The 115,343-nt window shown below is 53.1% G+C and carries 99 protein-coding genes, 1 riboswitch and 1 other annotated feature (2 of these 101 only partly in view); of the genes, 56 read left to right on the forward strand and 43 right to left on the reverse strand.

The window, feature by feature from the left end:
• From NXS97_RS20670 to NXS97_RS20680, 3 genes are all read left to right on the forward strand, one after another.
• Positions 1-92: the 3' end of an amino acid permease gene (locus NXS97_RS20670; RefSeq protein WP_029570288.1), read on the forward strand. The gene continues 1,375 nt to the left of window position 1, outside the view; only the last 92 of its 1,467 coding nucleotides appear in the window; its start codon lies off the left edge, out of view; the stop codon is at positions 90-92.
• A 141-nt stretch (positions 93-233) separates the two neighbouring features.
• Positions 234-1,310 (forward strand): iron ABC transporter permease, encoded by a 1,077-nt coding sequence (locus NXS97_RS20675; protein WP_013026429.1) that lies wholly within the window; start codon positions 234-236, stop codon positions 1,308-1,310.
• The gene (locus tag NXS97_RS20680; RefSeq protein WP_013026428.1) at positions 1,307-2,098 is read left to right on the forward strand and encodes an ABC transporter ATP-binding protein; all 792 of its coding nucleotides are present in this window, start codon (positions 1,307-1,309) and stop codon (positions 2,096-2,098) included. The genes NXS97_RS20675 and NXS97_RS20680 overlap by 4 nt, the downstream gene beginning before the upstream one ends.
• A gap of 36 nt (positions 2,099-2,134) precedes the next feature.
• Here NXS97_RS20680 and fghA read toward each other — a convergent pair whose 3' ends face one another.
• The 3 genes from fghA to NXS97_RS20695 form a co-directional block, all read right to left on the reverse strand.
• A complete protein-coding gene (gene fghA / locus NXS97_RS20685) occupies positions 2,135-2,980 on the reverse strand; it encodes an S-formylglutathione hydrolase (RefSeq protein WP_013026427.1) in 846 nt (281 codons plus the stop codon).
• 15 nt (positions 2,981-2,995) lie between these two features.
• The gene (locus tag NXS97_RS20690) at positions 2,996-4,120 is read right to left on the reverse strand and encodes an S-(hydroxymethyl)glutathione dehydrogenase/class III alcohol dehydrogenase (RefSeq protein ID WP_013026426.1); all 1,125 of its coding nucleotides are present in this window, start codon (positions 4,118-4,120) and stop codon (positions 2,996-2,998) included.
• Positions 4,121-4,198: 78 nt separating this feature from the next.
• Entirely contained in the window at positions 4,199-5,110 is a 912-nt protein-coding gene (locus NXS97_RS20695) for a putrescine utilization regulator PtrR (RefSeq protein ID WP_013026425.1), read from the reverse strand.
• A gap of 106 nt (positions 5,111-5,216) precedes the next feature.
• Between NXS97_RS20695 and NXS97_RS20700 the strand changes: the two genes are divergently transcribed.
• The 7 genes from NXS97_RS20700 (at position 5,217) to mglC (ending at position 13,467) form a co-directional block, all read left to right on the forward strand.
• Positions 5,217-6,344 carry a YbfB/YjiJ family MFS transporter gene (locus tag NXS97_RS20700; protein ID WP_029569002.1) on the forward strand — a complete coding sequence of 376 codons (1,128 nt, stop codon included), beginning with the start codon at positions 5,217-5,219 and terminating at the stop codon, positions 6,342-6,344.
• A 125-nt stretch (positions 6,345-6,469) separates the two neighbouring features.
• Positions 6,470-7,135 (forward strand): GTP cyclohydrolase I FolE, encoded by a 666-nt coding sequence (gene folE / locus NXS97_RS20705; protein ID WP_014594111.1) that lies wholly within the window; start codon positions 6,470-6,472, stop codon positions 7,133-7,135.
• 50 nt (positions 7,136-7,185) lie between these two features.
• Positions 7,186-8,346 (forward strand): DUF418 domain-containing protein YeiB, encoded by a 1,161-nt coding sequence (gene yeiB, locus NXS97_RS20710; RefSeq protein ID WP_112900147.1) that lies wholly within the window; start codon positions 7,186-7,188, stop codon positions 8,344-8,346.
• Positions 8,347-8,488: 142 nt separating this feature from the next.
• Positions 8,489-9,529, forward strand: a complete 1,041-nt coding sequence (gene galS, locus NXS97_RS20715) for an HTH-type transcriptional regulator GalS (RefSeq protein WP_013026421.1) — start codon at positions 8,489-8,491, stop codon at positions 9,527-9,529.
• Between the two features lie 321 nt (positions 9,530-9,850).
• Positions 9,851-10,846: a galactose/glucose ABC transporter substrate-binding protein MglB gene (mglB, locus tag NXS97_RS20720; protein WP_013026420.1), complete on the forward strand. Its 996-nt coding sequence runs from the start codon at positions 9,851-9,853 to the stop codon at positions 10,844-10,846.
• Between the two features lie 70 nt (positions 10,847-10,916).
• Entirely contained in the window at positions 10,917-12,437 is a 1,521-nt protein-coding gene (gene mglA, locus NXS97_RS20725; protein ID WP_013026419.1) for a galactose/methyl galactoside ABC transporter ATP-binding protein MglA, read from the forward strand.
• Between the two features lie 19 nt (positions 12,438-12,456).
• Positions 12,457-13,467: a galactose/methyl galactoside ABC transporter permease MglC gene (mglC, locus tag NXS97_RS20730; RefSeq protein WP_013026418.1), complete on the forward strand. Its 1,011-nt coding sequence runs from the start codon at positions 12,457-12,459 to the stop codon at positions 13,465-13,467.
• 262 nt (positions 13,468-13,729) lie between these two features.
• Here mglC and sanA read toward each other — a convergent pair whose 3' ends face one another.
• The 6 genes from sanA to metG all read right to left on the reverse strand — a co-directional run bounded on the left by sanA (position 13,730) and on the right by metG (position 20,688).
• Entirely contained in the window at positions 13,730-14,449 is a 720-nt protein-coding gene (gene sanA, locus NXS97_RS20735) for an outer membrane permeability protein SanA (RefSeq protein ID WP_014594108.1), read from the reverse strand.
• A 133-nt stretch (positions 14,450-14,582) separates the two neighbouring features.
• A complete protein-coding gene (locus NXS97_RS20740) occupies positions 14,583-16,280 on the reverse strand; it encodes an NAD-dependent malic enzyme (protein ID WP_014594107.1) in 1,698 nt (565 codons plus the stop codon).
• A gap of 168 nt (positions 16,281-16,448) precedes the next feature.
• Positions 16,449-17,339 (reverse strand): cytidine deaminase, encoded by an 891-nt coding sequence (gene cdd, locus NXS97_RS20745; RefSeq protein ID WP_014594106.1) that lies wholly within the window; start codon positions 17,337-17,339, stop codon positions 16,449-16,451.
• Positions 17,340-17,458: 119 nt separating this feature from the next.
• Positions 17,459-18,151 (reverse strand): CidB/LrgB family autolysis modulator, encoded by a 693-nt coding sequence (locus NXS97_RS20750; RefSeq protein WP_014594105.1) that lies wholly within the window; start codon positions 18,149-18,151, stop codon positions 17,459-17,461.
• Positions 18,144-18,536: a CidA/LrgA family protein gene (locus NXS97_RS20755; protein WP_014605429.1), complete on the reverse strand. Its 393-nt coding sequence runs from the start codon at positions 18,534-18,536 to the stop codon at positions 18,144-18,146. The genes NXS97_RS20750 and NXS97_RS20755 overlap by 8 nt, the downstream gene beginning before the upstream one ends.
• Positions 18,537-18,654: 118 nt before the next feature.
• Positions 18,655-20,688, reverse strand: a complete 2,034-nt coding sequence (gene metG / locus NXS97_RS20760; RefSeq protein WP_116219899.1) for a methionine--tRNA ligase — start codon at positions 20,686-20,688, stop codon at positions 18,655-18,657.
• 176 nt (positions 20,689-20,864) lie between these two features.
• Between metG and apbC the strand changes: the two genes are divergently transcribed.
• Positions 20,865-21,977, forward strand: coding sequence for an iron-sulfur cluster carrier protein ApbC (gene apbC / locus NXS97_RS20765; protein WP_116219900.1), 1,113 nt, complete (start codon positions 20,865-20,867; stop codon positions 21,975-21,977).
• Here the strand turns inward: apbC and NXS97_RS20770 are convergent.
• Positions 21,974-22,441 (reverse strand): GNAT family N-acetyltransferase, encoded by a 468-nt coding sequence (locus NXS97_RS20770; protein ID WP_013026410.1) that lies wholly within the window; start codon positions 22,439-22,441, stop codon positions 21,974-21,976. The genes apbC and NXS97_RS20770 overlap by 4 nt on opposite strands.
• A 322-nt stretch (positions 22,442-22,763) precedes the next feature.
• Here NXS97_RS20770 and ahpC point away from each other — a divergent pair, with 322 nt between their 5' ends.
• The gene (gene ahpC, locus NXS97_RS20775) at positions 22,764-23,327 is read left to right on the forward strand and encodes an alkyl hydroperoxide reductase subunit C (protein WP_013026408.1); all 564 of its coding nucleotides are present in this window, start codon (positions 22,764-22,766) and stop codon (positions 23,325-23,327) included.
• 71 nt (positions 23,328-23,398) lie between these two features.
• A complete protein-coding gene (gene ahpF, locus NXS97_RS20780) occupies positions 23,399-24,967 on the forward strand; it encodes an alkyl hydroperoxide reductase subunit F (RefSeq protein ID WP_013026407.1) in 1,569 nt (522 codons plus the stop codon).
• Between the two features lie 47 nt (positions 24,968-25,014).
• On the opposite strand, the gene NXS97_RS20785 is transcribed toward ahpF, so the two are convergent.
• Together NXS97_RS20785 and NXS97_RS20790 are read right to left on the reverse strand one after the other, a co-directional pair.
• Complete coding sequence (locus tag NXS97_RS20785; RefSeq protein WP_014605433.1) at positions 25,015-25,974, reverse strand: AEC family transporter; 960 nt, start codon at positions 25,972-25,974, stop codon at positions 25,015-25,017.
• A gap of 92 nt (positions 25,975-26,066) precedes the next feature.
• Positions 26,067-26,264 (reverse strand): hypothetical protein, encoded by a 198-nt coding sequence (locus NXS97_RS20790; RefSeq protein WP_014605434.1) that lies wholly within the window; start codon positions 26,262-26,264, stop codon positions 26,067-26,069.
• A 303-nt stretch (positions 26,265-26,567) separates the two neighbouring features.
• Positions 26,568-26,664: riboswitch (TPP riboswitch) on the forward strand.
• 31 nt (positions 26,665-26,695) lie between these two features.
• Between NXS97_RS20790 and thiM the strand changes: the two genes are divergently transcribed.
• Positions 26,696-27,496, forward strand: coding sequence for a hydroxyethylthiazole kinase (thiM, locus tag NXS97_RS20795; protein ID WP_041457722.1), 801 nt, complete (start codon positions 26,696-26,698; stop codon positions 27,494-27,496).
• Positions 27,483-28,283: a bifunctional hydroxymethylpyrimidine kinase/phosphomethylpyrimidine kinase gene (gene thiD, locus NXS97_RS20800; RefSeq protein WP_116219901.1), complete on the forward strand. Its 801-nt coding sequence runs from the start codon at positions 27,483-27,485 to the stop codon at positions 28,281-28,283. The genes thiM and thiD overlap by 14 nt, the downstream gene beginning before the upstream one ends.
• A gap of 34 nt (positions 28,284-28,317) precedes the next feature.
• On the opposite strand, the gene NXS97_RS20805 is transcribed toward thiD, so the two are convergent.
• The 3 genes from NXS97_RS20805 to yegS all read right to left on the reverse strand — a co-directional run bounded on the left by NXS97_RS20805 (position 28,318) and on the right by yegS (position 31,574).
• Positions 28,318-29,004 carry a GntR family transcriptional regulator gene (locus NXS97_RS20805; RefSeq protein WP_013026403.1) on the reverse strand — a complete coding sequence of 229 codons (687 nt, stop codon included), beginning with the start codon at positions 29,002-29,004 and terminating at the stop codon, positions 28,318-28,320.
• Positions 29,005-29,048: 44 nt separating this feature from the next.
• Positions 29,049-30,515 (reverse strand): mannitol dehydrogenase family protein, encoded by a 1,467-nt coding sequence (locus NXS97_RS20810; protein ID WP_064352347.1) that lies wholly within the window; start codon positions 30,513-30,515, stop codon positions 29,049-29,051.
• A 156-nt stretch (positions 30,516-30,671) separates the two neighbouring features.
• A complete protein-coding gene (gene yegS, locus NXS97_RS20815) occupies positions 30,672-31,574 on the reverse strand; it encodes a lipid kinase YegS (protein WP_014594093.1) in 903 nt (300 codons plus the stop codon).
• A gap of 60 nt (positions 31,575-31,634) precedes the next feature.
• Here yegS and NXS97_RS20820 point away from each other — a divergent pair, with 60 nt between their 5' ends.
• Positions 31,635-31,766, forward strand: a complete 132-nt coding sequence (locus NXS97_RS20820; protein WP_019106532.1) for a hypothetical protein — start codon at positions 31,635-31,637, stop codon at positions 31,764-31,766.
• A 38-nt stretch (positions 31,767-31,804) separates the two neighbouring features.
• Here the strand turns inward: NXS97_RS20820 and yegQ are convergent, their stop codons facing one another.
• From yegQ to NXS97_RS20870, 10 genes are all read right to left on the reverse strand, one after another.
• A complete protein-coding gene (yegQ, locus tag NXS97_RS20825; protein ID WP_116219902.1) occupies positions 31,805-33,181 on the reverse strand; it encodes a tRNA 5-hydroxyuridine modification protein YegQ in 1,377 nt (458 codons plus the stop codon).
• A 116-nt stretch (positions 33,182-33,297) separates the two neighbouring features.
• Positions 33,298-34,005 carry a two-component system response regulator BaeR gene (gene baeR / locus NXS97_RS20830; protein WP_013026399.1) on the reverse strand — a complete coding sequence of 236 codons (708 nt, stop codon included), beginning with the start codon at positions 34,003-34,005 and terminating at the stop codon, positions 33,298-33,300.
• A 6-nt stretch (positions 34,006-34,011) separates the two neighbouring features.
• Complete coding sequence (baeS, locus tag NXS97_RS20835) at positions 34,012-35,400, reverse strand: two-component system sensor histidine kinase BaeS (protein WP_116219903.1); 1,389 nt, start codon at positions 35,398-35,400, stop codon at positions 34,012-34,014.
• Complete coding sequence (locus NXS97_RS20840; RefSeq protein WP_116219904.1) at positions 35,397-36,797, reverse strand: MFS transporter; 1,401 nt, start codon at positions 36,795-36,797, stop codon at positions 35,397-35,399. Before NXS97_RS20840 ends, baeS begins: the two co-directional genes overlap by 4 nt.
• A 12-nt stretch (positions 36,798-36,809) precedes the next feature.
• On the reverse strand, positions 36,810-39,887 hold the full coding sequence (mdtC, locus tag NXS97_RS20845; RefSeq protein WP_259232791.1) for a multidrug efflux RND transporter permease subunit MdtC: 3,078 nt from the start codon (positions 39,885-39,887) through the stop codon (positions 36,810-36,812).
• Positions 39,884-43,006 carry an MdtB/MuxB family multidrug efflux RND transporter permease subunit gene (locus NXS97_RS20850; protein WP_116219905.1) on the reverse strand — a complete coding sequence of 1,041 codons (3,123 nt, stop codon included), beginning with the start codon at positions 43,004-43,006 and terminating at the stop codon, positions 39,884-39,886. Before NXS97_RS20850 ends, mdtC begins: the two co-directional genes overlap by 4 nt.
• A complete protein-coding gene (locus tag NXS97_RS20855) occupies positions 43,006-44,238 on the reverse strand; it encodes an MdtA/MuxA family multidrug efflux RND transporter periplasmic adaptor subunit (protein WP_013026394.1) in 1,233 nt (410 codons plus the stop codon). The genes NXS97_RS20850 and NXS97_RS20855 overlap by 1 nt, the downstream gene beginning before the upstream one ends.
• Positions 44,239-44,639: 401 nt before the next feature.
• A complete protein-coding gene (gene yegD, locus NXS97_RS20860) occupies positions 44,640-45,992 on the reverse strand; it encodes a molecular chaperone (RefSeq protein ID WP_022623401.1) in 1,353 nt (450 codons plus the stop codon).
• A 76-nt stretch (positions 45,993-46,068) separates the two neighbouring features.
• A complete protein-coding gene (locus NXS97_RS20865) occupies positions 46,069-49,407 on the reverse strand; it encodes a diguanylate cyclase (protein ID WP_064374063.1) in 3,339 nt (1,112 codons plus the stop codon).
• Positions 49,408-49,570: 163 nt separating this feature from the next.
• Positions 49,571-50,185, reverse strand: coding sequence for a phosphatase PAP2 family protein (locus tag NXS97_RS20870; RefSeq protein WP_013026390.1), 615 nt, complete (start codon positions 50,183-50,185; stop codon positions 49,571-49,573).
• A 280-nt stretch (positions 50,186-50,465) separates the two neighbouring features.
• On the opposite strand from NXS97_RS20870, the gene udk reads away from it, so the two are divergent.
• From udk to asmA, 3 genes are all read left to right on the forward strand, one after another.
• On the forward strand, positions 50,466-51,107 hold the full coding sequence (gene udk, locus NXS97_RS20875) for a uridine kinase (RefSeq protein ID WP_013026389.1): 642 nt from the start codon (positions 50,466-50,468) through the stop codon (positions 51,105-51,107).
• A gap of 84 nt (positions 51,108-51,191) precedes the next feature.
• Positions 51,192-51,773, forward strand: coding sequence for a dCTP deaminase (gene dcd / locus NXS97_RS20880; RefSeq protein WP_013026388.1), 582 nt, complete (start codon positions 51,192-51,194; stop codon positions 51,771-51,773).
• 14 nt (positions 51,774-51,787) lie between these two features.
• A complete protein-coding gene (gene asmA / locus NXS97_RS20885) occupies positions 51,788-53,611 on the forward strand; it encodes an outer membrane assembly protein AsmA (RefSeq protein WP_022623399.1) in 1,824 nt (607 codons plus the stop codon).
• Here asmA and NXS97_RS20890 read toward each other — a convergent pair.
• Positions 53,608-55,185: a TerC family protein gene (locus tag NXS97_RS20890; RefSeq protein WP_259232792.1), complete on the reverse strand. Its 1,578-nt coding sequence runs from the start codon at positions 55,183-55,185 to the stop codon at positions 53,608-53,610. The two genes, asmA and NXS97_RS20890, sit on opposite strands and share 4 nt — an antisense overlap.
• 777 nt (positions 55,186-55,962) lie before the next feature.
• Here NXS97_RS20890 and wbaP point away from each other — a divergent pair.
• From wbaP to gndA, 26 genes are all read left to right on the forward strand, one after another.
• A complete protein-coding gene (gene wbaP / locus NXS97_RS20895; RefSeq protein WP_013026385.1) occupies positions 55,963-57,396 on the forward strand; it encodes an undecaprenyl-phosphate galactose phosphotransferase WbaP in 1,434 nt (477 codons plus the stop codon).
• A 273-nt stretch (positions 57,397-57,669) separates the two neighbouring features.
• Positions 57,670-58,809 carry a polysaccharide export protein gene (locus tag NXS97_RS20900; protein WP_013026384.1) on the forward strand — a complete coding sequence of 380 codons (1,140 nt, stop codon included), beginning with the start codon at positions 57,670-57,672 and terminating at the stop codon, positions 58,807-58,809.
• Positions 58,810-58,818: 9 nt separating this feature from the next.
• The gene (locus tag NXS97_RS20905) at positions 58,819-59,253 is read left to right on the forward strand and encodes a protein-tyrosine-phosphatase (RefSeq protein WP_013026383.1); all 435 of its coding nucleotides are present in this window, start codon (positions 58,819-58,821) and stop codon (positions 59,251-59,253) included.
• Positions 59,254-59,265: 12 nt separating this feature from the next.
• A complete protein-coding gene (gene wzc / locus NXS97_RS20910; protein WP_014594083.1) occupies positions 59,266-61,443 on the forward strand; it encodes a tyrosine-protein kinase Wzc in 2,178 nt (725 codons plus the stop codon).
• A gap of 255 nt (positions 61,444-61,698) precedes the next feature.
• Entirely contained in the window at positions 61,699-62,835 is a 1,137-nt protein-coding gene (locus tag NXS97_RS20915; RefSeq protein ID WP_014594082.1) for an EpsG family protein, read from the forward strand.
• Positions 62,836-62,964: 129 nt separating this feature from the next.
• Positions 62,965-63,882, forward strand: a complete 918-nt coding sequence (locus NXS97_RS20920) for a glycosyltransferase (RefSeq protein WP_210456155.1) — start codon at positions 62,965-62,967, stop codon at positions 63,880-63,882.
• Positions 63,883-63,963: 81 nt separating this feature from the next.
• A complete protein-coding gene (locus tag NXS97_RS20925) occupies positions 63,964-64,716 on the forward strand; it encodes a glycosyltransferase family 2 protein (protein ID WP_014605450.1) in 753 nt (250 codons plus the stop codon).
• 45 nt (positions 64,717-64,761) lie between these two features.
• Positions 64,762-65,796: a glycosyltransferase family 4 protein gene (locus NXS97_RS20930; protein ID WP_013026378.1), complete on the forward strand. Its 1,035-nt coding sequence runs from the start codon at positions 64,762-64,764 to the stop codon at positions 65,794-65,796.
• 86 nt (positions 65,797-65,882) lie between these two features.
• Complete coding sequence (locus NXS97_RS20935) at positions 65,883-68,093, forward strand: phage tailspike protein (RefSeq protein WP_259232793.1); 2,211 nt, start codon at positions 65,883-65,885, stop codon at positions 68,091-68,093.
• Between the two features lie 150 nt (positions 68,094-68,243).
• Positions 68,244-69,506: a colanic acid biosynthesis pyruvyl transferase WcaK gene (gene wcaK / locus NXS97_RS20940; RefSeq protein WP_259232794.1), complete on the forward strand. Its 1,263-nt coding sequence runs from the start codon at positions 68,244-68,246 to the stop codon at positions 69,504-69,506.
• A 4-nt stretch (positions 69,507-69,510) separates the two neighbouring features.
• Positions 69,511-70,734: a glycosyltransferase gene (locus NXS97_RS20945; protein ID WP_014594078.1), complete on the forward strand. Its 1,224-nt coding sequence runs from the start codon at positions 69,511-69,513 to the stop codon at positions 70,732-70,734.
• Positions 70,731-72,071 carry a lipopolysaccharide biosynthesis protein gene (locus NXS97_RS20950; RefSeq protein WP_013026374.1) on the forward strand — a complete coding sequence of 447 codons (1,341 nt, stop codon included), beginning with the start codon at positions 70,731-70,733 and terminating at the stop codon, positions 72,069-72,071. Before NXS97_RS20945 ends, NXS97_RS20950 begins: the two co-directional genes overlap by 4 nt.
• Positions 72,072-72,338: 267 nt before the next feature.
• On the forward strand, positions 72,339-73,235 hold the full coding sequence (gene galF, locus NXS97_RS20955) for a UTP--glucose-1-phosphate uridylyltransferase GalF (RefSeq protein ID WP_014594076.1): 897 nt from the start codon (positions 72,339-72,341) through the stop codon (positions 73,233-73,235).
• A gap of 45 nt (positions 73,236-73,280) precedes the next feature.
• Positions 73,281-74,294, forward strand: a complete 1,014-nt coding sequence (galE, locus tag NXS97_RS20960; protein WP_019106525.1) for a UDP-glucose 4-epimerase GalE — start codon at positions 73,281-73,283, stop codon at positions 74,292-74,294.
• 426 nt (positions 74,295-74,720) lie between these two features.
• Positions 74,721-75,800: a dTDP-glucose 4,6-dehydratase gene (rfbB, locus tag NXS97_RS20965; protein ID WP_019106524.1), complete on the forward strand. Its 1,080-nt coding sequence runs from the start codon at positions 74,721-74,723 to the stop codon at positions 75,798-75,800.
• Complete coding sequence (rfbD, locus tag NXS97_RS20970) at positions 75,800-76,687, forward strand: dTDP-4-dehydrorhamnose reductase (protein ID WP_194761318.1); 888 nt, start codon at positions 75,800-75,802, stop codon at positions 76,685-76,687. The genes rfbB and rfbD overlap by 1 nt, the downstream gene beginning before the upstream one ends.
• A 36-nt stretch (positions 76,688-76,723) precedes the next feature.
• Positions 76,724-77,605, forward strand: a complete 882-nt coding sequence (gene rfbA, locus NXS97_RS20975) for a glucose-1-phosphate thymidylyltransferase RfbA (RefSeq protein ID WP_029570268.1) — start codon at positions 76,724-76,726, stop codon at positions 77,603-77,605.
• A complete protein-coding gene (rfbC, locus tag NXS97_RS20980; RefSeq protein WP_019106521.1) occupies positions 77,605-78,147 on the forward strand; it encodes a dTDP-4-dehydrorhamnose 3,5-epimerase in 543 nt (180 codons plus the stop codon). Before rfbA ends, rfbC begins: the two co-directional genes overlap by 1 nt.
• 5 nt (positions 78,148-78,152) lie before the next feature.
• Positions 78,153-78,950: an ABC transporter permease gene (locus NXS97_RS20985; RefSeq protein WP_228525790.1), complete on the forward strand. Its 798-nt coding sequence runs from the start codon at positions 78,153-78,155 to the stop codon at positions 78,948-78,950.
• Complete coding sequence (locus NXS97_RS20990; RefSeq protein WP_029570267.1) at positions 78,940-80,265, forward strand: ABC transporter ATP-binding protein; 1,326 nt, start codon at positions 78,940-78,942, stop codon at positions 80,263-80,265. Before NXS97_RS20985 ends, NXS97_RS20990 begins: the two co-directional genes overlap by 11 nt.
• Positions 80,262-81,299: a class I SAM-dependent methyltransferase gene (locus tag NXS97_RS20995; RefSeq protein WP_019106518.1), complete on the forward strand. Its 1,038-nt coding sequence runs from the start codon at positions 80,262-80,264 to the stop codon at positions 81,297-81,299. The genes NXS97_RS20990 and NXS97_RS20995 overlap by 4 nt, the downstream gene beginning before the upstream one ends.
• Positions 81,296-82,615, forward strand: coding sequence for a glycoside hydrolase family 99-like domain-containing protein (locus tag NXS97_RS21000; RefSeq protein WP_019106517.1), 1,320 nt, complete (start codon positions 81,296-81,298; stop codon positions 82,613-82,615). Before NXS97_RS20995 ends, NXS97_RS21000 begins: the two co-directional genes overlap by 4 nt.
• Positions 82,612-84,159 (forward strand): rhamnan synthesis F family protein, encoded by a 1,548-nt coding sequence (locus tag NXS97_RS21005; protein WP_019106516.1) that lies wholly within the window; start codon positions 82,612-82,614, stop codon positions 84,157-84,159. The genes NXS97_RS21000 and NXS97_RS21005 overlap by 4 nt, the downstream gene beginning before the upstream one ends.
• A gap of 8 nt (positions 84,160-84,167) precedes the next feature.
• On the forward strand, positions 84,168-85,283 hold the full coding sequence (locus tag NXS97_RS21010) for a glycoside hydrolase family 99-like domain-containing protein (RefSeq protein ID WP_029570265.1): 1,116 nt from the start codon (positions 84,168-84,170) through the stop codon (positions 85,281-85,283).
• A gap of 40 nt (positions 85,284-85,323) precedes the next feature.
• Positions 85,324-86,127 carry a glycosyltransferase gene (locus tag NXS97_RS21015; protein ID WP_071988934.1) on the forward strand — a complete coding sequence of 268 codons (804 nt, stop codon included), beginning with the start codon at positions 85,324-85,326 and terminating at the stop codon, positions 86,125-86,127.
• Positions 86,128-86,265: 138 nt separating this feature from the next.
• Positions 86,266-87,675 carry an NADP-dependent phosphogluconate dehydrogenase gene (gndA, locus tag NXS97_RS21020; protein ID WP_019106514.1) on the forward strand — a complete coding sequence of 470 codons (1,410 nt, stop codon included), beginning with the start codon at positions 86,266-86,268 and terminating at the stop codon, positions 87,673-87,675.
• Positions 87,676-87,722: 47 nt separating this feature from the next.
• On the opposite strand, the gene NXS97_RS21025 is transcribed toward gndA, so the two are convergent.
• The 12 genes from NXS97_RS21025 to hisL form a co-directional block, all read right to left on the reverse strand.
• Positions 87,723-89,021: a succinylglutamate desuccinylase/aspartoacylase family protein gene (locus tag NXS97_RS21025; RefSeq protein ID WP_110286619.1), complete on the reverse strand. Its 1,299-nt coding sequence runs from the start codon at positions 89,019-89,021 to the stop codon at positions 87,723-87,725.
• 104 nt (positions 89,022-89,125) lie between these two features.
• Entirely contained in the window at positions 89,126-89,923 is a 798-nt protein-coding gene (locus NXS97_RS21030; protein WP_014605468.1) for an ABC transporter substrate-binding protein, read from the reverse strand.
• Between the two features lie 66 nt (positions 89,924-89,989).
• Complete coding sequence (locus NXS97_RS21035; RefSeq protein ID WP_104933481.1) at positions 89,990-90,466, reverse strand: YbaK/prolyl-tRNA synthetase associated domain-containing protein; 477 nt, start codon at positions 90,464-90,466, stop codon at positions 89,990-89,992.
• Positions 90,467-90,539: 73 nt separating this feature from the next.
• The gene (gene hisIE / locus NXS97_RS21040) at positions 90,540-91,151 is read right to left on the reverse strand and encodes a bifunctional phosphoribosyl-AMP cyclohydrolase/phosphoribosyl-ATP diphosphatase HisIE (RefSeq protein WP_013026354.1); all 612 of its coding nucleotides are present in this window, start codon (positions 91,149-91,151) and stop codon (positions 90,540-90,542) included.
• The gene (hisF, locus tag NXS97_RS21045; RefSeq protein ID WP_013026353.1) at positions 91,145-91,921 is read right to left on the reverse strand and encodes an imidazole glycerol phosphate synthase subunit HisF; all 777 of its coding nucleotides are present in this window, start codon (positions 91,919-91,921) and stop codon (positions 91,145-91,147) included. The genes hisIE and hisF overlap by 7 nt, the downstream gene beginning before the upstream one ends.
• Positions 91,903-92,640 (reverse strand): 1-(5-phosphoribosyl)-5-[(5-phosphoribosylamino)methylideneamino]imidazole-4-carboxamide isomerase, encoded by a 738-nt coding sequence (hisA, locus tag NXS97_RS21050; RefSeq protein WP_014594060.1) that lies wholly within the window; start codon positions 92,638-92,640, stop codon positions 91,903-91,905. Before hisA ends, hisF begins: the two co-directional genes overlap by 19 nt.
• Entirely contained in the window at positions 92,640-93,230 is a 591-nt protein-coding gene (gene hisH, locus NXS97_RS21055; protein WP_013026351.1) for an imidazole glycerol phosphate synthase subunit HisH, read from the reverse strand. Before hisH ends, hisA begins: the two co-directional genes overlap by 1 nt.
• A complete protein-coding gene (gene hisB / locus NXS97_RS21060; RefSeq protein ID WP_116219914.1) occupies positions 93,230-94,297 on the reverse strand; it encodes a bifunctional histidinol-phosphatase/imidazoleglycerol-phosphate dehydratase HisB in 1,068 nt (355 codons plus the stop codon). Before hisB ends, hisH begins: the two co-directional genes overlap by 1 nt.
• A 2-nt stretch (positions 94,298-94,299) precedes the next feature.
• Positions 94,300-95,370: a histidinol-phosphate transaminase gene (gene hisC, locus NXS97_RS21065; protein WP_013026348.1), complete on the reverse strand. Its 1,071-nt coding sequence runs from the start codon at positions 95,368-95,370 to the stop codon at positions 94,300-94,302.
• Positions 95,367-96,674, reverse strand: coding sequence for a histidinol dehydrogenase (gene hisD / locus NXS97_RS21070; RefSeq protein WP_116219915.1), 1,308 nt, complete (start codon positions 96,672-96,674; stop codon positions 95,367-95,369). Before hisD ends, hisC begins: the two co-directional genes overlap by 4 nt.
• Before the next feature lie 3 nt (positions 96,675-96,677).
• Positions 96,678-97,577: an ATP phosphoribosyltransferase gene (gene hisG / locus NXS97_RS21075; RefSeq protein WP_013026346.1), complete on the reverse strand. Its 900-nt coding sequence runs from the start codon at positions 97,575-97,577 to the stop codon at positions 96,678-96,680.
• Between the two features lie 52 nt (positions 97,578-97,629).
• Positions 97,630-97,750 (reverse strand) — a sequence feature (His leader region).
• Positions 97,726-97,773, reverse strand: a complete 48-nt coding sequence (hisL, locus tag NXS97_RS21080) for a his operon leader peptide (protein ID WP_100396937.1) — start codon at positions 97,771-97,773, stop codon at positions 97,726-97,728. Its footprint overlaps the feature before it by 25 nt.
• A gap of 179 nt (positions 97,774-97,952) precedes the next feature.
• Between hisL and NXS97_RS21085 the strand changes: the two genes are divergently transcribed.
• Positions 97,953-98,780, forward strand: a complete 828-nt coding sequence (locus NXS97_RS21085) for an SDR family oxidoreductase (protein ID WP_013026345.1) — start codon at positions 97,953-97,955, stop codon at positions 98,778-98,780.
• 33 nt (positions 98,781-98,813) lie between these two features.
• On the opposite strand, the gene NXS97_RS21090 is transcribed toward NXS97_RS21085, so the two are convergent.
• Genes NXS97_RS21090 through puuD form a run of 3 tightly spaced genes read right to left on the reverse strand, consistent with a single transcriptional unit; the run spans position 98,814 to position 101,434 of the window.
• Complete coding sequence (locus NXS97_RS21090) at positions 98,814-100,091, reverse strand: FAD-binding oxidoreductase (RefSeq protein ID WP_013026344.1); 1,278 nt, start codon at positions 100,089-100,091, stop codon at positions 98,814-98,816.
• A gap of 27 nt (positions 100,092-100,118) precedes the next feature.
• On the reverse strand, positions 100,119-100,676 hold the full coding sequence (gene puuR, locus NXS97_RS21095) for an HTH-type transcriptional regulator PuuR (protein ID WP_013026343.1): 558 nt from the start codon (positions 100,674-100,676) through the stop codon (positions 100,119-100,121).
• The gene (gene puuD / locus NXS97_RS21100) at positions 100,673-101,434 is read right to left on the reverse strand and encodes a gamma-glutamyl-gamma-aminobutyrate hydrolase (RefSeq protein WP_013026342.1); all 762 of its coding nucleotides are present in this window, start codon (positions 101,432-101,434) and stop codon (positions 100,673-100,675) included. Before puuD ends, puuR begins: the two co-directional genes overlap by 4 nt.
• 212 nt (positions 101,435-101,646) lie before the next feature.
• On the opposite strand from puuD, the gene NXS97_RS21105 reads away from it, so the two are divergent.
• Both NXS97_RS21105 and NXS97_RS21110 read left to right on the forward strand, forming a co-directional pair.
• Positions 101,647-103,062 carry a glutamine synthetase family protein gene (locus NXS97_RS21105; RefSeq protein WP_015699960.1) on the forward strand — a complete coding sequence of 472 codons (1,416 nt, stop codon included), beginning with the start codon at positions 101,647-101,649 and terminating at the stop codon, positions 103,060-103,062.
• Between the two features lie 372 nt (positions 103,063-103,434).
• The gene (locus tag NXS97_RS21110; RefSeq protein WP_013026340.1) at positions 103,435-104,793 is read left to right on the forward strand and encodes an APC family permease; all 1,359 of its coding nucleotides are present in this window, start codon (positions 103,435-103,437) and stop codon (positions 104,791-104,793) included.
• 50 nt (positions 104,794-104,843) lie between these two features.
• Here the strand turns inward: NXS97_RS21110 and ygbI are convergent, their stop codons facing one another.
• Positions 104,844-105,614 (reverse strand): DNA-binding transcriptional repressor YgbI, encoded by a 771-nt coding sequence (gene ygbI / locus NXS97_RS21115; RefSeq protein ID WP_022623379.1) that lies wholly within the window; start codon positions 105,612-105,614, stop codon positions 104,844-104,846.
• A gap of 264 nt (positions 105,615-105,878) precedes the next feature.
• Here ygbI and ltnD point away from each other — a divergent pair, with 264 nt between their 5' ends.
• From ltnD to NXS97_RS21140, 5 genes are all read left to right on the forward strand, one after another.
• Positions 105,879-106,784 carry an L-threonate dehydrogenase gene (gene ltnD / locus NXS97_RS21120; protein WP_013026338.1) on the forward strand — a complete coding sequence of 302 codons (906 nt, stop codon included), beginning with the start codon at positions 105,879-105,881 and terminating at the stop codon, positions 106,782-106,784.
• A complete protein-coding gene (gene otnK / locus NXS97_RS21125; protein WP_116219916.1) occupies positions 106,784-108,046 on the forward strand; it encodes a 3-oxo-tetronate kinase in 1,263 nt (420 codons plus the stop codon). The genes ltnD and otnK overlap by 1 nt, the downstream gene beginning before the upstream one ends.
• Positions 108,039-108,665, forward strand: a complete 627-nt coding sequence (locus NXS97_RS21130) for an aldolase (RefSeq protein WP_259232795.1) — start codon at positions 108,039-108,041, stop codon at positions 108,663-108,665. The genes otnK and NXS97_RS21130 overlap by 8 nt, the downstream gene beginning before the upstream one ends.
• A complete protein-coding gene (locus NXS97_RS21135) occupies positions 108,665-109,450 on the forward strand; it encodes an HPr family phosphocarrier protein (RefSeq protein WP_019106506.1) in 786 nt (261 codons plus the stop codon). Before NXS97_RS21130 ends, NXS97_RS21135 begins: the two co-directional genes overlap by 1 nt.
• Before the next feature lie 128 nt (positions 109,451-109,578).
• Positions 109,579-110,934, forward strand: coding sequence for a GntP family transporter (locus NXS97_RS21140; RefSeq protein WP_014594048.1), 1,356 nt, complete (start codon positions 109,579-109,581; stop codon positions 110,932-110,934).
• Positions 110,935-110,981: 47 nt separating this feature from the next.
• Here NXS97_RS21140 and sbcB read toward each other — a convergent pair whose 3' ends face one another.
• Complete coding sequence (gene sbcB, locus NXS97_RS21145; RefSeq protein ID WP_029568970.1) at positions 110,982-112,403, reverse strand: exodeoxyribonuclease I; 1,422 nt, start codon at positions 112,401-112,403, stop codon at positions 110,982-110,984.
• 198 nt (positions 112,404-112,601) lie between these two features.
• On the opposite strand from sbcB, the gene dacD reads away from it, so the two are divergent.
• The 3 genes from dacD to tmaR all read left to right on the forward strand — a co-directional run.
• The gene (gene dacD, locus NXS97_RS21150; RefSeq protein ID WP_014605477.1) at positions 112,602-113,759 is read left to right on the forward strand and encodes a serine-type D-Ala-D-Ala carboxypeptidase DacD; all 1,158 of its coding nucleotides are present in this window, start codon (positions 112,602-112,604) and stop codon (positions 113,757-113,759) included.
• Positions 113,760-113,972: 213 nt separating this feature from the next.
• Positions 113,973-115,028 (forward strand): FUSC family protein, encoded by a 1,056-nt coding sequence (locus NXS97_RS21155; RefSeq protein WP_181901425.1) that lies wholly within the window; start codon positions 113,973-113,975, stop codon positions 115,026-115,028.
• A gap of 160 nt (positions 115,029-115,188) precedes the next feature.
• Positions 115,189-115,343, forward strand: the 5' end (the start) of a protein-coding gene (gene tmaR, locus NXS97_RS21160; protein WP_013026330.1) for a PTS system regulator TmaR. It continues 172 nt past the right edge of the window; the window shows 155 of its 327 coding nt (coding positions 1-155); the start codon lies at positions 115,189-115,191; its stop codon lies beyond the right edge, outside the window.

Below are 115,343 nucleotides of genomic sequence, written 5' to 3' on the forward strand. Positions count from 1 at the left end.
TGTTCCTGCTGATCTGGCTGGGTTACAGGCTGGTGCGGGGTGGTCGGATCGTCAAATATACTGAAATGGAATTTCCCGTCTATAAAGACTAACTATGCCTGAAAGCGCCCGGTGAACGCCGGGCGTTTTTTAAGCTTACGTCATCACTGTTAACATTCCATGAATTGATAATTATTATCACCTGCACTATTGTGGCTGCGTTTTTAATTCTGGAGCCATTACTGGGTTGAATCATGACAACGGAATCCTCGTTGATCGGTGCTGAAGCGGACCATCAGCACACCTTAAAAAACTATCATCAGGTTGTGCGCCGCCGAATCTTCTGGCTGGGTGCGCTGCTGATAGCGATACTCGCCTCACTCGTTCTTGATTTTACGCTCGGTCCGGCAGGGCTCTCTTTGTCCGTGTTGTGGCACACGCTGCTCTCTCCTGAGAGCGTCGATGCAGGTACCCGCGTAATCGTCTGGGATATTCGCCTGCCTTATGCCTTGATGGCGATTGTTGTTGGCCTGGCGCTGGGCCTCGCCGGCGCCGAAATGCAAACGATCCTGAATAATCCGCTCGCCAGTCCGTTCACGCTGGGCGTGTCTTCTGCGGCGGCGTTTGGTGCAGCACTGGCGATTATTCTGGGCGTAGGGATTCCGGGCATCTCCGGGCAGTGGTTTATCTCGGCCAACGCCTTTCTGTTTGCCCTGTTTGCCGCGTTGATGCTGGATGGCATTACGCGATGGACTCAGGTGTCATCGTCCGGTGTGGTGCTGTTTGGTATCGCCCTGGTGTTTACTTTTAACGCCCTGGTTTCAATGATGCAGTTTATCGCCAGCGAAGATACGTTACAGGGGCTGGTGTTCTGGACCATGGGCAGCCTGGCGCGCGCCTCCTGGGAAAAGCTGGGCGTACTGAGTGCGGCCTTTGCGCTGCTGGTTCCCTTCTCTATGCTCAGCAGCTGGAAACTCACCGCGTTGCGCCTGGGTGAAGACAGGGCGATCAGTTTTGGCATTGATGTTCGTCGTTTACGCCTGGCCACGCTGCTCCGTATCAGCGTACTGTCCGCGCTGGCCGTGGCCTTCGTCGGGCCGATTGGCTTTATTGGGCTGGTGGCGCCGCATATTTCCCGCATGATGTTTGGTGAAGATCATCGCTTCTATTTGCCGGCCAGCGCGCTGACCGGTGCCCTGGTGTTGTCGCTGGCTTCTGTGGCGTCGAAAAACCTTATTCCTGGCGCCATCGTGCCGGTAGGCATTGTGACTTCGCTGATTGGCGTACCGTTCTTCCTGAGTATTATTCTGCGTCACCGGGGGACAGTATGAGGGAGCAAGGATTAAGCCTGCGCGGCTTCACGACCGGCTATCCCAAACGCCAGGTCATTGAAAACCTGAATGTGGCGCGCCTGCCGCGTGGGGAAATTACGGTTCTGCTAGGACCGAACGGCTGTGGCAAATCTACGCTGCTGCGTGCGCTGGCCGGACTGAATAAAGGGCAGGGCGAGCTGTGGCTCAACGGGGAAGACCTGATGACCCAGCCTTTCGCCCAGCGTGCCAGACAGGTCGTGTATCTGCCCCAGTCGCTGCCGGCTGGCGTTCATCTGCACGTGCTGGAGTCCATTATCGTGGCACAGCGCGCCTCCGGTGGTTTACATAGCGCCGCCAGCGAGGCGGACGTGATGGCGCTGCTGGAGCAACTGGGCATTGCGCATCTGGCCATGCGTTACCTAGACCAGCTCTCCGGTGGACAGAAACAGTTAGTGGGCCTGGCGCAGTCGCTGATTCGTCGGCCTGCGCTGCTGCTGCTGGACGAACCGCTCAGCGCGCTGGATTTAAACTACCAGTTCCACGTGATGGATTTGGTACGGCGTGAAACCGCGCTGCGCAATATGGTTACGGTGGTGGTGGTGCACGATATCAATATTGCCTTACGCCACGCTCAGCATGCGGTGATGCTTAAAGCGGGCAGGTTAATTGCCGAAGGCACGCCGGATAGCGTTATCACCCCAGCAACCCTGGCGCAGGTTTACGGCGTACAGGGCCGCATTGAGCACTGTTCACACGGCACACCGCAGGTCATGATTGACGGGCTGGTACAGGAAGGACTGTCTTGAAATCAGGGGATTGCACTGGCAATCCCCTGTGTGAGATCACCCTACCAGCAGGTGTTGCGCATGGAAGCGCAGGTGATCTTCGACAAAGCTGGCAATGAAGAAGTAGCTGTGATCGTAGCCAGGCTGGATGCGCAGGGTCAACGGGAAGCCCATTTCCTGCGCGATCGCTTCTAAGCGCTCCGGCTGCAGTTGATCCGCCAGGAACTGATCGCTGTCGCCCTGATCGATCAACAACGGCAGACGATGCTGAACCTCCCGCATCAGCTGGCAGCTGTCGTAGGCGAGCCAGGCCTGGCGATCGTCCCCCAGATAGGCCGTGAATGCTTTCTGGCCCCAGGGAACCTCACAAGGGTTAACGATGGGCGCAAAGGCGGAAGCCGACGCAAAGCGGTTTCCCAGACGTAATGCCAGCATCAGCGCACCGTGTCCGCCCATGGAGTGGCCCATTATCGACTGACGTTCACTGACCTTAAAGTTATCGGCAACCAGCTCAGGCAGCTCGTCACTCAGGTAGTCGAACATACGGTAATGATCCGCCCAGGGCTGTTGCGTGGCGTTGAGGTAAAAACCTGCGCCCTGGCCCAGGTCATAGCCTTCGTCATTCGCAACCTGCTCACCGCGTGGGCTGGTGTCCGGCATGATTAACACCAGGCCCAGCTCGGCAGCGACACGCTGTGCGCCAGCCTTGGTGGTGAAGTTCTCGTCGTTGCAGGTCAGGCCCGCCAAAAACCACACCACCGGCGGCGGGGAATCACCGCGCGGACTCGGCAAATAGATACTGAACGTCATCGGGCAATGAAGCACCTGAGACTGATGACGCCAGCGCTGCTGCCAGCCGCCAAAAATACGATGCTCTTCCAGCAGCTCCAGAGTAGATGTCATAGATAGCGCCCCCGGTTACTTGTTAAAATGCACGACGGAGCGGATCGATTTCCCTTCATGCATTAAATCAAAGGCGTCATTAATCTCTTCAAGCGGCATGGTATGGGTAATGAAATCGTTCAGCGCGAACTTCCCATCAAGATAATCCTGCACGATACCGGGAAGTTGTGAACGGCCTTTCACGCCACCGAAAGCAGAGCCACGCCAGACGCGGCCGGTTACCAGCTGGAATGGACGCGTTGAAATCTCCTGACCTGCGCCTGCAACGCCGATGATCACCGACTCGCCCCAGCCCTTGTGACAGCACTCCAGAGCAGAGCGCATCACATTGACGTTACCGATACATTCAAAGGAATAATCCACGCCGCCGTCGGTGAGTTCAACAATCACGTCCTGAATAGGCTTGTCATAGTCTTTCGGGTTAATCAGATCGGTGGCACCCAGCTTACGCGCCAGATCAAACTTACTGGTGTTGATATCAATACCAATAATGCGGCCCGCTTTGGCCATTTTCGCGCCGATAATCGCCGACAGACCAATGCCGCCCAACCCAAAGATGGCAACGGTATCGCCTTCTTTAACCTTGGCGGTGTTCATCACTGCGCCCATACCGGTGGTTACGCCACAACCCAGCAGGCACACTTCTTCCAGTGGCGCTTCTTTACTGATTTTCGCCAGGGAGATTTCAGGCACGACGGTATATTCAGAGAAGGTTGAAGTGCCCATGTAGTGGAAAATCGGCTTGCCGTCTTTAAAGAAACGCGTGGTACCGTCAGGCATCAGACCTTTGCCCTGCGTGGTGCGGATGGCCTGACACAGATTCGTTTTACCGGACAGGCAGAACTTACATTGACCACATTCTGGCGTGTAAAGCGGGATCACGTGATCGCCCACTTCAACGCTGGTCACGCCTTCGCCGACCGCTTCAACAACGCCACCGCCTTCGTGACCCAGAATCGCCGGGAACACGCCTTCAGGATCGCTGCCGGACAGCGTATACGCATCCGTATGGCAGACGCCGGTGGCGACGATACGTACCAGCACTTCCCCTTTCTGCGGCGGCATAAGATCCACTTCTTCGATTTTTAGCGGTTCGCCTGCGGCCCAGGCTACGGCGGCACGGGTTTTGATCATGTTCATGCAATCCCTCTTCCAGTCAGATTGTGACGCGATGTGGCGTCTGGATGGTCGTGATAAGTTAAAAATAGCGCGGAAACTCTATTCCGCTGCCTGCAATGGATGCATCAGCTCGTCATTGAGCGGACGATCGTGAAATTGTTCAATAATAAGATACTTCAGCGCCTCAACGTTGGGCGTGAAAGCATCGCGTCGCCACATCAGCCAGGTGGCGGTGTTGCGATATTCCGCCGGCAGGCTGTGTACCTGAACACGGGCGCGGTCTGGCATCTGTTTCAGCACCGACGCGGGAATCATAGCCACGCCCGCGCCGCCTGCGACACAGGCCAGCATGGCATGGTAAGACTGAATCTCCATCACGCTGTGAGGCGCGGCCTGGCTGTCGCGGTACCAGGCTTCAAGTTTAACCCGGTAAGAACAGCTGTTGCGAAAGGCAAACAGGGTATCGTCTTGCGTGTCGCGCGCGCAGGTTACCGGGATATGATCAAGATCGGTGATCAAAACCATCTCCTCGCGAAAGGCAATACAGCCATTCAGATCGTCGTGCTGAACCGGGCCATCGACCAGGGCCGCGGCCAGCGTGCCTTCACGTACTCGATCAATAATTTCCCCTGAGGTGCCTGTGATCAGCGATAAGGCGACAGCAGGAAAACGCTGATGGAAGGCAGCCAGAAGGCCAGGCAGGCGCGTCGCGGCGGTACTCTCCATCGAGCCAAGTGCAAAATTCCCGCCGGGTTTACCCGCTCGGGTCATATTTAATGCTTCATCACTCAGGGCCAGAATACGCTGGGCGTAGTTAAGGAAATTATGGCCCATGGGTGACAGGCGAATGCGCTGTTTTTCGCGAATAAACAGATCGACACCCAGTTCCTCTTCCAGCTGACGCAGACGCGTCGTGAGGTTGGAGGGAACCCGATGCAGCTGTTCCGCAGCACGGGCCAGGGAACCGCTTTCTGCCACGGAACAGAACATACGTAACTGAACTAAATCCATAGTGTTCTCTTCCTGTAAACAAGTTGCTTAAGATTATTCACTTTTTGTGAGTGTAAGCATCGTTCATGCTATAAGCAAGTTTCTGTGTAAAAAACTGAGGTGGCAGATGGCGTTTCGCGTGGCAATAAGTGCATTTTTGACGTTGTTTGTTGTAATGGGAATCGGGCGCTTTGCCTTCACCCCGCAGGTTCCCCTGATGATTCAGGCGCACCAGTTAACGCTGACCAGCGCCAGCCTTGTGGCGGCGTTAAACTATCTGGGCTACCTGTGCGGGTCTTTCGATGCCATGCGCGCACGCCATAAGGTCGCGTTGCGTCTGCAACTCGGAACGTGGGGCGCCGTGGTGCTGACGGCACTGTCGGCCTTTGCCGACGGGCCGTGGTGGCATGGCGTTATTCGCTTTGCCATCGGCTGGGCCAGTGGATGCGCCCTGGTGCTGGCGGCGGCGTGGAGCAACGAGCAGTTGCATCAGTATGGTCGTCCGGGGCTGTCGGCAGCCGTCTTTGCCGGACCGGGTGCAGGCATTTTTATCAGCGGTCTGCTCGCGGTGAGCTTGCACAGATATCAGGTCTCAGCGGCGCTGGCCTGGTGGGTTTATGCCGCGCTGGCGGCGGTATTGGTGGCGCTCATTAGCCGAAATCTGCCGCGCAAGGGTGAGCTACATCGTCCGGAGCAGGCACCGCCGTCGCTGGTGCTGACCCGTAACCTCCGGCGGCTGGTCCTGAGTTACAGCCTGGCGGGCTTTGGCTATATTCTCCCCGCGACATTTCTTTCACAAATGGCTGCAGTGCGTTTTCCAGGCAGTGCCATGGCACAGTTTGTCTGGCCGATATTCGGCGGTGCGGCGGTCATCGGTATTGTTCTGGGCATTGTCACGCGCAAGACGGGGAGCAGTCATGCCCGCCTGGCGGTGGCCCTGTGGGCACAGGCGCTGGGAGTGCTGGCGGCCGCATTGCTGCCGGGATTCAGCGGGCTGCTTATCGGCGCGCTACTGGTCGGGGGCGGCTTTCTGTGTGTGGTACAGCTGTCTTTGCTCTGTGCCCGTGAACTGGCACCGCAGCATATGCGTTATATGGCCGGCCTGCTGACAACCGGCTATGCAGTTGGGCAACTGGCAGGGCCTATGCTCTCCTCGCTGTCAACGCTGTTTCTTCATCGTCTCGAACCCGCACTGTGGGTGGCGGGGGCCAGTCTGATCGTCGCAGGGCTTCTGGTCTGGCGGCGGGACGCGTGAAAAGCTTTCATCTCCAATCGGATTGATTGCTGGATTCCCTGCACAGAAAGTTTCACAATACGCACTCAGAAATATGACCCGCTGGCAACAGACGGCGGGCGCAACACCTGCCGGAGAAGAGTAAGATGAGCACCTTGAGTCAGGAAGCTGCACTGGTCCACGAAGCGCTGCTAGCGCGTGGGCTGGAAACGCCGCTGCGCGCACCCACGCGTGAAATAGACGATGAAACGCGTAAGAGCCTGATTGCAGGCCATATGACGGAAATCATGCAGCTGCTGAATCTGGATCTTGAAGATGACAGCCTGATGGAAACCCCGCATCGCATCGCCAAAATGTATGTCGATGAGGTCTTTTCCGGTCTCGATTATGCCAACTTCCCCAAAATCACGCTCATCGAAAACAAGATGAAAGTGGATGAGATGGTGACGGTTCGCGACATTACGCTGACCAGCACCTGCGAACATCATTTTGTGATTATCGACGGGAAAGCCACCGTCGCGTATATCCCTAAAGATAAGGTGATCGGCTTATCTAAGATCAACCGCATTGTGCAGTTCTTCGCGCAGCGGCCTCAGGTGCAGGAGCGTTTAACACAGCAGGTCCTGCTGGCGCTGCAAACGCTGTTGGGAACGAATAACGTTGCCGTTTCGATCGATGCCGTGCACTACTGTGTGAAAGCGCGCGGCGTGAAGGATGCCACCAGCGCCACGACCACGACCTCGCTGGGTGGGCTGTTTAAATCCAGTCAAAATACCCGTCAGGAATTCCTGCGCGCGGTGCGTCATAACTAAAGCTGACGGGCGGGCGCGACGGTCGCCCGCCTGAGACATCAGGATCCCACATGCAACGCTACCTCGTGCTGGATTTTATTCGGGGCTGTGCCATTCTCGGCATTCTGTTGTTAAATATTATTGGCTTTGGTTTACCTTCTGCTGCCTACCTTAATCCTGCCTGGCAGGGCAGCATCACCCTTTCTGATGCCTGGACGTGGGCTATTTCCGATGTCTTTGCCCAGCTTAAATTCCTGACGCTTTTCGCTCTGCTGTTCGGGGCAGGCCTGCAGATGCAGCTGTCACGCGGTAGCCGCTGGCTGACTGCCCGTTTATCCCTGTTAGTGATGCTGGGATTGATTCACAGCGTATTTATCTGGGAAGGCGATATCTTGCTGGATTACGGCATTATCGGGCTGGTTATCTGGCGTATGCTGCGCGATGTTCCCTCTACCCGGGGGTTAATTAACACCGGAATTCTGCTCTATCTGTTGGGATGCGCCGTGTTGCTGGTATTTGGCTTGATCTCCAGCCCTGAACCGTCACCCTCATGGCTCCCGGGCGCTGCAGAGATCCAGTACGAGCAGTTCTGGAAGCTCACGGGCGGTCTGGCCGCCGTGCAGATTCGTTTAGATCACCTTTCTTCGGGATTGATGGCGCTGGTGGCCCAGTACGGCTGGCAACTGGCGGGACTGATGATGCTGGGGGCGGCGCTGGTGCGCAGCGGCTGGCTGAAAGGAACCTTTCCGCTACAGCACTACCGACGCGTTGCCGCGCTGTTGCTGCCGCTGGGTTTGCTGATGGCGGCGGCGGGCGTTGCCGCACAGTGGTGGGTTAACTGGGACTACCGCTGGAGCGCGTTTTATCTGCAACTGCCGCGCGATCTGGCCAGTCCGCTCATCAGCCTCGGCTATACGGCATTGTGTTTTGGCTTTTGGTCTTCGGTCCAGCGCTGGCGGCTGAGCTATGCCATTCGTTGCGTAGGTCGAATGGCGCTCAGCAACTACCTGTTGCAATCCCTGATCTGTACCACGCTCTTTTATCGCTTCGGCGAGTTTATGCATTTCTCACGCCTGCAGCTGGTGATGCTGGTGCCAGTCATCTGGTGCGTTAACCTGCTGTTTTCCGTGCTGTGGCTGCATTACTTCCCGCAGGGCCCCCTCGAATGGATCTGGCGTCGTCTGACGCTGATTGCCGCAGGCGCACCGTCCACTTCCCCCTCTGAAAGATAATGACCGCCATCACAAAGGTTACAGAATTGTATGTAACCGTTTTCATTGATGTGACGTAATTCACGCTGTGTGGCGATCTTCCCTGACAAAATAGCGCCGGTGTTGTAACTGGCGTAATGCCTTATCTCTCTGGAAGTGCTGCATGATAACGATTCGTGATGTTGCGCGTCAGGCCGGTGTGTCAGTGGCCACCGTTTCGCGCGTACTAAATAACAGCAGCGCGGTCACCGCTGAAACACGTGACGTCGTGTTACAGGCGGTTGACGCTCTGGGCTATCGCCCAAACGCCAACGCTCAGGCGCTGGCTACCCAGGTGAGTGATACCATCGGGGTGGTGGTTATGGATGTTTCCGACCCCTTTTTCGGCGCGCTGGTGAAGGCGGTAGATACCGTGGCACAGCGCGTGCACAAGCATGTTCTGATCAGTAACTCCTGGCACCATGAAGAAAAAGAACGCCACGCCATTGAAGTGTTGATACGCCAACGCTGCAATGCGCTGGTGGTGCACGCGAAAACGCTTTCAGACGCTGAACTGGCCGATTTTATGAGCCAGGTGCCCGGTATGGTGGTGATTAACCGTAGCGTGCCGGGTTTCGAGCATCGCTGTGTCAGCCTTGATAATGTAACGGGCGCATTGATGGCCTCAAGAATGCTGCTGCAACAGGGGCATTGCCGCATTGGCTATTTGTGTTCCAGTCATCCCATTGAAGACGTTACACAGCGGCGTGAAGGCTGGCTGCAGGCCCTGGCAGAGCAGGGGATTCGTCCGCAGGAAAGCTGGATAGCCAGCGCCGAACCCGACATGCAGGGCGGCGAAGCCGCAATGGTTGAACTGCTGGGGCGTAATCTCAATCTGAGCGCCATATTCGCCTATAACGACAGCATGGCGGCAGGCGCGCTTACGGCCCTTAAAGACAACGGAATTCAGGTCCCTCAGCATTTTTCCGTAGTGGGCTTCGACGATATTCCGATTTCACGATACACCGATCCGCAGCTGACCACCGTTCGCTATCCCATTGTTTCAATGGCAAAACTTGCCACGGAGCTGGCGCTTCAGGGGGCCGCGGGCTGTATCGACAGCAGTGCAAAACACATCTTTATGCCGACGCTGGTACGCCGCCATTCCGTAGCGCAAAAGCAAATTGTGGAGTCCGTCACTAATTCAGGCGATTCCACGATGTAACCGTTTTCAATCTGTGATTGTATTCACAGTTAATTAACATTGCTATCACTATGATGGCATCGTCTTACAGTACTGAAACATTATGTAACGCCACTCTCCTGTTGAGGGCACCGGCCTGGTCGCCGGTTTACATGGTTCATGACACGCACTATGGATGCAGTAGCCTACACGGAAGTCACGGAAGTTGAGTTTTGCATGGCACAGCAGTGGCTCAGCCTGATAGAGAGCGCATCCTGCCTCGCCGAATAATTCTACCTGATGTTCTAACGCCATCTGCGCGGCAGAACAAAAAAAAGACCCTGCAAAAAAACCGGAGATACCATGAATAAGAAGGTTTTCACGCTCACAGCACTGGTTGCCAGCATGATGTTTGGTGCAACGGCGCATGCCGCTGACACGCGTATCGGCGTAACCATTTACAAATACGACGACAACTTCATGTCGATGGTACGTAAAGATATCGAGAAAGAAGCCAAGACGCTGGGCGGTATTCAGCTGCTGATGAATGACTCGCAGAACGACCAGTCTAAACAGAACGATCAAATTGACGTGCTGATGGCAAAAGGCGTGAAAGCGCTGGCAATTAACCTGGTCGATCCGGCGGCGGCCGCGGTGGTTGTCCAGAAAGCCCGTGCTAACGACATTCCCGTGGTGTTCTTCAACAAAGAGCCAAACGCGAAAGTGCTGGCCAGCTATGACAAAGCTTACTACGTGGGGACAGACTCAAAAGAGTCTGGTGTGATTCAGGGCAAACTGATTGAGAAGCACTGGAAAGCAACCCCGGCCTGGGACCTGAATAAAGATGGTGTGATTCAGTTCGTTCTGCTGAAAGGCGAGCCGGGTCATCCGGATGCGGAAGCGCGTACCAAATACGTTATCGATACGCTGAACAAAGACGGTGTTAAAACCCAGCAGTTAGCGATGGATACGGCAATGTGGGATACCGCTCAGGCGAAAGATAAGATGGACGCCTGGCTGTCAGGTCCTAACGCCAAGAAAATCGAAGTGGTTATCGCCAACAACGATGCCATGGCAATGGGTGCCGTAGAAGCGCTGAAAGCACACAACATGTCTTCCATCCCGGTCTTCGGTGTGGATGCGTTACCTGAAGCACTGGCGCTGGTTAAGTCAGGCGCAATGGCCGGTACCGTGCTGAATGACGCGGAAAACCAGGCGAAAGCCACCATCGACATGGCCAAGAACCTTGCAGATGGCAAACCGGCAACGGCAGGCACCAACTTCAAGATGGTTGATAAGATCGTACGCGTACCTTATGTACCGGTTGATCAGGAAAACCTGTCTCAGTTCCAGAAATAACTCTTTGCAGACGGGCGCGGCAGCTGCTGCGCCTTTTTTATGTCATCACCGTTTTGTAGCCAGGTAAATTATGGCCAGTGATAATACGACCGCGCAGCGCGAATATCTGCTGGAAATGACCAACGTCAGTAAATCATTTCCCGGCGTGAAAGCTCTCGACAACGTTAATTTAAAAGTGCGGCCTCACTCCGTTCATGCACTGATGGGTGAAAACGGCGCTGGTAAATCGACATTGTTAAAGTGTTTATTTGGTATCTATAAAAAAGATACAGGCAGCATTCTTTTTCAAGGGCAGGAAATAGATTACAAAAGCTCCAAAGAAGCGCTGGAAAACGGCGTGTCGATGGTGCACCAGGAATTAAACCTGGTATTACAGCGTACCGTGATGGACAACATGTGGCTTGGGCGTTATCCACGCAAAGGCCTTTTTGTCGATCAGGACAAAATGTACCGTGATACCAAAGCGATTTTCGACGAGCTGGATATTAATATCGATCCGCGTGATAAAGTCGCCCATCTCTCCGTCTCGCAAATGCAGATGATTGAGATTGCCAAAGCATTTTCCTATGACGCCAAAATCGTGATCATGGATGAACCGACTTCTTCGTTAACCGAAAAAGAAGTTAATCATCTGTTCACGATTATTCGTAAGCTCAAAGATCGCGGCTGCGGAATTGTTTATATCTCGCATAAAATGGAAGAAATTTTCCAGCTGTGCGATGAAATTACCATCCTGCGTGATGGCCAGTGGATTGTGACTCAGCCGCTTGAAGGGCTGGATATGGATAAAATCATCTCCATGATGGTCGGGCGTTCTCTCAGTCAGCGCTTCCCGGATCGCACCAATGTTCCGGGTGAAACCATTCTGGAGGTGCGCAATCTGACCTCGCTACGTCAGCCCTCAATTCGCGATATTTCTTTTGATTTACGTAAAGGGGAGATACTCGGCATTGCCGGGTTAGTGGGTGCAAAACGTACCGATATCGTTGAAACGCTGTTTGGCATTCGCGAAAAATCGGGCGGCACAATTAAACTGCATGGTAAAACGATTAACAATCATACCGCCAATGAAGCCATTAACCATGGTTTTGCGCTGGTAACTGAAGAGCGTCGTTCTACCGGTATTTACGCTTTTCTGGATATTGGATTTAATTCCCTGATATCCAATATCAAAAAATATAAGAACAGTATTGGTCTGCTGGATAATAAACGCATGAAAAGCGATACCCAATGGGTTATCGACGCTATGCGGGTAAAAACGCCAGGGCATCATACGCAAATTGGTTCACTTTCTGGTGGTAACCAACAGAAGGTCATTATCGGTCGCTGGTTGCTGACTCAGCCTGAAATCTTAATGCTTGATGAACCCACGCGCGGTATTGATGTGGGGGCCAAATTCGAAATTTATCAGCTGATGGCTGAGCTGGCGAAGAAGGAAAAGGGCATCATTATTATCTCTTCCGAAATGCCAGAGCTGCTGGGCATCACCGATCGTATTCTGGTAATGAGTAACGGTCTGGTCGCCGGCATTGTTGATACGAAAACGACCACGCAGAACGAAATATTGCGTTTAGCGTCATTACACCTTTAATGAAGTAAGGGCTGTTAACATGAAAGCGACTACAAAAAAGAATGCGCTAACCTGGCTGAAAGAGGGCGGCATTTATGTCGTACTGCTGGTACTACTGGCTGTTATTATTTTCCAGGATCCGACATTTTTAAGTTTAATGAACCTGAGTAACATTCTGACCCAGTCTTCGGTGCGTATTATTATCGCGCTGGGCGTGGCGGGGCTGATTGTGACCCAGGGTACTGACCTGTCTGCCGGGCGTCAGGTGGGGCTGGCCGCCATTGTGGCCGCCTCATTGCTGCAATCCATGGATAACGTCAACAAAGTGTTTCCGCATCTGGAAACCGTGCCGATTCCGGTCGTTATCCTGATTGTTTGTGTGATTGGTGCCGTTATTGGTCTGGTGAATGGTGTCATTATTGCCTATCTGAAAGTGACGCCTTTTATCACTACGTTGGGTACCATGATCATCGTTTATGGCATTAACTCACTGTATTACGACTTCGTTGGGGCCTCACCGATTGCGGGCTTCTATGATGGCTTCTCAACTTTCACACAAGGCTTCCTTCGTTTCGGTGATTTCAAACTGTCTTACATCACCTTCTATGCAGCGATTGCTGTCGTGTTTGTCTGGATTCTGTGGAACAAAACGCGCTTTGGTAAAAACATTTTTGCTATCGGGGGTAACCCGGAAGCGGCAAAAGTGTCAGGTGTGAACGTTAACCTGAACCTGATCCTGATTTATGCCTTGTCAGGCGTGTTTTATGCCTTCGGCGGTATGCTGGAAGCGGGTCGTATCGGCTCAGCCACGAATAACCTCGGTTTCATGTATGAACTGGATGCTATCGCAGCCTGCGTAGTCGGTGGCGTGTCCTTTGCCGGTGGTGTCGGTACGGTGGCCGGTGTGGTGACCGGGGTGCTGATCTTCACCGTCATCAACTACGGTTTGACCTATATCGGTATCAACCCTTACTGGCAGTACATCATCAAGGGCGGCATCATTATCTTTGCTGTGGCGCTCGACTCGTTGAAGTACTCGCGTAAAAAATAACAGCAGTGGCAATGATGCAAGCGGCCTCAGGGCCGCTTTTTTTGCGCCCTTTTACGCGGTTTGTGGGGTTCGCTCATCGTCGGGGCGCTGTTTCTTTCATGGCACCGGCTCAACGTCACGGGTGCGCAACCCTGAATTGGCTGGCGGACGTCGCTGCAGCCTTCCCGTTTCATTTCTGACAGCCGCATCAGGCAGGTAAGGTGGGGGAGCCATAAGCCATTCCGGGCTTATCTGTTACTAAAACGCGGGTAAACGGGGTGAATTACTGACGGCGTTTCTGTTCCAGTTCCAGTAGCTGTTCTGGCGTCACGGCAGGATAGCTCTGTGCATCTTCAGGAACTTCATGTACAGCCGGGATCGGCACCAGCGGGCCAAGGAAACGCGGTTCGCGCTTCAGTAAAAACAGATCGGCCAGCGCACCCAGCCGCGCACCGACTTCACGCATTCGTACGCTGAGCATATTTTTAGGAGACGGAACCGCATAGCACTGCGCCTGGATCCCCAGGTGCAGGGCAATAAACAGCGCCCGTTCGCAGTGAAAACGTTGGGTAATGATAATAAAGTCGTTGGTGTCGAATACCTTACGCGTACGGACGATAGAATCCAGCGTACGGAAGCCCGCATAGTCCAGCACAATATCAGCAGGATCGACGCCACCTTTGATGAGATCGCGCCGCATAGTCATGGGTTCGTTGTAGCTTTGCTGCGCATTGTCCCCGCTCAGCAGCAGGTAGTTCACCTTTCCACTGTTATAGGCGTTAAGCGCGCCCTGCATGCGGTACAGGTAATACTGGTTAATCACGCCGGTGCGATAATATTTGGCCGTGCCCAGTACCACCCCGACCTGACGGTGGGGAAGGGATGCAAGGTTGTCATAGATATAGGGTGCCGTTTTCCAGCTGATCCAGCGGTCCAGGCCGAGCGCCGTCGCCACCATCGTTAAGATGATGAAAAGCAGAGCAATGAAAACGCGTTTCAACATGCGCCTGAGCACTCGAGATCCGAAGTTTGGGTGGGACAAGGCTACTTGAGCGTCACCCGCTAAGCAAGTTTACCCCGTCTGGCTGGTGTAAATTTAAGCAGCGCTGGATCCGCAGGGATCCAGCGCCGTGTTTTTAGATAGAGGTACGGCGGTAGTGGCGGTATTGAGGCAGCCAGAAATTATTGGCGATAGACTGTGAGAGCACGTCTTCTGAAGTCACCACCGCGACGCCCGCGAGCTGGGCAGCTTTGCCCACTTCCATCGCGATAATCTTCGACACGCCCTGAATATCTTTAATTTCAGGCAGAACCGGGCCTTCACCATCGTTCACCAGCGGTGAACAATCCGCAAGAGCACGGCTGGCCGTCATCAGCATGGTATCGGTGACACGCGATGCGCCAGACGCAATCACGCCCAGGCCAATGCCAGGGAAGATGTAGGAGTTATTACACTGCGCGATCGGGTAGGTCTTACCGTTCCACGAAACCGGTGAGAACGGACTACCGGTAGCGACCAGGGCGGCACCATCGGTCCAGGCAATAATGTCTGCCGGCGTGGCCTCAACGCGAGACGTTGGGTTAGAAAGCGGCATCACGATTGGACGTTTGCAGTGCTTGTGCATCTCACGGATGATCTCTTCTGTGAACAGCCCAGGCTGACCTGACACACCGATTAAGATGTCTGGCTGTGCGTTGCGCACCACGTCCAGCAGTGAGATCGCATCATTTGAGGTATCCCAGTCTTTCAGGTTGTCGCTTTTCTGCACCAGCTTGCTCTGGAAATCGAGCAGGTTAGGCAGTTTGTCGGTCAGCAAACCAAAGCGATCCACCATCATGACGCGACGACGGGCTTCGTCGTCGCTCAGACCTTCCGATTTCATCTGTGCGATGATCTGTTCGGCAATACCACAACCGGCTGAACCCGCGCCCAGGAAGACAACCTTCTGCTCGCACAGGCGGCTGCCTGCTGCACGGCTCGCGGCAATCAGGGTGCCAACGGTGACCGCAGCGGTACCCTGAATGTCATCATTGAAGCAGCACACTTCGTCACGATAGCGCTCCAGCAGCGGCATGGCGTTTTTCTGTGCAAAATCTTCGAACTGCAACAGCACTTTTGGCCAGCGGCGTTTCACGGCCTGAATAAACTCGTTTACAAACTCGTCATATTCTTCGCCCGTGATACGGGGATGGCGCCAGCCCATGTACAGCGGATCGTTAAGCAGCTGCTGATTATTGGTGCCCACATCCAGCACCACCGGCAGGGTATAAGCCGGGCTGATGCCGCCACAGGCGGTGTACAGTGACAGCTTACCGATTGGAATGCCCATGCCACCGATGCCCTGATCGCCCAGGCCAAGGATGCGCTCACCGTCAGTGACCACAATCACTTTCACATTTTGTTTGGTGGCGTTTTGCAGCATGTCTTCGATGTGCGCACGGTTGGGATAGGAGATGAACACGCCACGCGCGCGGCGGTAAATTTCTGAGAAGTGTTCGCAGGCGGCACCGACGGTTGGCGTGTAGATAATCGGCATCATCTCTTCGAGATGGTTGTCCAGCAGACGATAAAACAGCGTTTCGTTGGTATCCTGAATGTTGCGCAGGTAGACATGTTTATCGTTGTTGTTTTTGAAGTCCTGAAACTGACGCCATGCGCGTTTTGCCTGCTCTTCGATGGATTCTACCGCTTCTGGCAGTAAGCCATTGAGGTTAAATTCATTGCGCTCTTCGATGCTGAAGGCACTGCCTTTATTCAGCAGCGGAAATTCCAGCAATATAGGGCCAGCATAAGGAATATATAGCGGGCGTTTACTTTCGTATTCGAGTTCCATGCAGTCATGCTCCGGTTGCAAGTTTTCCTGGCGCAATAATCAAAGAGTAGGGTGACGCCAGTTTTATTGTGATGACGAAGACCTGGCGCCAGATCCTATGAAATTTCTGGCCGATGTACAGCTTTTGTAAATAAAAGATTTAGAAACTGTTTAAAACCGTGCCTCACCTTACGCTTTTGCCAGCGTAAGGTGCGTCAGGTTATCGCAACCCAGGGCGTGCAGGGTGGCCTGAGTTGCAGAGAACTGATCCAGGGCTGGCTGCGGCGTCTGGGCTAATGCGGCGGCCTGAATATCGTGGCAGGATTCCCCCGCCATATTCAGTAGAATCAGCGCGGCCTGCAAAGGCGGCAGGCTGGGATTGAAGGCGGCGTTTTCTGCATAGCGTCCGCTGAAAATCCGGCCGGAGGCGGTCTGTAACGCCACTCCGCTGAACGCCCGACTGTAAGGCGCATGGCTGCGATTAGCCGCCTTAACGGCGGCCTGAGACAGCGCATCGCCCGTTGCAACATAACCCTGGTCCACATCATCCATCAGGCGTTCGGTGATATTCAGATCGCCCGGGCCGAATGCGTCAGGCAGATAGTGCGCCAACGTATGCACCGCGCGCTGCGGCAGGCTAATGCGAATATCTGTGCCGCTGTTAAGTTCATTCATAAACTGGCGACAGTGACCGCAGGGGGTGTAATTGACTGTAATGGTCTCCAGACGGGATTCACCGCGCAGCCAGGCATGGGTGACCGCGCTCTGTTCAGCATGAACGGTTTGCTGCATGGTCGCGCCGGCAAATTCCATATTGGCGCCGAAATACCAGTTGCCGCTGACGCCGCGCGCAATCGCGCCGACGTTAAAATGTGAAAGCGTGGCAACCGCGCAGGCAGCGGCAACCGGCAGCAGCGCCAGCGCCAGCGCATCGGCATCCAGTTGAGTTTGCTCTTGCAACAAGGTGACCTGATCGGCCTGCAGCATCGCGTCAAATCCCGGCTCGCTCAGCACCGGACGCAGCGCGGTTTGCAGAGTGGCTGGAAGTACTTCAAAGGCAGAGTGGAAACGTGGATGCATGGAAGCCTCATTCAATCATCAGGGCAATGTGCCAGACATCGGTTTATATGTGATCTCTGTCTCTCTGACAATGCAACATGTCTTACAGTTTTCAACTTTGCGAGATCTCTCCCAAAGTTTTAGCCAAACCAGTGCAGCAGCAGCGGGAAAATAAAGGGGGCGAGCAACGAGGTGATGATGCCGCAGATCACCAGCGCCAGCGAGCTGAAGGCACCTTCCTGAAAATCAAGCTCCGCTGCCCTGGCCGTTCCCAACGCATGCGAGGCATTGCCAATCGCCAGCCCGCGTGCGGCTTTGCTTTTCACTCCCAGCAGATTAAGCAACATATGACCAAACACGGCGCCCAGCACGCCCGCAATCAGGACACAAATTGCGCTGATGGCGGGAATGCCGTGCAGTGAGGCTGAAACCGCCATGGCGATCGGCGTGGTAACCGATTTCGGCAAAATCGTGGCGGCGATTTCTGGTGTGGCGCCCATCCACAGCGCGATGGCGGTGCCTGAAATCATCGCCGTCAGGCTGCCAATCACGCAGACGCCAATAATGGATTTCCAGCGGGCGCGAATTTGATGCATCTGCTCATACAGCGGCAGCGCCAGGGCCACGACGGCGGGCTGCAACAGTTGATTCAGTATCTCGCTGCCCGCGAAGTAGCGGGCATAAGGCATGTGCAGTAACAGCAGAAGGGGAATAATCACCGCCATGGAGACCAGAAGCGGGTTCAGCAAGGGAATTTTCAGCGTTGCCGCCAGCTTGCGCGCCAGCAAAAAAGCCCCGACAGTGAGGGGCAATGACCACCAGATATCACTCATCGTTGCCCCCTTTGATCACGGGGCGCGAATGCAGCTTATGCGCGCTTAACCCTACAATGGCCAGGACAGCGAAGGTACTGACAAGACAGGAGACCACAACAGGACCGAACTGCGCGGTAAGAATATCGGTGTAATTCATGACGCCAACGCTGATGGGCACAAACAGCAGCGCCATATAGCGAATAATCAGATGGCAACCCGGTTTGACCCAACGCACGGGCAGGATTTGCGATGCAAGCAGCGCAAACAGAATCAGCATGCCAATAATGCTGCCGGGCAGGGTGATGGGCAGCAGCAGGGCCACGCCGTTTCCGGCATATAAGCAAAGATAGATAATGATAAAAGCGCGCAGATAACGCCAACTCATCGTTAGCACGGTGTGCATGACAGGCTCCTGTTTTTAACGGGGTTTATCATACGCACTAACGGTCAGGCCCGCCAGCAATCAGCGGTGTGGCTGAAGCGCCATCCCCGGCGGTAAACCGCAGAGGATGGCCAACGGACTATTTCACCGGCATGCCGGGCACCGCGCCGCTGTCTACGGACAGGACAAACAGATCTTTGCCGCCGGGACCGGCAGACAGCACCATGCCTTCTGACACGCCAAACCGCATTTTACGCGGCGCAAGGTTGGCCACGATAATGGTCATTTTGCCAACCAGTACCGCCGGATCGGGATAGGCCGCACGAATACCGGAGAAAATCTGGCGCTTCTCGCCGCCCAGATCCAGTTCAAGACGCAGCAGCTTGTCCGAGCCTTCGACGAATTCCGCTTTCTCAATCAGCGCCACGCGCATATCGACTTTGGCAAAATCATCAATGGTAATGGTATCGCCAATCGGCGCATCGGCCAGTGGGCCGGTCGCCGCGGGTTTATTGGCGTCTGCCGCATCCGCTTTTGACGCCTCAATCAGGCCGTCGACCTTCGCCATTTCGATTCGGCCATACAGGGCCTTGAACGGCGCAACCTGATGGTTCAGCAGCGGTTGCTGAATGGTATCCCAGTGCAGCTCAGTGTTCAGGAACGCTTCGGCGCGCGCGCTCAGCGACGGCATGACCGGTTTCAGCCAGGTCATCAGCACCCGGAACAGGTTAATGCCCATTGAGCAAATGGCCTGCAGGTCTGCATCGCGGCCTTCCTGCTTCGCCACCACCCACGGCGCCTGCTCATCCACATAGCGGTTAGCCAGATCGGCCAGCGCCATGATTTCACGAATGGCACGGCCAAATTCACGGCTGGCCCAGGCCTCACCAATCTTCTCAGATGCGTCCAGGAAGGTTTGATACAGCGCCGGATCGGCCAGCTCAGCTGACAGCTTGCCGTCAAAGCGTTTGGTGATAAAACCGGCATTACGTGAGGCCAGATTGACGACTTTGTTAACGATATCGGCGTTAACGCGCTGAACAAAATCTTCCAGATTCAGGTCGATGTCATCAATGCGTGAAGAGAGCTTGGCCGCATAGTAGTAGCGCAGGCTGTCGGCATCCAGGTGCTGTAACCAGGTGCTGGCTTTGATAAAGGTTCCACGCGACTTCGACATTTTTGCACCGTTGACGGTGACGTAGCCGTGCACGAACAGGTTAGTCGGCTTGCGGAAACCGCTGCCTTCCAGCATGGCCGGCCAGAACAGGCTGTGGAAGTAGACAATGTCTTTACCGATGAAGTGATACAGCTCCGTGGTGGAATCCTGCTGCCAGAATTCGTCAAAGTTAATATCGCCACGTTTGTCACACAGGTTCTTAAAGGATCCCATGTAGCCGATAGGCGCATCCAGCCAGACGTAGAAATATTTGCCCGGCGCGCCAGGGATTTCGAAGCCAAAATATGGCGCATCGCGCGAGATATCCCACTGTTGCAGACCGGATTCGAACCACTCCTGCATTTTGTTCGCGACCTGCTCCTGCAGTGCGCCAGAACGGGTCCAGGCACGCAACATCTCACTGAACGAGGGGAGATCGAAGAAGAAATGCTCGGAATCACGCAGCACGGGTGTTGCACCCGACACCACAGATTTCGGATCGATCAGTTCAGTCGGGCTGTAGGTCGCGCTGCACACTTCGCAGTTATCGCCGTACTGGTCAGGTGACTTACATTTTGGGCAGGTTCCCTTAACAAAACGGTCAGGCAGGAACATGCCTTTTTCCGGATCGTACAGCTGAGAGATGGTCCGGTTTTTAATGAAACCGTTCTCTTTCAGGCGGCCGTAAATCAGCCCGGCGAGCTCACGGTTCTCATCGCCATGCGTGGAATGGTAATTGTCATAGCTGATGTTGAAACCGGCGAAATCTGTTTCATGCTCCTGCTTCATTTCAGCAATCATCTGCTCCGGCGCAATACCAAGCTGCTGGGCTTTCAGCATGATCGGCGTACCGTGAGCGTCATCGGCGCAGATGAAATAAACCTGATTGCCACGCATTCGCTGATAACGCACCCAAATGTCCGCCTGGATATGCTCGAGCATGTGGCCGAGATGAATTGAGCCGTTTGCGTAAGGCAGGGCGCAGGTTACCAGAATTTTTTTAGCGACTTGAGTCATAGTTTGCGTAGCTTTCAGTTAAGTAAAAAAACGGGCTTAGATGGTAACCGATGGGCACAGCCGCGTAAACATAAGGGATTTCCCGTGCGCGACAGCCCGCGAAACGATCGGCATCTGATAGTATTGTTAGTACATCGCTGAAACACAGCGCAGGCCTAGCAGAAAAAGGAGTGGGGATGACAGCGCAATCCCGGGAACCGCATACACCAGAAGCCTTACGCGCCGTTGTGGCCGGCGTACTGAGCAGCTTTGAACATCCGACGCTTCAACGTAACCTCATTGCTCTCAAGGCGTTACACCACGTGGCTCTGCTGGACGGCACGCTGCACATTGAACTGCTGATGCCGTTCGCCTGGAACGGGGCGTTTGAAGAGGTGAAAGCAGAAACCAGTGCTGAGCTGCTGCGCCTCAGTGGCGCGCAGGCTATCGACTGGCGTCTCAGTCATGATATCGCCACCCTGAAGCGGGTTAAAAATCATCCCGGCGTTAACGGCGTGAAGAACATTATTGCCGTCAGCTCTGGCAAAGGCGGCGTGGGTAAATCGAGCACGGCAGTTAATCTGGCCCTGGCGTTAATCGCAGAAGGGGCACGCGTAGGCATTCTGGACGCCGACATTTATGGCCCGTCCGTGCCCAACATGCTGGGGTGTGAAAAAGAGCGGCCAACGTCGCCAGACGGTAAGCATATGGCCCCTGTTATGTCGCACGGGCTGGCAACCAACTCCATCGGTTATCTGGTAACAGATGATAATGCGATGGTCTGGCGCGGCCCGATGGCCAGTAAAGCGCTCATGCAGCTGCTTAACGAAACCCAGTGGCCAGAGCTGGATTATCTGGTGCTGGATATGCCCCCGGGCACCGGCGACATTCAGCTTACGCTGGCGCAAAGCGTACCGGTCACCGGCGCGCTGGTGGTCACCACGCCGCAGGATATTGCGCTTATCGACGCGCGTAAGGGGATGGTGATGTTTGAGAAAGTGAACGTGCCGGTACTGGGCGTTGTGGAAAATATGAGTATTCATATTTGCAGCGAGTGCGGCCATCACGAGCCAATCTTCGGCACAGGCGGCGCGCAACGGCTGGTGGATGACTATGGTACCCGGCTGCTGGCGCAGCTACCGTTGCATATTCACCTGCGTGAAGACCTCGACGATGGCGAACCCACTGTGATCCGTCGTCCACACAGCGAGTTCGCGGCACTTTATCGTCAGCTTGCCGGCCGGGTGGCGGCTCAGCTCTACTGGCAGGGCGAGGTGATTCCGGGCGATATCGCGTTTCGCGCGCTTTAACGCCCGCTGGCCTCGCTGGTGTAGAGCGATGGCTGAGGATAGTGCATCAGCACATAATTCCCCTGTTCGCTCTCACCCTGAGAAATGATTTTCCAGCCGCGCTGCAAATAAAATGTTTGTGCGGCTTTGTTCATTTCCAGGCACTTTAGCGCGCCCGTTGAGGTGAAGCGCCCCTGAACCTCATTAAGCAGCGCGCTGCCTACGCCACGGCCCTGATAAGCCGGATCGACATACAGGCTGTGCAGAAAATTATCGTTTTCCATCAGCCCGGCAAACCCCACCCGATGACCGTCCAGTTCTGCAACCAGAATCGTCTCGCCGGGGATGATCTGATCGAAATCTTCAAGCTGCCAGTCCTCGTTTTCAATCCAGTCCCAGTTATGGCGGCGTGCCGCCAGATACAAGGTTCGCAGAAAAGGGCGGTCAGCCTCAGTAAACAGTCGAATATGCACATCGCGCTCCATTAATCCTTTTTAACAAACATGGCAGGGATTGCCAAAAAAGCAAAAGCAGAACAAATGTCATCTCTTTCACTGTACACTGCTGGGCGGTGCCTTTCGGGGAGACAGGAACGGGTGGTGAATTTCAGGCGCTGGATTTCACGCATAAGCAAGTAAAACGTGATTTCGCAGCGAGCGTTGCCGCCGTAAAGTCGGTTTTTTCCCTGAAAGATCAAGACGATCGGCGTTTGATAGCTTTCGTTTATTTTATTGATAACGAGGGCTTATTAGATGTTGGCCCGAAAAATTTGTAATCTGCATCACATATTCTAAAGGAGGCCATCACATGTCCATTATCAATACCAAAATTAAGCCGTTCAAAAACAGCGCATTCAAAAACGGCGAATTCATTGATGTAACCGAGAAAGACGTTGAAGGTAAATGGAGTGTTTTCTTCTTCTATCCTGCTGACTTCACTTTCGTTTGCCCAACCGAACTGGGCGACGTAGCGGATCACTACGAAGAGTTCCAGAAAATGGGCGTGGACATCTATTCCGTGTCTACCGATACCCACTTTACCCACAAAGCCTGGCACGGTTCTTCCGACACCATCGCGAAAATCAAATATGCGATGATTGGTGACCCAACTGGCGCGCTGACCCGCAACTTCGACATCATGCGCGAAGACGAAGGTCTGGCGGATCGTGGTACGTTTATCGTTGATCCACAGGGCGTGATCCAGGCAGTAGAAATCACTGCTGAAGGTATCGGCCGTGACGCCTCTGATCTGCTGCGCAAAGTGAAAGCGGCACAGTATGTGGCGTCTCACCCAGGTGAAGTGTGCCCGGCGAAATGGAAAGAAGGTGATGCCACTCTGGCACCGTCTCTGGACCTGGTTGGCAAAATCTAATTTCGCATCGATACGTCGATCATTTTCTCATCGGGTGCTGCGGCACCCGATTTTTTGACCAGGAACTCACTATGCTTGATACCAATTTAAAAACACAGCTCAAAGCCTATCTTGAGAAACTCACCAAGCCTGTGGAGTTGATTGCGACGCTGGATGATGGCGCGAAATCAACGGAGATTCGCAATTTGTTGGTCGATATCGCGAGCCTGTCAGACAAGGTCAGCTTTCGTGAAGAGAACGATCGTCAGGTGCGTAAGCCCTCGTTTTTAATTACTAACCCAGGCGCTGATCAGGGGCCGCGTTTTGCCGGTTCGCCGCTGGGTCATGAATTTACCTCACTGGTACTGGCACTGCTACAGACCGGTGGGCATCCCTCTAAAGAAGCGCAAAGCCTGCTCGACCAGATTGCGGCGCTGGATGGGGATTTCCATTTCGAAACCTATTATTCACTGTCGTGCCACAACTGTCCGGATGTGGTGCAGGCATTAAACCTGATGGCGGTGTTAAACCCACGTATCAGCCACACCGCCATTGACGGTGGCCTGTTCCAGAATGAAATTCAGGAACGCAATGTGATGGGCGTGCCCGCTGTCTATCTGAATGGCAAAGAATTCGGTCAGGGCCGCATGAGCCTGGCGGAGATCGTCAGCAAAGTCGACACCAATGCAGATAAGCGTGCCGCAGAAGAGCTGAACAAGCGTGAGGCTTACGAGGTTTTGATCGTGGGCAGCGGTCCGGCGGGCGCCGCCGCGGCTATCTACTCCGCACGTAAAGGGATTCGCACCGCGTTACTGGGCGAGCGCTTTGGTGGACAGGTGTTGGATACAGTCGATATTGAAAACTACATTTCCGTACAGAAAACGGAAGGGGCCAAACTGGCCGGCGCCCTGCGCGCTCACGTGGATGATTACAACGTTGACATTATTGACAGCCAGAGCGCGATTAAACTGATTCCGTCTGCGGTGAAAGGCGGCCTGCACGCTATTGAAACGGCCTCCGGCGCGGTGCTGAAATCGCGCAGTATCATTCTTGCCACCGGTGCGCGCTGGCGCAACATGGGCGTGCCTGGCGAAGAGCAATACCGCACCAAAGGCGTGACGTACTGCCCACACTGCGACGGCCCGCTGTTTAAAGGCAAACGCACGGCGGTCATTGGCGGCGGTAACTCCGGCGTAGAAGCCGCAATCGATCTGGCGGGCATTGTTGAACACGTGACGCTGCTGGAGTTCGCCAGTGAAATGCGTGCAGATAAAGTGCTGCAGGACAAACTGCGCAGCCTGAAAAACGTGGATGTGATCCTGAATGCACAAACCACGGAAGTGAAAGGCGATGGCAGTAAGGTGACGGGCCTGCAATATCTGGATCGCACTAACCAGACTACTCATGAGCTGGCGCTGTCGGGCATTTTCGTGCAGATCGGTCTGCTGCCTAACACCAACTGGCTGGAAGGCGCGGTTGAGCGCAACAAGATGGGCGAAATCATGATCGATGCGAAATGCGAAACCAGCCTGAAAGGCGTTTTCGCCGCAGGGGACTGCACCACCGTTCCTTATAAGCAGATCATCATCGCCAGCGGTGAAGGATCAAAAGCCTCACTGAGCGCGTTTGATTACCTGATTCGCACCCAGCCTGCGCACTAAGTTTTACGCGCAAGACGAAAGCCCTGTAACCTGTGTTGCGGGGCTTTTTAATATCCGGCCAGCGTCATCAGCATCATCCATAACGGTGTAGTTATGGCAGCAAAAAGCGTGGAAAACAGCATGCTCGCGGCCGTCGGTCCGGTTATCACATTAAATTTCTGCGACATCAGATAGACGTTCACGCCCACCGCCATGGATCCCAGCAGCACCACCACTTTGCTTTCCAGCGCGGGTAACCCGGTCAGCCAGGCAATAGCCCAGACGCACAGCGGTTGCAGAATCAGTTTCAACGCACAGATGGTGTAACTCTCTTTTAAGCCTTCCCGAATCCGGTAGTGCGCCAGGCTCATGCCAAGGGTAATCAGGGACAGAGGCGCGGCAATCGATGCCAGCATGCGTAGGGGTTCAGCGGCAATAACGGGAAGCGGCCGCTGTAGCAGACTCCAGGTCGTGCCGGACAAAATACCAATGATTAATGGGTTTTTCAGCACGCTGATCAAGGTTCGTTTAAACCCCCCCAGTGAGAAACTGCCCTGTTTGGACCACTCCACCGATACCGTCAGCAAGGTCCAGAGAATCAGGCTGTTAAACACCAGCACCAGCGCGACGGAGGGGAGTGCCGCTTGACCAAGCAGGACGGTAGCAACCGGAATCCCCAGCATCACGTTGTTCGAGAACACGCCGCCCAGGGCAAAAACCGATCCGGCTACGCCATCCAACTGAAACAGGCGCGATGCGACAATCCGTCCCACAATGAAGACCAACAGGCAACTGCCAAAAAACGCCAGCAGCAGGCGTACATCGACCGGTGGACTGTTATAAAAATCACTCATGATGCGAAACAGCATGCAGGGCAGGGCGACATTGAACACAAAACGGTTCATGCCTTCGCTGACGGTAACGGGCCATCTGCCAAACCGGATAAGGCAGAATCCCAGAAAAATCAGGATAAACAACGGGGCGGAAAGGTAGATCTGGTGTCCTAGTGTATCCAGCAGGAATGGCATAAGTGTAAGCAATCCAGTGACTCAGTAACCGCAAGACTATCAAATTGCTTCAACCACGTAACCTGGCAAAACAGGGCGCGCGGTCAGCCAGATCATCCCAGCCAGCGACGCGCCTGATCATCACTGATATCGCGGTAATAAACCCGATGGATAACCGTATCGCAACGTTGGCAGCGGGCAGAAAGATAGGTGGAATAATAATATCGGCCAGAAGGAGAAACCGCACCCTGACGGGTGATGCTAATGTCGGTCCATCGGTGACGATGAGGAATAAGCGCTAAGAATCGCATCATGCTTCCTGTAAAGGATGAAGTGTTCTGTTTATTTGTTTTTTACGTTTATGCGTTTACTTTTAGGGTGCGATGTTTTTGGCAGGTTTAATTTATTAATAGATGGTGTAACAGGGGCGAATATTATTGTTAAATAGCTAAACGGCTTTCGCGGCTATTACGTGCAAATTTAGAGCCCGCAGCATTAAGCCTTTTTTTGTGAAGTTGGTGGTTGATCGAGATCATGCAAAAGCTTTGCATATCAAATCGAAAAAATAATAAGAGCCTTGCTTAAATCAGAGCGCTTACTTAAGCTTTTGTTCGTAACACGACTCGGGGTGCCCTTCTTTGTGAAGGCTGAGAAAAACCCGTATTACCTGATCTGGATAATGCCAGCGTAGGGAAGTCTGATGCCTGACCGCATTCGCCTTCTTGTCCGCCGGTTGGGAGTTATGATGACACATCAACCGCAACACCTTTCTGATGCGCAATGCGCGCCCATTCTGCAACAGTTTCGCCGTCAGTCACCGCTGGTGCACTGTATGACCAACGATGTGGTGCAAACGCTAACGGCTAACGTTTTACTCGCCCTTAATGCCTCTCCGGCCATGGTCATCGACGCTGAAGAAGCGGCGCAGTTTAGCGCGCTTGCCGATGCGCTGCTTATCAATGTCGGTACGCTAACCCACGATCGTAAGCAAGCGATGCAGGCTGCGGTGCTTGCAGCAAACCAGGCGGGCACGCCATGGACACTGGATCCGGTGGCGGTCGGCGCGCTGACGCTGCGCACCGCGTTTTGCAAGCAGCTACTCGCGCAGTCGCCTGCAGTGGTTCGCGGCAATGCCTCAGAGATTCTGGCACTGGCGCAGCAGGCAGAAGGCGGACGCGGTGTTGACAGCCTGCATTCGGCCGAAGCCGCGCTGCAGGCTGCCCAACAGCTGGCAAAAGCTTTTGATACCTGTGTCGTCGTAACCGGCGAAGTAGACTATGTCACCGATGGACAGCGAACCTGGGCGATTACGGGCGGCTCGCCGTTAATGACGCGGGTGGTCGGCACCGGCTGTGCGCTTTCAGCGGTGGTTGCGGCCTTTGCCTGTTTGCCAGGTGACCGACTGATCAACATCGCCTGCGCCTGTCGGGTGATGGCGCTGGCTGGAGAAAAGGCCGCGCAGGATGCAGATGGACCGGGTAGCTTTGCGCCTGCTTTCCTGGATGCACTCTGGACGCTGGAGGCACCTGATGAAACGCATTAATGCCCTGACGATTGCGGGGACCGATCCCAGCGGCGGGGCCGGTATCCAGGCCGATCTGAAAACCTTCTCTGCACTGGGCGCGTACGGTACCAGTGTGATCACGGCGCTGGTGGCGCAGAATACCTACGGCGTGCAGTCGGTATACCGTGTTGCGCCAGAGTTTGTGACCGCCCAGCTGGACTCGGTGCTGGATGATGTGCGCATCGACAGTGCGAAGATTGGCATGCTGTCTGAAACAGAAATTGTCGAGCGGGTGGCCCATGGCCTGCAGCGGCGGGAAATTCCCTTTGTGGTGCTGGATACGGTGATGGTGGCTAAAAGCGGCGATGCCCTGCTGAATCCGGATGCGATTGCCTGTGTGCGAGATCGTTTATTGCCACAGGTGTCATTGATTACGCCAAACCTGCCCGAAGCCGCTGCACTGCTGGGATGCCAGGTTGCCCTCAATGAAGATGAGATGCTCACCCATGGCGAAGCGCTACTGGCGCTGGGTTCCCAGGCAGTGCTGATGAAAGGCGGTCATCTCGATGGTGATGAAAGCCCGGACTGGCTGCTGACACGGGCAGGGCGTCAGCGCTTTAGCAGCGTGCGGGTAAACACGCGTCATACGCACGGCACTGGCTGTACGCTGTCCGCCGCGCTCGCGGCCTTACGTCCCCGGCATGACAGCTGGGAAGCGACGATCAGTGAAGCGAAAGCCTGGCTGCAGCAGGCATTACTGGCGGCAGATTCGCTGGAAGTGGGCAACGGGATTGGGCCGGTGCACCATTTCCATCAGTGGTGGTAGCCCATCGTGTTTCGCCTTGCAGACTGGCAAGGCGTTAATCCTCTTCAAACCAGGCGCTGTTTTGCTTGATGACTGGGGTGATCGAAAACATCATGGCCTGCAAATGATGGCGCAACGCCGCCTCAGCCTTGCCGGGATCGTTTGCCTTCAGCGCCGCAAAAATAGCATCATGCTGTTCTATCAGGGTTTCGGCGGGTGCAACGTCATTCAGGGTTAAATAGCGTACCCGGTCCATGGTGGCTTTGATGTTTTCAACCGTTTCCCACGCCAGTGGACAGCCGATGCTCTCAGCGATGAGGCGATGAAACTCATCGTCCAGGCTTAAGAACATCTGGCTATCGCCACGGGCAGCGGTGATGCGTTGCAGTTGCAGGTTATGCTCCAGCGCCATCAGCCCTGACTCTGCGATTTCCTCAGCAGCGCGACGGACCACGGCAATCTCCACGGCCTCACGAATGAAACGACCATCTTCGACCCGTTTAGCCGAGATCCTGCGCACAAAGGTGCCGCGCTGCGGCAGGATCTGAACCAGACCGGCCTCCGCGAGCTTGATAAAGGCTTCCCGCACCGGCTGACGTGAGAGGTTGAACCGGGCGGAAACCTCTTTTTCCGAGAGCAGTGCGCCCGGCTGAATTACGCACGTCACGATATCGCGGCGCAGATAGCGGTAAACCTGCTGATTCACCGGTTCGCTGGTGGTAATGGTGTAAGAAAGTGTCATATCGCTGTCCGTTTTATCTTCGGCCTGGGCATCAGGCGATCGCATCAGACCTCAGGACCGGCAATGGCCTGCTGGACGCTGGCACGGGCTCCCTGAGCGGCAAGCTGCAGGTAACAGGCGGTAAGTTGTTTCACCAGCGCATCGTTTTTAGCAAGATCGTCGCCAAATACCCTGCTGATGTTGAGTAACGCCCGCACGCGAGCTTCACCGTCATCACTTTCCGCTACGCAAGTGGCCAGTTGTGCGTTCAGCGGATCGCGGATCTCGATGGGCTCGCCTTTTTCGTCCACTGCGCTGACATAGCGCATCCAGGCCGCGATGCCCAGCAGCAGCAAGGGACACGGCGTGCCGTGGTCCAGATGCCAACGCAGGCTGTCGAGAAAGCGCTGGGGCAGCTTCTGGGTCCCGTCGGTCGCAATCTGATAAGTCCGATGCTTAATCGCCCGATTGGCAAAGCGGGCGATAAGCGCATCGGCATAGGCGGATAAATCGACATCCTGAATGGTCAGCGTAGGTGCCTGCTCATTGACCATCAGCGCCCGTGCCGCTGCGCGAAACGCGTCATCAGCCATACAGTCGCTGATGTGTTCGTAACCGGCAAGATAGCCAAGGTAAGCTAAAAACGAATGGCTGCCATTGAGCATGCGCAACTTCATCTGCTCAAACGGCAGAACATCCTGCACCAGTTGAGCGCCCGCTTTATCCCAGTCCGGTCGGCCGCTGACAAAATGGTCCTCGATCACCCACTGGAAAAAAGGTTCAGCTTCAACGGCGACCGGATCCCGTGAACCGATGCGCTGGCGCAGGGCGTCAAATGCCGCGTCATTCATGGCGGGCACGATACGATCCACCATGGTGGAGGGAAAGGTGAGGTTCTGTTGGATATAGTCAGCCAGGGAGGCATCGTACTGCCGGGCCAGCTGCATCACGACATTACGGGTTACGCGGCCGTTTTCTGGCATATTGTCGCAGGACATCACGCTAAATGGCGCGACTCCCCGTTCACGGCGGCGGCGGATTGCCGCGACAATCAGACCCGGCAGAGAGTGCGGCTGGTCCGGCTGCGCCAGATCGTGCTGAATATCCGCGTGCTGAACGTCAAGGTCGCCGCTGGCGGGCAGATGACAGTAGCCTTTCTCTGTCACGGTCATTGATACAATCGCCACGTCAGGCTGACACAGCGCCTCAATGACGGCCTCAATACCGTCCGTTTTGCCATGCAACGCAGACGTGATAATGCCGATTACACGGGTTTCTACAGCATCGTCGCTCTTTTCTGTCAGCGTGTAGAGCAGGTCCTGTTCCCGCAGCGCCTGAATAAGAGCGCCGCTGTTCAAATTCACCTCGCAGTAACCCCAGTCGCTGCCCAGTTCAGCCAGCTTATCGCTACATAACGCCTGGTGGGCGCGATGAAAGGCACCAAACCCGATGTGTATCATTCGGGTCTTAAGCTGGCTACGGTCGTAGGCGGGGCGCTTAACATCAGCGGGAAGGTGGTCAGTTTGCAGCATCATGCATCCTTGTGGCGGAGGGAGCGACAGGCCATTCCGGCGGTAAGGATGAAAAATTACGCGCCCCGCGACTACCATACAAGTTGGCGTGACGAAATTGTGAATGCAATCACGAACTGTTTACATCTAAGCCGGGAGTCTTCACTCCCGGTTAACTTAGCTCAGCAACGCGCACTGCGGTGGCAGGCGACAGCTTAGCGCACCTGGCATAACATCAATCGTAAACTCCTGTCCGGACAGCGGTTCGCCATCCAGATTAAACGTCATCTCATGCGATGAGCGGATCGTCAGGGACGATAGACGGGTGGAAATAATGCTGGGATTGTCCTCATCGCCGCCGGTCAGTGAGTGCAGCAGGGTAGGCAGTAACTCCTGCGCGGTGACCACGCTGATGTCGAGCAGGCCGTCGTTGATCAACGCAGCGGGACACAAACGCTGACCGCCGCCAGCCTGACGGCCGTTACCAATGCCAATGACCAGCGCATCACCCTGCCAGCTAAAATCAGGTCCGGTGATTTCACAGCTGTCGGGCTTGAGCGTGTCCATGCGCATCAGCCCGTGAATGAAGTAAGAAACGCCACCCAGGGCCGACTTCAGTTTTTCCGGCGTTTCAGTGGTAATACGTGTACCGAAGCCGCCGGTCGCCATATTGATAAAGTAGTGATGCTGATTTACCCGGGCCAGGTCGATATCGTAGGCTTTGCCCTGAATCGCCAGACGCAGCGCAGGCTCGATTTCTTCAGGAATGCCGACGCTGGTCGCAAAATCGTTGGCCGTCCCCAGGGGAATAATGCCTAAGACAGGACGGTCGGCGACGTTGACGGACGCCAGGGCGGTGGCGATTTCATTGACGGTGCCATCGCCGCCGCCTGCCACCACGGTTTCAGCCTGTAATTCCAGGGCTTCTTCGACGTAGCGCTCGCCGTCGCCTTTTTCATACGTCACGCGCACGGCAATGTTGTAGCCCTCATCGCGTAGCTTAGTGACCGCTTCACGTAGATCATCATTGCCTGCGCCTTTACCGTTCAGGATCAGCAGCGTAAGCGATTGTTTGTCCATTATCTGTTCCTTGGAGATCTAAAGCGTAGTGAGTGGTTATAGCATAGCCGGAGAAGAAAAATGATTGGCGAAAAGGAGAAAAAAGAAAACCCGCACGGGGGAGCCGGGCGGGTGAATGAGGTGGATCCAGTTACAGCTGCTGATAATTGTTACTCATTGGTAGCAGGCAGCACTATAGAACAGCAAAATTAAGCCGTCTGTGATCCTACTCTTGCTTTTGTCAAAATGTGTCAAGCTGGCACGCGCGTGGCGTGCGGATCGCGTGTATCCTGACCCGCAGTAAAGTTGCGCAGCAGCAACGCAAATTGCAGGTCAACATCAGGCGGCACCTTCATCCAGACGCGATGTCCGTCTCCCGGCGCCACCTCCGTCGGCTCGCCCCGGCTGTTTTGCAGGGCATCCAGCGTACAAATCAGGTTGCCGGCGGGCGTCATGATCTCCAGGCTGTCGTGCAGGGCAAATTTATTTTTCACCACCACTTCCGCCCAGCCATCACGCAGCTCGCCGCTGAATTCGCCGACAAACTGCTGACGTTCCGAGATGGAATAGCCGTTCTGGTAATTCTGGTAGCTGTCATGGGTATGACGGCGTAAAAAGCCTTCGGTGTAGCCGCGATGCGCCAGGCCCTCCAGCGTTTCCAGCAGAGCGGGATTAAAGGGTTTGCCCTCGGCGGCATCGTCAATGGCTTTGCGATAGACCTGAGCGGTGCGAGCGCAGTAATAGTAGGATTTGGTCCGGCCTTCAATTTTTAATGAGTGAACGCCCATCTGGCTGAGCCGTTCAACATGCGCCACGGCACGCAAGTCTTTCGAATTCATAATGTAGGTGCCGTGCTCATCCTCAAAGGCACTCATCATCTCACCGGGTTTCATCTTCTCTTCCAGCAGAAACACCTTGTCGCTGGGTTGGCCGATGCCCAGGGTTGGCGTGACGTCCTGCACGGTAACCGGCTGATGGATTTCAACAATATTCCCCACCTCATCCTGCTTAGCCTCCTGCAACTGGTATTCCCAGCGGCAGGCATTGGTGCAGGTTCCCTGGTTAGGATCGCGCTTATTCATGTAACCGGAAAGCAGGCAGCGCCCGGAATAGGCCATACACAGCGCACCGTGTACGAACACTTCCAGCTCCATTTCAGGCACCTGCTGGCGAATCTCGGCGATCTCTTCCAGCGACAGTTCACGTGACAAAATCACCCGACTTAGCCCCATTTGCTGCCAGAACTTCACCGTTCCCCAGTTAACGGCATTGGCCTGAACGGATAAGTGAATGGGCATGGACGGAAACGCCTCACGCACCAGCATGATTAATCCGGGATCGGACATAATCAACGCGTCCGGCTGCATCTCAATCACCGGCGTTAAGTCGCGGATAAAGGTTTTCAGCTTGGCGTTATGCGGGGCAATATTCACAACGACGTAAAACTTTTTACCCAGTTCATGGGCTTCATTGATGCCCTTCGCCAGGTTTTCATGGCTGAACTCGTTGTTACGCACGCGCAGGCTGTAGCGCGGCTGGCCGGCATACACGGCGTCCGCGCCGTAGGCAAAGGCGTAACGCATATTCTTCAGCGTTCCGGCTGGAGAAAGCAATTCTGGTTTCATGATGAACTCACTGATATCAGGTCAGCATGCCGCCTGGGCGGCACGTGCAGGGCTAAACCCTGCAAAAGATGCGGAATTGTAGGCAGTGAGAAAAAGGAAGTAAATTGATCTGAATCAATCTAAATCAAATGACAGATATCGGCTTCCCAGCGATAGCCCATGCCGTACACGGCGCGGATAAAGGGCTGCTCGCTGTCCAGATTTTCCAGCTTCCTGCGCAGGTTCTTGATATGGCTGTCGATGGTGCGGTCGGTGACCACGCGATAATCATCATAAAGATGGTTTAACAGTTGCTCACGGGAAAAGACTTTCCCCGGCTCAAGGGACAGCGTTTTTAACAAACGAAATTCCGCAGGGGTTAAATCGAGCGGCTCATCGCGCCAGCTGGCCTGAAAGCGGCTTTCGTGCACTTTCAGCAGCGATGCGACCGGCGCGTCTTCTGGCGAGCGTTTGACGCGACGCAAAATGGTTTTGACGCGCGCAACCACTTCCCGCGGGCTGAAAGGCTTACAGACATAGTCGTCTGCGCCAATTTCAAGGCCGAGCAGGCGATCGATCTCTTCCGTACGCGCGGTCACCATAATAATCGGCAGTTCAGAGTCGCGCCGGATTTCACGGCACAGCGTCAGCCCGTCTTTACCTGGCAGCATCAAATCCAGCAGGATAAGATCGGGCGGCGTCTGGTTAACATAATCCAGTACTTCATTGCCGTGCGCCAGGTGATGAGTCCGGTAGTTAGATGCCTGTAAATAATCAATCATCAGTTGTGCCAGCTTGGGTTCATCTTCAACCACAAGGATCAGCGGATATGCGTTTTCCTGATTCATAGTCTTCTAAACGGGAGGAACATAACGCAATTGTAGCGCGATTTTCAGTCCACCTAAATCAGCGTGCGTCGCGGTTATCGTGCCGCCATGCGCATCAACGATGTTTTTACAGATAGCCAGGCCCAGCCCCGAGCCGCCGCTGGCGCGATTGCGTGAACCTTCGGTACGGAAAAAACGCTCGAAAATTTTGGCCTGCTGCTCGCCATCCACCCCGGGTGCGCTGTCTTCAATGATGACTCGCCAGTAGGGCGCGTCATACCAAAGACGTACCCGGACCTCGCCACCGGCATCGGTGTAACGCAGGCTGTTTTCCAGCAGGTTGATAAACAACTGCATCAGGCGATCGGGATCGCCAAAGAAAGGGGCTTCTTCAGGCATGTCCAGATGCAGCGTTAAATCATGAGCCCGGTAGCGCTCAGTAAAGTTGCCTGCGCTGACCTCAATAAGCTGCACCAGATCCGTCGCCTGCTTGCGGTAGGCCAGCGCGCCGACGTCAGAAAGAGAAAGCTGATGTAAATCGTCAACCAGCTTGGTTAACAGGGCAACCTCACTTTGCAATGAGGTAATGGCGTCGGGCGTCAGCTTACGAACGCCATCCTGCATGGCTTCCAGTTCACCGCGTAAAATAGCCAGCGGCGTGCGTAACTCATGGGAGATATCGGCCATAAATGCCCGGCGCATACTCTCATTTTTTTCCAGCGAACGGGCTAACAGGTTAAAGTCATGGGCCAACTGACCCAGCTCATCCTGACTGCTGACCTCAACCCGGGTGGCTAAATTCCCTTCGGCAAGATGATGCGTGCCGTCCACCAGCCTTTTGACCGGCGCCAGTAGGCCCCGCGCCATCAGCCAGGTCACCAGCGCGGCAAGCAGGGTAGAGAGGCCAACGATATACCAACTGGTTCGTCGCTGTTGCTGATCAAAATTAATATCGGTACTGCGCGTCAGGCGTTCAGGCGGGGAGCTGATTATCCAGCCCACGATTTTGCCGTTGCTGGTGGTGATGTTATGACGTATGCCTTCTGGCGGCACCTGTGAACGTGGGCCTACCATCACTTTGTACTGCTGATCGAGCACCCAGAACTGGGTTCGCCAGCCGTGCGGCGGAAGCTGATTACTGCTGTCGGGATTTTGTTCCAGCGATCGCAGCATGGTAAAAATCAGTCGGTCATTATTACGCAGAAAGTCCCAGTTGCCATGCTGCTCGTACTGATCGGCCAGCGCTGCACCCAGCAAATTCAGTCGCTGTTCATTACCACGTTTAATGTAGTCCACGAAGCCATGCTCAAAACTCAGCCTGACGCCCCAGTGCATGGTGATCAGCACCAGCATGCAGGTGGAGAAAATAGCCATAAACAGCTTGGCACCAATGCCAACGCGCAGAAACGATCTCATTCACTTCTCCGGCGCCGCAGATCGACGCTTTTACTCTCTTCTTTCGGAACGCGCCAGAACACCAGCGCAGGCAGAATAATAATCAGGGCCATACAGAGATAAACGTAGATAAAGGCCTGATGGCTTAGCCCGTGGTGCCCCAGCGCCGACTGGCCGAAGGCGCCCAGCAGCAGGCCCGCAACGGTAACGCCGATACTCATGGATAGCTGCATGATCATGGATAACAGACTGTTGCCGCTGGAGGCCAGTTCGTCCGGCAGCTCCTTTAGCGTCAGCGTATTCATTGAGGAGAAGCGAATGGCATTCACCATGCCCTGCAGAAACAACACCAGCGGCAACATGGCCGTCCAGCCCAGCATCGCCACCAGCGGAAACAGTAAGACCACCAGCGCCAGGCCCACCGTCGATCCCACCAGCACGTTGCGGTAGCCAAACAGGTTAACGATACGGACCACGATGCGTTTCATGCCCATATTTCCCAGCACCATCGCAATCATCATCAAACCGGCATGAAACGGGCTGAAACCCATGCCGATCTGTAAAAAAAGCGGCGTCATAAACGGCAACATTCCGCTGCCGATGCGGCCCGCCAGGCTACCGAGTAAGCCAATAGAGAACACCCGATTATCAAACAGCTTCAGGCTAAACAGCGCATCGTCGTTATGGCGCGCATGTAACAGGTAAAACAGCAGTGACCCCATTCCTGTCAGAATCATCGCCGCCAGCAACAACGCAGAGCCGCCGCTGCTGCGCTGACCATCAAGGGCCAGCGTCAGGGTTGCCATACCGACTGCCAGCAGGATAAAACCCAGAAAATCGAAGCGTCGTGGCTGCATGGCGTAGTTGGGTAACAGCTTTAAGGTGGCGATGGCGCCGATCACACCAACCGGGATGTTAATCAGGAAAATCCAGTGCCAGCTGGCATATTCCACCAGCACTCCGCCAAGCGCCGGACCCAGTAGCGGACCCACCTGGCCGGGCAGGGTGACGAATGTCATTGCAGACATATATTGATCGCGCGGCACAATGCGCATCACCGTCAGGCGACCCACCGGCACCATCATGGCGCCGCCGATGCCCTGCAGTACCCGCGCGACGAGCAGCTGATCCAGCGTGTTCGATAACCCACACATCAGCGACCCCAGGCTAAACAGAACGATGGCGCTAAAGAAGATATTTCTGACGCCAAACCGATCGGCCAGCCAGCCGCTCAGCGGCAGCGTCACCGCCACCGTTAACACATACGCGACAATGACCGAATGCATATGCAGCGGGCTCACGCCCAGATCCTGAGCCATTGACGGGATCGCCGTGTTGACGATCGTGGTATCCAGCGCCTGCATAAAGAAGCCAAAGGCGACAATCCATAACTGCCAACGGACAGTTACGCTCTGCATGATAGTGACCCCTTAATGCTGAGTGGCATTGATCGTCTGGGTGCGCTTTTTACGACGCAGTTTATCCATCATTAAGTACACCACCGGCGTGGTATACAGGGTGAGCAACTGACTCATGATCAGGCCACCCGCAATAGTAATGCCTAACGGCTGGCGCAGTTCCGCGCCATCTCCGCTGGTCAGCACCAGCGGGAGTGCGCCAAACAACGCTGCCAGAGTGGTCATTAAAATAGGGCGGAAACGCAGCAGGCAGGCCTGAAAAATGGCATCGCGCGGACTCAGGTTACCGTTGCGCTCTGCCTCAAGAGCAAAGTCCACCATCATGATGGCGTTCTTTTTCACGATCCCGATCAATAACAGAATACCGATCAGGGCAATCAGGCTGAACGGCGTATCAAACAGCGCCAGTGCCAGCAGCGCACCGACGCCCGCCGAAGGCAGCGTGGAAAGAATGGTTAACGGGTGCACATAGCTTTCATAAAGAATGCCCAGCACAATGTAGACCGCCGCAATGGCGGCCAGCATCAGCCACAGCTGGCTGCTCTGTGACTGCTGGAAAGCCTGCGCGGTACCAGCGAAGCTGCCACGCACGCTGGAGGGTACGCCCAGTGCGGTCATGGTGCGCTCAATGGCCTCCGACGCCTGCGACAGCGACACGCCTTCTGGCAGGTTAAAGGAAATGGTCGATGCGGCAGACAGCCCCTCGTGGTTGACCGACAAAGGTGCGTTAGCCGGTTGCCATTTGGCGAACCAGGCGAGCGGAATCGGTTTGCCCTCGCTGTTGATCACAAACATCTGATTCAGGGCGCTAATGTCCTGGGTGTAACGGGGATCCACTTCCATGACGACCTTGTACTGGTTCAGCGGCTGATAAATAGTGGAAATCTGCCGCTGCCCAAAGGCATCATTTAACAGGGCGTTGGCTTCTGAAACGTTGATCCCCAGCCGGGCCATGCTGGCGCGGTCATAGGTCAGGGCCATTTCACTGCCCTTATCCTGTTGGTCGGAGTTGACGTCAGCCAGTTCCGGCAGGGCAGTAAAGGCCTGACGGATTTTAGGTTCCCAGGTGCGCAGCGCAGCAAGGTCGTCTGACAGCAGCGAGTACTGATAGCTGGCATTGGCTTCGCGACCGCCCACCCGGATATCCTGCACCGCATTAAGATACAGATTGGCACCGGGTTCGTTCGCCAGTTTGGCACGCAGGCGGGCAATCACCGCCTGCGCCGTGTCTTTCCGTTCAGACAGGGGTTTCAGAGAAATAAACATCAACCCCATGTTGGTGCGCATGCCGCCGGTAAAGCCTACCACGCTGGAAACGTCCGGATCGGCGCCAACAATTTTCATGAAATCTTCCAGCTTGCCGCGCATCGCCTGGAACGAAATACTTTGGTCGGCCGAAATAAAGCCAGACAGGCGGCCGGTGTCCTGCTCGGGCAGGAAGGTTTTGGGAATACTGATAAACAGCCATACCGTCAGAGCCACGGTGCCCAGCAGCAGGAGCAGTACCCAGCGGGCATGATTGAGCACAACGGTCAGCGAGCGGGCATAACCGCGCTGAACCGCCAGCAGCAGCCGTCCAACGCCCCGTCGCTGAGGTTGACTGCGCGGCGCGTGGGGTTTGAGCAGATAAGCACACATCATTGGCGTGAGCGTGACCGAGACAAACAGGGAAATCAGAATGGCGACCGACAGGGTGATTGAGAATTCGGCAAAAAAGCGACCAATCAATCCGCCTGTCATGAGCAGCGGCAGGAAGACCGCGATTAAGGAGAGGCTCATCGACAGCACGGTAAAGCCGACTTCACGCACCCCTTTCAGTGCGGCCGCCATCGGTTTCATCCCGGCTTCCACATGGCGGGCGATGTTTTCCAGCACCACAATCGCATCATCCACCACAAAACCCGTGGCGATCGTCAGGGCCATCAGCGACAGGTTATTCAGGCTAAAGCCGCACAAATACATTGCGGCGAAGGTGCCGATCAGGGATACCGGCACGGCAACGGCGGGGATCAGCGTGGCGCGGCCGGAGCGTAAAAACACGAACACCACCAGAATGACCAACGCAACGGCAATCATCAGCGACTGCTCCACTTCCTCAAGAGAGGCGCGGATGGTAGGGGAGCGGTCCTGAGCCACCTCAAGGTTGATGGCAGCCGGAATGATCTCGTGCAGTTCGGGCAGTTCGGCACGAATGCGATCCACCGTTTCAATCACGTTCGCATCGGCGGTTTTTCGTATCACCAGTAACACTGCCGGTTTACCGCGCGACATCCCGGCGTTGCGCACGTCCTGGACTGAATCCTGCACCGTGGCAACATCCGACAGGCGCACCGCCGCGCCGTTGTTGTAGTGCACCACCAGCGGCTGATATTCACTGGCAGTTTGTAGCGCATCGTTAGTGCGCAGCTGCCAGCGCTGCTGGCCGTCTTCCAACGCGCCCTGAGGGCGGCGCTGGTTGGCGTTGGAAATCGTCTGCCGTACTGCATCCAGCGAAACGCCCTGGTTAAACAGCGCCTGCGGATTCAACGCCACGCGCACCGCGGGCAAAGAGCTGCCGCCCACGGTCACATCGCCCACGCCGTTAATCTGCGACAGCTTCTGCGCCAGCTGTGTGGACGCGTAATCGTAAAGCTGAGCCGGGCTGTACAGATCTGAGGTCAGCGTAATGATCATGATCGGTGCATCAGACGGGTTCGCTTTGCGGTAGGTCGGGCGCGAAGGCATTCCCGTGGGAAGCAGACTCTGCGCGGCATTGATCGCCGCCTGCACATCCCGCGCCGCGCCGTTGATGTCACGATCGAAATCGAAAACCATAATGATGCGGGTCGATCCCAGGGAGCTGGTGGAGGTCATCTCACTCACGCCCGCGATGCGGCCCAGCGAGCGCTCCAGCGGCGTGGCAACCGAGGAGGCCATGGTTTCCGGCGAGGCACCGGGCAGAGAAGCCGACACCATTATGACCGGAAAATCCACCTGCGGCAGCGGCGCGACCGGCAGCAGGCGGAACCCCAGTATCCCCGCCAGCGCAATCGCCAGCGTGAGCAGCGTGGTGGCTACCGGCCGATGGATGAACAGCGCAAAGAACTTCACGACTGTTCCTCCGTGTGACCGATGCGGCGACGCAGATTGTGCGCCAGACGGTCAAACAGCAGATAAATCACCGGTGTGGTAAACAGGGTCAGAACCTGGCTCAGTATCAGGCCGCCGACCATGGCAATCCCCAGCGGTTGCCGTAATTCTGCGCCAACGCCGGTGCTGAGCATCAGCGGTAACGCCCCCAGCAGCGCCGCCAGGGTGGTCATCAGAATGGGGCGGAAGCGCAGCAAACAGGCCTGGTAAATGGCGTCATAGGGCTTCATGCCCTGTTCCCGCTCGGCGGCCAGGGCGAAGTCAATCATCATGATGGCGTTCTTTTTCACGATACCAATCAGCAAAATGATGCCGATGATCGCCACAATATCCAGCTCGTTACCGCTTATCATTAGGGCCAGCAGCGCACCTACGCCCGCAGTAGGTAGCGTTGAAAGAATGGTAATGGGATGGATAAAACTCTCATACAGGACGCCCAGGACGATGTACATCGCCACGACCGCCGCCACAATCAGCCACACCGTGCTGGTCAATGCGGCCTCAAAGGCCAGCGTGCTGCCCTGGAACTGGGTCATCACCTCTGACGGCATGCCAAGCTGTTCCTCGGCCTGGATGATGGCTTTTGTTGCGTCTTCCAGAGAGTAGCCTTTTTCCACATCAAACGAGAAAGTGGCAGACGGAAACTGGCTCAGGTGATTGATCGTTAAGGGCGCATGGCGTTGCTCAATACTGGCGATAGCATTAAGGGGAACGCTGCCGCCATCGGTACTGGTCAGGCGAATGCCATCCAGACTTTGCAGGCCCTGGATCGCGCTGTTGTCCTGTTCCAGCACCACGCGGTACTGATTTGCCTGGGTATAAATGGTGGAGATCAGCCGCTGACCAAAGGCGTCGTAGAGCGCATTGTCCACATCTGCCATGCTGATGCCCAACCGGCTGGCGCTGTCGCGATCGACCTTGATATAGGCTTCCAGGCCCTGATCCTGCCAGTCGCTGCTGACATCACGCAGCGCGGGCAGTTTCTGCAAGGCACTTACCAGCGCGGGCACCCAGGTGCTGAGTGAGTCCAGCGACCCGGACTGCAGCGTGAACTGATAGGGCGTTCGGCTGGCCTGGGTATCGATTGTCAAATCCTGAACCGCCTGCAGCCATAACGTCACGCCGGGGATCTTGCTGACTTGCTGTTGCAGGCGTTGCTGAATCTCAGGAATACGTTCGCTGCGCGCATCCAGCGGTTTAAGGTTTATCTGCAACCGGGCACTGTTAAGGGATGGATTGGTGCCGTCTACGCCCACAAACGAGGTGAGACTTTGCACCGCCGGATCTTTCATAATCACCGAGGCGACGTCGCGGGTGCGTTCCGCCATACTGGCATAGGACACCGACTGCGGAGCCTGCAGGGTGCCCTGAATAATGCCGTTGTCCTGCTGCGGGAAAAACCCTTTGGGAATGGCGATCCATAACAGCACGGTAAGCAGCAGGGTCCCCAGCGCCACGGACAGCGTCAGCCAGGGATGATTGAGCACCCGGCTTAGCCCCCGGCCGTAAACCGCGATGATACGATCAAACATCGCTTCGCTGGCGCGGGAAAAGCGGTTCTGCCTGCGCAGTGATTCGGCGCTGAGCATGCGTGCACACATCATCGGCGTCAGGGTGAGCGACACCACGGCCGAAATCAGAATCGCCACCGCCAGCGTGACCGCAAACTCCCGGAACAGACGACCAATCACATCGCCCATAAACAGTAACGGGATCAATACCGCAATCAGTGAAAAGGTCAGCGAGATAATGGTAAAGCCGATTTCGCCGGCGCCCTTCAGGGCGGCGGTCATGGGTTTTTCGCCTTTCTCGATATAGCGTGAGATGTTCTCGATCACGACGATGGCATCATCCACCACAAAGCCTGTGGCGATGGTGAGCGCCATCAGCGTCAGGTTGTTGATCGAAAACCCCAGGAAGTACATCGCGGCGAAGGTGCCGATCAGCGACAGCGGCACCGCCACGGCCGGAATAATGGTTGCAGGGACGTTGCGAAGAAACAGGTAGATAATCATCACCACCAGCCCCATCGCCAGCATCAGTTCATGCTGTGTGTCAGTGACCGACGCGCGAATATTGGTGGTGCGGTCTGTCACCAGCTTCACGTCTACGGATTTAGGCAGGCTGGCAATCAGCGACGGCAGCATGGCACGAATGTTATCGGCCGTGGCGATAATGTTGGCACCGGGTTGGCGCTGCACATTCAGCACGATAGCCGGTTCACGATTAGACCAGGCCCCCAGCCAGCTGTTTTCTGCGCCCTGATCGATGGTCGCCACGTCGGCCAGCCGCACCGGAGCGCCATTTTTATAACTGACGATCAGCTGGCGATAATCCTCCACGGATTTCATCTGATCATTGGCGGAAAGGGTGACCGAGCGGGTAGGGCCATCCAGGCTGCCTTTCGCGGAGTTAACGTTAGCATTTGTGATGGCCGTACGTACCGCTTCACTGGTCAGCCCCATAGCGGCCAGCGCCTGGGTGTTCATTTTCACGCGCACGGCGGGACGTTGACCGCCCGTCAGCGTGACCAGACCAACGCCCGTGACCTGGGATATTTTCTGTGCCACGCGCGTTTCCACCATATCCTGCACCTGGGTTAATGGCATGCTGGTTGTGGTGACGGCCAGGGTCATGATCGGCGGATCGGCCGGGTTCACTTTGCTGTAAACCGGCGGGTTAGGCAGATCGTTGGGCAGCAGGTTGCTGGCGGAGTTGATCGCCGCCTGCACTTCCTGCTCTGCCACGTCGAGCGGCAGGGTCAGCTGAAACTGCAGAGTAACGATGGAGGCGCCGCCAGAACTTTGTGATGCCATCTGCTTGAGTCCGGACATCTGGCCGAACTGACGTTCAAGGGGCGCGGTAATCGAAGAGGTCACCACATCCGGGCTGGCCCCGGGATAGAGAGTAACGACCTGAATGGTGGGATAGTCCACTTCCGGCAGGGCGGAGACCGGCAAAAAGCGGTAACCCAAAATCCCAGCCAGAAGAATGGCGATCATCAGTAAGGTCGTTGCGACCGGACGCAGGATAAACTGGCGTGACGGCCCTCCGCTGTGGTCAGGAGGCATAACCTGCATTACTCAGATTCCCCTTTTGACGGCAAGCTGGCACGGGTCTCTTTTGTGGCGCGACTCTGCGCGGCAACCACTTCGACTTTTGCCCCTTCCGTCAGGCGGTCCAGCCCGTCGGTAACGACGCGGTCGCCTGCGTTGAGTCCGGCGCTGATCACTACTTTTTGGCTGTCCTGCAGTCCGGCGGTTACGCTTTTCTTACTGACCTTGTCTTCATTGTTGATCACCCAGACAAAGTGGCCTTCATTGCCCATTTGCAGCGCGGCGGCAGGAATAACCACTGCATCCTGCAAGGTATTCACCTTCAGCCGGGCGTTGACGAACTGGTTCGGGAAGAGCAGGTCATCCTGATTATCAAAGCGCGCTTTGATTTTGATCGTACCGGTCGTGGCGTCGATCTGGTTATCCAGACTGAGCAGCTTACCGCGGGTGATTAAATGTTGATTGCTGCGATCCCAGGCTTCTACCAGCAAGGGTTCACCACTTTTCTGCGCCTGCATGATCTGACTAATATTATTCTCAGCGACGCTGAACACCACGTCCACCGGATGCGTTTGCGTAATCACCACTAAGCCATTGGTATCGCCGCTGGTAATGTAGTTGCCAATATCAACCTGCTTCAGGCCTACACGGCCATCAATCGGCGAGGTGATGCGGCTGTAAGTCAGATTCAGTTGGGCGCTGGCAACACTGCCTTCGTCGGCTTTAATGGTGCCCAGGGTTTCACTGACCAGGGCGTTCTGTGTGTCCAGATCCTGCTGAGACACCAGCGACGTTTTCGCCAGTTTTTGATAACGGGCTAAATCGCGGCGAGCGTTAGCCAGAGTTGCCTGATCGCGTGCCAACTGGCCCTGTGCCTGCATGAGCGCAACCTGATAGGGGCGCGGGTCAATCTCCGCTAACAACTGCCCGGCTTTGACCTGCTGACCTTCCGTGAAGTGGATGGACATCAGGTTTCCATCAACCCTGCTGCGGACCGTCACGGTATTGGCGGCCGTCACGGTGCCTAACCCGTTAAGGTATTGCGGCACACTTTCTGTCACCGCGCTGGCCGCCTGAACGGGAGCCAGCGGTTTGTGCGCGCCATTGCCTCTTTTGCCATGTGCTGACTGACCAGACAGGTCACCGTCGCTGCTGGGCTGTGCCGGATGTTTCCACCAGTAATAGCCGCCTGCGGCTACGGCAATGACCACCAGCACAATCAGACCTTTTTTCATAACAGGGTATCGGTTGTTCATTGTTGTTGTTGCTCTCCAGCCATGTCTCTCCAGGGCGCGGGCTTAAACGGTAGCCTGCAAACCACGAATTGTAGTCGTCCCTGCCGGTAAAAATTTGAAGGAATTAAGGATATCTGTCAGCACAGCGTAATTATGTTCTTTTTCTGAACAGACGTGGCCGTTTAATTGCCGCCCGTCAACAGAATGCGTTTCATAAAGTTTGCCACAGGATAACGGGTGATGAGCCGCTGTTGTCAGGAAATAACACGTTGAAATTTGATGAAGGGCAACACGGGTAAACGTCAGAGAGGCAATGTTCGCCAGGCGATAGTGATGCGCGGGGGCATCCGCCTGCCTTTTGCCCGCAGGGAGGCGGGCAAAAGGCATGGCTGGCACAGGACGGTTCCGCCTGTGCCGATAGGTCAGGCAAACATAACCTCTGCCCAGCGCGCCAGGCCGGCGGTCACTGAGGCAAAGTCGTCTCCTCCCGCTATCGGTGTGTCTGGCAGGGCCTGCTGGAGCGCCGCGCGCAAAAGTGGGGAACGTGCACTGCCGCCGGTGAGATAAATCACCTCGGGTTTGATATGGCTGGTCGCCAGCGCCAGATGAACCTGCTCCAGAATCTTCTCCAGCGGCTGGCCGATCGCCTCCTGCAGGGTCGCGACGCTGATCTCGGCCTGTAAGCCGGAGGTAACAAAATCCAGTGACGCCGCAAACGCAGGGCGCTCAGACAGCGCGATCTTGCTTTCTTCCGCCGTACGGACCAGGCGATAACTCAGCTTCTGTTGCCAGACTTTAAGCAGGTGAGCCACGGCGGCAGGATTTTCTGCATCGCGCACTAAATCACGCAGCAGCTTGCCGCAGGCGGCGCTGTAGAAATCGCTTTGTGCCGGCACGTCGTTCACCGCCACCGCATTCCACCAGGGCAGGGCAGGCAGGGCGGTGCCTTTTTGGGTGTTGCCGCCCGCGCCGAGCAGGGGCATTAGGGCTTTAAACGCCAGCATAATATCTAAATCGTTACCGCCAACGCGGCAGCCGCTGTGACCCAGCAGGCTTTCACGCCGGTCTGACAGGTTGCGCCATTGCGGGCCCATCAGCAGCATTGAGCAGTCGGTGGTGCCCCCGCCAATATCGACAACCAGTACGCGGGTCTCTTTTTCCAGTGTCGCTTCAAAATCCAGGCCCGCCGCGACCGGCTCGAACTGAAATTCGACATCCCGAAAGCCGGCGCGTTTGGCCGCACGAAGCAGAATGCCCTGTGCCTGTTGATTCGCGTCTTCGCTGCCTAATCCCTGAAAGTTGACCGGACGGCCGATGACCGCCTGGTCGATAGGCTGCTGGGTCTGCGCTTCACCCTGCTGGCGAATGTGCAGCATCATGGCGCACACCAGATCCTCAAAAAAGGCAATCTGCTGCGGTTTCAGGCCGGTTGCGCCCAGAAAGGATTTGGGGGATTTAACAAACCAGACATCTTCTGGATCGACCATGTAATGCTGAAGTGCGGTCAGGCCGAACTGCACGCTGTCAGGTAAGACATCAATATCTTCTTCACGATTGTAGCGCAGGGCCCGCTGCAGCAGCGCGGTGCTTTCCTGTTCCGGTGTTGCAACCTGATGATGGCGGTGAAGCCATTCCGTCACCGCTTCACGCGTTGGGGAGCAAATCATGGACGGCAGCAGGCGTTGGCCATTCTCCAGCGTTAACAAACGCGGCGCGCCTTTTTCACTGACTGCAATTGAGCAGTTAGCCGTACCGTAATCAAATCCAATGAACATTTTTCGCCCCCAGGCCGGAAAAAAGGGGGCGACTTTAGCGCAGCTGATCGGTCGTGGCAAGCGGTGAGCGGCAGAATTAGCGAATAGCGAAAAGGGGGGCTTCCGCAAGCCTGCTCATTGGCTGGCGTTCCGCAACGGCACTGCCCCAAACGCCGTCCACTTCAAGGCTGATCAGCGTGGTGAGCACCGCGGGAACGGACACCGGGCCGGCAAGCAGGGTGATATCACGCTGGCTGGTCTGGCTCTGAATAATGGAGATTAGCATCTCATCCATCAAATTGTTGTGCAGGTTAGCCACCAGTTCCGGGGACAGGATCAGGCAGTCCACCACTTTACCGGTCAACTGGTTAAAGGCATCCAGATTGCGGCCGAAATGCTGCAACACGATGCGGCAGCCCGCCTGGCGCAGTTTCATCAATGCACCGATCAGGCCATCGCCGCTGGAAAGCACGCTGGAGGCGTTAAGCGCGATCCCGCTATGGCTGCGGGCAAGACCGGATTCGGCGAAGCGCAGGCAGAGATTGTCAACGAAAGCCGGATCGTACAGTGCGTGCACATCGAGAGGCAAAATCAGTGCGATACCTTTTTGGCTCATCGTTGCAATCTGCTGGCGGAAGAAGGCATTAACAATATTGTCTTCAAGCCGGCGTTTCAGCATATCGTCAGTCAGGTTATTACGTAGCAGATGCTCATCAATGAGTAACCCTTCTGGCGAAAATAGCTGAACCTCAACCAGCCAGACGCTGGCGGAATGCGGCTTGCCAGGCGGCGCAACGGCCCATACCTGCATGTCCACTTGTAAGGCATCCAGGGTCGCGAGATCCACGGAGTGATGGCTTCCCATTAGCGCCAGCGCATGCTGCTCATACACCTTATACCGACCCCGCCCACTCCGCTTGGCGTTGTAACAGGCAATATCTGCCTGAGACAGCACATCGCTACTCTGACAGTTCTGCGCGTTGATTTGGGTTATGCCTGCGCTGGCACCGACCTGATAGGCGCGCCCCAGCCATTCAAAACAGTAGTCACCGACCGCGCGAACGATGTCCTGCACCACGTCGCGAGCCTGATCCAACGAACATTCGGGCATCAACACGGCAAATTCATCTCCGCCCAGGCGGGCCAGGAAATCGCTCCCGCGTAGGCGATGGCGCATTAAATCCGACAGTTCGCTCAACAGGGCGTCCCCGGCTGCGTGGCCTGCGCTGTCGTTCACCGCCTTAAATTTATCCAGATCGATAAAGACCAGAACGTGCTGATTCTGATGCTCGACGGCGTCGGACAGTAACCGCTTAAGCTGCAGTTCAAAGCTGGCACGATTAGGTAACCGGGTCAGCGTATCGTGCAGTGCGCTGTAGCTCAGACGCTTCATCACTTTACGTGACTCACTGACGTCCTGTATCACCATCACCGCTCCACGCTCGGTACCTGATTCAGATTTCAGCGGCGTTATACTGTAATGAATATCAATATGCTCGCCATTGAGCGTGTGCAGCACCCACTCCTCAGAGAGATAGGGCGCGGTTTTTTCAGACGGCACATGGCACAGCAGCAGATTATCGACTTCAGGGCCATGACGACCGTGCGTGATATGCAGCAGTTCGTTTACCGGTTTGCCCGCCGCCGCCTCTTGTGACCAGCCTGTCATTTTTTCCGCGACCGGGTTCATAAAGGTCACGCACATGTCCTGATCGGTACTGATAACGGCCTCTCCGATCGAGTCGAGCGTGATCATCATGCGCTCTTTTTCCTGAAACAGCGCCTCATTCAGGTTCCGTAATGAGGTGATGTCCTGAGAGATCCCCAAAATGCGTTCGATACGGCCTTCTTTACTTAGCAGGCGGTTTGCCTGAGAACGGATCCAGTGCTGCCCGTCCTCCCGTACCACCCGGTACTCCATCTGGAAGGAACTGCTTTTCTCAATGGCACCCTGAATGGTGAGCACACAACGTTCGCGATCGTCGGGATGAACCAGCGTGACCCACAGATCGTAGCTGGGCAGTTCATGGGGCTTCATGCCAAACAGCGCATACATGCGTTTATCCCACAGAACTTCGCCGCTGGTCAGATTCCATTCCCATACGCCGATGCCGCCCGCCTCATTCGCAAGGGTAATGCGTTCCATCAGGCGTTTGTTCACCTGCTCACTCTGTTTCAGCTCAGAAATATCAATAATCTGCGCGATAAAATAGAGTGGTTGCTGCGCCTGATCGCGCACCAGGGAAAGCGTTAGCCGTACCCAGACAATTTCGCCGTCTTTGCGGAAATAACGTTTTTCCAGCGTATAAGAGTAAATCTCGCCCTGCAGCAGCTTTTCCAGTCGGCCCTGGACGTCGTAAAGATCATCCGGATGAGTGATTTGCTGGAACGTCAGTTGAGTCAGTTCATGTTCCGGATAGCCCAGCGTGTCACACAGGGATTTATTAACCTGAAGCCATCGGCCTTCAGCAGAAACCAGCGCCATGCCAATCGCGGAATACTCCATGGCATGACGGAAACGGGTTTCGCTCTCACTGATATGGCGCTTCTCATGCCGAAAGGCATCCATCACTAATGCCATGATATGACAGGGAATTAAGACCATCAAAAACGGAAGCCAGCTGCTTATCACCGCATAGGTGCTGGCGGCCGTTGGCGTGACGTTAATCCAGCCCAGTGACAGCAGCAGTGCCATAAAGCTGGCGTTAACAAAAAACAGCACAAAGGCTTCCACCTTCGGCAACCGCACGGCACACCAGAACAGCACTACTAAAATAAAAGTAAAAGGCCAGGGTAAAAACCGCAGCGACAGGTAGCTGGCAGTAAGCGTCAGGGCCAGTGTGATGAGCGTCTCTACCAGAGACGCGCGTTTCAGGCCATTCTGCGACAGCGGCCAGGTCAGCAACAGTAAAACCGGCCCGAGCGCTAACATGCCGATAATTTCCGAAATGACCCAGGTGTAAAAGAAAGCAAATGAGGCCTGATCTCCAACCTGCAGTATCCACAGCGCGAGTACGCCGCCAACCAGGGGCGAAATCAGGCCGGTAGCGATAACAAAGCGGATCCAGTCATTGAGCGAAACCAGCGGCGCCTCACGGTCAAGCAACGCGCGCAATAACAGCCCGCCCAGTATGGCCTGCAGCAGATTAAGCAGGGCAAATTTTAAATTAGAGAGGGCGGGACCGATAATGAAGGCATTCGCCAGTGCCGTACCGATAAGGCAGGCGATGAGTAACAGGGGGAGCTGGCGAGACGTGCTGCGAAACACCACGATGGTCATCAGTGCCGTCGAGAACCAGAGCGGTGAAATTTTACCGCTAACCACAATCAGCTCAAGGCAAAATAGCGTCAGGACGAAGGAAGCCAGGCCAAGCCAGCAGGCGTTTAGCCACTTTTTAGGTGATTTATCTGACGAGGCCAGTGTCTCAACGATCATTAATCGATCCAGCAGAGGGCAAAATAGTGCAATGGCATGCGCTGCATCGCCATTGTCATTCGAAGAATGCTAGCACATTTGATAGAAAAAACAGGGGGGAAATCATTAAATTGCGTTATTCGTTGGATTGAATGGCTCGCGGAAGCACGAGCCACCATGTGCATTATTCCCGGAAAAGATCGGCCCGGGTGTAAGGTTTTTCCATGCCAGCCAGACGGGCAGAAAACTGCGCCAGGAACTGTTGTGTGGTGGCAATCCGACCGTGACCCAGCAGCAGAACCGGCACCAGCAGCGCAGCGGCGATTTGCGGCAAGCTGAACCCTTTAAGTGCCGTCTCGCGCTGGGAAAGTAAAAACGCGGTACTCAGCGTAAAGCCCAGCAGCAGACCGGTAATGACCTCGCTGACGGAATGCGCATGGATAACCAGGCGCGAAACGCCAACCATTAAGGGAATCACATAGCCCACGCCAATCGCCAGGCCGCGCCACAGGCTTGAGCAGCGCCCTGAAATTAACCAAAGCATAACCGGCCACAGGGTTGCTGACATCGCGCTGTGGCCGCTAAATCCCGTGAAGTTAAAGCGTGCGCTGCCAATACCAAAGCCAAGAAACAGTATTTTTGACACGCTGACCACCAGCCCGGCCAGGCCAAAGGCCAGAAGCCAGTACCACAGGGCGCGACGGTTATCGCTTTTCCACGGTAAAATCAGGGCAATAATCACCGCCGTGGGAATCAATAACATGCTGTCACCAAAATAGGTGAGGGTCTTCCAGAGCATAATCTTCCTTTCTTCTTCTTGGGCAAAATGCCCTTATTCTTCGGCCATACCGAGCCCGACAGGTGCTGTGCGGCGTTGTTCTGTGTGAGGCGGCTAGTTTATCGGTGAAACCATTCAGGTTAAAAGGGGAAAGTCTGAAAAGGGGGGCGGTGCCATTTCTCTGGCATCAAAAGGCCGAAATCCCTATACTGAGCGCCAACTCACCCTCTCCGTTCAGCCCCATTAACTGGGTGCGCAGTTTGCGTACAGTTTCTGGCTCCAGTATCAGGTTTTTAAAAGTATGACTGACAAGTCCCATCAGTGCGTGATCGTTGGCATTGCAGGTGCATCTGCATCCGGTAAAAGTTTAATCGCCAGTACGCTCTATCGTGAAATTCGCGACCAGGTCGGCGATGAGCACATCGGCGTTATCCCTGAAGATGCCTATTACAAAGATCAAAGTCACCTCACCATGGAAGAGAGGGTTAAAACCAATTATGACCATCCCAGCGCGATGGATCATGATTTGTTATTGCAGCACTTACGTGCGGTAAAGGCAGGGCAGGACATTGAGTTGCCCGTTTACAGCTATGTTGAGCACACGCGTACTCAGGAAACGCTGCAAATTAAGCCTAAAAAAGTCATTATTCTTGAAGGCATTCTCCTGTTAACCGATGCGCGTCTGCGCCAGGAACTGAACTTCTCCATCTTCGTGGACACGCCGCTCGACATTTGCCTGATGCGACGTATGAAACGTGATGTCAATGAACGGGGGCGTTCAATGGATTCCGTCATGAGTCAGTATCAGAAAACGGTCCGCCCCATGTTTTTGCAGTTCATTGAACCCTCTAAACAGTACGCAGATATCATTGTGCCGCGCGGTGGTAAAAACCGTATTGCTATTGATATTCTTAAAGCCAAAATTAACCAGTTCTTCGAGTAGTTTACGTCTCAAAGGACGTGACGCGAGCAGGTTAAAAGCACAGATGCCGCCTGTTCGCTACACTTACTTCATGGAGTTACCGTAATGAGATTATGCGACCGCGATATTGAAGCCTGGCTGGATAGCGGGAAACTGGCGATCACGCCACGGCCACCGGTGGAACGGATCAACGGTGCAACGGTCGACGTACGTTTAGGCAATCAGTTCCGGACATTCAGCGGACATACCGCCGCGTTTATTGATCTGAGCGGGCCGAAGCACGAAGTGAGCGCGGCCCTGGATCGCGTGATGAGTGATGAGATCGTTCTCCCCGAGGGCGAGGCATTCTTTCTGCATCCCGGCGAGCTGGCCCTGGCGGTAACGCTGGAATCTGTGACCATTCCCGACGATCTGGTTGGCTGGCTGGACGGGCGCTCCTCGCTTGCCCGCCTGGGCCTGATGGTCCACGTGACCGCGCATCGTATCGATCCGGGCTGGCAGGGCCGTATCGTGCTGGAGTTCTATAATTCTGGCAAACTGCCTCTGGCACTGCGCCCGGGAATGCTGATTGGTGCGCTAAGCTTTGAACCGCTTTCGGGACCTGCCGCGCGTCCTTATAATCGCCGTGAAAATGCTAAATATCGTGGCCAGCAGGGTGCTGATGCCAGTCGTATCGACAAAGATTAATTCATGAGGATGTGATGAGAAGAGTGATAACCACGCTGGCCATCTTACTGGTGGTGGTCGTAGCGGGATTAACAGCCCTGGTTATGCTGGTCAACCCCAACGACTTTCGCAGCTATATGGTGCAACAGGTCGAACAGCGCAGCGGTTATCAACTCACTATCAATGGCGATTTGCGTTGGCACGTCTGGCCTAAACTCAGCATTCTGGCCGGGCGCATGAGCCTGACCGCGCCCGGTGCAGCCCAGCCCGTGGTCTCTGCAGACAATATGCGGCTGGATGTGAATCTTCTGCCCTTGCTATCACATCAGCTGAGCGTGAGCCAGGTGATGCTGAAAAACGCGGTGGTGCAGGTCACGCCAGACAGTGCGGCGCAAGTACCGCAAAATGCCCCGCGCGGTCCGCACAACAGCGAGCCTGCGTCTTCAGACCGATGGTCTTTCGATATCGGCAAACTCCAGCTGTTGGACAGCCTGTTTATCTGGCAACAGCCCGGCGGCGATGCGTTCACCTTCCGTAATCTCAACCTGAATATGGAGCAGGATCAGTCGAGCCTGGCAACAATCAATCTCAGCACCAGCCTGACGCGCAACCAGCGCACGGCGATGATCAATCTGAAGGGGCAATTTGATAAATCGCAGTATCCCCATCAGCTCAGTGGTCAGCTCGAACAACTGGATTACGCGTTGTCCGGGGCCAGCCTGCCACCGCAGGGCATTAAAGGTACGCTGAGCTTCCAGGGAAACTGGAATGGCGACAGAAATACCGTTGCCCTGTCCGATCTTAAGCTTAACGCCAACGACAGTGTTCTCAGCGGCAGCGCGCAGGGCGATCTTACGGCTCCGCAAAAGCTGTCTCTGGATCTTCATGCGACCTCACTGGATATGGATAACCTGCTTTTTATCTCTTCGTTAACTCAGCAGGTAAGTGGACAAAGCAGCCAGATTGCCCCTGCGCCGGTGATTGCAGACCAGCGCGAACCCACCAATGCGGACTCGCCGCTCAACGATATCGATCTGGACATAAAACTGCAGGCAGACAGCGCGGTCTGGCGAGGTCTTACGCTCTCAAAACTGGCTGTGGATGCGGTCAACCAACAGGGACTGATGACATTTAATACCTTGTCAGGAACTGTGGGGCAGGGGCGTTTCTCCGTTCCCGGCAGCATTGATATTCGTCAGCCCGTTACGCACGTCAGTTTCAAACCCGTGTTGAGTCAGGTTGATCTTCAGCCTTTACTGAAGGCGTTGGCACTGCCTCAGTCGCTGCAGGGAACCCTTGATCTTAACGGCGAGTTGGCCGGTGATAACCTCACCCTTGAGGACGCGAAACAGAGCTGGCAGGGCAAGGCGGATGTCCGTGTGAGCCATCTGAAACTGGCGCAAATCGACTTACAGCAGATGGTCCGTCGCGCGGTGGCGCGCGTGAGCGATCGCGTTAGCAGCGACGATCAGGTATTGGGACAGGGAATCGATCACATCAGCGGTCAGCTTGCGCTGAAGAACGGCCTCCTGTCCTTTAACCATCTCAGCGGCGAAAGCAAGCAGCTGACGTTACGTGGCGATGGGAGCGTCAACATGGTGCAGCAGCAATTAGACGTTACATTGGGCCTGACGCTGAGCGGCTGGCACGGGGATGAAAAACTGGTTGCGGCCTTATCCGATCAGGTGATCCCGTTTCGCCTTTACGGCAGTTGGGAGAATCCGCAATATACGCTGCCGGTTGACGATATGCTGCGCGAGAAGCTGCAGAATGAGGCGAAATCGCGCCTGAATCAATGGCTTGATCGTCAGCAATTAAAAGGAAATAACGCCACGCAGCCAGATTCGGCACGCCCTTAAGGCGCGGCATGCTGTTGCATGTCAGGCTGCGGCAGAATTTCAACCTTCTGAACCCGGTGCTGTTCAACCTGCAGAGTACGTAAGCGGTAATCCCCCAGGAGGATCTCTTCACCTTCCTGGGGAATATTCTGCAGGCGATCCATCACTAATCCGGCCAGCGTATGATAATTACGCTTCTCATCCAGCGGTAACGTCACGTACATCGCCAGATCCTCCAGCGGCATTTGGCCATTGGCAATCCAGCCACCCGACCCATTAGGCTGGATATCATAGCGGGCATCGGTTTCGCCTGCTTCATTTGGCAGATTTCCCGCAATGGTTTCCATTAAGTCGCTCAACGTGACCACGCCCTCTACCGAACCAAACTCATCGACCACAAATGCAAAATGTGTGTGACCCTGACGAAACAGCTCCAGCGCTTGTAACAAGGTGATGTGCTCGTGGAACACCAGGGGCTGACGAATCAGGCTGCGTAAATCAAGGGAGTGGTGATGCAGTGACTGATGGAGCAGATCGTTAACATGCACAATGCCGAGCGGCTCTTTGCTGTTGTCCGTAATAACGATGCGCGTATGCTGATTACGATCAAGGTTAGCCATGATCTCCGCCGGATCGTCGCTTAAATCAATGTGCTGAACATCGTGACGCGTCGTCATGATGGTGTTGACATGACGCTGCCCAAGCCCCATCACTCTGGCGATCATCACGCGCTCCTGGCGATTAAACAGCGCGACAGCCTCTCCATCGGCAATCATTGACGAGGTTTTTGCATCCAGTTCCGCCTGTTCGGCTTCGCCGCGTAACAGACGTAATACCGCTTCGGCGGTGCGCTGGCGTAACGGACGACCCGCCGACAGCACCTTGCGCCGGTTAAACTGTGCCAGCTGGTTCAGGGCTTCGATTAGCACGGAGAAACCGATCGCCGCATAGAGATAGCCTTTAGGAATAACAAAGCCAAAGCCTTCAGCCACCAGACTAAAGCCAATCATCAGTAAAAAGCTCAGGCACAGAATAACGATGGTCGGGTGACTGTTGACGAAACGGGTAAGGGGTTTACTGGCGAGCAGCATCAATAAAATCGCCACGGTAACTGCCACCATCATGACCGGCAGGTCGTTGACCATACCCACGGCAGTAATCACCGCATCCAGCGAAAAAATCGCGTCCAGCACCACGATCTGCGCCACGACAGGCCAGAATTTAGCGCCGCCTTTTTGTTGAGCGTTCTCCTCGTCCTGCCCTTCGAGCCGTTCGTTCAATTCGGTTGTCGCTTTGAACAGCAAAAACAGTCCGCCAAACAGCAGCAGCAGGTCGCGCGCGCTGAAGGCGTGATTAGCCAGCGTAATCAATGGCTGCGTCAGCGTGACCAGCCAGGACAGAGAGGCTAACAGCAGCAGTCGGCACACCAGCGCCATCAGCAGGCCAATCACCCGCGCGCGGTCGCGTGCGGCTGCCGGCAGCTTCTCGACCAGAATAGCGATAAAGACCAGGTTATCGATACCCAGTACCAGTTCAAGAACGATTAGCGTTACTAATCCTGCCCATAGCGAGGGATCGACCAATACCTCCATCATGCTTTATTCACCTGAATGTCTAAAAATAAGCTTTGTCTGATGATAGTGGAGAGATGGCCTTGGGACAAATAGCGAGCTTACAGGGTCTTTACGATTTAATTGAATAGCCCATACATTAATTACAGGATAATTCTTCAGCAGATTGATTAATGCGGCGGTGAAGGTAGCGCATAAAGGTTGCAGATTAATGTCACCGTATTTCTCATTCAGAGGAATTTCTTATGCGATTATTCCTGGTGCGAACATGGAATAAATCTGATTTTTTCCTACCTGAAAGCTGAAAATGAGCGGCTTCAATACTTATTACTGGTAGTCTTTTTCCTAAAATAGTCCGGGGATGGCGGGGTCTACTTGTAAACATGCCAGTAATAACTAGTATAGCAACGAGTTAGACAACGCCTGCGCCCGAATCTGTAATTTGCGCAATCAACCGCCTCGGTACGTAGCAGAATGTCAACGCATTCTGCACAAGAACGCTTTGTGCGCAATCGCGCGCGGCGCAGGGAGAAACAGAGGTTATCAGGGCGGTATTGGCAGCGACAGCCAAGGGCGGTAGCGTGTCTGCGTAACCGCTTCGGTTTGATATTTAATCAGCACATTGCTGATAAAGTAAGAGTAATCTGTTGGTATTGTGCACGGTATTATTGGTTTCATAGTCAATGACAATGGCGTAAATGCCGCAGGAGCTCCCCTCAGAAACGCTCGGGCTTAAGAGACAATGCTGGTCACTTAAGCGTCTGGTGTGGTGGGTTAAGGAAATAAAATAAAGAGTTAAATATGCGCGATAATGAATTTACGTTTAAAAGTCTTATCACCAAATTATTATTGGCTTGTTCTGATTTAATATGTTTCAACGCGGCATTATTTATCGCGATGATGCTAATTAATATGACATCTCCTTCACTGTTATCGGATATGTCTGATCGGGAATTTAATTTAAAAGTTGCTACACACATCTGTCTGTCAGTAATTTGCGTGGGCTGGTTTTGGGTCAGACTGCGCCATTACACCTACCGCAAACCGTTTTGGTTCGAATTAAAAGAAATTTTTCGTACCATTCTCATTTTTTCCGTCATTGAACTGTCGATCACGGCCCTGTCTCAATGGCAGATGTCGCGCTTTGTCTGGCTGTTAACGTGGCTTATCGCCCTGGTGGCAATGCCGGTGTGCCGCGCACTGTCCAAACGCCTGCTGAATAAATACGGCCTGTGGAAGAAGCAGACCATCATTATTGGCAGCAATAAAAATGCCCAGGAAGCGTGGGAGGCTCTGCAAAGCGAAGAGGTTATGGGCTTTGAGGTTATTGCCTTCTATGACGTGGACGGATCCTGCCCACAAGAGCTGATTTCGGGTATTCCGGTGCTGCGCGACGAGCAGGCGCTGTGGAGGCTCACTAACAGTGAAACCCAGTTCATTGTGGCGGTTGAGTTTGAGCAAAGTCAGTATCGTGACATGTGGCTGAAATCGCTGGCGATGCATAACTGCCGCTCTGTTTCAGTGATTCCTACCTTACGTGGGGTGCCGCTGTACGGCACTGACATGGCTTATATCTTCAGCCATGAAGTCATGATCCTGCGTGTTCAGAATAACCTGGCCAAACGTACCTCACGCTTCCTGAAGCGCACGTTCGATATCTTCGGGGCACTCTCCATCATTTTGATGCTGTTACCGGCGCTGCTAGTGCTGGGATTCCTTGTGGGACGTGATGGCGGGCCGCCTATTTATGGTCACGAACGCGTCGGCCTGAACGGGCGTAAATTTAAATGCCTTAAGTTCCGTTCAATGGTGATCAACTCGAAAGAAGTGCTTGAGGAAGTCTTGCGAACCGATCCGGTTGCCCGTGCTGAATGGGATAAAGATTTTAAACTCAAAAACGATCCCCGTATTACTAAAGTCGGTCACTTTATTCGTAAAACCAGCCTTGATGAGCTGCCGCAGTTGTGGAACGTCGTACGCGGCGACATGAGCCTGGTCGGGCCGCGCCCGGTTATTGAAGACGAACTGGCGCGTTATGCGGGCGATGTCGATTACTACCTGATGGCAAAACCGGGTATGACCGGATTGTGGCAGGTGAGCGGCCGTAACGATGTGGATTATGAAACGCGCGTCTACTTCGACTCATGGTATGTAAAAAACTGGTCGCTGTGGAACGACATTGCAATTTTGTTCAAAACCGTGGGTGTGGTTTTGAAACGTGATGGTGCTTACTAGCCGCAAAAGAGCTTCTGTCAGCCGCGCGCCGAAGTGCCACTTCAGGTTCCGGCGGGCAGATTTCTCTAAAAAAAAGCGGTACGGCATTGATAAACCGAAATGTTCTGCTTTGCTTTATTCCGTTCCGAGTAAAGCGCGTGATGGGTACAAGACAGGAGCTAAGAATAATGAACGACATGTTCAGGGCCTGAGTCAGGATAGCTTACTTTTTTCGAGCGCTTACACAGCGGCGTATTCGCCTCTATCAAACATTAACTGATAGCGAAGATCTAAATGATTACAATGAAAATGAAGATGATACCTGTTCTGGTATCTGCAACTTTTATGGCCGGGTGTACTGTCGTGCCGGGGCAAAATTTATCCACTTCGGGAAAAGATGTCATTGAGCAGCAGGACAGCAATTTTGACATCGACAAGTACGTTAACGTTTATCCGTTAACGCCAGGCCTGGTGGAGAAAATGCGTCCTAAGCCACTTGTGGCACAGGCTAATCCGTCGTTACAAACCGAAATTCAGAACTACGAATACCGCATCGGCATCGGTGATGTTCTCACCGTCACCGTGTGGGATCACCCCGAACTCACCACGCCTGCCGGTCAGTACCGTAGCGCCAGTGACACCGGTAACTGGGTCCATTCTGACGGCACGATTTTCTATCCTTACATCGGCCGCGTCCGTGTTGCCGGCCGTACCGTAGGTGACGTGCGTAATGAAGTGGCGCGTCGTCTGGCGCAGTACATCGAAAGCCCCCAGGTTGACGTCAGCATTGCCTCGTTTAAGTCACAGAAGACTTACGTGACCGGTGCCGTGACGACCTCAGGCCAGCAGCCTATCACCAACGTACCGCTGACCATCCTGGATGCGATTAACGCAGCGGGCGGCTTAGCGGCGGACGCAGACTGGCGCAACGTTATCCTGACCCACAACGGCCGTGAGCAGCGCGTGTCACTGCAGGCCCTGATGCAGAACGGCGATCTGAGCCAGAACCACCTGCTTTATCCGGGTGACATCCTGTATGTGCCGCGTAACGACGACCTGAAAGTGTTTGTCATGGGCGAAGTGAAACAGCAGGCCACCCTGAAAATGGACCGCAGCGGTATGACCCTGGCTGAAGCGCTGGGTAATGCGGCAGGCATGGATCAAACCACGTCCGACGCGACCGGGGTCTTTGTTATCCGACCGACGCGCGGCTCCGATCGCAGCAAAATCGCCAATATCTACCAGCTGAATACCAAAGATGCGGCATCCATGGTGATGGGTACCGAATTCCAACTTGAACCTTACGATATCGTCTACGTGACATCGACGCCGCTGACGCGTTGGAACCGCGTGATATCGCAGTTGATACCAACCATAGCCGGTGTTAACGATGCGACGCAGGCTGCACAGCGCATCCGCAACTGGTCGAACTAAGGTTTCGCCATGATTAAGTCCGTGTTAGTCGTCTGCGTAGGCAACATCTGCCGCTCTCCTACGGGAGAGCGCCTGTTCAAACGCGCGCTGCCGCACCTGCCTGTGGCCTCCGCCGGACTCGGCGCCCTGGTTGGGCACGCGGCGGATAAAACGGCGACGGAGGTGGCAGCCGAAAAAGGCTTATCGCTGGAAGGTCATGAGGCTCAGCAGCTAACGGCCAGCCTGTGCCGGGAGTATGACCTGATTCTGGTGATGGAAAAGCGCCACATTGAACAGGTAAACCGCATCGATCCGGCTGCACGCGGCAAAACGATGCTGCTTGGGCACTGGCTCAATCAGAAGGAAATTGCGGATCCGTACAGAAAAAGCCGTGAGGCCTTTGAAGAGGTTTACGGGTTACTGGAACACGCCACTCAGAAATGGGTCAGCGTACTAAGCCGATAGTTGGGATTATCCATGAATATAAAAAACAAAGTCATGACCGCGCCGCGCGAGGAATCGAATGGGTGGGATCTGGCGCATCTTGTGGGACAGCTTATTGATCACCGCTGGGTTATCGTCGCTGTCACCGCTTTTTTCATGCTGGTAGCAACGCTCTACACACTGTTTGCGACGCCTATTTACAGCGCCGATGCCATGGTTCAGGTGGAGCAGAAGAATACCAGCACCGTCCTGAATGAATTACAGACTCTGATGCCCACGACGCCAGCATCGGATACCGAAATCCAGATTCTTGAATCACGCATGGTGCTGGGAAAAACCGTTCAGGATCTTGGCCTGGATGCAGTGGTTTCACAGAACTATTTCCCGGTTATCGGCAAAGGTCTGTCGCGCCTGATGGGCAACAAGCCTGGCAATGTTGCGATCTCCCGTCTGGAGATTCCGCGTACGATCGAGAAGCGCAGTGTTGAGCTCGAGGTTACGGGTAAAGACAGCTATACCGTTTCTGCCGATGGCGATGAGCTGTTCAAAGGCAAAGTGGGGCAGTTCGAAAAACACGGCGATGTGAGCATGCTGGTCAGCGATATCAATGCGGAGCCGGGCACCACGTTTACCGTCACCAAACTCAACGATCTGCAGGCAATTAACAGCATCCTGTCTAACCTGACCGTTGCAGACAAAGGGAAAGACACCGGCGTACTGGGACTGCAGTATGTGGGTGAAGATCAGGAGCAGATCAGCAAAGTTCTGAACCAGATCGTGAATAACTACCTGTTGCAGAACGTGCAGCGTAAATCCGAACAGGCCGAGAAAAGCCTGGAGTTCCTGAAACAGCAACTGCCGGAAGTGCGTGGCAAACTGGATCAGGCGGAAGACAAACTTAACGCCTTCCGCCGTGAGAACGAGTCCGTTGACCTGTCGCTTGAAGCTAAGTCTGCGTTGGATTCATCCGTTAGCGTGCAGAGCCAGCTTAACGAGCTGACGTTCCGCGAAGCCGAAGTTTCGCAGCTGTTCACCAAAGATCACCCTACCTATCGGGCCCTGTTAGAAAAGCGTAAAACGCTGGAAGATGAGCAGGCGCAGCTGAACAAGAAAATTGCGCAGATGCCGAAAACTCAGCAGGAGATTCTGCGTCTGACCCGCGATGTGCAGTCAGGTCAGGAAATCTACATGCAGTTACTGAACCGCCAGCAAGAGCTGAGCATCAGTAAGGCCAGCACCGTGGGTGATGTTCGCATCATCGATCAGGCCGCCACGGCAAACTCGCCGGTTGCGCCGAAAAAGCTGCTGATCATCGCAGCCAGCCTGATTCTGGGGCTGATGGTGTCCGTCGGTGTGGTTCTGCTTAAAGCGCTGTTGCATCACGGAATCGAGAACCCGGAACAGCTGGAAGAGCTGGGCATGAACGTCTATGCCAGCGTACCGCTCTCTGAGTGGCAGCGTAAGAAGGATACCGAAGCACTGGCGCGTCGCGGTCACAAAGGCAAAACCGATCCGCATGAGACGCTGTTGGCACTGGGTAATCCAACCGACCTCTCTATTGAAGCGATTCGTAGCCTGCGTACCAGCCTGCACTTCGCCATGATGGAAGCGAAAAACAACATTCTGATGATCACCGGCGCCAGCCCGGGTATTGGTAAAACCTTTATCTGCGTTAACCTCGCTACCCTGGTGGCCAAGGCCGGTCAGAAGGTGTTGTTTATCGATGGTGACATGCGCCGCGGTTACACCCACGAACTGCTGGGGGCGGACAATAAATCTGGTCTGTCTAACGTCCTGTCTGGCAAAACCGAGTTTACGCCGACCATGATTCAGCAAGGGCCATACGGTTTTGATTTCCTGCCGCGCGGACAGGTTCCACCGAACCCGTCAGAGCTGTTGATGCACCGCCGCATGGGTGAGCTGCTGGAGTGGGCAAGCAAAAACTATGATTTAGTCCTGATTGATACACCGCCGATTCTGGCCGTAACGGATGCGTCCATCATCGGTAAGTTGGCCGGTACCTCGCTGATGGTGGCGCGTTTTGAAACCAACACCACAAAAGAAGTGGATGTCAGCTTCAAACGCTTCGCGCAGAACGGTATCGAAATCAAAGGGGTTATCCTGAACGCCGTGGTACGTAAAGCGGCTAACTCGTACGGTTATGGTTATGACTACTACGACTACGAGTACGGTAAACCAACGAAAAGCTAAGAGCTGAAAGAAAAGGGGCGGGTTTGACCGCCCCTTTTGATCCCTGGCTCAAGATAACGACACGTAACGATTTGCACAGGTGATTCTGGATACAACGCACAATAAGCGACGATCTAACGTCAATCATCAGAATTCATCATCAACACGCTTTTGTCTGTCGCGATGTCGGCGCAGACCTGCTGAGAGATCAACCCGGAAGGTAATCAGCACTGGCCACTGTTGGCATGAGAACTTGTGGATTTAAGGAATCACACCATGGCTCCATATTGGTATATATCAGGGTTTTTGCTGCTGATTTCGCTGTTCGAAATCCTGGTGAAAAAAGACGAACGCACAAATTATATTTTGACCTGGCTGCTGTGCTTTGCGGCTATTATTCTGATCGTATTCGGGGGGATTCGTGGCCTCGGCACCGGCATGGATGACTTCCAGTACCGCAGTTTCTTTGAGGACTTTGTACGGCGCATTCAGATCAACGGTTTTTTCAATACCGTCGCGTTTTTCCGCTACGAACCGCTGATTTTTGCGATGGCGTGGATAACGAGTCTGTTTTCGCATAACGCCAGCGTGTTTCTGTTCGTCTTCTGTGCGATTGCGGTATCCATTAACGCCTTCTTTTTCAGAAAGATGTCGCCTTATCCGGTACTGGCGCTGGCGCTGTATTCGGCGCACATCTTTATTAACAAAGACATCAATCAGATACGTTTTGGCTTAAGCTCCGCCCTGTTCCTCGGCGTGCTGTGGACGATCTACCTGAAGCGTTACTGGTGGGCCTTTACCTTTTTTATCCTGTCGTTCATGAGTCACAACACCGCCGTTATGGTGATAACGCTGGTGCCTTTCCTGTTTATTCGTGACTGGCGCTGGTGGCCGGTGGTGATCATCGTTGTCAGCCTGCCGCTCTCGGTCGTCGGGGGTTCAAGCTTCATCGCCCTGATTGCCGGACACCTCGGATCGCTGGGGGAAAGGGCATCGGGCTATAACAACGATCCCTCCTATGCAATGGATGGCAGCATCCTGTCAGTCTCGAACCTGAAGAACATCATGCTGGTGTTTATTTTCTTCTATTTCATGCTGACTGAAGAACTGAAGCGCGAAAACTATGCCCAGTATCGTCTGAACTACTTGCTGATTTTAAGTTTTGCTATCGGCGGGGCGATCCGCATCTTCCTGTATAACTTCCCGTCAGGTTCGCGTCTTTCCAACTATTTGCAACAGGTTGAACCCATCATTCTGACCTCGCTTATCTATCAGGCCAGACGCGTCTGGAAGCCGGCGCTGTTTGGCATGCTGTTTTTCTTCCTGCTCTATTACCTCTACTACAACACCATCTCAACCAAGCAGGCGGTTGTAGGGTACGAAGTGGCCCAGGAGTTCTGGCTGATTCGGTAACGGACCCGGCGGCGCGCCCCCAGTGAACGGCTTCACTTCGCGGGGCGGTCGCCTGTAACAACACAGGTTTTTCTTCGGCGTTTGTCGATTGAATTGTTTATTTTTGAATACTTTAATGAGGTGCTGGCAATGAAGGACATTCGTTTCTCCATCGTAATTCCGGCTTATAACGCGTCAGAATCGATTGTCACGACGCTGGATTGCGTTAAAGCACAAACGTATCGCCATTTCGAAGTCATCATCGTGGATGACAAATCTGCCGATGCCGCCGCGCTGGCGGAAGTGGTGCGCAGTGAGCGCTATCAGGACCTGGACATCAATCTTGTCTTGTCTGAGGTTAAACTCAACGGTGCCGGCGCGCGTAACAAAGGCATTGAGCTGGCAACGGGCGACTATGTCAGTTTTCTGGATGCCGATGACGAGTGGCATGCCGACAAGCTTCTGCAGGTCAGTGAAAAGATTGCGGAGCTAGAGGCGCAGGGTCAGCACAATACCATTATCTTCAGCCAGGTAAATATCTATCAGGACGGTGCGTTCCTGAAGGTTATGCCGATGCAGCCTCCGGCAAAAAACGAAACTGTCGCAGAGTATCTGTTTGGCTGTTATGGCTTTATTCAAACCAGCACCATCGTGCTGAAGCGTGAAGATGCCGCTAAAATTCAGTTCGATGCGCGTTTTATCCGCCATCAGGACTATGACTTCTGCATCCGTGCCGACCGCATGGGTTACCGGTTTGAAATGATCGCTGCCCCGCTGGCCAACTACCACCTGGTGACGAAGTTTGGCTCCAAACACAAAGGTGAATCGGTCAAGTACTCCCTGTTCTGGCTGGATACGATGAAACCGCACCTTACCCCACGAGATATTCACACCTACAAAGCATTCAAGCTGCCCCTGCGCTACAAAATGGACGGTAACTCGCTGATGGCGAGCGTCAGCTTCGCGCGCTACTTCCTGCTCACCAATAAAGATAATCGCACCTACTTCCTGAACCGCGTGAAAGACAAACTGAAAGCGCGGTTGGGTGGCGAAAAGGCACTCTCCTGATTCTATTGAATGTCGTGACGTTTTAACGCTACCGGAAGGTTATCTGGTGGCCCCGTCTATTTTATTTATTCAGGTATGAAAATGAATAATCACTCTGGTACCGTCGGCATTGTCATGCCTATGTATAATGCCCGCGAGACGGTATTACGCGCTGTACAGTCCGTCATCAATCAAACCTATCAGGACTGGCACCTGTATCTGATCAACGATAAATCCACAGATGATTCACTCGCGTGGGTGCGCGAGCAGTGCCAGGACCCGCGTATTACGATTCTCGACAATGCGGTCAATATGGGCGCGGCCGAAACCCGCAATGTGGGATTACGTGCTTCGCAAGAAGAGGTGATCGCTTTTCTTGACAGCGATGACGAATGGCACAGTGATAAGCTTCGCCAGCAGATGCAGGCTATCGCCGATGGGGACAATCTGGTCATCACGGAATACCATTACAAAACCCGCAAAGCTGACCACGATATTCGCTATACAAAGCCTTACCTTAAGCAGGACAGCTATGTCAAAAAGCAGTATCGGGTGTGCTTCTCATCCGTCTGTTTCCGCCGTCCGCCAGGCGGGATTTTATTTGAGCGAAAAGGTCACGAAGACTTCCTTTTCCTCTACGAACTCTTTAATCGCTACAAACAGGCCCGCGTAATTCAGAGTATTCTGGTGAATTATTACGAGTTAGGGAATTCCCTATCGCGTAATAAAAACAAAGCCGCCAAATGGCACCTCGAACTATTAAGAATTATCTATAAAAACAATCCGTTAAAAATCTATTACTATTACGCTTGGTATATGGTGAATGGTGTGCTGTTTAGCCTGAAACACCGTTAAGCCGATCGGCAGGATTGTGTATAAATTTGAGGTGGATAACGTTTCATGAAAAAAATCGTCCTGGTGATCAAAGACGCTTACTCGTATGCGGGCACCGAAAATATCTGTAACTTTATGTCGGAATGTCTTGGTGATGCACATGAGGTCACCATCTACTCACTGGAGGGGCACGGCGAACCCTTTTACCCTTTCGACAAGGTCAAGCAGATCGTCAGCTTCGAAGGTGAAAGTAACCCCATCAAACGTGCCGTGGCGCGTATTCAGCAGGAAGGCTTCGACACCGTGTTTTTAATCAGCATGGGTCGTCTGAGCGTGATGTTTGCTTTCTGGAACCTGATGACGCTGAAAAAGAAGCGCTTCAAGGCCTATGCCTGTGAGCACGTTGCCATCAACTCCTTCAGTAAACCCATTAAGTTCCTCAAGTTCCTGCTACTGCGCTTCTACGACCGCGTCATTGTCCTGACGGATAAAGATCATCAGGTCTTTCAGCGCTGGCACATCCCCAGTCAGGCCATTCCTAATCCGGTGGTGTACAAATCCTGGCACCGTACCACGCGCCATCGTCAGGCGCTGGCGGTAGGTCGTCTGGACAATCAGAAAGGGTTCGACCTGTTACTGGATATCTGGCGTGACTTTTCCAGAGCGCATCCTGACTGGACGTTGGTGATTGCCGGCGACGGTGAACTGCGCCAGCAACTACAGGATCAGGCAGCCGTGCTGGGCATTACCTCCAGCGTGAATTTCGTCGGTAAGGTCAGCAATATCAACGATTACTACCGCGACAGTGATATGGCGCTGATGACCTCCCGTTATGAAGGTTTGCCGCTGGTGCTGCTGGAAGCCAAATCCTGGTCGCTGCCGGTGGTGGCCTATGACTGTCCGACAGGTCCACAGGAGATTATTAATCACGGCGAAGACGGTTTCCTGGTGCCGATGAACAAGAAAAGCGAATTTCTGGCGCGGATGGAACAACTGGCCAGCGACGATGCACTGTTCTATGCCATGAGCGAAAAAACCCAGCAAACCGCGCTGAAGTTTGACGGTAAACAGATTAAACAAAGCTGGCTGGCGTTGGTGTAAGGGCTGAAGACGCTCACTTTTGATGTGCCTCATGGGACACCTTTTATGGCTGAGTTTACGGCCTTCATGACGACGGGATTAATTGCATGAAAAGAAGAGAAGTCTTGCAAACCGCAGCCTCCGCCCTTGTCGGCGCGCTCTCCGTGAGCACCTTTTCCAGCTACGCGGCCAAAAACACTGGCCTGGCGCTCAAGTCGATTGATGCAAGCGCGGTACCCAAAGGCGATGTTCCGATTCTGACGCCTGAAAATGTCTACGCGATGCCGCCGCAGTTCTGGCAAAACTTCCAGGGAAAACTGTGGATCGGTAAGTCGGGAAGCGATGCCAGCCAGGCGGGTAACCAGATCCCCGTGTTCCTGCGCGATGCCAGCGGCAAGCTGGCCCAAATCACCCAGCCGATTACCCTGAATAAGGGAAATTTTGACCAGTTTGTAAAGGATAATGCGGCGCTGATCGCGAATCCGTCTCACTCTATGGCGCTGGAAGACAGCAACGGGCAGATGGTCTTTAACATCCCGGATGTCAGCCAGCCGGGCCAGGCTGCCTTTAGTCAGCGTCTGGCACAGCCTGCGGGTTATCAGCTAATCGGTGAGATCCCCTCGGTGGACGATCTGCGCAAGACGCGACCGCTGTTTGAAGGCGCGAAGATCAAGCTCAAAAGCTGGCACCCCGGCCTGGAAGTGGGGGGCGGCGAATTCGTCGGCAGTTTCCAGCCGGCGCAGGACGATCAGGGGGTGATTTTCAGCGGCGACGGCTTTCACTGGCGTCGCGTAGTCGATGACTATAACCGACTCTCGCTGTTTGACTTTGGCGCTATCGCCGACGGCAAAACCGACAGTGCGCCCGCGATTAAAGCGATGTACCAGTGGTCGCAGCAGAGCGATCAGCCTATCTGCGTACAGTTCCCTGCGGGCACGTTCTTCGTTTCCGCCTGTAACTTCGGTGAGGAGGAGCGCCGTTTCTTCCGCATCTCCGGTGCGATGGTCAACTTTGGGTATTTCCCGGCGACCAGCATCGTCTCCGACGGCAAATCGCCGTTTGTTTTCGAGGTCAGTGCCCGCTGGGTGGAAATCTCTAACCTGATATTTAACGGCAATACGGATACGCATCCCAATAAGCAGGGATTGTTCCGTAATACCTGCCCGGGCGGACAGTTTTTCCGTGGGGCCTGCCTGCGCTTCAACCAGGTTGGCGGCACCGCGCTCAGCCTGCTGGATACGCTGGATTGTAAGATTGACCAGTGGTACGCCTCAGCCTGTACGGGCGACGTGATTCAGGCCGGCTGGTCTGGTCAGAAAAAGGGGAACTGGGACCACAGTACCGCGATTGAGCTGTCAAACTTTAACGCCCAGCACTGTAAAGGCGGCAAAGTTCTCAACCTGCCGCGCTGCAGCCAGTCGCTGATTCACAACGGCTGGATTGAGCACTGTGATAATCCCGGCGATATCTCAAACGGTCAATGGATTATCGATGCCTTAAGCCTTGAGGACTGCAAGAACCCGCTGATTGCCTGGCACTCCCGCCTGAATACGCGTCAGACCAACCTGCAATCCGGCAGCTGGATTGACAACTCAGAGCAGGGCGATCGTTGGCTAAGCGCCTGGGAAATGGGATCGACCCGCGTTGAGTCCTACGGCGTCGCGATCGATGGCAGCCTGAAATATAACTATCTGACCTCACGCTGGCTGTTGGAAAACAACACCAATCAGGCCGTGTGGTTTGAACTGGGCAATCTTTATTCCCCCACCGTTGGCGACTCGTGGGAAATCGAAATTTTTGGACAGTCGCAGTTCAATAACGGCACGGACGGTGAGCCGCTGATGAACCTCATCAGTGGGAAAAACACCGGCGGCCGGGCGGTTATTCACGTTCAACGTAAGAAAGACCATGCTGAAGCCAGCTGGTCGGCGGAAGGCAGCAGTCCGGTGGTGGATGTGCGCTACGTCGCTAAAACCGATACCGACACGCAGGTTTTCATCAGGCTGGCAGGCTGGACGCCTTCGGCAGCGGTGATGATCAAGAGCACGGCGAAAGATCGCTTTGTCACCGGCCGCTGTGCGCGGGTCGATGCCAAAATGGCGAAGGCTACGCCGGACAGCGGCAGTCATGCCGCGCCGCAGCGCTTTAGCCTGCATAACGGTAAAGCGGGCGTGGGCGCGAATGAGCAGGGGGATTTATTGCTGGCCTCCCGCGCGTTGTCTGATGACAAGGTGGATACCAGCAAACCTGAAGGATTCGTGTCTGTCGTTATTAACGGTAAGCAGGTTGCCTTACCGTATTTTGCGATTAAATCGTAGTCAGAGAGGGCTGCCCTGATACGGCAGCCAACACCAACAGCATCTGGGATGTTGGTGCAGGATTTTTATTTGCTGTTTTTCTCCCTATTCATTTTGCCCGTTTCGGAACTGGGCGGTTGGTAGAATTAGAAAAAATTATTCGGAGTTTTTATGAAGATTTTATTGGTGGGTAACCATACCTGTGGGAATCGTGGGGATGGCGCGATTCTGCGTGGACTGATTGATTCAATTCAGGCCGCGCGCAACGATGTGGATATTGATGTGATAAGCCGTTATCCAACCAGCTCCGGTTATCTGCTTCAGCAACATATTCAGCAGGATAAGCTATTCCTGCACAACAACTCCTCGGGTAAGGGCCTGATTGGCTCTGTTAAACGCAAAGTCGCTAACCGACTGATGCCGAATATCATGATGGCGCATCTGGGCAAGGGTGGACCCTACAAATCCTTCTCCGTGCCGCCACACCTCAAAGCCTTCACGGAAAGTCTGGCGCAGTACGATGCGGTCATTCAGGTGGGCGGTTCATTCTTTGTCGATCTGTATGGCGTGACCCAGTTTGACCATGCGCTCTGCGCGCTACTGGCTAAGAAGCCGCTTTACCTGATTGGCCACTCCGTTGGACCTTTCCAGAACGCCCGCACTAATCAACTGGCCAACTTCGTGTTTGACCGGGTTGACCGCCTTATCTTGCGTGAGTCCGTTAGCCTTGACCTGATGAAGCGCGATGGCGTGACCAGCTCAAAGGTGATGCCCGGTGTGGATACGGCCTTCCTGGTACGTGCCCGTCACGTTGAAAACCCCAGCCACAGTCTGCAGCACTGGCAGAGCGTGATTCGCATCCGCAAAACCATCGCGATTACGGTCCGTGAACTGGCGCCGTTTGATAAGCGTCTGGGCGTCACGCAGCAGGAATACGAAGCCGCCTTTGGTCGCGTGATCAACGCCATGATCGCCAGCGGTTATCAGGTCGTCGCCTTATCTACCTGTACGGGCATCGACAGCTACGCCAAAGATGACCGTATGGTGGCGCTCACTTTGCGCGATCGCGTTGAGCAGCCAGAGCACTACCACGTTGTAATGGATGAATTTAATGACCTCGAATTAGGTGTCCTCCTCAGCGAGTGTCACCTGACCATCGGAACCCGTCTGCACTCTGCCATCATCTCAATGAACTTTGGTACGCCAGCGGTCGCCATCAACTATGAACACAAATCCATGGGCGTCATGAATCAGCTAGGTCTGCCGCAAATGGCTACCGATGTTCAGAGCCTGATGGACGGTTCGCTGATTGATAAAGTTCAGGCTATCCTGGCCGACTACTACACGATCAAGCAAAACGTCGAAACCGCCGTGGCGCATGAAAGGGAAGTAGGTAACAGAATCACTGAAGAGATTCTAAACGTAATAGGATGATGTGATGAAACTGACTTTTTTCACGATGCGTTTCCCGGTTGCCTCTGAAACTTTTGTTCTCAACCAGGTCACTCATTTTATTGATGCCGGTTACGACGTTGAGATTATCTCGGTATTTCCGGGAGACCTGGTCAACCGCCACGGCGCATTTGACGAATATGGTCTGGCGGCAAAGACGCATTACCTGTTACCCGAAGAAAAAATTTCCCTGACGGACAAGCTGGGACAGCGGCTGAAACTGGTTCTGCCCAAAATCACCAAAGTGTCGTTACTCCGTTCCCTTAACGTGCGCCGCTATGGCGCACAGTCCAGTAAGCTGCTGCTGCCGGCGATCGTTGCCAATGCGCGTCAGACCTATGTCGCGGATGTTTTCCTGGTGCATTTCGGCTATGCCGGGGCGCTGGCGAATAAACTGCGTGAACTGGGTATCCTGAAGGGCAAACAGGCAACGGTGTTTCACGGGGCGGATATCTCTCGTCGTCACATCCTCGACGAGCATAAGCAGGATTACCGTAATCTGTTTCAGCAGAGTGAGCTGATGTTGCCCATCAGCCATCTTTGGCAGAACAAGCTGATTGAAATGGGCTGCCCGCCTGAAAAAATTCACGTTACCCGCATGGGAATTGAACCTGAAAAATTCAATTTCCAGCCGCGTGATGCCTTCCATACACCGTTGCGCATTGTTTCCGTTGCCCGTTTGACCGAAAAGAAAGGACTGGATGTGGCGGTGAAAGCCAGCGCCATTCTGAAACAGCGCGGTGGCCAGTTCCAGTACACCATCATCGGCAATGGCGATCAGGATCAGATGATGCGTGACTTTATTGCGCGCGAAGAGATGGACGACTGCGTGACGATGCCGGGTTTCAAACCTCAGGAAGAGATCCGTCAGGCCCTCAACGAAGCCGATATCTTTCTGCTGCCCTCTAAAACGGCCGCAGATGGCGATATGGAAGGCATTCCGGTTGCGCTGATGGAGGCGATGGCGGTAGGGCTGCCAGTGGTATCCACCTTCCACAGCGGCATTCCGGAACTGATCGAAAATAACGTTTCTGGCTGGTTAGTGAAGGAAGATGACGCCGAGGCGCTGGCCGAGACGCTGCTGAAATTGTCAGAAGGCGCGGTGGACGTGGCACCGGTTGTTGCCGCAGCCAGACATAAAGTTGAAACCGAGTTTAATCAGCACATCGCGTATCGCGAGCTGGCACAGATTCTGGAGCAAATGGTTTGAGTGGAATAAAGTCACAGGCGATTTGGTTGTTTGGCAGTACCTGTTTCTCTGCGGTATTACAGGTTGCTCAACTGAGTATTCTCGCCCGTAAACTCGAAACCCATGAGCTGGGGCTGTTGGCGATCATCAACGCTATTTTAGCGGTGGCGGGCGTGCTGCAGGACATGGGCATGAGCAGTTATCTGGTCCATCGCCAGAATATTACCCGACGCGAACAGAGCACCATCTATTGGGTCAACGTCTCGCTCAGCTTATGTACCGGCGTTGTCATGCTGCTGATTGCCTGGCCTGTTGCCTGGTTCTATCATCTGCCGGAACTGGTAGGGTTGATTATGCTGACCAGCCTGAACTTTCTGGTGCTGGGGCATCTTTCGCAATATCAGGCCCACTACATTAAAACCAAACGCATGGTGTCGCTGGCGAAGATCGAAATGGGCACCAAACTGTTTGCCTTCCTGTGCGTAGTGGCGATGCTGGAGTTTACCTCGCTGACGGTGGCCGCCGCGATTCTGGGGCTGTTTATTAACGCCTTTACCCGCATCCTGTGCATGATCGCGCTGGGTGAGAAGTCATGGCGTCCCACATGGGAGTTCGATAAACAGACTTTCTTTAGTGCGATTCGTTACGGTATCTATCAACTGGGTTCGCAGACCATTAACCAGCTTCGTACTCAGGCCGATGCGCTGGTGGTAGGTAAAGTGATGGGGGCAGAAATGCTCGGCGTGTATTCTCTGGCGAAAGAGCTGGTGCTGCAGCCCCTGAAGTTGGTTTCGCCGGTGATTAACCGTCTGGCGCTACCGCGCTTCGCGGAAAAACAGCAGGATCCCGAGCAGTTGAAGAAGCTGTTCCTGAAAGGCACGCTGGTGATTATGCTCTTCAGCAGTGCCATGTACCTTGCTATCGGTATCTTGTCTCCGGTCATCGTACGCATTCTTTATGGTGCGTCTCACGAGCAGGTTTATCATCTTATCCCGCTGATGCTGCTGTTTGGCATGCTGCGTCCGATGGGTGGACTGACCGGTGCCATTTCACAGGCGAATGGCCGAACCAACGTGGAGTTCTACTGGAACATCGTGGCCAGCCTGGTCGTCATGGCCGTGCTTGCGACCACCTTTATCTGGCCAAACGTGCTCTACGTCGCGCTGACGTTGTCGATCTCACAGGTGCTGATTTCAGCGCTGGCGCATCCGTTCTTTATCAAGCCGGTTATTGGTATTCGCTTCATCCCTTATGCCCGACAGTGGGTATCTGTATCGGTTCTGTTTGTGGGGCTGATGCTACTGGTAAATCACTTTGACCTTTTCGTGATGCCAGAATGGTTTGAACAGTGGCTGTGATGCCAATAACAACGGGCGACTCAGGTCGCCCGTTTCTTTTTATGGCTGGCACCAAAAACGGCGACGTCAATTTCTCTGCCGCTCATGTGGTCGGCCTTTACTGTTTGTGTTAACTCAGTTTATGGGGATGTTTACTCTAGGTAAAATCCCGAATTTGTAAGATTTCACAGCGAGTTAGTGTCGGCTTTTCAGATAAAGATTATACTTCCTTTTCCGGTCCATCCGGCATAATTGACGCATGTCTTCACTTCATTAGATGGAATAACTATGACCAAGCTTAAAGCAGTAATCCCGGTTGCGGGTCTCGGTATGCATATGCTTCCGGCGACTAAAGCCATTCCGAAAGAGATGCTGCCTGTCGTGGACAAGCCAATGATTCAATACATCATTGATGAGTGTGTTGCAGCAGGGATCAAAGAGATTGTGCTGGTCACCCATGCGTCCAAGAATGCGGTAGAAAACCACTTCGATACCACCTATGAACTCGAAGCCCTGCTGGAAGCACGCGTTAAACGCCAGCTGCTGAGTGAAGTCCAGTCAATCTGCCCGCCGGGCGTGACCATCATGAACGTGCGTCAGGCGCAGCCACTGGGCCTGGGGCATTCTATTCTCTGCGCGCGTCCTATGATCGGCGATAATCCTTTTGTGGTTGTCCTGCCTGACGTGCTGTTGGACGATTCCACCGCTGACCATTTACGATATAATCTGGCGGCAATGGTTGCGCGTTTTGAAGAGACCGGTCACAGCCAGGTGCTGGCAAAACACCTCACCGACTACGATCTGTCTGAATACTCAGTGATCACGACTGAGCAGCCGCTGGAAAACCCAGGTGATGTCAGCACGATTACTGACTTCGTTGAGAAACCTGAGCACCCGGCCGAGTTAAACTCAGACCTGGCAGCGGTGGGACGCTACGTGCTTTCAGCCGATATCTGGGCTGAGCTGGAGCGTACCGAACCGGGGGCATGGGGCCGTATTCAGTTAACGGATGCTATCGCCAGCCTGAGTAAGAAAAAAACGGTCGATGTCTCACTCATGACGGGTCACAGTTTCGACTGCGGACGTAAAATGGGTTACATGCAGGCATTTGTCTCCTACGGTCTGCGCAATAACGCACAGGGCCGAGACTTCCGCGAAGCGATCGAGAAAATTCTGGCGAAGTAATCAACTATCATTCGCCGCGGCTAACGCGGCAGAAAGGGAGAAGAGATGGCTATTTTGGTAACGGGCGGGGCAGGTTATATCGGCTCCCACACAGTGCTGGCACTGCTTGAGCGCGGTGATGATGTGGTGGTACTTGATAATCTGTGCAATGCCTCGCGTGAGGCCATCAATCGGGTTGAGAAACTCGCCGGCAAGAAAGCAACGTTTATCGAAGGCGACGTTCTTGACCGCGCCTGCCTGCGTGACCTGTTTGCCTCCCACAGCATTTCTGCCGTGATTCACTTCGCCGCTCTTAAAGCGGTGGGTGAATCCACGCGTATGCCTCTGGAATACTACGAAAATAACGTATCCGGTACGGTCGTACTGCTTGAAGAGATGCGCAACGCGGGCGTCTGGAACTTCATTTTTAGTTCTTCCGCTACCGTTTATGGTGCCAATGCCCCGGTGCCTTACGTGGAAACCACACCGATTGGCGGCACAACCAGCCCATATGGCACCTCTAAGCTAATGGTCGAATTTATCATTCGGGATTTCGCCAAAGCTGAGCCGAAGTTCAAAACCATTGCGCTGCGTTACTTTAACCCGGTCGGTGCGCATGAGTCGGGCGAGATTGGCGAAGACCCAACCGGTATCCCTAACAACCTGCTGCCTTACATTGCACAGGTTGCCATCGGTCGTCTGGATAAACTCGGCGTGTTTGGTGGTGACTACGATACGCCAGACGGCACCTGTCTGCGTGACTACATCCATGTCGTTGACCTTGCTGAAGGCCACTTGAAAGCGCTGGACCACCTCGATAAAATTGAAGGCTATAAAGCCTATAACCTGGGTGGTGGGAAAGGCTTCTCTGTGCTGGAAATGATCAAGGCGTTTGAGCAAGCCTCAGGCAAGCCCATTCCGTTTGAAATCAAGCCGCGTCGTGATGGTGATCTTCCGGCATTCTGGGCGGATGCGTCGCTGGCCAACCAGGAACTGGACTGGCGGGTTTCGCGTGGTATCGATGCGATGATGCGCGATACGTGGAACTGGCAGTCGAAGAATCCGGAAGGGTTTGCTTAAAGCTGAAAGGTTTAACGTATTTTAGGCGGACAACCAGTCCGCCTTACTTATCCCCTTTACATCCTCTCTTTGAAACTTTCTTATTGCCTTTTTAAAACCAACAATAAACTATTCTGGCATGTACTTACCAAATATTCGGCTAATAATTGAACTATCACTTAGTTGAAAGGCCATTTTGTTCGTGTTCAGCACACCGCAGTGTTAAAATTCCTCATTAGAAGTAATCTATCTCTTAAAGTATAAATTTGTTTAGACGAGTAGTGCCAAGTAGTTGGTAGACGCACTATTCTACAAGACGTGTTTTTACGTATCAGCGCACTGGGAGCTGCAACCCAAGGGCGGTAGCGTTGTCCTTTTCTGTTACGTTGACTCTTATTAATGTGGGTCGGGATGTCTCGGCCGCTAAGTCAGGAATAGCCTAACTTCATGAAGATTTTAGTTACTGGTGGTGCAGGTTTTATAGGTTCGGCGGTGGTTCGTCATATCATTCAGAGAACTCAAGACGAGGTGGTGAACGTTGATAAACTTACCTATGCAGGCAATCTCGAATCCTTAAAGGGAGTGAGTGACGACCCTCGTTACGCGTTCTGCCATGTGGATATTTGTGACGGAGAGTCTCTTACAAAGGTATTGGAGCAACATCAACCGGATGTAATTATGCATCTGGCGGCTGAAAGCCATGTTGATCGTTCAATCACTGGTCCGGCTGAGTTTGTACAAACTAACGTGGTAGGCACCTATACGTTGCTGGAAGCCAGCCGCCACTACTGGGTGAATTTAACTGGTGCGCGCAAAAATTCCTTTCGTTTCCATCATATTTCCACAGATGAAGTATATGGCGATTTACTACATCCGGATGAAACAACGGGCGAGCTGCCTATGTTTACCGAAACAACGCCATATGCGCCCAGTAGTCCTTACTCATCGACCAAAGCGGCTAGCGACCATCTTGTAAGAGCTTGGGGACGAACTTATGGTTTGCCTGTTGTGGTCACGAACTGTTCAAATAACTATGGTCCTTACCACTTCCCGGAAAAATTGATTCCATTGATCATCAGTAATGCGCTTGAAGGAAAACCACTACCAATTTATGGCAAGGGGGATCAAATCCGCGACTGGCTTTACGTCGAAGACCACGCCCGTGCACTTTACCTTGTTGCAACTCAGGCAAAAATCGGTACCACATATAACATTGGTGGCCATAATGAGAAGCAAAATCTCGAAGTGGTGCATAAAGTATGTGAGCTGCTGGATGAGTTGCGTCCAAAAGATGCGCCATATGCAAACCAGATCACCTATGTTGCAGATCGACCTGGTCATGACCGTCGCTATGCCATTGATGCTTCAAAAATCCAGAATGAGCTAGGCTGGCAGCCGCATGAAAGTTTTGAAACGGGCCTGCGTAAAACCGTTGAATGGTACCTTAACAACCGGGAGTGGGTTGAACACATTAAGAGTGGAGCTTATCAAAACTGGATTGAAAAAAACTACGAGAAGCGTAGCTGATGAAAATTCTGCTCTTAGGTAAAAATGGTCAAGTTGGCTGGGAACTTCAACGCGCGCTTTCACCTATAGGTGAGGTTATCGCGCTAGATCGGCATTCGTTAGATTACTGCGGCGACCTTGCTAATCCTGAAGGCATCTCCAGAACGGTCCGCGATCTGCAACCTAATGTCATTGTTAATGCTGCTGCATACACGGCGGTTGATAAAGCAGAAAGTGACATTGAAAATGCAACCCTGATTAACGCAGTAAGTGTAGAAATTCTTGCACGTGCATCTCGTGAGATTAATGCTTTACTCGTACATTATTCTACGGATTATGTATTTGATGGGAGCGGAGATCGTCCATGGCGCGAAGAGGATATAACAGCACCGCTTAACACCTATGGTGAAACAAAGCGACAGGGCGAAGAGGCCATTATCGCACATGCAGCAAATTATCTGATTTTTCGGACAAGTTGGGTCTACGCGGCGAAAGGAAGTAACTTCGCAAAGACCATGATCCGTTTGGCACTGGAACGTGAAACACTGTCAGTGATTAATGATCAATTTGGTGCACCAACGGGTGCAGAACTCATTGCAGATTGTACCGTACATGCGATCAAAGCTACGCTGTTAAACCCCGAAAAATCGGGGATATATCACATGATAGCTTCCGGCGTTACGACTTGGCATGCTTACGCTGAATTCGTCATTGAATACGTGCGTAATAAAGGGTTACCACTTAGAGTCTCATCTGTGAACGGGGTTGAAACCACTGCATTTCCGACGCCAGCCAAACGTCCCCACAATTCTCGGCTTAATACAGAAAAACTCAGAGACACCTTTGCCATTACGCTACCTGAATGGCAGCAGGGTGTCATGCGTATGCTGGATGAACTATATAGCTGAGCTACATGTGGTTTACAAATACAAAAGGAAAACGTTGTGAAAAATAAAAAAGGTATCATCTTGGCTGGTGGTTCGGGTACGCGCCTGTATCCAGTGACTATGGCAGTGAGCAAACAGTTGCTACCTATCTATGATAAACCTATGATTTATTACCCGCTCAGTACCCTAATGCTGGCCGGGATTCGCGATATTTTGATCATCAGTACGCCGCAAGATACGCCTCGATTTGAAAGTTTGCTGGGGGATGGTTCGCAGTGGGGACTTAGACTTCAGTATGTGGTGCAGGATAGTCCAGATGGTCTTGCTCAAGCCTTTATTTTGGGGGAAGAGTTTATCGGCGACGATAACTGCGCCCTAATTCTGGGCGATAACATTTTCTATGGACACGATCTTCATAAGCAGCTTGAAGATGCATCAGATAAAGAAAAAGGCGCCACTGTCTTTGCCTATCATGTTAACGATCCAGAGCGCTATGGCGTAGTTGAGTTTGACCAAACGGGTAAAGCAATTTCGTTGGTTGAAAAACCGGTTGTACCAAGAAGTAATTATGCCGTAACGGGTCTTTATTTCTACGATAACAGCGTGGTTGAAATGGCAAAAAACTTAAAACCCTCACCTCGTGGCGAACTTGAAATCACCGATATCAATAATCTCTATCTTGAGAAAGGTGAACTCTCCGTCTCCATCATGGGACGCGGGCATGCATGGTTAGACACGGGCACTCATCAGAGTTTAAATGAAGCAAATAACTTCATCCAGACCATTGAAACACGTCAGGGATTGAAGGTGGCTTGCCCGGAAGAAATTTCCTACCGGATGGGATTTATAGATGCCGAACAACTAAAAAAATTAGCTCAACCACTATTAAAAAATGATTATGGTAAATATTTAATGGCATTATATAACGGAAAACTGTAATGAAAATTATTGATACTAAAATTCCGGACGTAAAAATAATTGAGCCATCGGTATTTGGTGACGAGCGCGGCTTTTTTATGGAAACCTGGCAGCAAAAAAAATTCGAGGATTTAGTTTGCAAAAGGAGTTTTGTACAGGATAACCATTCAAAATCTGCAAAAGGTATTTTGAGAGGCTTGCACTATCAGACCGAAAATACGCAAGGTAAGTTAGTTCGCGTAGTTTCAGGTGAGGTCTTTGATGTTGCTGTAGATTTACGTAAATCTTCTGAAACGTTTGGCATGTGGGTAGGTGTTCTGCTCTCAGCTGAAAACAAACTTCAGCTATGGGTACCTGAGGGCTTTGCACATGGGTTTTATGTGACTTCAGAAAGTGCAGAGTTTGTCTATAAATGCACGGATTACTACAATCCACAAGCTGAACATTCATTATTATGGAATGATAAAAAAATTGGAATAACGTGGCCTATTACATCTGAACCGAAGTTATCCTCTAAAGATGCCACGGCTGCGAGCTTTGATGATGCAATCTATTTTGAGTAATGAAAATGCTTAATAAACATATTTTTACTGCGCATCGTCAGTTAATTTATCAAATGACGAAGCGAGAGATTACCAGTCGTTACAGAGGTTCTGCATTAGGTATGCTGTGGTCATTTATTAACCCATTGCTAATGCTCATTGTTTATACATTTGTTTTTTCGGTTGTGTTTAAGGCTAAATGGCCGGGAACAGCCGAGGAATCAAAATCACAATTTGCAATCATCCTTTTTGCGGGGATGATTATTCATGCATTCTATTGTGAAGTGTTGAATTTGTCTTCAGGCAACATTGTTGGAAATTCAAACTATGTAAAAAAAGTTGTTTTCCCACTCGAAATTTTAACGTTGATAACGAGTTTTGCTGCATTATTTAATATGTTTGTGAGTACGCTTGTGCTCTTTTGCATCAATATGATTTTAGGTGACACATTGCACTGGACAATGATATTGAGTCCCGTCGTCGTTTTTCCTCTTTTTATATTGGCTGTAGGTACAGGTTGGTTAGTATCGGCACTTGGTGTATACATTCGAGATATTAGCCAATTTATGGGAGTGTTAACTTCACTGCTTTTGTTCCTTTCTCCTGTTTTTTTCTCTCTGAACTCTTTACCTGCAGAGTTCAGGGGGATAATAGAATTAAACCCTCTGACATTCATTATTGAACAGTTTAGGAAAGTCTTTATTTTTGGTGAACTGCCTAATTTTTTAGGGTTGGCGAATTATACCCTTGTGAGTCTGGTTTTTACTTTTTTTTCATATCGTATTTTTAATAAATTGAGGAAAGGATTTGCTGATGTCCTCTGAACAATTCGCTATCGAAATCGATAATGTAAGTAAGTGTTTTTTTGTTTATAAAAAGCCTGTTGACAGACTTAAGCAATTTTTTTTTCCAAAAGTTGGGTTAAAGAATAAAAAATATTATGATGAATTTTGGGCTGTAAATAAAGTTTCTCTAAAAATCAAGCCTGGTGAAACGGTTGCAATAATCGGTAGAAATGGTTCAGGTAAATCCACTTTATTACAGATGATCTGTGGGACACTTCAGCCAACCTTAGGTGAAATCAAAGTAAAAGGAAAGGTTGCAGCTTTACTTGAACTAGGATCAGGTTTCAATCCAGAGTTTACAGGAAGAGAAAACATTTATCTGAATGCTTCTGTATATGGTTTGACCCGGGATGAGATTGACAAAAAATTTAATAGTATTGTGAGTTTTGCTGATATTGGCGACTTTATTGAACAACCAGTAAAAACATACTCAAGTGGAATGTACGTAAGGCTTGCTTTTGCTGTTATTGCACATGTTGACGCTGATATTTTAGTTATCGATGAAGCTTTGGCTGTTGGTGATGCTGTATTCACACAAAAATGTATGCGCTTTATCCGAGATTTTCAAAAGAATGGAACCTTGCTTTTTGTCAGCCATGATATGTATTCTGTACAAAACTTATGCGAGAAAGCTTTATGGTTAAACAAAGGCAATACATTAAATTACGGCCTATCTAAAGATATTGCAGAAGAATATTTAAAATTTACATTGGAACAAATCTATGGGGAAAGTGCCGTCTTAGAAGATATCGGTGATAAATCTAAGAAAGAGGAGCTCCTGGACACTACTCCCGCCATAGTCGATTACAAGGCTGATTTTAAGATAATCGATAATTTATCTGAGTCCAATGGTTGGAAAACAGGACAGGCTGAAATTACTGGAGTAACATTTAAAAACCTCACGCACGATGATGATATAATGCGTGGAGGTGAGACAGTAAGAGTAACTATCAATGCGATAGCTCATAACGCATTAGATGCTCCGATTTTAGGTTTTTTAGTTAAAGACAAACTAGGACAGTATCTATTTGGTGAAAACACACTTCCAATCACTGGTTCTACGCCTCCAACTTACATCGCAGGGCAAAAATTTTCAGCCTCCTTTGAATTTGTTTTGCCGATGTTGCCTAACGGTGATTACGCTGTGATGTGTTCAGTTGCAAATGGTGATCTAGTTAATAATATACAGCATCATCATTTACATGATGCGCTTTTCATCAAAGTGTTTAACAGCCAGGTACGTTGGGGACTGGTTGGTGTTAAATTTAGTAAAATAAAACTGGAAGCCGAATGAGTAACTCTCTATTTAGATTGTATCAAGAACATAACAAGAAACGTTCTGATAAGTGGGAATTATATATCAACGTATATGATAATATTCTCATGTCAGTTAAAAACGAAATTAAAAGTGTTTTTGAGATTGGTATTCAAAACGGTGGTTCACTCGAAATATGGGATAAATATTTCCCTAACTTAAATTCAATAGTTGGATGCGATATTAATCCTAAATGTGCTGAACTCACCTATGAGGACAGTAAAATCAATGTACTCGTTCAGGATGCTAATCAGCAGTCTACCGTATCATTGATAAAAAAAAGTTTTCCACTTGGTTTAGATTTGATCATCGATGATGGCTCACACACCAGCAAAGATATCATTCTATCCTTTCTCAATTATTTTCCGTTGTTGAATTACGATCGCTTCATGATTATTGAAGATCTGCATTGTAGTTATTGGAAAGATTTTGGTGGTGGACTTTATGATCCGATGTCTTCATTAGCTTTTCTGAAAAAACTAGCGGATTGCATTAATTTTGAACACTGGGGAATGCCATCTAAAAGTAGGAAAGATTTTCTGTCTGAATTTGAAAACTTTTATGGGGTGAGGATAGACGATGACCTCATTTCAGAAATTCACAGTATTACTTTCTATAATTCAATCTGCGTTATTACTAAGAAACCGGCTGAATATAATTATTTAGGTCGTCGTATTATGGCTGGTATAACACAACAAGTTATCAATTTAGATAACGTATCGATGCAAAGTCAGGCGCCAGACCAGTCTGAAAATTTTTGGTCTAATATATATAAATCTCCAGAATCATACTATCCTGATTTGTTGGGGAGAAACTATAATTATTTAAACGAAATAGAAGAGCTTAAAAATTATAACCAATCATTCAAAAAAGAAGAATCGGAATTGAATGCTAAAATTATTTCTCTTGAGAATGAATTAAAAAATGCTAATAGAGAAATTGATAGTATTAAAAGCTCATTCGCATATCGGTTTGCTAATAAATTAAAGTCGTTTGTTGGAATTAAAAAATGAATAATGTTAAACCTCTTGCTTTTTATCTTCCTCAGTTCCATCGTGTGAAAGAAAATGACGATTGGTGGGGGAAAGGATTCACAGAATGGACAAATGTTGCCAGAGCAAAACCTAATTTTAAGGGGCATTATCAGCCTCATGTTCCTGCGGATCTTGGGTTTTATGATCTTAATGATGTTGAAAACATGCGAGATCAAGCTGACTTAGCTCGTGAGCACGGCATACATGGTTTTTGCTTCTATTACTACAGGTTTAAAGACGGGAGGCGTATTTTAGAAAAACCGTTGAATAACTATGTTGAAAGCAATATTGATTTTCCATTTTGTTACTGTTGGGCTAACGAAAACTGGACTAAAACATGGGATGGTTTAGACAAAGAAGTTCTTCTTGAACAAAATCATGGAGCAAAAGACGATGTTGATTTCTTAAATGAATTAATTACTGTCTTTAAAGATAAAAGATATATTAAAGTTGATGGTAAACCAATGCTTTTGGTTTATCGAGCTGATCTGCTGGTCGATTCCATTTCACTCACTAAGAGATGGCGCGAGATAGCAAAAGAAGCGGGTTTCCCAGATTTACATTTATGCGCTGTACAATTTTATGGAATAGATAATCCTTCTGATTATGGCTTCGATGCTGCCGTCGAGTTTCCTCCCCATAAGTTTATTGGACCGGAAAATCGTCCAGATATGGCTGAAGAGATGACTAATCCAGAATTTACGGGGGGGATTGTTGATTATAGAAAAGTAATGAGTCAGGCTATTCGTCGAACTGTACCAGACTATCAATGCTATCGTGGTATTATCCCTTCATGGGATAATACAGCAAGACGTCAGCATACGGGACATATATTTGTTAATGCTTCACCTAGGCTATATCAATTTTGGCTTGCATATTTGGTAGATTATACAAAAAAATATTTCTCAACTGAACAACAATTTGTATTTATAAATGCATGGAACGAATGGGCTGAAGGTGCACATCTTGAGCCTGATTTAAAAAATGGCAGTGCATATCTTGAAGCTACTTTATTTGCGCTCAAAGAGAAAAAAATTGATATCAAAAGCGTAATAATAAATGAAGATCTTTTGGCTTTTTTAACAAAAAATTCTTCAGCAGAAGAAATCCAGATGATAAATGATGCAATACGTTTGTCATATTTTTCACCTGAAAATGTGAAATTAAATAAAAACGTGCTTCAAAACTCATGTGACTTTAGTAACATGAGAGCCCGTGATTACATAAGAATAAACCATCCTCGAGTTCATAAGTTAATTCTTCCAATTTATAAACTGGTAAGAAAATTCAGATGAAAACAATTGCTGTTATTGCTCACTACGATATAAATAGTATTGTTGATGATTATTTATTGATCTTATTTAAAAAATTATTCTTGGTATGCGATAAAGTCGTGGTGGTCACGACGTCTGGAATAGATTTAGAGAGTCGTTCAACACTTAATGCTTTTGGCAATTTAGAAATCATTACACGTGAAAACGTAGGTTACGATTTTTTGAGTTATAAAACTGGAATTAATAGTATATCTGATCTTCACTTGTATGATCGACTTTTGGTTCTAAATGATAGTTTTTATGTTAATGAAAGTTTTAACCTTGAAAATATTCTTCTTGAAAGTGAGAAGAAGGATATTTTTAGTCTTACATCAACAAACCAGTTTAGATTTCATTTGCAAAGTTTTTTCATGGTTTTTAATAAAAAAGCCATATTGTCAAAGTGGTTTTTTAAGTTTTGGCGTGGAGTTTTCACATATAAACGTAAGATGAAAATTATTTTCAATTATGAAATGGGATTGACATCTACGGCTTTACATGAGGGATTAACTGTAGGAAGCGCGGTTAATTTTAATCATAAGGAAAATCCTTGCCATAAAAATGTCGATGAGTTGTTTTCTAAGATCGGTATTGTCAAGGTTGATGTATTAAGAAATAATATATCATATTTTGATATTAATAGATTATATAACTCAAAGTCAATCCAGTCTCATTTGGATAGAACTACATCTGCTTATAGTCAACGCAAATTGGAATATGGAAAAAATATAAAAGCGGGTGATAACTTTTTTGAGTATTCACACACTTCTGATAAGCAGGCGAACATAGCTTTAATTATACATATTTTTTATCCGGATATTTCTTCGGAAATTTTTGAATGTATTAAAAAGATCCCTGAGAATGTAGATGTCTTTATTACTGTGCCTGAAGAGACTTACATTCCTGACATTATTGACTTATTCATGGCAAGCGCTTCTTCACTCTTTATTGCTGTTACTGAAAACAAAGGTAGAGATGTTTATCCTTTTGTTAAAATGATGCAATCTTATGACTTTAAAAAATATACTATGGTTTTAAAGTTACATACTAAAAAGAGTAAATACAGTACATTAGGAGATGTATGGAGAAAAAATATCTATTCTGGCCTTCTTTCTTCTTCTGCTAATTTGAACAAGCTGTGTGGCACCTTTCTTAAAGGCGACGTCGGAATCGCGGCACCATTCAAGGATTACCTCTCAAGTGAGAATTATTGGGGAGCAAATAAAGAGCGTGTTTATACCTACGCTAAGCGCTTGGGAATAAATGATGACAGGGTTAATCTTTTTTTTGTTGGCGGAACGATGTTCTGGTTCAAACCAGATGCATTATATCCTCTTGTTGAACTCATTCATGAGAGTGACTTTGAAGAGGAATTAAATCAACAGGATGGAACTTTTGCTCATGTTTTCGAAAGACTGACTTGTCTGTCAGCCATGAGTAAAGGCTATAAAGTTATAGATATAAATGAATATTTTGAGGTTGATAATTCCATGGTAAAAAATAACGAAGTAATTGTTCTTAAGTGAAGTGCGATATGATTGATACATTCGCATTTTATTTTCCACAGTTTTATCCAACTGTGGAAAACTCTGAATGGTGGGGGGAAGGATTTACGGATTGGAATCTGGTTCGTGACGCTCGACCTCAGTTTCCTGTGCACAATCAACCCAGATTGCCCACTAATGGGTATGTTAATCAATCAATTCCCTCTGTGATTGCATCGCAAGCAGAACTTGCCAGAGACTATTCGATAACGGGTTTCAACTTCTACCATTACTGGTTCAACGGCACGCCGCATCTTGATATACCAGTTAAAAATTTGCTTGAACAGTCTTCAATTAACATCAAGTTTATGATGACGTGGGCGAATGAAAGCTGGACTCGTCAATGGGTTGGTAAGCCAAACGAATTTTTGATCAAACAAAATTATTATAGTGATGATTCTGATATCATTTTACATTATGATTATTTGAGCCGTTTTTTTCAAGATGATAGGTATTATAAAATAAAAAACAAGCCTGTTTTAAATATTTATAGGCCAGAGCTTATTCCTTCGCTTTATAGCGTTTTAGATAGGTTTAATAATCTTGCAAAAAAAGATGGTTTTGATGGTTTGTACTTAATTGCCTGCAGAAGTTACGATATTTCCAATGCTGAAAACGTTTATCAACCTTTTGATGCGATAATGAATTTCAATCCTCGCTATGCAATAAATTTTCATCTTAATAAAAGTAAATTCCCTAAGCTTGAAAAAATCGCTCGTAGTCTGCCAGAAAGTATACAGTCAACTATTTCTAGGTTTCGTAAAAATAATTCAAATCTAAAAGTATTTAATTATGAAGATTTTATGTCTTCATTGACATGTAGCGAGAGTTTCTTTTCTAATAAACCTGTATACCATTCAGTTTTCCCCGACTGGGATAATACAGCTCGTTATGGCGCAAGAGCGACGCTTTTCGACAATGTTTCTGTCGATAACTACAGAGAGGCGCTTTCCCTGGCTATCAGTAATCTTTCTGATTTACATCAACCACTTTTATTTATTAATGCCTGGAATGAGTGGTCTGAGAGCGCATATCTTGAACCAGATGACAAGCGAAAAAAGGCTTTTTTAGAAGTAACCCAAGACGTTCTTTCCTCGAATAAATAACTTAGACAATTTTTTACATTTGGGTTTGTGATGGTGAATAGTGAAAATTATAGCTTCTGTTGTTCTTTATAAACATCATTATAATGATATTAAAAGCACCCTAGATTCTCTAATCGCTGATGAGAGTATTGATAAGATCGTTCTTGTCGATAATGGTGGTCATTGCGTCTGGCTGTCAGAATTAATAAATCCGAAAGTCGAGCTAATTAAAAATCGTCATAATCGCGGTTTTGGTGCGGGTCATAATGCTGTTTTGTCAAAATATGCTGGTTTTGCAGATTATTTTCTTATCTGTAATCCGGATATATCTTTTCCAAAAAATGAAATTTCAAAGCTTTATAGTTATTGTTCAAAAAACAAAATAGATTTTTCAATCCCTAAAGTAGTCTATCCTGACGGCACGCTTCAATATGCCTGCAAATTGTTACCTAATCCTGTTCAACTTTTTATTAGGCGCTTTTTAAAGGGTAACGGTGGTGAACTTAATCAACAATATGAATTACACCAAGCCGATTACGATAAGCCTTTTTTTGCACCGTCATTCTCGGGTTGTTGTATGATATTAAGTGACGCTGCTGTTCAGTATTCCGGTGGTTTTGATGAAAGATTTTTTCTCTATTTTGAAGATGTTGATTTGTCGCGGCGCTTGTGTGATTCAGATTTAAAAGTAGTCTACTGTCCACTGTCTATTGTTTACCATGAAGCCCAACGGAGATCTTACATAAAATATAAATTTCTTTTTTATCATATCGTTTCAGCTTGTAAATATTTTAATAAGTGGGGATGGTGGAATGATATAGCCAGAGTGAGATTGAACAAAAAATGCCTTAATCAGTTTAATTGACCAGATATTACATATTCCTCACTTTAATTTATCATTTCCTTTAATTAACTTCCACGGATGGTCTGTTATTAGTATCATGTCTCTATCTTAACTGATCATAAGAACACTTGTAGATTGATCTTCAGACAGGAGTAAAAAATGTCCAAGCAACAGATCGGCGTCGTAGGTATGGCAGTGATGGGCCGCAACCTGGCTCTTAACATCGAGAGCCGCGGTTACACCGTTTCTGTCTTCAACCGCTCGCGCGAGAAGACCGATGAAGTCATCGCTGAGAACCAAGGCAAGAAGCTTGCGCCGTTCTATACCGTTGAAGAGTTTGTTGATTCGCTGGAAAAACCACGCCGCATTCTGCTGATGGTGCAAGCAGGTGAAGCGACTGACAAGACTATCGCCTCACTCACCCCGCATCTTGATAAAGGCGATATCCTGATTGATGGTGGTAATACCTTCTACAAAGATACCATTCGTCGCAACAAAGAACTTTCTGATCAGGGCTTTAACTTTATCGGCACCGGCGTTTCCGGTGGCGAGGAGGGCGCTCTGAAAGGTCCATCTATCATGCCCGGCGGTCAGAAAGAAGCGTACGAGCTGGTTGCCCCTATTCTTGATAAGATTGCTGCTCGTGCTGAAGATGGTGAAGCTTGTGTTTCCTATATCGGGCCGGACGGTGCGGGTCACTATGTGAAGATGGTTCACAACGGTATCGAATACGGTGACATGCAGCTTATCGCTGAAGCTTATGCTCTGCTGAAAGGTGCGCTCGGTCTGAATAACGAAGAACTGGCTGAAACCTTTACCGAGTGGAACAACGGTGAACTGAGTAGTTATCTGATCGATATCACCAAGGACATCTTTACTAAGAAAGATGAAGAGGGTCACTACCTGGTTGATGTTATTCTTGATGAAGCGGCCAATAAAGGTACAGGGAAATGGACCAGCCAGAGTTCTCTGGATCTCGGTGAGCCACTGTCACTGATTACCGAATCTGTATTTGCGCGCTATCTGTCTTCACTCAAGACTCAGCGTGTAGCGGCTTCAAAAGTTCTGAGCGGTCCCCAAGCAAAAGCCGTTAGCGGCGATAAAGCAGAATTTATTGAAAAAGTACGTCGTGCGCTGTACCTGGGTAAAATTGTTTCTTACGCACAGGGCTTCTCACAGCTGCGTGCCGCATCAGACGAGAACAACTGGGATCTGCAGTATGGTGAAATCGCGAAGATTTTCCGTGCTGGCTGTATTATCCGTGCGCAATTTCTGCAGAAAATTACAGATGCTTATGCTGAGAATGCAGGCATTGCTAACCTGCTGCTGGCACCTTACTTCAAAGATATTGCTGACCAGTATCAACAGGCGCTGCGTGATGTGGTTGCTTATGCCGTACAGAACGGTATCCCAACGCCGACGTTCTCAGCAGCCATTGCGTACTACGATAGCTACCGTTCAGAAGTGCTGCCCGCTAATCTGATCCAGGCACAACGTGACTATTTTGGTGCCCACACCTATAAGCGTATTGATAAAGACGGTGTGTTCCACACTGAGTGGTTAGATTGATCATCTGACATCAAAGCGCTATAAGGCTTCCCTCGGGAAGCCTTTTTTTACCCCACCAACAAATCCCCACTCCGCACCGACTTCTCTCCCGCCAGCCTCAACACCAACATCCCTGCCGTGGCAAATCTGGCCCAGTGACGGGCGTAAAGTATCCCACCGAACTCCGCCACCAGTGGCGTGATATGGTCCGTTACCGGATCGACAATCTCCGCGACCACTTCACCCGGCCTGATAAGGGCGCCCAGCGGTTTACGATGCAGAATCAGTCCCGAGACGGGCGAGTGAACGTATTCGCAACCGGCAAGCGGGGTGGGCGGATTTTTCAGCGCAGGTGATGATGCTGACGTACCCTCGGTGTGACGCTGCTTAATAATCCTGCTTTCATCGGCAGCCTGAGCAAGACCCGGAGCCCCGAGTCCTGTACCGCTCTCATCAACGCCGACTAAATCTTCGCCTCCGCTGGCGACGGATACCAGCTCATCGCCGCCAATCACCGGTGCCGCGACCTCGACAGAAACGGCCGCCTCATCGGCGGTAATATAGCCCGATTCCTGTAGCGCGCTGATAATCGCATCGGCATCCTGTTCCGCCTGCTCTGGCGACACGTCGCGTACGCCACGGAGTTCAAGGGTTACGGGTAATAAACCCTGCGGCATGGGGAACTGTTCGGCAAAACGTTCTGCCAGCGTCAGCCAGGGCTCACAACAGGCTTCATCAAATGGCTCCCCGCCGGAAACTTGTGCCAGCAGCTGAACTTCACTACCTAACCAGCGTGCCAGCGGTTCGACCGCAGGCCATGCGTGCGGTGTGGTATAGAGGTGCGGCAGGGCTTCCCAGTCGCAGTGTAGATCGATCATTAAATCCGCCTGGCTCGCCATGCGCATGAGCGTGAACCGCTGCGCTTCCAGCTCCGTTTTCGGTACGGTATCGCGGTAGTAGCGATCGATTGCATCACGAATCAGTCGCTTGTTTTGGGTTTCGTTTGGCGTCAGTACGCCAGCCAGATCGTTAGCCAGCGTGGTGCCGAGTGATGGAAACTTACGGTTAAAGTCTTGTCCAGTCTGCGTATGGAAGCGTCCCAAATGGGTGCCATGCCAGTGCTGGCCTAGCGCAAGAGGATTTGAAACCGGGATCAGGGTGAAAGAGGCTTTTAACCGTCCGGCTGACTCCAGCGTTTGCAGACGTTGTTTCAGGTACCACGCAACCGCCATGCCAGGTATTTCATCGCCATGTAAGGCAGCCTGGATATAAACCTGTCGCGTAGCGTCATCGCCAAAATGAAAACTGATAATTTCACGCTGGGTGCCGAGAGAGGCGCTTAACAAGGGGTGATGTTGTTGGTACATACCGTGTTAATGTCCTTTTGTCGGTTCAGGGCGACAAGGGCCGCCCATAAAGTCATTGAGTATAGCCCTGCACAGGCAGGAGAGCGAAAAAGCCCACCGTGACGTTACTTCTGAATCGAAATATCGGTTGAGAAATAGCGCTTCTGAATCTTATCAAAGGTGCCATTTTTCTTAATTTCATCAAAGGCTGTATCCAGCGCGGTCTTCAGCTCGGCATCCCCTTTACGCAGACCAATCGCCGTGCCCGGTCCAATAATCGGATCCTGAACAATCGGGCCTGCCAGCGCAAAATCTTTGCCCTGCGGCTGTTTCAGAAAACCATTGGCGGCCTGCGCCGCGTCGGTAAAGACCGCGTCAAGGCGTCCGGCCACTAAATCGCTTTCCACCTGAGCCTGATCGCCGTAAGGCACCACAGTCACGCCATGCGGCTGCCATTTTGCGCGGGCATAACGTTCCTGCACCGTGCCCTGTTCAACGCCCACCGTTTTCCCTTTCAGCGACTCTGGCGTCGGTAACAGGCCAGACCCTTTGCGTGCGATAAGCTGAGCATGGGTATCGTAAAGCGGCTGGGTAAAGTCGATTTGCTTCAAACGCTCTTCTGTAATGCCCATGTCAGACAGGATGGCATCGAATTTACGGGCTTTAAGTGCCGGGATCATGCCGTCGAACTGACTTTCCACCCACACGCACTTCGCCTGCATTTGTGCACACAGGGCGTTGCCTAAGTCGATATCGAACCCTACCAGTTTGCCCTGCGGGGTTTTTGATTCGAAAGGCGGATAGGTGGGATCGACGGCGAAGCGGACCTGTTCGATTTTTGCCTGTGCGCCGAATGCGCAACCAGCAAGCACGGCCAGTGCCAGCGCAGCGCGCAGGCGAATTTTGAGGGTTTTCGTTGCCATAGTTCAGATCTTCTGTTGTCGTAATGTTGTATCACGCAGAGTACCTTTCGACCGGGGTGATGGCAATTAGAGGGTGATTTTCACAGTGTTAGCCCCACAAAGTGCACGGTAATCCTGGATGTTCAGGATCACTGAGTGGTCCAGCACGCCCGCATTAAACGCAATCTCATCGTAACGTTCAAACAGCAGCGGATCGACCACCACCTTTAATTCGGGATGAAAGCTGAATGGGGGAATCGCACCAAATACACAGCCCGTCAGCGCATCGACCTCCGCAGGCGAGGCAAGGGATGCCCGACGTCCTCCCACCGCTAAGGCCACTTTACTGAGATCGGCCTGCTGGTCGGCGGGCAGTACCGCCAGAACATGCTGTTTGATCCCATTGCCTTTCACATGGCACACCAACGCCTTTGCACCCTGACCGATTTCCGTGCCGCGAATCGTTGCGACGGCTTCACATTTGCCGGTCGCTTCGTGCTGCATCAGGCGGTAACGCGCATGATGTTGGTTGAGCAGGGTGATAAGTTTTTCATGTGTGGTCATGAGGCATCCTTCGGGAGTCAATGCGGCAGGAAAGGCTGCTCGGTAGACATTCGAGCAGCCGTGACGCAGTCAGTTACTTATGACGGGCGCGCAGATTACTGATGATCGTGCTGAGATCTAAATCCTGGTCCTGTAGCAGAACCAGCAGATGATAGATCAGATCCGAGGCTTCGTTAGTCAGCTCTTCGCGATCGTTCACCGTCGCCGCCAGTGCGGTTTCAACGCCTTCTTCACCAACTTTCTGCGCGATGCGCTTGGTGCCGCTGGCATAGAGTTTCGCGGTGTAAGAGCTGTCCGGATCGGCACTTTTGCGCGAGGCCAGCAGTTGTTCCAGCTGATAAAGGAACGTCCAGTCCGGTGCAGCTGGCGAGAAGCAGCTGGAGGTGCCTAAGTGGCAGGTTGGGCCAATCGGGTTCGCCAGCACCAGCAACGTGTCGTTGTCGCAGTCCGGCGTGATGCTGACGACCTGCAAAAAGTGGCCTGAGGTTTCCCCCTTGGTCCACAAGCGGTTTTTGGTGCGTGAGAAAAACGTCACGTTACCGTCCTGCAGGGTTTTATTCAGCGCATCCTGATTCATATAACCGTGCATCAGAACTTCACCCGACACGTTGTGCTGGACGATAACCGGCATCATGCCTTGGGTCTTTTCCCAGTCTAACCGGGACAGCTGTTGTTCAGTTAACACGCGCGAATCTCCACACCGTTGTCGATCAGAAAGCGTTTCAGCTCGCCGATATTAATAATCTGTTTGTGAAACACCGAGGCCGCAAGGGCACCGTCAACGTTGGCCTGCTCAAAGGCCTCAAGGAAGTGGGCCATGGTACCGGCTCCGCCAGAAGCAATCAGCGGCACCTTGCACACGTCACGGACTTTCTTGAGCTGCACCAGGTCATAGCCGTTGCGTACGCCGTCCTGATTCATCATATTCAGGACAATTTCGCCTGCGCCCAGCTTTTGCACTTCCTGTACCCAGTCCAGCGTTTCCCATTGGGTGACGCGCGTCCGGGATTCATCGCCCGTATACTGGTTAACGTGATATTTACCGCTGGCATCATCGAACCAGGTATCAATGCCCACCACAATGCACTGCACGCCAAAGCGGTCAGCCAGGCGGGTAATCAACGAAGGATCGGCCAGAGCAGGGGAGTTAATGGAGATTTTATCCGCGCCAAACTCCAGAATCCGGGCCGCATCTTCCGGGGTTTTAATGCCGCCGGCCACACAGAAAGGAATGTCGATAACCTCCGCCACGCGTGAAACCCAGCTTTTGTCTACGACGCGGTCGTCCGAAGAGGCGGTGATATCATAAAACACCAGTTCATCGGCACCTTCCTCCGCATAGCGCTGCGCCAGCGGCACGATGTCGCCAATAATTTCATGGTTGCGAAACTGAACGCCCTTAACCACCTGACCGTCGCGTACATCAAGACAGGGAATTATCCGTTTTGCCAGCATGCTATTGCCTCCGAAACTGTAAATTTACCTTCCAGCAGCGCACGTCCGACAATCACGCCCTGAACGCCGCTACCGCGTAAGGCGGCAATATCACTGAGTTCACCAATACCGCCCGAAGACTGAAACGCGATCTGCGGAAAACGTGCGGTCACTTCTTTATACAGGTCGACGTTAGAACCGCTGAGCGTACCGTCACGGGAAATATCTGTGCACAGAACATGCTTCAGGCCAACGGGCTGAAACTGTTCGATGACCTCTTCCAGCGTGATACCGGACGCTTCCTGCCAGCCGCTGATGGCGACCTCTTTGCGGTTCGCCGCATCAATGCGGACGTCCAGCGCCAGCACGATGGCGTCCGGGCCAAATTCGTTAAACCAGGCTTTGACTTCCTCAGGCTGTTTGACGGCGGTCGAACCGACCACCACCCGGCTGGCACCGGCATCCAGCAACGCTTTTACGTCATCCCGGTTACGGATACCGCCGCCAACCTGCACGACCGCCTCAACGCCGTTGAGCAACTTCTTCAGTAAGGCAATCTGGCGTTTAGCCGGATCTTTGGCACCGGTCAGATCAACAAGGTGCAATACCGTTGCCCCCTGGCCGGCGTAGTCCTGCAACCGGGGCAGCGGATCGCTGCCGTAATCACGCTGTTGCGCATAATCACCCTGATGGAGGCGCACGACCTTGCCATCGATTAAATCTAAAGCGGGGATAATCATCACATCTCCAGGAAGTTTTTCAGCAACTGTGCGCCCACTTTGCCAGAGCGTTCCGGGTGGAACTGCACGCCAAAGAAGTTATCTTTCTGCACTGCGGCGGTAAAGGCCTGGCCATAGTGGCACTGGGCAATCGTGCTGGCATTCACCGGCATGGCATAGCTGTGGACGAAATAGAAATAGCTGCCTTCGTCAATGCCGCGAAACAGATGATTGCCCGCCTGAGCGGTAATCTGGTTCCAGCCCATGTGGGGAAGCGGTAATCCCTGTGTATCCATCAGCGAGACAGGATGGTCGATAATGCCCAGCGTCGGCACGCCACCGTTCTCTTCACTGTGGCTGCCCAGCAGTTGCATACCCAGACAAATACCCAATACCGGTTGCGTACAGGCCTTGACCAGCTCAATCAGCTCGCGCTCCAGCAGCTGGTTCATCGCGGCCTGCGCGGTTCCCACGCCCGGCAAAAACAGCTTATCGGCGCGCAGCACCACGTCAGGATGACGGCTGACTTCCGGCGCGTAGCCCAGACGCTCAACAGCCCATTTTACCGACGACAGGTTGGCACAGCCCGTATCCAGGATCACCACGTTCATCAGAGCACTCCTTTCGAGCTCGGCAGGGTATTTCCCTCAACGCGAATGGCCTGGCGCAGCGTGCGGCCAAAGGCTTTAAACAAGCTCTCTACGCGGTGATGGTCGTTTTTACCTTTCGTCTTGAGATGCAGGGTACTCATCATGGCGTAGGACAGCGAACTGAAGAAATGTTCCACCATCTCCGTGCTGAGATCGCCCACGCGCTGGTAGCTGAATTCGGCTTTGAATTCGATATGTGGACGACCAGAGATATCCAGCGCGCAGCGCGCCAGGCACTCGTCCATTGGCAGCACAAAACCAAAACGGCCAATGCCGCGCTTGTCGCCAAGGGCTTTCAGCAATGCCTCGCCCAGCGCCAGACCGGTATCTTCAACCGTGTGGTGGTCGTCGATATACAGATCGCCTTTCACTTCGATATTCATACGAAAGCCGCCGTGCACCGCAATCTGATCCAGCATGTGGTCAAAGAAGCCCACACCGGTGTTAATCTTGCTGCCGCCTTCGCGATCCAGCCACAGTTCAACGCGAACCTGGGTTTCTTTGGTGTTGCGCTGCACCAGTGCGTAACGATCGCGTTGCGTCAGCTGCTGCTGAATGGCCTTCCAGTCCTGACCTTCTGCACCATAGCGAATACCCTGAATGCCCATATTCTCGGCCAGCTGAATATCGGTCTGACGGTCGCCAATCACATAGCTCTGAGCCGTGTCGAGAGCGCCCTCTGCCAGCCAGGCTTCCACCATTTTGGTTTTTGGCTTGCGGCAGTCGCAGTCATCTTCTGGCTTATGGGGACAGATCAAAATATCGCTAAAGCGAATGCCCTGGGAAGCCAGAATCTGCATCATCAGATTATGCGGGCCATCAAAATCGGCCTGAGGAAAACTGTCCGTGCCCAGGCCGTCCTGATTGGTGATCATGACCAGCTGATAGCCCGCGTCCTGTAATGCCAGTAAGGCGGGGACAACATCAAGTTCGAACGCCAGCTTATCCATCCGATCTACCTGAAAATCCTGCGGAGGTTCAGAGATAATCGTGCCGTCGCGGTCAATAAAAAGGGTCTTCTGACTCATGCTTACTCCAGAGATAAGGCTTGCAGCGCGGCGATCAGGCGCTCGCACTCTGTTCGGGTTCCTACAGAGATACGCAGACAGCCTGCAAGGCCGGGGTTCTTGTTTTGGTCACGCAAAATAATGCCCTGATCCCACAAGGTTTTAAATACCCTGGGCGAGTCAGTAAAGCGCACCAAAATATAGTTGGTTTCGCTGGGAAATACCTGCTCGACCGCGCGAATCCGCGGTAACTGCTCAAACAGCCAGCTGCGATTGGCATTCAGCTCGGCTACGTGCTGACGCATCAGGGCAATGCCTTCTTCGCTCAGTGCCTGGCCTGCCACGTCGGCGACCGGGGTGGCAAGCGGATAGGGCGCAATAACTTTCATCAGCAGATCGATAACCGTCTTATTGGCCAGCGTAAAGCCACAGCGCAGGCCCGCCAGCGCGAAGGCTTTTGATAACGTACGCAGGATCACCAGGTGCGGGTAATCCTTTAACCAGCCCGCCAGCGTCGCCTCGGGACAGAATTCAATATAGGCTTCATCCGCCACCACCAGCGCTTTTCCGGCGGTCATAGCCAGCAGCTGACGGATAGCGTCCTGATCGATCAGGTTACCGGTGGGATTATTCGGGCTGCACATATAGACGACTTTCACGCCGTCCAGCTGTTCGGCGATGGCGGGCAGGTTTAACTGCCAGTCTTCCCGCGCCGGAACGGTACGGTATTCAATGCCGATGGTTTCGGCACTGACGCTGTACATGCCGTAGGTCGGCGGGCAGAAAAGAATGGCATCTTTGCCCGGCTCGCAGAAGGCACGCATCAGCAGCTCAATGCCTTCATCTGCGCCACGGCTGACCAGTACCTGCTCTGGCGTAAGCCCGGCATAGGCCGCATAGCGGGTGATAACCTGTTTCGGCTGGCACTCCGGGTAGCGATTCAGGGTTTGCTGCGACAGCTCGAAGGGCACCGGCAGCGGGAATTCGTTGGCATTCAGCCAGACATCGCCATTGCCCCCCAGGCGGCGAGCTGACTGATAGGGCGTCAGCGCACGCACGTTGGCGCGTGCCAGCTGTTCAATTTCCTGACTCATGCTTGCTCCTTGAGTGCGGCAACGCGCAACGTGACGGCATTCTTGTGGGCGTGCAGCTGTTCAGCGGCCGCCAGGGTTTCGATGGTCGCCGCCAGGTTCAGGAAGCCCTGCGGCGTCAGCTCCTGTACCGTCATGCGTTTCTGAAAGTCGGCCAGGCCCAGGCTGGAGCAGGTCGCGGTATAGCCGTAGGTCGGCAGCACGTGGTTGGTGCCCGAAGCATAATCTCCTGCGGATTCCGGTGACCAGTCGCCCAGGAAAACCGAACCGGCGCTGGTAATCAGTTCCACCAGATCCCGTGGCGTGCGGGTTTGCAGAATCAGGTGCTCCGGACCATAGCGGTTGGAGATCGCAATGCATTGCTGCATATCCCGGGCGACGATCAGGCGGCTGCTTTCCAGTGCCTGGCGGGCTGTCGCCGCACGTGGCAACTGGGCCAGCTGATCCTCCACCGCCTCGGCGACGCGCTCGGCCAGCGCCAGCGAAGGCGTCAGTAAAATCACCTGCGAGTCAGGGCCGTGTTCCGCCTGCGACAGCAGATCAGAGGCAACGAAGGCCGGTGTGGCACCTTCATCGGCAATCACCAGCACTTCCGACGGGCCTGCGGGCATATCAATCGCCGCGCCATCAAGGCGCTGGCTGACCTGACGTTTGGCTTCGGTAACCCACGCGTTGCCCGGACCAAAAATTTTATCTACCTTAGGGATGCTTTCGGTGCCAAAAGCCAGGGCGGCAATCGCCTGTGATCCACCCACCTGGAACACTTCTTCCACACCGCAAAGTTTGGCCGCGTAGAGAATTTCATCAGCAATCGGCGGGGGCGAGCACAGCACCACGCGACCACAGCCCGCAATCCGCGCCGGGGTAGCCAGCATCAGAACGGTAGAAAACAGCGGGGCAGAACCGCCCGGAATATACAAGCCCACCGATTTCATCGGGCGCGTAATTTGCTGACAGCGCACGCCGGGCTGCGTTTCCACATCCACCGGCGGCAGGATCTGCGCACGGTGAAAGGTTTCAATATTGCCAATGGCCACGGCCATCGCCTGTTTCAGCTCGTCACCAAGGCGATCGCTGGCCGCCTGCATCTGCTGTGGCGTAACGCGCAGGTCGTCTGTTTCAACCTTGTCAAAGCGCGCGCTGAATTCTCGTAAAGCCGCATCGCCTTCCTCTTTCACTCTGACCAACACATCGCGCACGATCTGGCTGATGCTGTCAGACGAGGCGAGCGCAGGGCGTGCCAACAGCGCCTGCTGCGCCTCGCTGCTGCAGGCTTCCCAGTTCACGGGCGTCATGATTCTGCTCATCGTTTACTCCAGCATTTTTTCGATTGGCAACACCAGAATTGAACTGGCACCCAGCGCTTTGAGTTTTTCCATGGTTTCCCAGAACAGCGTTTCACTGCTTACCATGTGCATCGCCACGCGGCTGACATCGCCGGCCAGCGGCAGAACGGTAGGGCGCTCGGCGCCAGGCAACAGGCTGATCACGTCTTCCAGACGCTCACTCGGCGCGTGCAGCATGATGTATTTGGATTCGCGCGCTTTAATCACGCCCTGAATACGGGTCATCATTTTATCAATCAGCTCCTGCTTGGCCGCTGGCATCTCGCCGTCGCGCTGAATCAGCACGGCTTTCGAGCGATAGATGACTTCGACTTCGCGCAGGCCGTTCGCTTCCAGCGTCGCGCCGGTGGACACCAGATCACAGATGGCGTCGGCCAGACCGGCACGCGGGGCCACTTCGACCGAGCCGTTTAATAAACAGGATTTAAAATTGATGCCTTGCTTGTCGAGGTACTGCTTTAACAGGTGAGGATAGGAGGTGGCAATACGGGCGTTATTCAGGCACTGTGGGCCGGTATATTCGTCATCAACCGGCATCGCCAGCGACAGGCGGCAGCCGCCAAAATCCAGGCGACGTAGCGTGAAGTAACGCGGGTCTTCGCCCTGCGCGCGGCGGTCCAGCATCTCTTCTTCCAGCACGTTCTCGCCGATAATGCCCAGATCCACTACGCCGTCCATCACCAGTCCCGGAATATCGTCATCGCGCACCCGCAGGATATCAATAGGCATATTTTCCGCAAAGGCGATCAGACGCTGTTGCTGAAGATTAATTTTGATACCACAGCGCGCCAGGAGCTCGCGTGAATCATCGCTTAATCGACCTGATTTCTGCATAGCTATGCGTAAACGGCTATTGTCTAACATCGTTCCTGTCCCCTTGATTGACCTGTCCTGAATGATTGATTTGCGTCAGCCCATAAAAAAACCCCCGGAAGACGATCTTCCGGGGGTTCTCTTGCGTTCGCACCACTGGAAGATCCTAGACGTCTTCCAGCACACATCGCCTGAAAGACTAGTCAGGGTGATGGTGGTGATGATGGTTGAACTGAACGCGTGTCATAAAATTCTCGATTAATGAAATCTTATTCATTTGTGTGGAATTAACCTAACGAAGATAGTTGAAATTGGCAACTCTTTTTTAATGTTGATATTCGCAAAGCGCCGAAACACTTTGAACTGGTTTGCAACTCAGGGGGAGCTTAAGATGGGAGAATCTTTGAGTCTGCAGCAGGAGACAACATGAAAAAGGTCGCAATAGTAGGACTGGGTTGGCTGGGCATGCCGTTAGCCATGGCGTTGAGCGCCCGAGGCTGGCAGGTGACCGGCAGCAAAACCACGCCGGATGGCGTTGAAGCGGCGCGTCGCTGCGGGTTAGACGCGTTTCAACTGGAACTGACGCCCGACCTTATCTGCGATGCTGAAGATCTGGATGTGCTGTTCGACGTTGACGCCCTGGTCGTTACCTTACCCGCCAGTCGCACGGCAGAGGGCGGGGACGCCTACGTTCAGGCGGTACAAAACGTGGTAGACACGGCGTTGGCCCATAGCGTACCGCGCATTATTTTCACCAGCTCAACCTCCGTGTACGGCGGCAGTTCGGGGATCAAAACGGAAAAAAGCCTGCTGCAGCCGGAAACCACAGCGGGCAAAACGCTGGTGGATCTGGAAAACTGGCTGCACGATCTGCCCGGTACCAGCGTGGATGTTCTGCGTCTGGCGGGGCTGGTGGGGCCTAAGCGTCATCCGGGACGTTTTTTGGCCGGTAAGCAGGCGCTACCCAACGGTTCCCACGGGGTCAATCTGGTTCACCTTGATGATGTGGTGGAAGCGATCATGCTGCTGCTGCAAACGCCCAGGGGCGGCCGGACCTTTAACCTGTGCTCTCTGAAACATCCGTCCCGCGCGCACTTTTATCCCGGCGTGTCACGCCAGCTCGGCATGACGCCGCCGACTTTCGCCGCCGAGGCGAGTGACGACAGCGGTAAGCTGATAGACGGTTCGCGTATCTGTCATGAGCTGGGTTTTGAGTACCGCTACGACGATCCCCAAAAAATGCCGCTGGAATAACGCTGGCGCTGCCCTGCACGCGCAACCCGGTATTTACACGCCGAGCCTGTCGCGCAGCGCATACCATGCGGCGCCCATCGCCGTCAGTGGCACTTTAAACCGCCGTCCGCCAGGGAAGGGCAGATGCGGAAGCTTCGCAAAGGCGTCGAAGCGCTCCGCATCGCCGCGCAGCACTTCGCTGATAAGCTTGCCGGAAAGGTGAGTACAGGTGACGCCGTGACCGCTGTCGCCCTGCATAAAATAAACGTTGTTTTCCAGCCGACCAAACTGCGGCATGCGCGACAGCGTCAGCAAAAAATTGCCGCTCCAGGCGAAATCAATTTTTACGTTGTGCAACTGCGGAAAGGTGCGCAGCATCTTGGGACGGATCATTTTCTCCACGTCGCCAGGTTCCCGCGCGCCGTAAACGACGCCGCCGCCGTATAGCAGGCGGTTATCTGCGGTCAGGCGGAAATAATCCAGCAGATAGTTACAGTCCTCGACCGAATAGTTATTGGGTAACAGCGCAAGCGCCCGATCCCGTGACAGCGGTTCGGTCGCGATAATCTGCGAGCCGCACGGCATGCTTTTCCGGCTCAGGCGTGGTTCCAGCTCCGAAGGTAAATAGGCGTTACCCGCGAAGATCAGAAAAGTGGCACGCACTTCACCTTGTGCTGTTTTCACCCGGTTTGGCGCACCATAGTCAACGCTTAACGCAGCAGAATGCTCATAAATGCGTCCGCCGTGACGACGAATCGCTTCGGCTTCGCCCAGCGCCAGATTCAGTGGATGCAGATGCGCACCACGTTTGTCGAGTAATCCGCCGACATAGCGTTCTGTCGCGACTTCCCGCCGAATGCCCCGTTCGTCCAGCAGTTCCAGCTCATGATTGCCATAGCGCGCCCAGGCCGCTTTTTGTTTCGCCAGATGCGCCATCTGACGAGAATTAAAGGCGGCAAAAATGCCACCCGGGCGGTAGTCGCAGGCGATCGCATAACGATCGATACGATCGCGGATAATATCCCCGCCTTCAAACATCATGCTGCCCAGCATTTTCGCGGTGTCTTTGCCATAACGCTGTTCAATCACATCTACATCCCGGCTGTAGGAGTTCACTGCCTGTCCGCCGTTGCGACCGCTGGCACCAAAACCGACCCGTGCGGCTTCAAGCAGTACCACATCATAGCCCGCCTCGGTTAAAAACAAACCGGCTGACAGGCCAGTAAAGCCCGCGCCGATAATGCAGACGTCACACTGAATGCTTTCCTGTAATACTGGCCAGGGCGCATGTGGATTCATTGTTGCGGTGTAGTAATTTTCCACATAATTCATATTTAGCTCCTTGGCAGACGGCCCCCATCAAAAATTGGCGGGCGTATGGGCACTGACGATGCGGCAGGGCACATCGGCAAGGTTGGTAAAGCTGTGCGGCAGGCCGGTATCAATGACGTAACTCTCACCGGCAGACAGGTGAAATTGCTGGCCGTTTATCTCCAGAACGATCTGACCTTCCAGCAGCGTACCGGTTTCTTCGCCCGCGTGGTGCAGTTTTTCCCCGGTACTGGCACCGGGAAGATAGGTCTCCAGCAGCATGCCCAGGGCGCGCTTTGGGGTGCCGTTATCAATCAGCTTCAGTGAAACGCCCCGGCTGCCGATCTCCAGCAGATCCTCGGGCCGGACAACCACGTTGGGCGCATCCTGGCTGTGAGGTTCGGAGAAAAATTCCGACAGCGACAGACCATAAACTTTCAACAGTTTTTGTAGCGTGCTGACCGCCGGGCTGACCTTGTCCTGCTCAATGGTGCTGATGGCACTGTGCGTCAGGCCAGCCAGTTCAGCGACGCGCCGTTGAGATAATCCCATCGCCTGGCGAATTTGCGACAGCCGACGTCCGGGAGCCTGATTCGCATCATTCATTGCTGCTTTTCCCGTTGATAATGACGCGCGGCCTGAATAAAGCCGTTAAACAGCGCAAAGGACGGCGTTGCGGGTTTCAACTGCCACTCGGGATGCCACTGTACTGCCAACGCAAAAGGATGCCGGCTGAGGCTGACCGCCTCAATCAGGCCATCTGGCGCCCGGGCTTCAATGCGCAGCTGTGGCCCGGTTTCGCGTATCCCCTGATGATGAACGGAATTCACGATTAACGGCGCCGGGCCGAGCAGCGCGGCCAGTAGCCCTCCGGGTTCAATATTCACATCATGGGCAGGTGCGTACTGTTGCGACAGCGGGGCAGCGTCATCGTCGTGATGGCGCTGAAACTGTGGATGCTGATTAAGATGACGGTAAAGTGCGCCGCCGTTGGCTACCACCAGCTCCTGCATGCCGCGGCAGATGCCAAAGAGCGGGAGTTGCTTACCCACGGCGTGTGTGATCAGATTAAAGGCCAGCCTGTCCCGTCCGACATCCGCGTCGGGTTCTTCGCCTGCTTCACCATACAGCCAGGGTTCAAGGTTGCTGGGGCTGCCGGTCAGTAAAATTCCGTCCAGCGCAGCCATAGCGTTTTCTGATAGATGAGGGGCAGCCATAAGCTGATGAGGCAGCGCAAGCGGCACGCCACCGGCGGTAACGACGGCATCAAGATATTTATTGTGCACCGACTGAACCGGATGCCCGTGATGATGCGTCTGACACATCACTACGCCGATCAACGGCTTGTCAAAAATAATGCCCATCTTTCCCCCTCAACAGCTGTTCGAAATATTTGACGAAAAGGGCATATCTGATGGTTAAGTGTGCAATATTTTGTCAATCTAGCAACCCACTGCCGGATCTTCAAACAGATTTGTTACATTTGCACACTTTTTGTGTTAGCGCTATGTTAGAGGTGTGGCGGTTTTTTTGAGCATTACGCACTCCCATTTTGTGGTTAAAGGCGGATGAAATCATGACTAACCTGGTAGAAGTAGAAGACTTCACGTTGCACAGTGAAGAGAGACGAACCAGCGCGTTCCAGCAAGAGGTTAAAAACTGGCTGGAGCGCCACCCTGAAACCCAGTACGTTGATATTTTACTTAATGATTTAAATGGTGTTTTTCGCGGTAAGCGTATTCCCGTCTCCGCGCTGGCTAAGCTGGAAAAGGGCTGCTACTTTCCCGCCTCGGTCTTTGCCATGGATATTCTTGGCAACACCGTTGAAGAGGCCGGACTGGGACAATCCCTCGGTGAGCCCGATAATCTTTGCCTTCCTGTTCCCGGCACGCTCGTTCCCTCCGCCGCCGATCCGCAACACATTGCACAACTGCTGCTAACCATGTGCAACCAAGATGGCACTCCCTTTGACGTTGAACCCCGAAATGTCCTGAACCGGCTGTGGCAACAGCTGCGTAACCGTGGACTGTTTCCGGTGGTAGCGGTAGAGCTGGAGTTCTATCTGGTCGATAAAAAGCGCGACGCGGAAGGTTTTATTCAGCCGCCCTGCGCACCGGGCAGCGACGATCGCAATATGCAGAGCCAGGTCTATTCCCTGGACAATCTTGATCACTTCTCTGAAGTCTTACGGGATATCGATACCCTGGCCCGCCTGCAGGGCATTCCTGCCGACGGCGCGCTGGCGGAAGCGTCACCGGGGCAGTTTGAAATTAACCTGCATCACACCCGGGATGTCCTGAGCGCCTGCGATCATGCCATTCAGCTTAAGCGCCTTATCCGGCAGGTGGCTGAGAATCACGGTATGACCGCTACCTTTATGGCGAAGCCCTATGAAGACTATGCGGGCAGTGGGATGCACGTACACATCAGTATGCTGGACGCGGCCGATCACAACGCCTTTGCCTGCGACGACGGCAGCGACTCTCCGCTGCTGAAGCGAACCCTGGCCGGTATGATCGATTTAATGCCGGCCTCCATGGCGTTGCTGGCCCCTAACGTCAATGCCTTCCGCCGTTTTGTCCCGGAGGCGTACGTGCCGTTGCAGGCCTCGTGGGGCCATAACAACCGCACGGTGGCGTTGCGCATTCCCTGTGGGGATCTTGAAAGCCGCCGAATCGAGTATCGAGTGGCGGGAGCGGATGCTAACCCCTATCTGGTGATGTCCGCGATTTTAGCTGGCATGTTGCACGGTCTGGATACGCAACTGCCTTTGCCGCAGCCGGTTAAAGGCAATGGTCACGAGGCGGAAGGGTTAGCGTTACCCATCCGTCAAAGTGATGCCCTTACCGAGTTTGAAAGCAGCTATCCTTTACAAAAATTACTGGGTGAGAAATTTGCCAAAGTGTGGTTTAGCTGTAAAAATTATGAGCTAATGCAGTTTGAAAGGTTAATCACTGCCACAGAAATCGACTGGATGTTAAAGAATGCCTGATTAATTTTTTGCATTCTCTGCGACAACGTCTTGAAATAATGCGTTGGGTTGGGGCAAAATACGCCTCCTGCAAATTCAGAACATAACCGACGCTCACCGCGTCGGTTATTTTTTTGCATGTTACAACAGAGTGAATTTTCACTGACACAAACGAGGCCGGGCGCGTACCCGGATAGATAAACACTGAAAACACGCACCCGCGTGAGATTGAGGATGTAAAGATGGGGTTGTTTAACACACTGCCAGCGCAGGCTGGTACACGTTTTCGTGATGACTACGGCGCCGCTGCCGCAAACCTTACTCCCTGTCGCTTAATGCGCAGTATCCTTGTGAATCAACCCAGTCAGGTTGCTGCGCAAGGAGGACTGAAGCATGTCGCTTAATACCTCTGCTGCACCACAACGTGCCCAACTGAAAAAAACGCTGACTTTACTTCCGGTCGTCATGATGGGCTTAGCCTACATGCAGCCTATGACCCTGTTCGATACCTTTGGTATTGTGTCGGGCCTGACCGATGGTCACGTTGCCACCGCCTATGCTTTCGCCCTGATTGCGATTCTGTTCACTGCCGTGAGTTACGGTAAGCTGGTACGCCGCTTCCCATCTGCGGGCTCCGCTTATACCTACGCTCAAAAGGCAATCAGTCCGCACGTCGGTTTTATGGTGGGCTGGTCATCGCTGCTGGACTACCTGTTCATGCCGATGATCAACATCCTGCTGGCAAAAAACTATTTTGAAACCCTGGTACCAGGTATCCCCTCGTGGATTTTCGTGGTGCTGCTGGTGGGCTTTATGACGCTCTCCAACCTTAAGGGAATCAAAACCGTCGCCAACTTCAACAGCGTGATCGTGATCCTGCAGGTTGTGGTGATGGTCGGTATTACTGCCATGGTGATCTACGGTGTGGCGCACGGTGAAGGTGCAGGAACAGTGGTAAGCAGCAAACCGTTCTGGTCGGAAAACGCCCACGTGGTGCCGATGATTACGGGAGCGACCATCCTGTGTTTCTCTTTCCTGGGTTTTGACGGCATCAGTTCGCTGTCGGAAGAAACGAAAGATGCAGAACGTACCATTCCGCGTGCGATTTTCCTGACCGCGCTGATTGGTGGCCTGATGTTTATCGTGGCCTCCTACTTCCTGCAGCTGTACTTCCCAGACATCTCGCGCTTTAAAGAGCCGGACTCCTCACAGCCGGAGATCATGCTCTACGTCGCGGGCAAAGCGTTGCAGGTCGGTATCCTGATCTTCTCCGTGGTCACCGTACTGGCTTCCGGCATGGCGGCGCACGCGGGCGTATCGCGTCTGATGTACGTAATGGGCCGTGATGGCGTATTCCCGGAGCGTTTCTTCGGCTATATCCATCCGAAATGGCGCACGCCGTCACTGAACGTGATTCTGGTCGGTGCCGTCGCGCTGATGGCCATCAACTTCGATCTGGTTACCGCGACTGCGCTGATTAACTTTGGTGCGCTGGTGGCGTTTACCTTCGTTAACCTGTCGGTGATTGCGCAGTACTGGGTACGTGAAAAACGTAACAAAACCCTGAAAGATCACTTCCAGTATCTGGTTCTGCCGATGCTGGGCGCGCTGACCGTTGGTGCGCTGTGGGTTAACCTGGAGCAGAGCTCGATGGTTCTGGGCTTGATCTGGGCCGCCATTGGTATTCTCTACCTGGCCTTTGTGACCCGCAGTTTCCGCAATCCGGTTCCCCAGTTTAGCGAAGAAGTGTAATCCCCCTGGTCCTGCTCTGTGCCCAATAACGGGACAGAGCAGGGCTGTTCTTATTCGTTTTTTCCGGCCATCATCAGTTCCCAACTTCCTGCCTGTAACGCATTTCGTCCTGCGGTATTCAATTGATCATCCGTCACGATCACATCAAACTTCTCCAATGGTAAGGCCAGCCACGTCGCGATTTTATCGTACTTAGAGCTGTCGCTGAGCAGGATGCGTTTGCTGCTGACCTCGCACACGGCCTGTTTAACCGCCACCTTGTCTTCATCCGGCGTAAACAATCCGCGCAGCCCCCAGCTTGAGGTGGACACAAAAGCGATATCTATCGCAAGTTGACGCAGGTGGCGTGCCGCCGCATCGCCAATGCAGGAGCGGTTATCCCGGCACACCGTACCGCCGGTGTGAATCACCCGACAACGACTCGCCTCCATCAGCAGATTGGTCACCATAAAATCATTAGTGACGACCAGCAGATCCTCCCGATCGGCAATTTCCCGCGCCAGCGCCAGCGTGGTGGTGCCGGCATCCAGATAGATGCAGCTGTCAGGCGGAATAAGCTGAGCGGCTAACTTGCCAATGGCTTTTTTTTCTTCATTGAACAGGGCCGTTTTGGTCAGATGTGAGGGTTCGCTCGCCAGCCTGTTAGCGGAACGAACACCGCCCGACACCGAGAGTACCGCGCCCTGTTCTTCCAGCTTTTGCACATCCCGGCGAATGGTCATATGTGACACGCCAAAACGCTCCGTAAGCTCGTTAATGCTCATTACGCCGCGCTCTGCCACCAGAGCCAGAATCTGTTGATGACGCTCAACCGGAATCATAACCACCTCGTTTTATCATTTTTTCACATTGTAGAGCATCGTCATGTGAAGAAACATGGAAATTTTGACTCTATTTTTCCTGAAAAACCGCGCATTCACTGCCCAGGTGGGGGAATAGCAAGCGGTGAGTGATGTGAAAAAATGTTTTACAGTGGCCTCTTTGAGTTAATTTATGTGAATAAGAACACGTTTTTGTGCGTCGTTTATTGGCACTATTAACAACAGAAATCAAAAATTCACTTAAATTAACAATGGAGGCCAGCGATGCCAGTTTCACATATTTGTGTCATAGGCTTAGGCTCAATGGGAATGGGCGCCGCGCAGTCCTGCATTCGTGCCGGGCTGTCAACCTGGGGCGTGGATCTGAATCCGCAGGCGCTGGATGCGCTGCGTCAGGCGGGCGCGCGCGATGCTCAGACGTCGGCGCATGCCTTTGCCAGCCAGCTTGATGCTGTGCTGCTGCTCGTGGTGAATGCCAAACAGGTTAACACGATCCTGTTTGGCGAGCAGGGGCTGGCCGCCAGGCTGAAGCCAGGCACGGCGGTAATGGTTTCTTCCACCTTGTCCGCGCAGGATGCACAGCAGATCGCCGCAAAACTGGCGGACTATCACCTCCTGATGCTGGATGCACCGGTATCCGGCGGGGCGGCCAAAGCCGCCAGCGGCGAGATGACCGTGATGGCGTCCGGCAGCGACGAGGCGTTTGCTGCCCTGCAACCGGTACTGGATGCGGTGGCCGCGAAGGTTTATCGCGTCGGCACGGAAATCGGTCAGGGATCGACGGTCAAGATTATTCATCAGCTGCTGGCTGGCGTGCACATTGCCGTCGGGGCCGAAGCCATGGCGCTGGCCGCCCGCGCCGGGATCCCGCTGGAGACGATGTATGAGGTGGTGACCAATGCGGCCGGCAACTCGTGGATGTTCGAAAACCGTATGCGCCATGTCGTCGATGGCGACTACCGACCGACATCCGCGGTAGATATCTTTGTCAAAGATCTCAACCTGGTCGCCGAGACGGCGAAAGCCCTGCATTTCCCGCTGCCGCTGGCCTCCACCGCACTGAATATGTTCACCGAGGCCAGCAATGCCGGTTATGGCCGTGAGGATGACAGTGCGGTCATTAAAATCTTCAGCGGCATTACGCTGCCTCAACGCGAGGGGGAAATCTGATGCGGTTAGGGGTCATTGCCGACGATTTTACCGGCGCAACCGACATTGCCAGCTTTCTGGTACAGAACGGGCTTTCTACCCTTCAGTTTAACGGCATCCCGAAACAGGCCGCTGTGCCGGATGCTCAGGCCATTGTGGTCAGCCTGAAATCGCGATCCTGCCCGCCCGCGCAGGCCGTCAGCCAGTCGCTTGACGCGCTGCGCTGGCTGCAGGCGCAAGGTTGTGAGCGCTTTTATTTTAAATACTGCTCCACGTTCGACAGCACCTCCGAGGGCAATATCGGTCCGGTGACGGATGCGCTCATGGCCGCACTGGATGAGACGCTGACGGTGATCTGCCCGGCGTTGCCGGTGAACGGGCGCACCGTTTATCAGGGTTATCTGTTTGTGGGTGAACAGCTGCTGTCGGATTCCGGCATGCGCCATCATCCGGTCACGCCAATGACCGACAGTAACCTGCTACGGCTGATGGAGAGCCAGAGCACGGGAAAAGCCGGGCTCATCTCTGCGACCACGATAGAGCAGGGCGCAGGCGCGATATCACGGCAACTTGAGCAGCTGCGTGCTCAGGGGGTGAATTACGCGGTGCTTGATACGCTTACTGAGCAACATCTGCTGAACCAGGGCGAAGCACTCACCTCGATGCGGCTGGTCACGGGCGGCTCCGGGCTGGCGATTGGCCTGGCGCGCCAGTGGTCAACGACCCACCGCGATGACCCGCAAGCACAGCGCGCGGGTTACCCACAGGGCCAACGGGCGGTAGTGCTCTCGGGCTCCTGCTCACAAATGACCAACCGCCAGGTCAATGCCTATCGCCAGCAGGCATCCGCCCAGGAGATCAGCGTGTCGCGCTGCCTCAGCGACGAAAAGTACGCCGAGGCGTTATGCGACTGGGTCGCAGAGCATGCTGATGAGCCCCTCGCACCCATGCTCTATGCCACCGCGGATGCGCAACAGCTGCAGTCGATTCAACAGCACTATGGCGCACAGCGCAGCAGTGAGGCGGTGGAGCAGCTGTTTGCCCAGATAGCTCGCACGCTGAAGTCCCGTGGCTGGCAGCGCTTTATCGTCGCAGGCGGCGAAACCTCTGGCGTGGTCGCCCAAAGCCTGGGCGTGACTGCATTCCATATTGGTCCGGTGATTTCGCCCGGCGTGCCCTGGGTGAGAGATATCGGGCAGCCGTTGTCACTCGCGCTGAAGTCAGGCAATTTTGGTGATGAACAGTTTTTCCGCCGCGCACAAACGGAGTTTTCCCATGACTGAACAACAGGCCCGTGAAGAGATGGTCAGGCTGGGCGCATCTTTCTTCCAGCGCGGTTATGCCACCGGATCGGCCGGTAATCTGTCGCTGCTGCTGGACGATGGCACCCTGCTGGCGACGCCCACCGGCTCCTGCCTGGGCGAACTGGATGCCCAGCGCCTGTCTAAAGTGACGTTACAGGGGGAGTGGATAGCCGGGGATAAACCCTCAAAAGAGATCGCCTTTCACCGCGCGCTCTACCTGAATAACCCCGACTGCCGGGCGGTGGTTCACCTGCACAGTCACTACCTGACCGCGCTCTCATGCCTGCTAAATCTGGACAGCCAGAACTGCATCCGCCCGTTTACGCCCTACGTGGTAATGCGGGTGGGCGATGTGCCGGTGGTGCCCTACTATAAACCCGGCGACGCGCGACTGGCGGAAGATCTGGCTCTTCTGGCGCCGCGCTACCGTGCTTTCCTGCTGGCGAACCATGGTCCGGTGGTGGTGGGCAAATCCCTGCAGGAAGCCGCGGACAATACCGAAGAGTTGGAAGAAACCGCACGCCTGATGTTTACCCTGGGCGACCGGGCCATTCGCTATCTTACCGCCGACGAAGTCGCCGAACTCAGGAGCCGATAATGCCAACGTTTGCAGCTAACTTATCTACCCAGTTCAATGAGGTGCCCTTTCTGCAGCGCTTTGCCGCCGCTGCACAGGCGGGCTTTGACGCGGTTGAATTTCTGTTTCCTTACGACTATCCGGCTGAGCAACTGAAAACGCTGCTCGATGACAACGGGCTTAAACTGGTGCTGTTCAATACCGCACCGGGCAACGTGGCTGCGGGGGAATGGGGGGTTTCAGCCATTCCCGGCCGGGAAGCGGAGGCAAGAGCCGATATCGACAGGGCACTGGACTACGCGCTGGCGCTGGATTGCCCACAGGTGCACATCATGGCGGCAACCGTCCCTTCCGGTGCCGATCGCCAGCAGTATGTTGAGACGTTCATCGGTAATATGCGTTATGCGGCAGAACGCTTCGGCCCACACAACATCCGGTTGTTAATCGAAGCGCTAAATCCCACCACCAAACCCCATTATCTCTATGCCAGCCAGTATCAGACGCTGGAGATGGTTGAGCTCATCGATCGTCCCAACGTCTTTACCCAACTGGATCTGTTCCATGCCCAGATGGTGGACGGCAATCTCAGCCACCTCATTCGCCACTACGCCGGGCGTTATCAGCATGTGCAAATCGCCGCCGCGCCCAGTCGTCATGAACCTGACGAGGGCGAGATCAACTATCCCTGGCTGTTCAGCCTGCTTGATGAGGTGGGTTACGAGGGCTGGATCGGCTGCGAATATTTCCCGCGCGGGGACACCGTGGAAGGGCTGAGCTGGCTGGCGCCCTGGGCGAAACACCGCTGAGTTAAGGTTAAAAAATCACACCGGTGCTGCGGCAGCGGTGCAGTTCTGGTCGTCTTTAAAACGGACCAGCACCAGGTAGAGCTGTAGCCAAAAAACGCTAAAAAAGATAACTATTCCAGAGGTTTACTATGACGACTGCGTTGCTGTTAGCCATTGCGACCGCCAGCATTGTGATTTTGCTGTTGCTGGTCATTAAAGCCAAAGTCCATCCCTTTGTCGCCCTGTTGATTGTCAGCCTGCTGGTGGCGATCGCCACCGGTATTCCGGCTGAAAAAATCATGGAAACCATCATCAGCGGTATGGGGGGACTGCTGGGGCACATCACCATCATTATCGTGCTGGGAGCCATGCTCGGGGCGATTATCGAAGCCTCGGGCGGCGCCGAGTCGCTGGCGCAGCGCTTCAGCAAAACGCTGGGCCTGAAACGCACTGTCGCTGCACTGACCATGGCCGCCTTTATTCTGGGCATCCCGGTGTTTTTTGAAGTGGGTTTTATCATTGTTATCCCGCTGATCTACGGCTTTACCAAAGTGGCGCGGGTTTCTCCCCTGAAGTTTGGCCTGCCAATGGCCGGTGTGATGTTAACGGTACACGTGGCGCTGCCCACCCATCCGGGTGCCGCGGCCGCTGCGGCCATTTTGCACACCGATATGGGCTGGCTGATGATGTTGGGGATTCTGGTCTCGGTGCCGGTCGGCATTTTAGGTTATTACGTCGCAAAGGTGATGAACCGTCGCCAGTATCATCTGTCGGTCGAGGTGCTGGAGCAGTTGCAGATGGCGAAGCCGGAAGGCGCGCAGAAGAAAAATGAACCTGCACCGCCGGGTGCGCTGACCATCAGCGGTTTGATCGTGGTGCCAATTGTGCTGATTGTATTAGGTACGCTGTCTCACTCGCTGCTGGCGCAGGACAGCCTGCCAGGTAAAATCATGACGGTGATTGGCACACCGCCCATAGCGCTGCTGATTGCGTTGGGCCTGGCCGCCTGGCTACTGGGCATCCGCCGTGGCTGGAGCAAAGATAAGCTGGAAGATCTGACCGGCCGGGCCATCCCGGGATCGGCGAGCGTGATTCTGGTGGCGGGCGCGGGTGGGGCCTTTGGGAAGGTGCTGGTGGAGTCCGGCGTCGGTAAAGCGCTGGCGCTAGCGCTGGAAACGCTGCACCTGCCATTAATCCCCGCGGCCTTTATTCTGTCGCTGGCGCTGCGCGCCTCGCAGGGGTCGGCTACCGTCGCGATTCTTACCACCAGCGGACTACTGACGCAGGCCGTGACCGGCATTGATGATATGCACCGTGTTCTGGTCACGCTGGCAGTGTGCTTCGGCGGGCTAGGGCTGTCTCATGTCAACGATGCGGGCTTCTGGGTGGTGACGCGCTATCTGGGCCTGTCGGTAGCGGATGGATTAAAAACCTGGACGGTACTGACAACCCTGATGGGGATGACCGGTTTTGTTCTGACGTGGGCGCTGTGGTTTGTGATTTGATATGTTGGCCGGGAAAGGCGATTCGCGTTTCCCGGCCAGTCTGAGCGTCAGGACACCAGTTCCTGCGCATACAGATACAGCGCTTTTAACTGGGCCAGCTTTTCCTGATCGCTTTCATGCAGGCTGGCCAGCGATTCCAGCTCCATCAAAAACGACTGCACCTTATCCGGATTCAGTACTTCGCGACGGTGCTGCAGCCAGCGCTGTTGTTCAGCATCATCCAGGGTGCCGGGGAAGTTCCGCGCCCGATAACGAAACAGCAGCTTCGCCACGCGCGGACTGTCAAACGTCAGATCCAGCGCGGGCAGGTTAGCCGGCGCCGTCTGGCGAATAATGTTCATGCCCGCCCGATCGGCATCGCTAAAGAAGCCATCGTAGAGCTGGGTATCCACATCATCCGACGGCGTAAAGGGTTCCGCATCGGCAAATATCGCCACCAGCTTTTCACGTATTTCAGGATGCTGACGCAGCGTCGCCAGATTATCCAGACAAGACTTGCGATCGATGCCCAACCGCCCGGCATCTTCAGGCCGCAGGGTATTCGCCGGAGCCAGCACCGGGCACTTATTGATGTGCACCAGCTTAACGGGGATGGCTGATTGATCGCCCAACTCGCTTTTGCGCGTGTAGAGACGTTCGCGCAGGCTGTCGGCATCCAGTGTTAAAAGCGGCGTCATATCGCCGGCCAGGTCGACCACGATTAGCGCATTGCGGTTATCCGGATGCCAGGCAAGCGGCACCACCCAACTGGTATTGCCGCGTGCGGCGCCAAACATCCCGGAAACGTGCACCAGCGGCTTCATCTGTGGAATATCGATCAGGGTCATGAGTTTGTTTTTGTTGCGATGCGTAAATAAAAACTCGAACAGCTTAGGCTGTTTCTCTTTCACCAGTTTCGCCATCGCCAGTGTGGCATAGACATCCGACATCGCATCGTGGGCGTTTTCATGGGCTACGCCGTTGGCTTTGGTCAGGTGCTCCAGCCGGAAGCTGGGAAAGCCGTCTTCATTTTCGGGCCAGTTGATGCCTTCGGGCCGCAGCGCATAGCAGGCACGCATCACGTCCAGTAAATCCCAGCGCGAATTACCGTTTTGCCAGCTCCAACCGTAGGGATCGTAGAAGTTGCGGTAGAAAATATTGCGTGTCACTTCATCGTCGAAACGGACGTTGTTATAGCCCACCACGCAGGTTTGCTCTGTGGTGAACAGGGCATGAATGCGGGCGGCAAACTCGGCCTCGCTGACGCCCCGCGAGGCGGCAATTTGCGGCGTAATACCGGTAATCATTACCGCTTCAGGCTGGGGCAGATAGTCGTCCGGCGGACGGCAGTAAAACACCTCTGGCTCGCCAACCGGATTAAAGTTGCTGTCGGTACGTAACCCGGCAAACTGCGCCGGACGATCCCGTGACGGACTGGTGCCGAAGGTTTCGTAATCATGGAATAAGAAAGTGAATTCAGAGGCGGGCACGTCGCTGTCCTGTCTGCAAAAAAATCAACGTTCAGGATAGTCTTCTGCGCTCGCCAGCACAACCGTACTGACCAAAGCTGCGTGGTGGCACCCGGCAGTTCATATTTTTTTTCAATTTAATTAAACCTTATTAAGGCTTTTGCCGTAAAACGTCCGGCTGTTCCCGTCTGTTTTATTTGTGCAACTAAGGATGAAGTGTTGAAAAGGCGTCTGTTAATTACCGTAACTGTTTTTTGGGCTTCGCTGGCACAGGCCGACGATATGCCGTTTCCCGTGACGCCACCGGCGATCGATGCCGCATCATGGGTGCTAATGGATGCCACCACGGGGCAGGTGCTTACGGCGGGCAATCCCGACGAACGCCGCAATCCGGCCAGCCTGACCAAGTTAATGACGGGCTATGTCGTTGACCGCGCCATCGATCAAAAGAAAATTACGCGCGACGATATGGTCACCGTGGGGAAAGACGCCTGGGCCGCAGGCAATCCGGTCTTTAAAGGTTCATCGCTCATGTTCCTGAAACCGGGCGATAAGCTGAGCGTGCGCGACTTAAGCCGCGGTGTCATTATCGATTCGGGTAACGATGCCTGCGTGGCGCTGGCCGATTATGTCGCGGGCAGCCAGGACAACTTTGTGAAGTTGATGAATCATTACGTAGAGAAACTGGGCCTGACCAATACCCATTTCGAAACCGTCCACGGTCTGGATGCGCCAGGACAGTTCTCCAGTGCGCTGGACATGGCAAAGCTGTCTCGCGCCATCATCGACGGCGAGCCGGATTTCTATGCCATGTACCGTGAGAAAACCCTGACCTGGAATGGCATCACTCAGAACAACCGCAATGGTCTGCTGTGGGATAACAGTCTTCACGTGGATGGTCTGAAAACAGGTCATACCGAAACCGCAGGATTTAATATCATCGCCTCAAATGTGGTCGGTCAGCATCGCCTGATTGCCGTGGTGATGGGCGGTAAAAGCGCGAAAGGGCGCGAAGAGCAGGCGCGTAAACTGCTGGTCTGGGGCCAGAATACGTTCGACACGGTCCAACTGTTCCATGCGGGCAAGAAGATCGGCAGCGAACACGTGTGGTACGGCAATCCGCATCAGGTTGAGGTGGGCACGGCAAATGATGTTTACCTGTCGCTCCCGCGCAGTGAAATTCCGAATGTGAAAGCTAAATACGTGATTAACCGTAGCGATCTGGAAGCACCGCTGAAAGCCAATGAGAACATTGGTGAGATTCAGGTCATGGATAAAGACAAGCAGATTGCCAGTTATCCGCTGGTGGCGCTCAGTGCCGTTAACGAAGCCGGCATGTTTAGCCGCCTCTCCGACTATCTGAAACGTAAGTTTTAATCTCAGGCCACGCGCACCTGCCTGCCGGGCAGGTGCCGCGAGGGCACGCATCGCAGGACACTATTGCCACCTGGACGGTTTATTTTGCTGATTTACCGCCACAGGTTGGTGATAATGGCCCAATGTGTCACGTATTGACTAAAATATTGACGGCGCGCCAGGACTCACACGGCGCATCGCGTAGAATCACCTCTTTACCCGCGGACAGCTATCTTGCGCTCTGATAAGCCCATCTCTAATCTGGAATTCTGGTTATATCGCCATTACCGTAGCGTGCACGGCTTGCGCATCGCGGTGGCGTTTCTTTTTGCCTTTTTGTTTGTGCGGATGACCGGCATTCCCGAAGGCACCTGGCCGCTGATTACGCTGGTGGTGGTGATGGGGCCGATTTCCACGTGGGGCAATGTGTTTCCCCGCGCCATTCAGCGCATTGGCGGCACGATTGCCGGGTCAATTTCGGGATTGATTGCGCTCAAGCTGGAGATGATTTCGCTACCGGGCATGCTGGCCTGGTGCGCGCTGATTATGTTTATCAGCGGCTATCTGACCCTGGGAAAGCATCCCTATATGGCGCTGTTGATTGGCATCACGCTCTGCGTAGTGGTCGGCGCACCAATGGGGGATTTCACCGTCGCCATGTGGCGTGGCGGCGATGTGATTTTAGGCTCGCTGCTGGCGCTGATATTTACCGCTGTCTGGGCACAGCGCGCCTACATTCACTGGCGTATACAGCTTTCGGATACGCTGGGCGAGATGGCAAAAATCTATCATGCAGGTTTTTCCGCTAACCTGGTGGAAAAGCCGCGACTGAATAAGCCCTTTGGGAAGTTGCTCTCCAGCGTCATCAAAATGCGCGCGCTGCTGGAGCCGTCCAGCAAAGAAACGCGTATTCCTAAATCGGTATTTGAAGCGATTCAGACCATAAACCGTAATATGGTGTACACCATTGAGATGCAAATTAATGCCTGGTGGGCATCGCGGGAAAGCCATCTGATTATGCTGAATGCGCCGACGCTGCGCCGTACCCAGCAGATGACGGAAAACGCGCTACGAACGTTGTCGGAGATGGCGGTGAAAGGGGAAACCTATGACATCATCGCGGCCAACCATGAGTTAACGGAAATCGTCAATGAACTTAAGCTGTTGATCGCCAGCGGCAGTGACCGTCTGGAGGAGACGCCAATTTATGGCTATGTCTGGTTGAGTCTGGAGCTGGCGAAGCAGCTGGAGCGCATGACGGAATTACTGCGTCTGGCGCTGCGTAAATAATCACCTCAGACAATGACTTAATGCGGAACCCGGTTTTTTTGCGCTAAGATAAGAGCCAGTCCGAATTTAGCTGTGAGAATTGCCCTTAAGGCTGGCTAGCCGCTAAGCTGATCGTTTTGACTCTCTCCCTGCTTTAGCAGGCTTAAAGAAAGGTGCCATCATGGAAAATGCCAAGCAATCATTTCAGGACGTACTTGAGTTTGTCCGTACGTTTCGCCGCAAGAACAAACTGCAGCGTGAAATTGTCGATAATGAGAAGAAAATTCGTGACAACCAAAAGCGTGTTCTGCTGCTGGACAACCTGAGCGAATACAT

This window comes from Pantoea sp. B623, assembly GCF_024814475.1.
Taxonomy (GTDB): domain Bacteria; phylum Pseudomonadota; class Gammaproteobacteria; order Enterobacterales; family Enterobacteriaceae; genus Pantoea; species Pantoea ananatis.

Bases quoted from the DNA above. Each gene is read 5' to 3' on its own strand.
- rfbB (WP_019106524.1), top strand. From the start codon at position 74,721: ATGAAGATTTTAGTTACTGGTGGTGCAGGTTTTATAGGTTCGGCGGTG.
- NXS97_RS20790 (WP_014605434.1), bottom strand. From the start codon at position 26,264: ATGCGATTCTTAGCGCTTATTCCTCATCGTCACCGATGGACCGACATT.
- NXS97_RS20820 (WP_019106532.1), top strand. From the start codon at position 31,635: ATGATTGGCGAAAAGGAGAAAAAAGAAAACCCGCACGGGGGAGCCGGG.
- NXS97_RS20770 (WP_013026410.1), bottom strand. From the start codon at position 22,441: ATGGAGCGCGATGTGCATATTCGACTGTTTACTGAGGCTGACCGCCCT.
- galS (WP_013026421.1), top strand. From the start codon at position 8,489: ATGATAACGATTCGTGATGTTGCGCGTCAGGCCGGTGTGTCAGTGGCC.
- NXS97_RS21030 (WP_014605468.1), bottom strand. From the start codon at position 89,923: ATGGCAACGAAAACCCTCAAAATTCGCCTGCGCGCTGCGCTGGCACTG.
- metG (WP_116219899.1), bottom strand. From the start codon at position 20,688: ATGACTCAAGTCGCTAAAAAAATTCTGGTAACCTGCGCCCTGCCTTAC.
- baeS (WP_116219903.1), bottom strand. From the start codon at position 35,400: ATGAGATCGTTTCTGCGCGTTGGCATTGGTGCCAAGCTGTTTATGGCT.
- NXS97_RS21000 (WP_019106517.1), top strand. From the start codon at position 81,296: ATGAATAATGTTAAACCTCTTGCTTTTTATCTTCCTCAGTTCCATCGT.
- NXS97_RS20985 (WP_228525790.1), top strand. From the start codon at position 78,153: ATGCTTAATAAACATATTTTTACTGCGCATCGTCAGTTAATTTATCAA.
- hisB (WP_116219914.1), bottom strand. From the start codon at position 94,297: ATGAGTCAGAAGACCCTTTTTATTGACCGCGACGGCACGATTATCTCT.
- hisA (WP_014594060.1), bottom strand. From the start codon at position 92,640: ATGATTATCCCCGCTTTAGATTTAATCGATGGCAAGGTCGTGCGCCTC.
- NXS97_RS20850 (WP_116219905.1), bottom strand. From the start codon at position 43,006: ATGCAGGTTATGCCTCCTGACCACAGCGGAGGGCCGTCACGCCAGTTT.
- fghA (WP_013026427.1), bottom strand. From the start codon at position 2,980: ATGACATCTACTCTGGAGCTGCTGGAAGAGCATCGTATTTTTGGCGGC.
- NXS97_RS21105 (WP_015699960.1), top strand. From the start codon at position 101,647: ATGACTAACCTGGTAGAAGTAGAAGACTTCACGTTGCACAGTGAAGAG.
- NXS97_RS20755 (WP_014605429.1), bottom strand. From the start codon at position 18,536: ATGCACACCGTGCTAACGATGAGTTGGCGTTATCTGCGCGCTTTTATC.
- galE (WP_019106525.1), top strand. From the start codon at position 73,281: ATGGCTATTTTGGTAACGGGCGGGGCAGGTTATATCGGCTCCCACACA.
- cdd (WP_014594106.1), bottom strand. From the start codon at position 17,339: ATGCATCCACGTTTCCACTCTGCCTTTGAAGTACTTCCAGCCACTCTG.
- dcd (WP_013026388.1), top strand. From the start codon at position 51,192: ATGAGATTATGCGACCGCGATATTGAAGCCTGGCTGGATAGCGGGAAA.
- mglB (WP_013026420.1), top strand. From the start codon at position 9,851: ATGAATAAGAAGGTTTTCACGCTCACAGCACTGGTTGCCAGCATGATG.
- NXS97_RS20805 (WP_013026403.1), bottom strand. From the start codon at position 29,004: ATGACACTTTCTTACACCATTACCACCAGCGAACCGGTGAATCAGCAG.
- rfbC (WP_019106521.1), top strand. From the start codon at position 77,605: ATGAAAATTATTGATACTAAAATTCCGGACGTAAAAATAATTGAGCCA.
- rfbD (WP_194761318.1), top strand. From the start codon at position 75,800: ATGAAAATTCTGCTCTTAGGTAAAAATGGTCAAGTTGGCTGGGAACTT.
- NXS97_RS20945 (WP_014594078.1), top strand. From the start codon at position 69,511: ATGAAACTGACTTTTTTCACGATGCGTTTCCCGGTTGCCTCTGAAACT.
- sanA (WP_014594108.1), bottom strand. From the start codon at position 14,449: ATGTTGAAACGCGTTTTCATTGCTCTGCTTTTCATCATCTTAACGATG.
- thiM (WP_041457722.1), top strand. From the start codon at position 26,696: ATGATGACACATCAACCGCAACACCTTTCTGATGCGCAATGCGCGCCC.
- NXS97_RS21130 (WP_259232795.1), top strand. From the start codon at position 108,039: ATGACTGAACAACAGGCCCGTGAAGAGATGGTCAGGCTGGGCGCATCT.
- NXS97_RS20700 (WP_029569002.1), top strand. From the start codon at position 5,217: ATGGCGTTTCGCGTGGCAATAAGTGCATTTTTGACGTTGTTTGTTGTA.
- otnK (WP_116219916.1), top strand. From the start codon at position 106,784: ATGCGGTTAGGGGTCATTGCCGACGATTTTACCGGCGCAACCGACATT.
- NXS97_RS21090 (WP_013026344.1), bottom strand. From the start codon at position 100,091: ATGAATTATGTGGAAAATTACTACACCGCAACAATGAATCCACATGCG.
- yeiB (WP_112900147.1), top strand. From the start codon at position 7,186: ATGCAACGCTACCTCGTGCTGGATTTTATTCGGGGCTGTGCCATTCTC.
- udk (WP_013026389.1), top strand. From the start codon at position 50,466: ATGACTGACAAGTCCCATCAGTGCGTGATCGTTGGCATTGCAGGTGCA.
- NXS97_RS21085 (WP_013026345.1), top strand. From the start codon at position 97,953: ATGAAAAAGGTCGCAATAGTAGGACTGGGTTGGCTGGGCATGCCGTTA.
- wzc (WP_014594083.1), top strand. From the start codon at position 59,266: ATGAATATAAAAAACAAAGTCATGACCGCGCCGCGCGAGGAATCGAAT.
- puuR (WP_013026343.1), bottom strand. From the start codon at position 100,676: ATGAATGATGCGAATCAGGCTCCCGGACGTCGGCTGTCGCAAATTCGC.
- NXS97_RS21140 (WP_014594048.1), top strand. From the start codon at position 109,579: ATGACGACTGCGTTGCTGTTAGCCATTGCGACCGCCAGCATTGTGATT.
- wbaP (WP_013026385.1), top strand. From the start codon at position 55,963: ATGCGCGATAATGAATTTACGTTTAAAAGTCTTATCACCAAATTATTA.
- hisG (WP_013026346.1), bottom strand. From the start codon at position 97,577: ATGTTAGACAATAGCCGTTTACGCATAGCTATGCAGAAATCAGGTCGA.
- NXS97_RS20810 (WP_064352347.1), bottom strand. From the start codon at position 30,515: ATGCTGCAAACTGACCACCTTCCCGCTGATGTTAAGCGCCCCGCCTAC.
- gndA (WP_019106514.1), top strand. From the start codon at position 86,266: ATGTCCAAGCAACAGATCGGCGTCGTAGGTATGGCAGTGATGGGCCGC.
- NXS97_RS21010 (WP_029570265.1), top strand. From the start codon at position 84,168: ATGATTGATACATTCGCATTTTATTTTCCACAGTTTTATCCAACTGTG.
- ygbI (WP_022623379.1), bottom strand. From the start codon at position 105,614: ATGATTCCGGTTGAGCGTCATCAACAGATTCTGGCTCTGGTGGCAGAG.
- NXS97_RS20915 (WP_014594082.1), top strand. From the start codon at position 61,699: ATGGCTCCATATTGGTATATATCAGGGTTTTTGCTGCTGATTTCGCTG.
- hisH (WP_013026351.1), bottom strand. From the start codon at position 93,230: ATGAACGTGGTGATCCTGGATACGGGCTGTGCCAACCTGTCGTCGGTA.
- NXS97_RS21005 (WP_019106516.1), top strand. From the start codon at position 82,612: ATGAAAACAATTGCTGTTATTGCTCACTACGATATAAATAGTATTGTT.
- apbC (WP_116219900.1), top strand. From the start codon at position 20,865: ATGACAGCGCAATCCCGGGAACCGCATACACCAGAAGCCTTACGCGCC.
- NXS97_RS20900 (WP_013026384.1), top strand. From the start codon at position 57,670: ATGATTACAATGAAAATGAAGATGATACCTGTTCTGGTATCTGCAACT.
- NXS97_RS20925 (WP_014605450.1), top strand. From the start codon at position 63,964: ATGAATAATCACTCTGGTACCGTCGGCATTGTCATGCCTATGTATAAT.
- NXS97_RS20865 (WP_064374063.1), bottom strand. From the start codon at position 49,407: ATGATCGTTGAGACACTGGCCTCGTCAGATAAATCACCTAAAAAGTGG.
- folE (WP_014594111.1), top strand. From the start codon at position 6,470: ATGAGCACCTTGAGTCAGGAAGCTGCACTGGTCCACGAAGCGCTGCTA.
- ahpC (WP_013026408.1), top strand. From the start codon at position 22,764: ATGTCCATTATCAATACCAAAATTAAGCCGTTCAAAAACAGCGCATTC.
- NXS97_RS21035 (WP_104933481.1), bottom strand. From the start codon at position 90,466: ATGACCACACATGAAAAACTTATCACCCTGCTCAACCAACATCATGCG.
- NXS97_RS20740 (WP_014594107.1), bottom strand. From the start codon at position 16,280: ATGGAACTCGAATACGAAAGTAAACGCCCGCTATATATTCCTTATGCT.
- NXS97_RS21135 (WP_019106506.1), top strand. From the start codon at position 108,665: ATGCCAACGTTTGCAGCTAACTTATCTACCCAGTTCAATGAGGTGCCC.
- yegD (WP_022623401.1), bottom strand. From the start codon at position 45,992: ATGTTCATTGGATTTGATTACGGTACGGCTAACTGCTCAATTGCAGTC.
- baeR (WP_013026399.1), bottom strand. From the start codon at position 34,005: ATGAATCAGGAAAACGCATATCCGCTGATCCTTGTGGTTGAAGATGAA.
- NXS97_RS20855 (WP_013026394.1), bottom strand. From the start codon at position 44,238: ATGAACAACCGATACCCTGTTATGAAAAAAGGTCTGATTGTGCTGGTG.
- NXS97_RS21025 (WP_110286619.1), bottom strand. From the start codon at position 89,021: ATGTACCAACAACATCACCCCTTGTTAAGCGCCTCTCTCGGCACCCAG.
- hisD (WP_116219915.1), bottom strand. From the start codon at position 96,674: ATGAGCAGAATCATGACGCCCGTGAACTGGGAAGCCTGCAGCAGCGAG.
- galF (WP_014594076.1), top strand. From the start codon at position 72,339: ATGACCAAGCTTAAAGCAGTAATCCCGGTTGCGGGTCTCGGTATGCAT.
- hisF (WP_013026353.1), bottom strand. From the start codon at position 91,921: ATGCTGGCAAAACGGATAATTCCCTGTCTTGATGTACGCGACGGTCAG.
- NXS97_RS20695 (WP_013026425.1), bottom strand. From the start codon at position 5,110: ATGGATTTAGTTCAGTTACGTATGTTCTGTTCCGTGGCAGAAAGCGGT.
- NXS97_RS20785 (WP_014605433.1), bottom strand. From the start codon at position 25,974: ATGCCATTCCTGCTGGATACACTAGGACACCAGATCTACCTTTCCGCC.
- NXS97_RS20935 (WP_259232793.1), top strand. From the start codon at position 65,883: ATGAAAAGAAGAGAAGTCTTGCAAACCGCAGCCTCCGCCCTTGTCGGC.
- NXS97_RS20890 (WP_259232792.1), bottom strand. From the start codon at position 55,185: ATGATGGAGGTATTGGTCGATCCCTCGCTATGGGCAGGATTAGTAACG.
- NXS97_RS20990 (WP_029570267.1), top strand. From the start codon at position 78,940: ATGTCCTCTGAACAATTCGCTATCGAAATCGATAATGTAAGTAAGTGT.
- asmA (WP_022623399.1), top strand. From the start codon at position 51,788: ATGAGAAGAGTGATAACCACGCTGGCCATCTTACTGGTGGTGGTCGTA.
- NXS97_RS20930 (WP_013026378.1), top strand. From the start codon at position 64,762: ATGAAAAAAATCGTCCTGGTGATCAAAGACGCTTACTCGTATGCGGGC.
- mglA (WP_013026419.1), top strand. From the start codon at position 10,917: ATGGCCAGTGATAATACGACCGCGCAGCGCGAATATCTGCTGGAAATG.
- yegS (WP_014594093.1), bottom strand. From the start codon at position 31,574: ATGGACAAACAATCGCTTACGCTGCTGATCCTGAACGGTAAAGGCGCA.
- NXS97_RS20680 (WP_013026428.1), top strand. From the start codon at position 1,307: ATGAGGGAGCAAGGATTAAGCCTGCGCGGCTTCACGACCGGCTATCCC.
- puuD (WP_013026342.1), bottom strand. From the start codon at position 101,434: ATGGGCATTATTTTTGACAAGCCGTTGATCGGCGTAGTGATGTGTCAG.
- NXS97_RS21110 (WP_013026340.1), top strand. From the start codon at position 103,435: ATGTCGCTTAATACCTCTGCTGCACCACAACGTGCCCAACTGAAAAAA.
- NXS97_RS20920 (WP_210456155.1), top strand. From the start codon at position 62,965: ATGAAGGACATTCGTTTCTCCATCGTAATTCCGGCTTATAACGCGTCA.
- NXS97_RS20905 (WP_013026383.1), top strand. From the start codon at position 58,819: ATGATTAAGTCCGTGTTAGTCGTCTGCGTAGGCAACATCTGCCGCTCT.
- NXS97_RS20870 (WP_013026390.1), bottom strand. From the start codon at position 50,185: ATGCTCTGGAAGACCCTCACCTATTTTGGTGACAGCATGTTATTGATT.
- wcaK (WP_259232794.1), top strand. From the start codon at position 68,244: ATGAAGATTTTATTGGTGGGTAACCATACCTGTGGGAATCGTGGGGAT.
- ahpF (WP_013026407.1), top strand. From the start codon at position 23,399: ATGCTTGATACCAATTTAAAAACACAGCTCAAAGCCTATCTTGAGAAA.
- ltnD (WP_013026338.1), top strand. From the start codon at position 105,879: ATGCCAGTTTCACATATTTGTGTCATAGGCTTAGGCTCAATGGGAATG.
- hisC (WP_013026348.1), bottom strand. From the start codon at position 95,370: ATGAGTCAGGAAATTGAACAGCTGGCACGCGCCAACGTGCGTGCGCTG.
- NXS97_RS20840 (WP_116219904.1), bottom strand. From the start codon at position 36,797: ATGCAGAGCGTAACTGTCCGTTGGCAGTTATGGATTGTCGCCTTTGGC.
- NXS97_RS20675 (WP_013026429.1), top strand. From the start codon at position 234: ATGACAACGGAATCCTCGTTGATCGGTGCTGAAGCGGACCATCAGCAC.
- thiD (WP_116219901.1), top strand. From the start codon at position 27,483: ATGAAACGCATTAATGCCCTGACGATTGCGGGGACCGATCCCAGCGGC.
- mglC (WP_013026418.1), top strand. From the start codon at position 12,457: ATGAAAGCGACTACAAAAAAGAATGCGCTAACCTGGCTGAAAGAGGGC.
- NXS97_RS20750 (WP_014594105.1), bottom strand. From the start codon at position 18,151: ATGAGTGATATCTGGTGGTCATTGCCCCTCACTGTCGGGGCTTTTTTG.
- NXS97_RS20995 (WP_019106518.1), top strand. From the start codon at position 80,262: ATGAGTAACTCTCTATTTAGATTGTATCAAGAACATAACAAGAAACGT.
- NXS97_RS20690 (WP_013026426.1), bottom strand. From the start codon at position 4,120: ATGAACATGATCAAAACCCGTGCCGCCGTAGCCTGGGCCGCAGGCGAA.